This window comes from Marinomonas foliarum, assembly GCF_003337275.1.
Taxonomy (GTDB): Bacteria; Pseudomonadota; Gammaproteobacteria; order Pseudomonadales; family Marinomonadaceae; genus Marinomonas; species Marinomonas foliarum.
Window position 1 is genome coordinate 57,672 of record NZ_QPJQ01000007.1, and the last position, 100,261, is coordinate 157,932.

The following is a 100,261-nucleotide window of genomic DNA, read 5'->3' on the forward strand; positions in this document are numbered from 1 at the left end:
AAGGCTTCAGACCGAAAATGTCTACGCCCCATATAAGCCACATTGCTTGCAACACTTTTAAAAAAATCAATAAATGGGCGAGCTTCTAAAATATCGTAACTATAGGCCGCAGACAAAAGTGAGGCATTATCACGCAGTGTTTCCGCCTTATTTGCAGGGAAAGGAAAGCCCTTTTCTTTAAAAGAAAACGTCTCACCCTTTTTTTCTCGCTTAAATAGGTAACTGAACTGACTGCTTGTTTTTACATACAAACCTTCGAATTGAATACGTTCATTATTAAGTACAAGTCGATACCGATAAGTCTGATTGTCTAATAAGAAATCGACTTCAACCATGGTGTCTTCCTCAAGGTGAAGACGGTGAGGTTGAAAAGGAACATGACTATCAGGATCACCTTTTAAAAAGGACGAACTGGCAAACCAGCTTAAAAAGACCAGTGGTTTTATAAATTGCGTCTTACCGGATCCATTTGCCCCAACTACAGCAAGCACTTTGTTTAAACGAATGTCAGGCAAGTTGACATCAAACCCAGATGGGATTGGCTTTTTCCCCACAGCAAAGTTAATCGATGCTTCTTGGGCAAAGCTATAAAAATTGCTAAACCGCATTGAAATAATCATAAAAAACAATTTCCAACAAATTTACGTTGATTTTAAGACTATATAAAAAATACTGCGAAATAGATACCTATCATTAAGAGAATCATAAATACCTCAACCACACTTGACTGTCATTCTGATCAAAGGTAAAAATAGAGCTATGAAAAACGTATCCCTTACTCAGCAACGAATTATTATCATCATTCCTAGGAGTGGTGGGTTCGTTGTTGAGTAAATAAAGCAAACCCGCCCAAGAGGCGGGTTTCTTTTTTCTGCTTCTTGGGTTTTAACAGGAAGCCGATATGAGTACTCAAGACTCCCCTTCGCATTTAGCCCCTGAGGCTGACAATCCCTCTGCATCCGAGCGTTTTTCGTTCGTGGATGCTGAACATGCTGTGCTGACATTTTGGCAGGACAAACAGATTTTTAAGCGCTCTCTTGCCGCTTCGAAACATAAGCCTGACTATGTGTTTTACGATGGGCCACCGTTTGCAACGGGGTTGCCCCATCATGGTCATCTGGTGGCATCAACCATCAAAGACATCATCCCGCGTTACTTTACGATGAAAGGATTCCATGTAGAGCGGCGTTTTGGTTGGGATTGTCATGGTTTGCCCATCGAGCATGAAATCGATAAATCCCTTGGTATGTCCGCCAAAGAAGCGGTTGAATCGCTGGGTATCGCCCGTTACAACGCGGAATGCCGTGGCATTGTTCAGCGTTATGCCAGCGAGTGGGAAAAGACCATCACGCGCCTTGGCCGCTGGGTAGATTTTGACAACGATTATCGCACCATGGAGCCTTGGTACATGGAGTCCGTTTGGTGGGTCTTCAAACAATTGTGGGACAAAGGGCTCGTCTACCAAGGGGACAAAGTTATCGCCTATTCCACTGAGCTGGAAACCGTATTATCCAACTTTGAAGCCAGTTCTAACTACAAGGACGTTCAAGACCCTGCGGTCACAGTGTTGTTTAAACTCGTAGAGGAAGACGCCTATTTTGCCGCTTGGACAACCACACCTTGGACACTGCCTTCAAACCTTGCCCTGTGTGTTGGTCCAGACATTCCTTATGTCAAAGTCCATGATACCACTATCAACCAAACCCTTTGGCTCGCCGAGGCGCAACTAGAATCTGTGTGCAAGGGCCATGATGTAGAGGTGCTTGATAGAGTTGTGGGAGCCGACTTGAGTGGTAAACGCTATGAACCGCTTTTCCCCTATTTTAGCCACTTGAATGCGTCCGGCGCTTTCCATGTATTTGCCGATAATTTTGTCTCGACTGGCAGTGGTACAGGCATTGTTCACATGGCTCCCGCCTTTGGTGAAGACGATAACCGCGTCTGCAAGGCCAATGGTCTAAATGCCTCAGTTTGCCCTTTGGACAGCCGTGGCCGCTTCACCCATGAAGTGACTGACTTCGAGAACTTGTATGTGAAAGAGGCCGATAAAGCCATCATTCAAACATTAAAAGCGCGTGATCTTTTGTACCGTCAGGAAACCATCACCCATAGTTATCCTTTTTGCCCTCGCTCCGATACGCCCATCATCTACCGTTCTGTGCCCTCTTGGTACATCAAGGTAGAGCAAATGCGTGCCGAGCTACAAGCCAACAACGATCAGATCAATTGGGTACCAGAGCATATCCAACAAGGCCGAATGGGAAAATGGTTAGAAGGTGCAATCGATTGGTCGGTATCGCGTAACCGCTATTGGGGTACTCCGCTGCCAATCTGGGTAAACGATACAACAGGAAAGCATTTGTGTCTTGGCTCTATAGAAGAGTTAAAAAACTACACTGGCGTAACCGTCGACGATTTGCATCGTGATCATGTTGATGAACTGACTTTCTCCCTTCCAAAGGAACCAGGCACCTATCGACGCATTACGGAAGTATTCGACTGCTGGTTTGAGTCCGGTGCCATGCCTTATGGACAAGTGCACTACCCCTTTGAAAATAAAGAGCAATTTGAACGTAACTTCCCAGCTGCGTTTATCGCCGAAGGGGTGGATCAAACACGGGGCTGGTTTTATACCTTACAAGTTCTCAGCCAATGTTTGTTCGGGCGACCAGCGTTTAAAAACGTTATCGTCAATGGCATAGTGATGGCAGAAGATGGCAAAAAGATGTCCAAACGCCTCAAAAACTACACGCCCCCTGATACTCTGATGGAGCACTATGGGGCGGATGCTTTGCGTCTATATTTGATCAACTCAGGCTTGGTAAAGGCGGAAGAGCAACGTTTTTCTGATGCTGGCGTACAAGACATGGTGCGTCAGGTGTTGTTGCCTTGGCTCAATGGTTTTCGCTTCTTCTCGACCTACGCCGAGATCGATCAATGGCAAGACTCAGGATCGGACAAATCCTCTGATAACATCTTGGACCAGTGGATATTGTCTCGCCTGCAAACCTTAACAACCAAGGTCAATCAGGAGATGCAAGCCTACCATCTCTATAACGTGGTGCCAGCGCTCTTTGAGTTTATCGAAGATCTCACCAATGGCTATATCCGTTTGAATCGAGCCCGCTTTTGGCAAAAAGAAATGAATGAAGACAAACAGCAGGCTTATCACACTTTGTACTCTTGTTTGGATACATTCAGCAGGTTAATGGCGCCTTTTACACCGTTTCTTGCGGAGCATTTATACCAAGAGCTGTTGCCTTTTTCCGCTAACGAAAGGCCAGAGTCAGTGCATTTATGCGACTACCCCACGGCAAATGCGGCGTTAAAAGACGAAAAGTTAGAAGCCAGTGTCGCTCGTGTTCAGCACATCTTGGTAATGGGCCGCCAACTGCGTAACGATTTGAAAATTAAACTAAAAACACCTCTCAAATCTCTGACCGTATTGCATAAAGAGGCTAAGGTACTAAACGACATCGCTCGTTTGACGGATTACATTCAAACCGAGCTGAACATCAAAGACATACTCTTTAGCCAACAGGAAAATGACTACATCGACTTCTACGCTAAAGCGAATTTCCCAGTTTTAGGCAAACGCCTTGGCAAGCAAATGAAATACTATGCAGCACGTATTGCGCAACTCAATGAGCAAGAGCTGGAGCATCTAGAAACTCACGGGCAAATCGAGGTGGATGGGCAAGTATTTAACCAAGAAGAGATTCACGTCTATCGTCAAGCCAAAGCGGGTACGCACACCACGTCCAACCGTTTTGTGTCGATCAGCATCGACCCAGAACTGACAGAGGAATTGGTGGCGGAAGGCGCCATGCGAGAAATTGTTAGCCACATTCAGAAAATGCGTAAACAACAGGGCTACAAGGTATTGGATCGCATCGACATTAGTATCGAAGCGAGTGACGTACTGGCTCATTGGTGCCAGCATCACCTCGATTACATCAAGACAGAAACCTTGGCTAATACGTTGAGTTTTACCAAGGTATCTGAATCGGGCTCACGCTTGAGCACCGATTTAGGCGAGGTAAACGTCGTTGTTGAGCTAAGCAGTAAATAATAAAGCGAAAACATCGGTCTATTGGTTCCCTTTCTTACCAGTAGATCGATGAAGCCTGTTCCTTGGTAAGAAGTCAGTCTATCTAAGCAACCTCATTCGCAGATTCTTTCTAACCAAAACAAGAAGATAGAAAGTCATAAACTTTAGCGATAAGATACGCCCGTTTTTAACAATGAAACCTATAGGGAACACTGTGAACCATACTTTACGCTCGATAACACTTGCACTGACTTGTGTCGCTAGTTTATCTGCTAACGCGGATCCAAAAACACCTGGTACTCATAAAGGCTATTCCACCATTGATATGACTACGGCGGGCATGCCAGCAGATGTGAAGATGATTTCTGTTGCGGATATCAAGAAGGAACTGCAAGGCAAAGCACCTTTTGCCGTTGGTTTAGATATTGATGACACTAGCTTGTTCAGCACGCCGGTTTTTTATCGTGGCCAGCAAGAGTTCTCGCCAAATGGTTATTCTTACCTATCGAATCAAGATTTTTGGGATAAGGCGAATTGTGGCTGGGATGCGTTCAGCATGCCTAAGAACATTGCTAAAGAGTTGATTGCTATGCACCAAGAACGTGGTGATAGCATTTATTTCATCACTGGTCGTACCGGTTCTGATTGTAATTTCACTACAGAGTATTTGAAAAAGGCTTTTGATATCAAAGATATGCATGATGTCATATTTGCAGGATCAAGCCGTACTGAATACACAAAAACCAAGTACATCAAAGAGAATGACATCAAAATGTACTATGGCGATGCCGATGGTGACATTATTTCAGCTCGTAATGCTGGCGCAGAAGGCATTCGAGTAATGCGCGCGGCGAACTCTAGCTACAAACCCATTCCTAAGAATGGCATCTATGGTGAGCGAGTACTAAAAGACTCTCAGTACTAAGCTATTCTCTTTATTAGCGTCAAATGATAAAAAGCCGAAAATTGAGTTTTCGGCTTTTTACTGCTTTCTACTATTGGCAAATATCAGCACACGAATGCAAGGCAGCGGGATCTATCGCTGAAAATGCTGGCTCACCAACTTTTGCACTAGGCTCCAGATTCTCTTTGAACCCGCGCTAATCACTGAACCATAGCGTTGCTTAACTTGTTCGTGACTGACATTACCTTCGCCCCAAGTGCCACCCTCGGTGGCGACGTTATGAATCAGTGGCTGTAGACGATCTAGGGATTTGGCAAATACAGCGTCGTTGCTTTCTGCCGTTTCAAATTCGTACCAAAAGGCTTTGAGTTCTTCGCCTTGTGACGTTGGCAATAAACCAAAAATACGCTCTGCGGCTTTTTGTTCTGCCTCTTCTTGAGCAGTGTTGTCCGAGGTTTCGTGAATTGGGTGATCACCCGCGTCGATCTCAACAATGTCATGGATCAAGAGCATCTTAATCACACGGTCTATATTGATTTCTTTATCCGAACAGTCCTTTAGGATTAAGGCATACATGGCTAAATGCCAAGAATGCTCGGCGGAGTTTTCTCTGCGAGATTGATCAATCAATGGCGATTTACGGATGACAGACTTCAGTATGTCTATTTCACGCAAAAAATCGAGTTGCTGCTCGATGGCTGTATCGTTAAGTTGATCTGACATGCAATACCTTCACCTGAATTATTGATGTTTGGTCAAGAGTACCTAAGTAGCTATAAAAATCGACCCTAAGTTTCAAAACTAGCCTCCAAGTAGTAGCATCATGCTTCTGCCTGATTAGTCATCACTTCCTCTAATTGCAGACCCAACATCTCCATTGTTGTATTTTTAGTTTGTACTGGGAATCCGCCAACTGCCAGAGCTATCCATTCTGCAGCATTTGGGATAATTTCTACCAGCTGAGGAAGGTCATTAACGCATAGAAATTTGATGTCAGGGTCTGTTGCTCTGCTGAGTATCGCTAGAGTGTCCGTAAGCGGTTTCCCTTTCCCATATCCGCTAGAGATATGAAGGTGGTCATCTTCGGCGCTAAGCTTGGCTTCCTTATTCAATATACAGGCATGGTTATGCAGTCCCTGTGGGAAAAATTGAGCTAAGTTTCGAAATCTGTATTTAATATTATTGAGGAACTCATCGGGATAGCGAGCAAACAATTCGGCCATCTTTGAACGTAGAAAAGGATGGACGACATGGGCAGCAGAGAACAACTCAGAAGCCGGAATCCCAATAATTTTAGCCGCATTCGCCTGCATAAAGTAATGAAATTTCGCGGGATCAACGCGTGCTTCAGTGCCGCTAATCCGCTTACTAAAATCCGCCCATTTGCCTCGTAAAACAGGCGCTAGCCCATCAAACACATCAGTCGGTTTTAATGGCGCGGCCAAGAACACGTCGTCATTAAAGTAGATGAATCGCTCACTCAGCCCTTCTATTCGCCATAACATGCTCTCAATGGTCAAAGAATTAAAGGTGGGTAAAACATGCGTGAATCCAGCAAAGATTTCCGCGTGATAAGCAAGATGCACCTTGGCTCTAATGCTTTCAGAAAGGCTTGATAGATCTGGCCCCTCATCATCAACAACAATCCAGATTTTACCTATCCAAGGAGCATGGTTTTCGATTGATTGGATGCAGTACAAAATTTCATCGTTACACACCCATCTATGAGGATTCGACGCATTTTCATTTAATGGCAATAACTCCATTGCCATGTATTTTTGTCGTTTCTGACGGTGTTTCGCAGAGTTTCCATCGACCCAAGTGATGACAGCATCAATTGGTTCAAGCTGGAGTTCGTTTACATTGCTTAGCATTTCAGTCGATGTCTCTTAGGTGTGGGTAGCGGAGGTTCAGCATGAGGATGTCATTCAAGGCTTTTTTATCGGATCATCGTTCAATCACATGCGCTTTCAGCGCAATTTTATACTTATTAAGAAAAGCTTGCTCTCAAATATATAAAAAGAGACAAGCTATTGGATAGCTTGTCTCTTTTAAAACACTCAATTCCTGCGTTATGTTTTACTCAGCAAGACCGTCAAAATCCGCAGCGGAATGACGTTCTTGGAGCTGAGCGCCATCACCAAAAGACTTATTCACAATGCGTCCACGCTGAACCGCTGGACGTTGCTCGATTGCTTTCGCCCAACGCAGCACGTTTTTGTAGCTAGTAACATCAAGAAACTCTGCGGCATCGTACAAGTTACCCAACACTAAATTGCCATACCAAGGCCAAATCGCGATATCCGCGATTGAGTATTCTTCGCCTGCCATGAAAATGTTATTGGCTAATTGCTTATCCAACACATCCAACTGACGCTTGGTTTCCATGGTAAAGCGATCGATCGGGTATTGCATTTTAGTCGGCGCATACGCATAAAAGTGACCGAAACCACCGCCTAGATATGGTGCAGAACCCATTTGCCAGAACAACCAGTTACGACATTCTGTTTTTGCCGCTAGATCTTTTGGCACTAGCGCATCAAACTTTTCCGCTAAATATTGCAGGATAGAACCAGACTCAAAGACGCGAGTCGGTGGCGTCGTATCGTGATCCATCAAGGCAGGGATTTTTGAGTTAGGATTGATTTCAACAAAGCCTGAACCAAATTGATTACCTTCGCCGATGTTAATCAAATAAGCATCGTATTCAGCAGCACTGATTCCTAGCGCCAATAGCTCTTCCAGCATGATGGTGACTTTCTGGCCATTCGGCGTCGCTAGGGAATGCAGCTGAAGTGAATGTTTGCCTACTGGCAACACTTTTTCGTGGGTCGCTCCGGATATAGGACGATTTATGCTAGCAAACTTGCCACCGCTTTCTGCATCCCATTGCCATACTTTTGGTGGAACGTACTCTTCATTTTTAATAGAGTCTGAACTCATAACATCTCCTAAAATTCTTAGTCAGCGAAAAGTCACTCTCGCAATTAATGCTCAACAAAAGCTCGCTCGATTACATAATCCCCTGGCACACCAATCTTTGGTGATTCTGTAAAACCAAGTTCATCAAGCATGGTTGACGTGTCTTTAAGCATACTTGGGCTACCACAAATCATGACTCGATCAGTCATTGGGTTCAACTGAGGCAAGCCAATATCTTCTGCTAGCTTACCACTGCGAATCAAATCTGTCAGACGTCCTTGATTACGAAACGGTTCACGAGTCACGGTTGGGTAATAGATTAGCTTGTCTCTTACTTGCTCACCAAAGAATTCATTTTCAGGTAATTCTTTTTCAATAAAGTCAGCATATGCCAATTCACTTACATGGCGAACACCATGAATCAATACAATTTTTTCGTACTGCTCGTAGGCATCAAAATCTTGGATAACACTTAAAAAAGGCGCTAAACCTGTGCCAGTAGACAACAAATACAAGTTTTTACCCGGATGCAAGTCACGAGTTACCAAGGTACCAGTTGGTTTGCGGCTAACCAAAACATCATCACCAACCTTTAAATGCTGTAAGCGTGAAGTCAGTGGTCCATTGGGTACTTTGATACTAAAAAACTCTAAATGCTCTTCATAGTTAGGGCTAGCGATACTGTAAGCTCGCATCAAAGGACGCGCTTCTGTTTCTAAGCCGATCATAACAAACTGACCATTATCAAAACGCAGGCTGGGGTTGCGTGTGACTTTAAAGCTGAAGAGATTTTCATCCCAATGGTGAACGCTTAATACACGCTCAGTAACAAATGCACTCATGATCCCTCCAATTAAATAATCTGATTTCACTGCATAATACAGCACGTTCTTATATTCACTTAATCGATATTTTAAATGACTTTAATATGCTAAGCATATATAGATAACAATAGTATGGTTAGTATGTCATCCAAATGGACAGCAAATACGTTAAGAAGTAGGAAGGTAAAATTCATTGTAAGAAAAGTGTTCTGCTATACGTCAAAGATAAAGATACAGCAACACTTTCATTGCTAACCGCGCCATAGAACAGGCGCGCTCACATGATAATAAGGACACCCGACATGAAAACTCGACATTTATTCAGTAACACCTTTGGTTTACTGCTGCTTACTGGAGCTGCTACTTTTAGTAGTCTATCCCAAGCCGCACCACAAACCATGATAGTCGCTGGCGGCTGCTTCTGGTGTGTAGAATCTGATGTTGAATTAGTCCAAGGCGTCAGCGATGTTGTCTCCGGTTACATAGGAGGCCACACCGACAACCCAACCTATAAACAAGTATCCTCAGGAAAGACAGGCCATTTTGAAGCCGTCGTGATCAATTTTGATGATGACGTGGTTTCACTAAAAGCATTAGCAGATTATTACTGGAAAACCATCGACCCAACCGATGCCGCAGGCCAATTTTGTGACAAAGGCTCACCCTACAAGACAGCGATGTTTTACCAAGATGACAAACAAAAAGCGGTTTTTGAAGCCTCTTTGGCAAAAGTAGAAAAGTCAAAACCCTTTAAAGACGATATTGTGACCGAGATTCTACCTGCCAAAAAGTTTTACCCAGCAGAGGAATACCATCAGAGCTACTATACAAAGAACCCGATTCGCTACGCTTACTATCGCGCAAGCTGTGGTCGTGACAGTCGTATTGAAGATTTATGGGGCGAAGTCGCTAGTAAGAAATACCATTAAAAAAGTAAAAAGAACTCAGCCTATTTTAGGCTGAGTTCTTTCATCCCTCCTCATTTTTTTTGCCATCTATCTCATTCATCTATTCCAGCATGCTCACCAATCGATTACGACCTGTTCAAAATCCATTCTGCCTTTTCGTACTATCAACAAAGCGTTTTTAACCTACGTTAAGCGCATAGAAATTGAAGCAAATAGGTAAGTAGCGGCGAAATCCTAGCCTTTCTGTCTGTCATACACCACATTGGATACTCAACTCGCGGAGTTCTTTTAATTAACGAAAAGGAGTTTTACTATGAAAAAATTCATTCCAATCATCGCCAGCAGTATTGCCATCACATCATTCAGTGCCGCAGTAAAAGCGGAAGATATGTCAAACGACAGTGGTCTTTATGTAGGTGGTAACTATGGCTACCTGAAAGTAGACAGCGATGACGACTTCGACGATAACAACGATGTAGTACAAGGCATTGTCGGTTATCGATTTAATTCCTTCCTAGCACTAGAAGGTAGCTACATTGATTTTGGTAAATATGGCGGCAGTGCGGCTAGCGCATCAACAACAGGTTATACCGCCGCCCTAAAAGGCACCTTGCCGATTACTCAAACGACTGAGTTGTTTGTTAAAGCTGGTCAACTTTGGCACGAAACAGACTACGATGTCGCTTCTATCAAAGGCAGCTCAGACGATAGAAGCTTGTTCGCTGGTGCCGGTATTAACTTTAACGTAACAGAAAACTTGTTATTAAATGCGCAATACACTTGGTATGACGTCGATCTAAACGCGGATAACGTCAGCTCTGATTCTAAATTCGAAACAGACTTCAACCAAGCTAGTGTCGGTGCTGAATACCGCTTCTAAAAAAGTGCGTCCACCAGCATAAGAAAAGGCTTACTCAATTGAGTAAGCCTTTTCTTTATATCTCCTCTTTATCTCAGCAACATAGTCTTTACCCTAAAAGACTATGCCTCTAATATCTATGCATCGTTTTTTGACAAGATGCTAATTATGAACCCCATTCTACAAGCCCAAACCAACCACAAATCTATCCGCCAATACACAAACAAGGCTATCGATGAGGCATTACTAAAGCAACTCATTCAGTCTGCACAAGGTGCAGCCTCTTCAAGCTTTATTCAGGCATATTCACTTATCCAAGTAACTAACAAAGACAATCGCCAGAAAATTGCCACGCTTGCTGGCGGTCAAAAATGGGTGGGATCGGCGGCGGAGTTTTTGGTAATTTGTGCGGACCTGACTCGTGTAGAACATTGCAGCTTAGAACAAGGCTTAGGTGAACTAGAAGGAAATACGGAACATTTCATCGCAGCGACAACTGATGCAACGTTTTTTGCGCAGAACCTAATGCTAGGCGCCGAATCCGTTGGCCTTGGTGCTGTATTTATTGGTGGTATTCGCAACGACCCAGAACAAGTCGCTGAACTGCTAAACTTGCCAGACCAAGTCTATCCAATTTTCGGCCTTTGCCTTGGCTATCCTGACGCGCAACCGGATCTAAAACCACGCTTACCAGTGGATGTTATCCTTCATAGGGACAGCTATGACAACAACCGCTGCGCTCAAGATGTAAAAGCTTACGATGCTCAAATGCAAAAATACTACCAGAGCCGTGGCGATAATCAGAAAAGCAGTAATTGGTCAGAACAAACCGCCGCAGCTGTACAGAAAAAGAAACGCGAACATATGCTAAGCTTTTTACAGAAGCGTGGCTTTTTGAAACGCTAATATGTAATCAATCAACTGTTAACTCTCTAAAGGAAAGGAAAGAACATGATCTCTAATGTACCTAATGTTGTCTTTAAAACTCGTATTCGCAACGAAGAATTAGGCGGGCCAAACCCATTTGAATGGAAAGACGTTACTACTGCAGACTTATTCAACAACAAAAAAGTCGTTGTTTTCTCTTTACCAGGCGCATTTACACCAACTTGTTCAACGTCTCATCTACCTCGCTATGAAGAGCTTTACGAAGAATTCAAAGCGCAAGGCGTTGATGCGGTAATTTGTGTCTCTGTAAACGATGCATTCGTTATGTTCCAGTGGGGCAAAAGCCAAAACGCAAAAAACGTTTTCCTTTTACCTGACGGCAACGGTGACTTCACTCGTCAAATGGGCATGCTTGTCAAAAAAGACAACCTCGGTTTTGGCATGCGCAGCTGGCGTTATTCTATGCTTGTTGAAAATGGCGCCATCAAAAAAGTATTCTCTGAAGCTGGCTTCCAAGACGACGCACCAAGTGATCCGTTTGAAGTATCTGATGCCGACACCATGTTGAACTACTTGAAAAGCAACTAATTCGAAGAGTTAATGAATTAGCCAATAAAAAGCAGACGTTTGAAAAAACGTCTGCTTTTTTTGTACTCATGACAGACGATCAGCAGGTGAAAGAGCATCTAACAGTTCACTTTTCTCGCCTTCGATCGCTTGAACTAATAACTGTGATGTTGTCGGACCAAGCGTGAAACCTTGATGACCATGCCCAAAATGAAACCACAAGCCTTTATGGTTTGGTGCTTCACCCACAAGTGGCAGCATGTCTGGCATACAAGGACGCGTACCCATCCATTGAGGCTCTTCTACTTGCTCGCCTAAATCAATCATGTCATTAAGCGCCGCGGCCCCACGTTCAAGCTGTCTAGTGTCCATTGGAGCATTAAGTGGTACCAAAGCCGCGCCTGTTGTCACTCTTAATCCTTTTACCATGGGCGCTGCCAGCACACCATTTGCCACATCGAGAAATGGCCGCAGCAGTGTTTTAGGCGCATTAAAATGGCCGTGATAGCCACGCTTGTACACCATCGGGATTCGATAACCAAAACGCTTTAATAACTCTGGCGACCAAGGACCAAGTGCTACGACCACTTGCTCGGCCTTAACTTCCCCCTCACTGGTAAGTATTTGCCAACCCTTCGATGTATGCTGAAAGGTACTGGCATCACCCGTGACAAAACGACCGCCTCGTTTAACAAATAAATCACTGTAGGCTTCGGTTAACCCTCCTGGCGAAGAGCAACTCCAGCTTTGCGTATAATGCACTGCGCCTGCTGGCGTTTTTTTCAGCGCAGGCTCTTCTTTCATATAGCTTTTGCCGTCATAAACATTCGAGGTGACACCGTATTCACTAAGCAAAAAACTGGCTTTTTTAGAGGCTTTTTCAAACTCGGCATCGTCTCTGTGCAACATAACCAGACCGCAGCGAGAGATCAAATGCTCAGACTCAGAGTCACGAATTAAAGGGGCATGATCTGCCGTGGAACGAATCGTCAATTGGGAATGCACACGAGAAACCTTAGCGTGTTTTTCGGGTGACGAATGACGAAAATACGACCATAAAGCAGGCAGCATAGGTAACGCTCCGCTCATTTTCCAAGTTACGTCATTACTTATTTCCAGCGCATATTTAAACAGCGTCACCATATCTCTTGGTAACGCATAGGGCTCGGCCGCTTCTACTTGGATCATACCAGCGTTGCCATAACTGGTTTCTAACCCTGCACAAGTACGGTCAACGACAGTCACCTGATGACCTCTTGCCTGCAACGCCAAGGCACTGCTCACCCCAACCATTCCTGCGCCCAACACAAGAAACTCTGCCATATTCCTTCCTCGACATCATTCCAATAAAAAACAATCTTCTCTCATCACTATAGCAATTTTACCCAATGACGCAGTAAGAGATTCACTGATTTATCAATAGCCTTAATCAGCCAGAACGTTTTTGTGTAAAAAGCCTCGCTCGACTAATTGCATCAAAAGTGCTTTGGTGCGCTCACGAAACATATCTCGCAATAAACGCACCGTTGGCGTAATAGACTGGCGACTTGGACAAATCAACCAAAGTTCACCTTGTGGGATGTTATAATCTGTCAACAAGGGCACTACGCGACCAGCAAGCAAATCATTAGCTATTTCCAAAGAGGATTTAACCGCTACCCCTTTTCCTGCCACACACCAACGCCTCACTAAGTCGCCATCGTTCGCCGCACAATAGGCTTTAGGCTTAACCTTGTAAGTCTTATCTGCCCCAGACTCGTTACCAGAGAAGTGCCATGTATCGTTCAAAATATTTTGCAGCTGATAAAACAAACCTTGGTGATTGAGCAAATCTTTAGGGTGTTTCGGTGCATTCTGTAATTCCAAGTAACTTGGGCTGGCTACCAATAAACGCGGTACGTTACAAATTTTAAAGCCATAGACATTTGAGTCTGCTGGTGCACCATAACGCAGGGCAATATCCAACGCATCCCGATAAAAATCGACATTGCTGTCGCTAATATGTGCCCGCAGTGTCACTTTTGGATGTTGCACCATAAAGTCATCCACCCAAGGAATCGCGATATTGCGCCCCAAGTCAGACGAAACAGCTAAGCGAATTTCACCACTAATAATATCCAGATCATTATGAATAGTTTGTTTTGCTTGATCCAACATAGACATAGCAGAAATACACTGGGGCAAGTAACGCTCGCCCGCACTAGAAAGTCGTAGATGGCGCGTAGTACGCACAAACAACTCGACACCAAGCGCAGCCTCTATTCGCTTAACAGCGGCGCTCGCTGTCGCCATTTGCATGTCTAAATGCGTGGCTGCAGCCGTAATACTGCGAAACTCCGCGACCTTAAGAACGACTCGAAGATCTTCAAGTTGCATGAATTAGCCCCTATTGGATAAGAAAAACACCGCTTATTATCAATTAATATTTGATAATAATTCAATAAAAACCCTGTTTTTCATTCAGTAAAGTCTCGTTACTATAGCGCCATTGAATTTAGCGCCTCTAGCTTTCCAGGGTGCCAAGCGCTTTTACTTATTTTGGAGAAAGAAGATGTCACACCAGATTATTACCGATCTAAAAAACCGTCATACGGCAAAACATTACGATGCTACGAAGAAAATTTCTCAAGCTGACTTAGAGGTTATCTACGAAGCAATGCGCCTATCGCCTTCTTCTATTAACTCGCAACCGTGGAAATTTATCGTGATTGAAAGCGACGCAGCAAAACAACGCTTCCACGATACTTTTGCGAACAAATTCCAGTTCAACCAAAAACACGCTAAAGGCGCTTCGCACATTATTTTATTTGCACACAAAACTCACTACAGCCGTGAAGACTACGCAAATGTGGTGGATAAAGGCATTGAAGATGGCCGCACCAAACCCGAAAACAGAGAGCAAGCTTTTGGCGGTTTTGTGTTTGCAGAAATGAACATGGACGAAAACGGTAACAACGCAGCATGGACAAAGTCACAAACTTACATCGCACTTGGTAATGTTATGCATACAGCCGCTCGCCTTGGTATTGACTCCACGCCTATGGAAGGTGTTGACCCAGAATTGATCGGAGAAATCTTCAGTGCAGAACTGGAAGGCTACCAATGCGACGTCGCACTCGCGATCGGTTATCACCACAAAGACGAAGACTACAACGCCGCATTGCCTAAATCGCGTCTAGCAATGAAAGAAGTAGTAACCGTACTTTAAAGCTTATTTAAAAAGCAAAAAGAGCAAGCCATGAAAGTAACTTGCTCTTTTTTTATATGTCTTTTTTAAAGAAAAATTTTACTTTGAAGAAACCAGTTCTTGTGTCGTTAGTGATGATATCTTGACACCAAAGCTCGATATGTTCGGCAAAGTAGCATTGTGATGTGTTCGAACCTGCTCAGCACTGGCATGAGGTTTATCGTGAGTAGTATGCGCATCAGACACTAATTCAACCGAATAACCCAAGCCTGCCGCGCGTCTGACTGTAGTATCGACACAAAACTCGGAGGCATAACCACAGACAATCAGATGCTCAACACCATGTTGCTTTAAAAGGGTTTCTAAATCCGTTCGCAAAAAAGAATCCGGCGTAGTCTTACGTATAAACTCATCACCCTCTTCTACCTTCAAACCAGCCTGCAACTGCCAACCAATGGAACCGAACTCAATCTCAGAACCTGCTAGTTCATGCTGCACATAGATCACCGCAACATCGTTAGTACGTCCCCACGATGTGACACGATTTATTCGCTCAACAACACGATCCGCATCAAATGGCCGAGGGACTGGATCGAATAAGATACTTTGTACATCAATGATCAGAATGGCGGATTTCATAAGGCTCCTCCTTTGTACACAAGAATCATGACAGGATTAAATATCAATAAAAAACACTCTCATATAACAAAAAAACACCTATTTTTAATAGCCCAAACACACCTTAACAAAATCATATCCGTATTCAGTAAACTCAATTATATCTGAATAGTCTTGAGAAATATGAGCCTCCCAAGTACCCGAACAATCGCCTCCAGCAGATACATATCGCGCTTCTGTACTTTTAGTTTCAGCAAGAATACGAAGCCGAATGAGATTATCTAAATATGTATCTGACTGACTAATATTAGAAACCCCAACCGAATAACAAAGCAACTTAAATTGGCTCGAAATAGTTTTTGAGTTGCTATCTATTGACTCATTATCATTGTAATAAAAAATTGTAGTTGTTAGGTCAAAGTCTTTTAAGCCACCAAGAATTTTGGCTTCATCGGAACTTAGCTGCTGAATAATTTGTACATAAGAAGGATGAGCCTTCTCTGACTCAAATTTATCCATAGAAGTAGCAAGTAAATTCACATACATCTCTCTCAAACCAGCCTCGTCATATGCGAAAGCCAAATTCATTAAAGCTGGTCCAGCAACAATTAAAGGTGGCGTTTGCAAGGTAGAAGGATCTTTACTTGCTAATTTCTTTGTCAATTTGATGGATAGCCACTCCTTTATACGCTCATACCCCCAAACAGTTGCTTCAAGTGGAGCTAATGAAACAGAAATAGCTTTAGCAACAACCACAAGTCCTTGACCAAGTTCTTGCACAGAGGGCTGTAGTAAATCTTCATAGACCTTAGGAGCAATCTCTTTAATTCCTAGTTCTTTTGCAACTTTAATCGCTGTATCCATATCGTCCATTTTGCCATCTCCAGAAATAACTATTAAAACTAACCATGCAGCGCTTTTAGGGCATACTCTGGATCAGCATCGACGATTTTAAGTAAGGCGCGAGCTGGTCCAGTTGGATGACGACGACCTTGCTCCCAGTTTTCTAACGTACGCTTGCTTACACCAAGTAGGTTAGCAAAACGAATTTGACTCAAACCTGTTTTAGTGCGAATTGCCTTCACTTCTGGGTCTGCAAATTCCGTGATTCGAGCAGCTGTGCTTTGGCCTTTTATAATGCTATCTGCTTGTTGCACGCTTTCAAGTAGCTCATTAAACATGTCGTCATTCATAGTGACCACCTTTCTACAATTTGTCTTAACGCTTTGGTTTGCACATCGGTTAAGTTGTCTTGTGCATTTTTGGGAAAAATATACATCATGTAAAGTTGTTCATTCTCTGTCATCCAGTAATAGATGACTCGTACACCACCCCTTTTCCCACGACCATCCACAGACCAACGAACTTTCCTTAAACCGCCACTGCTTTTAATCAACACACCAAGATCGGGCTTAATAACCAAAGCTTCCTGCAACTCTTTATATTCATCGTCACTCATTATTTCATTGATGAGTTTGGTGAAAATGGGCGTTTCAACAATTACCATAACATCACCAAATTATACGCCATTGGCGTAATTTGTCGATTAATAATTGAGCAACAATAAATAGAAGCAGAAGACGCTAAAGCATAGCTTTTGAACATATAAGAATTCCTTTTCCTATAAAGTTTGATAAAACAACGATGACGCTCCATTGCACTATCGTCAAGAAAAAAGAGGCTAGATATCGTATCGCAAAAAAATCCCCATGCCGTTTTCACAACATGGGGATTCTTAAACCATTAACAGCTGAGATTAAAAACGAACGTGCTGACAAGCCTCAATCACGTCTTTCAGCTGCTGTGTAATCAATGGCTGTTTCTTTTCATCCAATTGATATTCTGACTGTTTTGCCAACTCATCATTTAAGTACGTTGCTTGAGAAAGTTCGAGTTGGATCGCGTGAATGTTGTTATCAGGCTGGCCGAAATGACGAGTAATGTAGCCGCCTTTAAAACGCCCATTAAGCACTTGCGTGTAGTTTGGGCGCAGTATTTGTGTGACGGCATTAGCAAGGACTTCGTTGCAGGCTTTGCCTTCGTTGGTGCCCCAGTTAAAGTCCGGCAGCGTGCCTTCAAATAGCATAGGCACTTCCGCTGCGATACTGTGGGCATCGAACAAGATAGCATAGCCAAATTTGGCTTTGAGTCGCGCGAGTTCTTGCTCAATCGTGCCGTGATAGGGTTTCCAAATATGCTCTTTGCAAAAGGTTTTATGCTCGTCACTTGGTGCTTTACCTTCAGCAAAAACAGGCGTGTCTTCGAATAAAATGTCGGGGAACAGACCCGTGGTTTTCGTCGCGTAAAGTGGCTTGTCATCATAGGGACGATTAAGGTCAATAACATAACGGGAGTAATTTGCCTTGATAAAGCCCACCCCCAATGACTCCAAAAAATCATAAAGCTCAGGAATGAACCAATCCGTATCCGGCAGTTTTTTAGCTTGATCTGTCAATCCAGCTTGTACCTCAGCCGTTAAGTTCAAACCAGAATGCGGCATGCTGACCAGCAAAGGCGAATCGCCCTGAATAAAATCAAATGCCGGTACGGTTAATACGTCATGCGTTGTCATTATGTTTCCTCTTAACTACTTTTGCCTTCATAGATTCTATTTTTTACTAGGTTGCCGCCAAGCCAATAGCTTAACTCGCCTGGGCTTTCTACATCCCAGCACACAAAGTCAGCAACTTTACCCACTTCTAAGCTACCATGAGACTCTTCCATTCCCAATGCTTTTGCTGCATGAATTGTCGCACCCGCCAAAGACTCTTCTGGCGTCAGTGCGAACAAGGTACACGCCATGTTCATCATCAGTCGAAGCGACAATGCAGGCGATGTTCCGGGGTTTGCATCCGTGGCAATTGCCATCGGCACGCCATATTGGCGCAGCAAGGCGATCGGCGGACGTTGAGTTTCTTTTAGTGTAAAAAACGCCCCCGGCAATAACACGGCAACCGTGCCGGAATCCGCCATGGCTTTTACGTCTGATTCTTCAATAAATTCAATATGATCCGCCGACAACGCCTTGAACGACGATGCCATAGAAGTGCCACCTAAAGAAGACAATTGCTCCGCATGGATTTTCACCGGCAAGCCCAATGACTCTGCGGTTTTAAAATAGCGCGCCACTTGCTCGGTGCTAAAGGCAATGCCTTCGCAAAAGGCATCTACAGCATCAGCTACGCCCAATTCCGCGACTTTTGGTAACACTGTTTCGCAAAGGTAATCAATGTACGCGTCTTTATCGTCATATTCTGGCGGCATGGCATGTGCTGCCAAACAAGTACGTTTTACCGTCACGGGAAATTGCTTTCCTAATTCCGTCGCTACGCTAAGCATTTTCAATTCTGAATCGAGGGACAAACCATAACCAGATTTGATCTCAACTGTGGTCACACCATCGGCTATTAAGCTTTTCAGACGACGAGAAGCGCTAGCGATTAACTCCACTTCGCTGGCGTCACGAGTGGCTTTCACAGAGGAAGCGATACCGCCGCCCTGCTTGGCGATTTCTTGATAACTTACGCCATTCAACCGTTGTTCGAATTCACCTGCGCGGTTGCCGCCGAACACAAGGTGCGTGTGACAATCGATCAAACCCGGTGTAACCCAACCACCGCCTAAATCATGTTCAGCCTGAGCCTCATAGGCTGGCAGGTCATGTGCTTCGCCAATCCAAGCAATACAGCCACCAACGACGCCTATCGCTGCGTTTTCAATCACGCTATAACGACCATTTACCATGGTCGCCACGTGCGCGTTGCGCCATAAACTGTCTAACTTCATTGGAGTATCGTTTGTCATAGCTTTTCCTTTTCTTAAACCACTAAACTTGGCTATTTAATACTAGGCAATAGCCCTTCTGGCATCGTCTCGTTATGCACCGCTTCTAATAGCAATTCATTGGCCTTTTCGATATCTGGCGCGAAGTAACGGTCTTTATCATAGAAAGGCACACGAGCACGCAATGTCGCACGAGCGTTTTCTAGACGTTTGCTGGATTTCAATGGTGCGCGGAAGTCCAAACCTTGTACCGCAGACAGAATTTCCACTGCTAAGATACCGCGGGTATTTTCCGCCATGTCTTTCAAGCGGCGCGCTGCGAAGGTCGCCATAGAAACGTGGTCTTCTTGGTTCGCCGAAGTCGGCAAACTATCAACAGACGCAGGGTGCGCGTAGGTTTTATTCTCGCTCGCCAATGCCGCTGCCGTTACTTGCGCAATCATGAACCCAGAGTTTACACCGCCATTGTCTACTAGAAACGGAGGCAGTTTGCTCAAGTTACTGTCGATCAACAACGCCATACGACGTTCTGACAAACTACCAATTTCAGCAATCGCCAAAGCAAGGTTATCTGCCGCCATAGCGACAGGCTCTGCATGGAAATTACCGCCAGAAATGATGTCGCCTTCCGCAGCAAATACTAATGGGTTGTCCGATACTGAGTTCGCTTCCACACACAAGACTTTTGCAGTGCTGCGAATTTGCTCTAGGCACGCCCCCATAACTTGCGGTTGGCAACGTAGTGAGTACGGATCTTGGACTTTCTCACAACCTTGGTGAGAATCGCCCAACTCTGATGTTTCCCCTAATAGGTGACGATACGCTGCCGCGGCATCCATTTGCGTTTGATGCCCGCGCACTTCATGAATACGCGCGTCAAATGGACTACGGCTACCTAACGCCGCTTCCACAGACAAAGAACCACAAACAATGGCAGAGGCGAATAAATCTTCCGCTTCGAACAAACCTTCTAAGGCAAATGCGGTAGAAGCTTGCGTGCCGTTTAGTAGCGCCAAACCTTCTTTTGGCGCAAGAGCGATTGGCTCTAACCCTGCGATAGACAAAGCCGCTTGACCAGAAATCACTTCACCACGGTAGCGAGCTTTACCTTCACCCAGCAAAACAGTACTCATATGTGCCAACGGCGCTAAATCACCCGACGCGCCTACCGAACCTTTTTTAGGAATGCATGGATACACTTCTTTATTAATCAAGGTCAGCAACGCTTGAATCACTTCAAGACGAATACCAGAGAAACCACGGGCAAGGCTGTTTACTTTCAGCGCCATAATCAATTTGACGGTTGTGTCTTCCATTAGCTGACCGATGCCCGCTGCATGAGACAGTACGATACTGCGTTGTAACTCGTCTAAATCTTCTGGCGCGATACGCGTGTTCGCCAACAAACCAAAACCTGTGTTAATACCGTATACCGTGCGATTTTGTGCAATCACATCATTAACAACTTGTGTGCTGGCATGAATCGCAGGGAAAGCGCTTTCGTCTAGGGCTAATTTAACGTGACGACGGCTGATTTGACGCAATTCGTTTAGCGTCAATTGGCCTGGTTTTATGGTCAATTCAAACATGGTGATCTCCAGTTTCTAAGCGATGTTCTGCAATATTATTTTAAATTTTTAATGACTATTTTATTAAAGCTACGATCTGCCTAATAAGCGTTAGTAGGCAAGTTTCGCAATAGCTTATTTAGCTTGAGCGCCAGTGATCATAGGTAAATTTAACCCCTGCTCTTTCGCGCAATCGATAGCAATATCATAACCCGCATCCGCATGACGCATCACACCAGTCGCTGGATCGTTATGAAGAACACGAGCAATACGCGCTGCCGCATCGTCACTACCGTCACACACAATTACCATGCCGGAATGCTGAGAGAAGCCCATCCCAACGCCGCCACCGTGGTGCAAAGATACCCAAGTTGCGCCAGATGCTGTGTTTAATAAAGCATTCAATAGTGGCCAATCCGAGACAGCGTCAGAGCCGTCTTTCATGCCTTCTGTTTCACGGTTCGGACTGGATACAGAACCTGAGTCCAAATGGTCACGACCAATCACGATTGGTGCAGACAATTCACCGCTACGCACCATTTCGTTAAAGGCTAGACCAAGTTTCGCACGCTGACCAAGACCAACCCAACAAATACGCGCAGGCAAACCTTGGAACTGAATACGTTCACGCGCCATGTCTAACCAATGATGTAAATGCTCATCGTCCGCGATCACCTCTTTTACTTTGGCATCGGTTTTATAGATATCTTCTGGGTCGCCAGACAAAGCTGCCCAACGGAAAGGCCCGATACCACGACAGAACAAAGGACGAATGTAAGCAGGTACAAACCCTGGGAAATCAAAAGCGTTTTCGATACCTTCTTCCATCGCCATTTGGCGAATGTTGTTACCGTAATCAAAGGTCGGCACGCCCATTTTTTGGAAATCCAACATGGCTTGAACGTGTTTAGCCATGGATTGTTTCGCAGCTTTAACAATAGCCTGAGGTTCTGTCTGAGATTTTTCTCGGTATTCTTCCCAGCTCATGCCCAATGGCAAGTAACCGTTTAACGGATCGTGGGCCGAGGTCTGATCTGTCACCATGTCTGGGCGAATGCCACGTTTTACCATTTCTGGTAGGATTTCGGCCGCGTTACCGCAAAGCGCGATGGACACGGCTTTGCCTTCTGCGGTGTATTTTTTAATACGCGCCATGGCATCGTCTAGGTCTGTCGCTTGTTCATCCACATAACGAGTACGAAGACGAAAATCAATACGGCTTTGCTGACACTCAATATTCAATGAACACGCGCCTGCCAAGGTAGCCGCTAGCGGCTGAGCGCCACCCATGCCACCAAGACCCGCCGTTAATACCCAGCGACCAGCCAATTTACCATCGTAATGCTGACGACCTGCTTCAACAAAGGTTTCGTAAGTGCCTTGCACAATGCCTTGGCTACCAATGTAAATCCAAGAGCCCGCTGTCATTTGGCCGTACATCGCCAAGCCTTTTGCGTCTAGCTCGTTAAAATGTTCCCAGTTGGCCCAATGTGGCACTAGGTTTGAGTTAGCGATTAATACACGAGGTGCGTTGCTGTGGGTTTTGAAAACGCCCACTGGCTTACCAGATTGCACCAGCAAAGTTTCATCTTCTTCTAGCTCTTTGAGGGATTCAACGATTTTGTCATAACTTTCCCAATCACGTGCTGCACGACCGATACCACCGTAAACCACTAATTCTTCTGGGTTTTCTGCTACATCAGGATCAAGGTTGTTCATCAACATACGCATTGGTGCTTCCGTGAACCAAGATTTGGCAGTCAGTGTTGTTCCTGTTGCGGCTTTTACGACACCTGCGCGGTAACGTTTTTGAGCGAGTGTTTGCTTAGTCATTTTTTCACCTATCAAAGAATGTCTTTTTTTATTCTGCTTAAAGAAATATTTAACCAACATGTATATACAATTAACTTAAAGATAGAATCTAACTTTTCTAGATGCAAGCCATTTTTTTAAATCAATCGAGTTGAAATCAACAATAGTGGATAATCAATCAAACTAAAAATGAAAAAAATCCTTATGAAACAACCATTAAAAACGGCATAAAATAGATAGGTAATAAACCCCACATAAACACACTTGTATATACATCGTATTTTCAATTACACTCAAAATACCAATATTTATTAGGGAATGACTTGTGACCAGCCAACACACCACTCATTGCGACAAGGTTCAATACTATTTTGCACAACGCGCTTTGCTCTCTTCTGGCTGGGCAAAAGATGTGCTTTTCTCTGTTAAAAATGGTCAATTTCACTCTTTTTCAGCAGACAGCGTGCCAACAACAGACTGCCACGTTTTATCTGGCCCCGTCTTACCGACGCTTGCCAACGTGCATTCTCATGCCTTTCAGCGAGTAATGGCGGGAGCCGCAGAAGTCAGCTTAAATCCGAATGATAGTTTTTGGAGTTGGCGCGATCTGATGTACAAAATCGTGCAAAAGCTCACACCAGACGACGCACATATCATCGCCAAACAGCTTTATATCGACATGCTAAAAGCCGGTTATACACAAGTCGGCGAATTTCATTACTTGCATCACGATATTGGCGGCAAGCATTATGGTCAGCTCGGAGAAATGTCGAATCAGATCATCGCTGCAGCAGACGAGTCTGGGCTGGGCTTAACTTTGTTACCTGTGCTGTATTCTCACTCCGGTTTTGGAGGACAAGCACCGAACGCCGGACAAGCGCGCTTTATCAACAGCACAGATTCGTACCTGGCGTTGCATCAAGCCTGTGATAAAGCACTAGTAAATCACCCTCGCCATAAATTGGGGATTTGCTTTCACTCACTGCGCGCAGTGACCAAGCCACAAATAGAAACCGTTCTCTCTGCGTTAAAAAAGGACACTCCAATACATATCCACATCGCCGAACAGCAAAAAGAAGTGCAAGACAGCATCGCCTTCAGTGGTCAACGCCCAGTGGAATGGCTGCACAATGAAATCGGCTTGAATGAGCGCTGGTGCTTGGTTCACGCCACTCATCTCACCGATTCTGAACGTCAGTCTATCGCCACCAGCCAAGCGGTAGCTGGACTTTGCCCAACCACAGAAGCGAATTTAGGTGATGGCATTTTTCCCGGTGTGGCCTTCGAGCAAGAAAACGGTCGTTGGGGGATTGGCTCGGACAGTCATGTGAGTTTATCGATTGTCGAAGAGTTACGCACTTATGAATACGGACAGCGCCTACGGGATCAACAGCGTAACCGCTTGTATCGCCCAAACCAAACCAGCGTTGGCGACAATATTTACCAGCAAGCTTTATTAGGCGGTAACCAAGCCTGCGATGTGTCATTAGGATTAAATCAAGGCAGCCGTGCTGACTTTATGGTACTCGACGAATCTCATCCTTTTATCGCAGCGAGCGAAGCCAAAGACCTGCTCAATCGCTGGCTCTTCGCCACTAATGAAAACCTTGTGAAAGACGTGTTTGTCGCTGGCAATCACACTATTAAAAACTTCCGCCACCAGCAAGAAGACAGCAGCCGCTTGGCCTTTACTCAAGTTATTAAAAAGGCCATGTATCATGCCTAGCGTCATTATTATAGAGCAAGCAGAATACCAGCGAATGCCATGGAAAAACGGCCTTGGGGAAACTCTAGAAATTCAACGTTATGAAGATAACGATGGCCTGCGTTTTCGTATCAGCCAAGCGTCTGTGGTTGAAAATGGCGTATTTTCAGACTTCAGCGAATTGCATCGTACCCTGGTCTTACTGTCTGGCGAAGGCATGGCTCTGGAACACACGAATAGCAGTGACAGTCACCTTAACATTCTCAGCAAGCCTTTAGACATAGCACGCTTTTCAGGCGGAGATGAAACTTACGCCACACTAAGAAACGGCAAGATTGAAGACCTGAACATCATGGTGAGAGACACAGACACGCAAGCCAAAGTTCAGGCATGCACAGCGCCCTGTTCCCTCTCATTTTCAAACAACACCTTGTTTAATGGTTTCTATGTTTGTGAAGACAGCGTGCTTGAAATAGAGAATGCCGACGCTATGTCACTCAAAGCACACAGCATGGTGATTGGATCAGAAAACATTAACGCCACATTAAGAAAAGGCAGTGGCGTTTTCATCAAAATTACTAAGTTGGATTAACGGCCAAAATGCCCGAATAATTGGAAGCGAGAGCCTGGGTGGAGTAAACGCGCAGCGGTGACTATGTCATCGCCCGCCCAAGTACGACGCTTTATTTGCAAACAAGGCTCTGAGCCTTGAATTTGCAGTCGTTCGCATTCAATAGCATTGGGCAAAATAGCTTCCACCAAATGCTCACCTTCTGTCATTGGCGCCACGCTCATTAGATATTCATAAGGCGTGTGTTTGGCAAAATCTTGTTTATCATAATCTGGCGCTAACGTCGTATTAACAATGCGTTCTTCTATTTGAATCGGCAAATCGTTTTCAAAGTGCAAAACAACGGAGCGGAAAATCCCATGATTGGTTCGAACACCAAGCGTCATAGCTTCTTCCATGGTGGCTTTGGCCGCTTCCAGTACTAATAACTCAGAATGATGTTTATGGCCGCGAGCAGCCACCTCTTCTGCGATGTTATGAACCTCAAACAAGGCTGAGTGAGCTTTTTTCTCTGCTACAAAAGTGCCCAGACCTTGATGACGAACAAGATACCCTTCTGCCGTCAACTCTCTTAGTGCACGATTTACCGTCATACGACTTACGCCTAATGCCTTAACCACTTCTGCTTCAGAGGGAACGCGTTGATTCGTTTGCCACTCACCAGAAGAAATCTTCATCGTAATCGCCTGCTTTAACTTGGCGTATATTGGCAAAGGGGCATCCGGTAGATCGTCAAATAAATTAAGTAAATTAGAAGTTGTTACGTCAGACACTAAGGTTTCCATATGATCATGTGTTTATAAAAAATTTCTATTACTGGCAATAATAGCAAATATCCAGCCTGTCTATACAATTAAATCAGCAGAGCTAAATAGGCATCATCCATAATGCTGCTAACCAAGAAAGCCCCATCAATAAAGAAAAGATCACACCCCAGCGAGGCGTCTTCACCTCAACCGATGTCATTGTCTGATGCTTTTTTCGACCGTGAACCATAGCATCAATAAGGCGCTCTTTAAGACATAGCTCATGGTAAAGTACAGCAAGTACATGCACAGCGACTAAACCAAGCAAGACGTTGGGTAAAAAGCGATGGATAGACGCTAACTGACTGGCAAACTCTTCTGGTACCAGAGCATTAAAAGGCCCGAACCAAAATACTTCATCGCTAGTAAACAGCCCAGTTCCCCACTGAACCGAAAGTGCGAGCAATAAAATAACCACCATCAATGCACCAACTGGATTATGACCTAAGTATTTCTTAGGTCGCCCTGATAACAACGACATAGCAAAGCGAAAAGCAACCTTTGGCCCCTTAACAAACTGACTAAAGCGCGCGTAGTAGGAACCGTAAAAGCCATAAAGTACACGAGCAATAATCACCGCCGACAAACCATAACCCATATAAAAATGGTACTGGACATAATCGCTTTCTGATTTTCCTGTGACAATTAAACCCGTAAACAAAAGCACTATCAGCCAATGGCTAATTCGCACAGGCCAATCCCATACCAGTGTCGACTTCATCTTAATTATCCTCATTGTGCTCGTAGACTGCTCAAAAATCGCGCGCTTGCAATATAGAGACATTAAACACTATGCTGTGAAAAGCAAGATTCTGATTGCCTAATAACGAAAATTAGCCGATAAGCGCTAAATCAAATGCTGCATATGCACATGAAAGGTGAGGCAAATATGGTTGTCATGTTACTACTGGTTACGTTTTTATGTGCTCTAATATTTGCGTATCTTATTCTCTTAAAAGGTCGGTTTTTTAGCCGACAAAATGCAGTCATTGATGCTCCTATCGATATAGTTTCAGAAGACCTAGGCGATTTAACAAATTGGCAAAGCTGGTTACCTTGGCTGCTTTATGAACCAAAAGCCCATGTCGATTATGAATACCTAAACTCAGGTATTCATTCAATTTTTCCCTCCTGCTTAGTATGGCAAGGTAAACTGATTAAAGAGGGATATATTACTTTAGAGCCATCACGCTCTGGGGCGCATTATTTTCATACATTGTTAGAAGCGCCAGCGTTTTACCCATGCGACGTGCATTTCAATATTGACCTGACCAAGCAAAAAGGTCGTACTTTAGTAACTATCCAAATCACAGGGAACTTGCCATTTTTTCAACGCTGGAAACAAGGCGCTTTTAATATCCGCGCCGAAAAAGACGCAGAATTGGCTCTTCTAAAAGTTTTAGCGTATCTCGGTAAATACAACACAACATCAGATCAAGAATACAATGCGCCAACATTTGAATGGTTGGCGCAAACCAAGTTAGATAATGTCGATGCAGTCACCCGCCCTTTCGTTGTAAATAATCAGCCAATGTCACAAAAAATGGATCAAGGTTTTCATGATTTAATTACCGAACTGGGCCCAGAAAATCCTCCTGCAGGCCCCAGCTTCGCTCTTTATAAAAAAGCGGATATTATCCATCATTATTTTTCGGGGAAACTTGGCATTCCCATACAAAATTTGTCGCCCTGTGAACTAACCCCCGAGCGAATAATTTTACGAGGCAACTATTTACACTTGCGCTATACGGGCTGTTACCAAAATTTATCCCTCGCTTGGCACGTGCTCTATACCTTTATGCGCCTAAATAACATACGCGTAAATCGTCGACACTATGGCGTCGAGATATTTGAAGTAGGCCCATTACAAACTCATATCACTAAAGATTATGTGACTTGCGTGTATTTACCGATCAAATAATTGGCTTAAGTGACGTTTTGTGGGAAAGTCTAAGTTCTCACAACAACAAGGAAACATGAAATGGTTGCTTCACCCAAAATTATGCAACTGGTCGAAAGCCTCTTGCGCATTATTTTAACCATTCTTTTCTTCTATGCGTTCAAAGGCTTATTTGAAGTAGATAACGATTTGTTGCTGGCCTTCTTCTCTATCCTTTGTGCGTTTGTTACCTTTAAGGGATTAGTTATCATATTCAATAAAGTAACAGCAAAAAAATAATGTCAGAACACGTTAATTTTAGCGAATTCTAAATAGTATTATTCCCCCTGATTACATAACGCAGTCTTAAAGGACGCAAGACTGCGTTCGAGCTAACACTACAGATATACACGAGCTTTCTATGACCACAGTCTACCAAGAACACCTCGACGTTCTTTCCCATCGATACGAAGACGCCATGGCATATTTTGGCCTAGACGCCATTGTTTTAGCCTCTGGGGAAAAAAGTTATTACTTTCAGGATGATCATACTCACCCGTTTCACGCTTATTCTGGCGCCCAACAATGGTTGCCCTTCAGCCTAGGTGCAGAAACCTTTATCGTACTTAAAACGGGTGAAAAACCAACTTTGGTTTGGCCAGTACGAGACGATTTTTGGCATGCGCCGAATCCTGTTCCGAGCGGTGATTGGCAGCAAAATTGGAATATTGTTACGGCGAAAAAAACGGATAAATGGTTTACCGATTTACCCAAACAAACCGCTTGGCTTGGCCCACAAGCCATGTCATTCGCTGTCGCTTGTGAGGGTTTAAAAGCCTACGTAGATTTTGACAAAGCAGTGAAGACCGACTTTGAGATTCAAGCCATGCGTCAAGCCAGCATTCGCGGCGCAGCTGGTCATATCGCGGCGAAAGAAGCTTTCTTAGCGGGCATGAGCGAGCTAGAGATCCATCTTGCCTTTTTAAAAGCCAGCCAACAAACTGCCACACAAGAGCCTTACCCAGGAATCGTCGGTTTAAATGAGCACGCTGCTGTGCTGCACTATGAGCATAAATCCATAGAGAGAATGCCAGACTCTCGCACATTGTTAATTGACGCTGGCGCCAACGAACATGGTTATGCCAGTGACATCACTCGTACTTTTACCCGTCACGATGATGACTTCAGCGCCTTGGTAGAAAGTCTTGATATGATGGAACAAAAGCTTTGTCGCAGCGCCATGTCTGGTGTTAGCTTCCGCGATTTGCATCAAGATACGTTAGCTGGCATTGCGTCTTTGCTGCACGAACATAAAATTTGTGCACTGAGTGTCGAAGAACAATTAGACAAACGCATCCCACACGTTTTCTTCCCTCATGGCTTGGGTCACCTACTTGGCTTACAAGTTCACGATGTTGGCGGACATCAATCAGATAAAATGGGCGGTCTCAGTATGCCTGATGAGCATGCTCCCTTTTTACGTCTTACAAGAACACTAGAGAAAAATATGGTAATCACCATAGAGCCAGGACTGTATTTTATTCCGATGCTACTGGATAAAATGCAAGCAGACATTCCAAATCATGGCTGCGATATGAAACGTATTCAGCAGTTCATGCCTTATGGCGGCATTCGAATTGAAGACAATGTGGTAGTTAAAAATGACCTACCCGAGAACCTCACTCGCAATGCTTTTTTTGTTTAAGCATTTGTAGACCTTTTAAGCCTCATACTTTAAAACCTCATTAATATCGGCCCATTAGATATTAATGAGGTTTTTTTATATTTCAAAAGTGGAATATGGAACTAGTATGAAACTCTTTTAGATCAACTAATTATTAACAGAAAAAGAAATCCGCCCCAAAAAAGCGCCTATTTTTTCACTTTTAACAGCAAAAAAGCACCAAAACAAAGCAAGAAAAAATCAAACCATCATTATGGGATTTATCCTACTCAATAAATCCACTGCATAATTAATCAGAGATAGAGAATTATAATGCTTATTTATAAGTTAATAGAACATCACACTGAACTTTAATAAATACTTAACTATGGCTAGATTATTGCTCAATATTAACTCCCCTCAAAGCGTTGCAACGAAGTAATGCTTACTGTAATGGAGCCCAATATATGAGTTTAAAAAGCAATCAGATGTTACTCTCACAGGCTGAACGTCGTTGGTTACCTTGGTTTGGCAGTAATGGCCGCCTCTCACTTTTTTGGTCATGTTACCTAAACAAAGGTACTTACGAAAATGTCGAAAAGACTTTCGAGAGTATCGCTAACACAAGAGTGAAACTATTAGATACTTGGGTTAACAATCAATGGTCCCAACTGGATGTGCTACTCGAAATCATTGCAGGAAATTTCCCAAAAATAGATCAAGGAGCCTTAGAAGAACGTCTAAATATCGTCCCTGATGTGTCTGAATACTTTATCATTGATACCCAAGGAAAAGTGCTCAACTCAACGTCAAAAGCTCATGTAAACAAAATAGATCTACAAGCAAAAGCCGTCGAAGCCGGTATCAAAGAACCCTTCCTTCATGGTCCTTATGTTGACCCAAACACACTAAGCATCGGTGCTTCCAGCTCAAAATTCCATGACGCTGTCACACTGATGTTCTATCTACCAATTAAACAAAACGGTATCAGTGTCGGAGCTGTTTGCGCCAGAGTCCCTAATGATGCTGTTAGTGATCTTATTCAGCGCGAAGCTGGTCATATTTATAAGGAATCCGGCGATAACTATTTATTCATGGTGAGACCTGAATTCGACAAATCCATACTTCCCGGTACAGCACTTTCCCGTTCACGTTTTGAAGATAACGCATTCAGTCATGGTGAAAATCTAAAAGGCGGTATCAATACAAAATTCGGCACAGTAAAAGTTCAACAACATACTGAATTTGAAATCCGCTTTACCGATCCAGCAACAAAAGAACTGCATCCAGGTGTGAGAGAAACCATTAAGAATGGCCAAAATCTTTTTGTGACTTACCCAGGTTATTCTGACTATCGACATATTCCGGTTATCGGCAAAGGCGTAACCTTTCAACTAAAAGGCAGCCCAGACACTTGGGGCATGATGTGCGAAGGCGATTTAGAAGAAGTTTACCGTCGCCGCTCTATCAACTTAAAACTAATGAAAAGCTATCTACTGGCTTCCAGTATTCCTCTTGTCGTTAGCACCTCATTACAAGCTTTCACAAACTTATCTATCATCTTGACCAGCATAGCGGCTTTCGCCAGTTTAGGCGTTGCAGGACTCCTATTTAATAAGCTCAGCACCAAAAGAATAAGCAATAGCATGAACGAAATGACCGAAGTGATACAAACCATCGCTGAAGGTGAAGGCAACCTAAAACAACGCCTTGACGATAATCTTTCCAACGATGAAACAGGCGATATGGGACGCTGGATGAACAGTTTTATCGACAACCTAGATACCACCATGGGCCAAGTTATTTCAGCCAGTACTAATGTCAAAAAGTCTAATGACTTTATGGTTCGTACTAATGAAGAAGCTAGCCAAGCCTCGCATTATCTCGAGTCCACAGTTGAAAGCATGCTTAACGTATTTCAACAACAAATAAACGAAGTACAAAGCGCTTCTAAAACTGCAGATGATTTGAAGCAAGCTATGAATCAAGTCGCAGCAGAAACACAGTCTCGCCTAGAAAGCGCCAAAACAGGCACACAAGAAATACGTGATGTAGTACGAGCCACAGCAGAGTCGGTTAAATCCCTTGACCAAAAAACCAACGAAGTGGCAGGTATAATTACCACTATTTCAGACATCACTAATCAGACCAACCTTCTGGCACTCAATGCAGCTATTGAAGCGGCAAGAGCTGGTGAACATGGTCGTGGGTTTTCTGTCGTTGCTGACGAAGTTCGTAGTTTGGCCTCAAAAACGGCTTCAGCAGCAGAAGAGATACAAGCCATGCTTGAAGGTATTCAGGAAGAAACACGCGGTGCTGTAAGTTTTATGGAAAAAGGCGCCGAAAACGTCGATAAGAATCTACTGGCGAATGAACAAAGTAACACGGGCGACAGCGCCTTGTACGAATTAGTCGACACCATGTTTGATGCCATTTTATTGCTGAATGAAAGCAATAAAGAAAACGCCAAAACAGCTCATGAAATGGGCGCAGCGACAGAGCAAATGCAACGTTCAATCGCCGCACTACAAAGACGCTCATCACGTGTTGGATTGTCGGCTTTGAAGCTCAATTCGTTGGTAGGTCAATTTCAAGTGACAGGTAACTCCCAAGCTTAATAATTAATAGATTAGAAAATCATAAGCGTAAAAAAACCGGAGGAAGCTTCCTTCCTCCGGCATAGTTTCCTCACAAAAGGATACGCCTAAAATACATCATTCCCCGCAATGACAATGATTTATTTTTTCTCTTGGCGCGCCTGTGAGGCAAGACGGACAAATGCATTGGCTTCGCCATAACGGCTGTAATCACCAACACGTTGAATAACTTCAAAAAAGACGCCATGCACCTCTTCTGTATAAAAATGGAAGAATTCGCCTTCGTCATTTTGGTCATACATGATGTTGTGTGACTGCAATTTTTTAATCATATCTGAAGACAAGCCAAAGCGTGCTTCAATATCACGATAGTAGTTCTGTGGAATGGGTAGCTGTTTTTCGCTATCAATGTTTTTTGCCGCGGCAAAAATATCATCACAAGCAAACGCAATTTGGTGCACGCCAGAACCTTTAGATTTTTGAATGAAGCGTTGTGCCGAGGCATCACGAGCATTGGTCATGTTCAATGGAATTCGCACACGTTTGTCTTTGCTTAATGCGGTACGGCTCACTACTAACCCGTGAATATCGGGCAAGTCTTGGCTGGCATCGATATCGAAACCAAACACGGATTTATAGAAGAAAGACGCCGACAAAAAGTCAGTGTTGGAAACGGTTTGGCCAATGTGATCAAAGCGAGTTAAGCCAACGCCCGTTTCACCTTGAATGCCTTGAATGGGTTTAAAGTCCACTTCAAAAAAACGTACCGCAGCGTCTGCAGAAACAAGATACACCAAGCTATCACCAATACCTCGAAGCGCTGGGATGTTTAATTCCCCAGGACCGGCTTGGTTTTCAAAACGCTCTACTCGATAACGCTCAGCCAGTGACAAGGTCGCTTTAACATCTTCAGAAGCAAACGCCATTGCACAAACTGACACACCATGTTTTTGATAATGCTCGTGGGCTTGGCTTTTCGGTTCACGGTTTAAGATCAGATTAATATTTCCTTGGCGCATCAAGCTAACGTTTTTAGAACGGTGTTTATGGGTTTCATGAAAACCTAACTGGGCCAAAGTATTGGTTAACGCTTCTCCGCTTTCGCCTTCAATGGCAAACTCAATAAACTCAACATCACTCACTTGTGGCGCTTCAATTGGAGCCGTTTTCTCTTCACGTTTGCTCACCGTTTGATCATCAAGCCAAATCAATGAACGCATGCCATCAATGGCTTTTTCTAAAGGAGAAGATGAACGAAATTCGTCGTTGAAGATTTCATGAGACAAATAGTCATCAAAGCCTTTGTCTTTCAAAACTTGTAAAAACTCAACGACAGGCATGTCACCCTGGCCTGGGAAGCAACGGAAATGTCGGCTGTATTGCAACACGTCCATTTGTAGACTTGGCGCATCAGCGACTTGCACAAGGGCAATCTTGTTTAGCGGAATGTCATCACGTAACACATCTAAGGTGTTGCCACGGGAAAACATATGGAAAGTGTCTAGAATAATCCCCAAGTTTGGATGGTCGACACGTTTAACTAAATCCCATGCTTCATGGTAATCGGCGATATGGTAACCCCAAGCAAGCGCCTCATAACCCAGCATGATGCCTTCTTTTTTGGCTATTTCAGCCAGAGCAAATAAGTCCGCGGCGCAAACGTCACGATCCGCAGATGAATAAGGCTGCACGTTACTGCAAAACAACAAACGATTCGTACCCAGCTCATGAGCAACATCGATTTTGTGCTGCAACATCTTTGCCTTTTGCGAGCGCATTGGCTCAGGCATACCTTCCATATCGCGGAATGGCTGTAAGGCGATAATATCCAAACCTAGATCTTGCGCCATACGGCGCACATCTTTTGGCGTACCATCAAACTGAGTTAAGTCATTTTCGAAGATTTCCACGCCTTGAAAGCCGGCTTTTGCCGCTGCTTCGAATTTTTCTCTCAGCGTGCCAGATATGGTTACGGTTGCGAGTGCTGTTTTCATTCTTACGCCCTGTCTGTCTATATTTCATAACGAAAACGATATATGAGAAACAAACCTGTTTTTTGCTTCAATATTTACTAATATTGATGCTAGCACAAGATTTTGAGATTGGACGTCATCTTAAGAATGAAATAAAGCGCCAAAAATATATCGAAAAAGGAATACATGACACCTTTTCAATGGCGCAACATAGGAGTGTAATATAGGAAAATCATTCCCTTATTGGCGCTTGTAACACGCCTGATTACTTAGTGACTGACGACCTAATAGCCAAGTTAGCTGCGACCGAAACCATGCGTGTACGATGGGAGACTTTTCATGTTAGAAAACCGTATTAAATATCGCCACCTTCAATGCTTTTTAGAAGTCACGCGCCAAGGGAGCGTGGTTCGCGCTGCCGATGTATTAGCGCTTACCCAACCTGCTGTATCCAAAAAACTCAAAGAGTTAGAAGATATCTTGGGGGTTAGACTACTAGAAAGAAGCAAGAAAGGTGTTGAGCTCACGCCTTTTGGAAAAGTGTTTTTAGAACATGCCAGCACTAGTGTTGCAGCATTGCGAGAAGGTACCGAGCGCGTCGCTCAAGCACAACAAAAAGGCATTAGTAGTATTAGTATTGGCGTGTTGCCTACCGTTGCCACGAGTATCCTACCAGAGTCGGTAAAACGCTTTCGCACTGGCGGTCTTGATGTTCGACTTCACCTCGTCTCTGGCCCCAACGCTTTGTTGATGAGTCAATTGAGAGTAGGTGAGTTAGATTTAGTTGTCGGACGTTTAGGCGTTCCTGAAACCATGTCTGGCTTATCCTTCCAACATCTATATTCTGAGCAAGTCACCTTTACCGTTCGCCCAAATCATCCTTTGCTGACAAAAGAAAACTTTAAAATCAGCGATATTGCCAATTACACCGTGCTCTACCCACCAAAAGGCTCCATTACAGCGCCTTATGTAGATCGTTTTTTATTATCCCAAGGGGTTAGCACTCTCACCGATAGAATCGACACAGTATCTGATTCATTTGGTAAAGAGTTTATTCGCAACAACGATGCGGTGTGGATTATTTCTCGTGGTGTTGTTGCTCGCGAGATTTCGGATGGCGAGCTAGATGAGCTACCAATTGACACAAAAGAGACCTTGGGTGCTGTTGGGTTAACCACACGCGCCGATTCACACCCCTCTCTAGCGTTAAAGCTATTTATGAATGCTATTCGCGACACAGCACAAACATTAGACAGCTACTATAAACCCATTGACCACCACCACAAAGACAGTCCCATAATTTGAAGGTAGACGCTTGAGACAAAACAGATATAGACCGCCAATATCTGCCTGTATCTGTTTTGGCTTAACGGACTTATGCCTTAAGCTTGTGTACCAAACCTTGAATACCTAAAACATAACCTTGCACACCCATACCGACCACAATTCCCGCTGCAGCAGGTGATATATAAGAGTGGTGACGAAACGCTTCGCGAGCGTGTACGTTAGAGATATGGACCTCAATCACTGGCACGTCGGCACCTTTGATTGCATCGTGAAGTGCAACGGATGTGTGAGTATAAGCACCTGGATTGAATACAACACCCAACACTTCACCCGCTTTAATTCGACGACCTGCCTCGTGGATAAGATCAATCAGTACACCTTCGTGATTAGATTGATGACATTCCACTTCATGGCCTAATGATAGCGCTGCTTCGCGGCACATAGCTTCTACATCAGCTAACGTCTCGTAGCCATAGGTGGCAGGCTCACGAGTCCCCAATAAATTTAAATTTGGACCGTTCAACACCATGATGGTAGACATAATAGTAGCTCCTATAAATCAGCGTAAATATTCAATCAAACTTTCTAATTTTTATACAAAGAATCGCAGCAAGACACTTAAAGTAAAAAATGACATTACTGTAGTAATCAGCAAGGTGCTGGCGCAAAAACTGCGAGCGCCGTATTCCCCACAAACAATAGGATAAGAGCTAAACATGGACACTGAAGCAAAAATAATCACCGCGATTTTTAACTCTTCAGCCATATTAGGCACTAATAGTAATAACAAGGTAACAATCACTGGAAATAGTACCAACTTACCTACTGCCACCAGTAAAATGGGGCTTAATTGGCCTTTAATCGATACACCAACCAAAGACCCACCAATCACAATCAGTGCTGCCGCAGAAGCAGATGCAGCCAGTAGGTCAAAACCTTTACCAACAAAGTTTGGCAAACTGAGTTCAAAAATAGAAAACACCAGACCTGCGGCTAAAGCAATTAACAGTGGATTGGTTGAAATACGTTTTAAAACAACGATAAAAAGACCTTTCCCATTACTCTCACCCTTACCCAATACTGTCTCTATAAAAATCAAGCAAATTGGCAAAAAGATAATATTTTCGATCATCAACGACATGACAAAGGCCTGCGTCAATGAATCATCAAAGAACTGCAATAAGATAGGAAAGCCAATAAAGGCACTGTTTGACATGGTCGCACCAACACCTCTCACACCGGCGTCTACCAAACTACTTTTCAATAATCGCCAGCTCAGAAATACAATGATAAAAAAGGTCACTAAACCACTCGCGGCATACACCGCAAGATAATCAAAATGCAGAACTTCTTTTAACTCCATGCTAGAGAGTTTCATGAAAATTAGAGCCGGCAAGGCAAGATACAAAACAAACCGACTCAATCCAGGAATTGCAGCTTGCGGCAGAAAGGAATATCGAACACAGATAAATCCCACAAATATCAAAAAAAAGATCGGTGCTGTGATGTTTATTACGGCTTCCATGTCACCATATCCTCGTGGTTTATTGCGTTATATGCTTTTAACTCGGCTAGAGTTTTCATCATAGAAATCATATCGAATGAGCGTTAAGCGATAGCTTTAGATTTTGTATTGAGTGATATTTTTTCAGGATCTGGTAGGACCAACCCTTTCTGAATATGCGAATCTAAGATAGTCAATACTGACTCAATTTCATCATCAAGAAGATGTTTAAGCAGTTTCTGATGCTCTTCTACAGAAGCTTGGCCGCGAAATGGCCGGCGGTGTAACGCCAACACCTGATAACGCATATAAAGCTCAATCACTGATGCGTGGTAACGAATCAACTGCTGCGAACCACAATGAGACACCATGGTAACGTGAAAGTCTCGGTCAGCTTTTTCCCATGCCTGAACATGGCTACCTTCATCTTCCATCATCAGCTTTTCAACACAGTTCAAACGAAAATGCGCGCTGATCAAAGCGGACTTCCATTCCATATGACCTATTTTATTTTCCATTGATTTGCGTACTGCCGACAACTCCAACATTTGTCTCAGCTCTAATAATTCACGCAAATCGGCGGTAGAAACGGGTTTTACCGTAAAACCTTTTTGATCTACAAATAGTACAAAACCATCTGATACTAAGCGCATCAAGGTTTCACGTAAGGTATTCACACTGGCACTGTAACGAATACGCAAGGCGTTTAATTTAAGCTTTTCACCTGGAGAAAGCTTACCCGTTACGATATCTGAACGTAGCTGCTCATAGACAGATTGCCCAACCAATTTACGGTCATCGGAGTTAATCATAGAAAATTTTAAAGGCCTTTTCTTTTTCTTGTAAGACCTCTGCACTATATCACGAGCAAAGTTATCTTAGTGGATAAACCAAACTAGAAGACGCCATTTGGCGTCTTCTCTTCATCACTCATTCTATGAATTTATTTAGTTACCAACAATCTCTCTAGATCAATGAGCTCACTACATCGTATTTTTCACGGAATTGATCCCAAACAGGTTTCACATCCGTTACTTCCTGACCAGTGAAGATTTCGAAAGCATCGATTCCTTGATAAAAGAACAAATCAAAGCCAGACACAATTTGCAGACCTTTTCTATTCGCTTCTACCAAATACTCAGTATCCATTGGGGTATAAACAGCATCGAATGCCCATTTCTGATTGCCAATAAACTCAGCGGATAATGGCATACCAGGGCTTTTAATATGTCCTACTGGCGTACAGTTAACCAAGCCATCAGCTTCTGCAGCCGCGGCTGCCATGTCTTCTTTCGCAACAACTCGCGCCTTGTAGCCTGCCTCGTTAATAGCATCGACCAATGATTGAGCACTGCGTTCACTCAAATCGGTAACAAGTACTTCAGTCGCACCCACTTCAAATAGAGCAAAACCAATAGCACGACCAACGCCACCCGCGCCGATCATTAATACCTTGCCTGCAGGTAAATCTCCTACTCGGCCTTTATAACCTCGGATAAAACCAGTGTAATCAGTATTAAACGCACGGATTTTACCGTCTTTCAGTAACAAGGTATTGCTAGCACCGACTTTTTTCACTGCGTCGTTTACTTCGTCTGCGCTGTCTATAGCGATCTGCTTATAAGGAAAAGTTACATTCGTACCAACAAAGCCCAAGGAACGAATTTCAGCAAGTTTGGCATTAAAGGAACCCGCAGTATCATCTTCAGGCACTTGTAACTGATAGTCCACTGGCAGCTGTTTAAGTTCGCCTAGCATCATATGCAAAGAAGGAGAACGAGAAGCGGCAATAGCCTGACCAATTAGACCTAGGTGTAACATTGTAGCTGTCTCCAACGTATTCCAAAAAAGAACGTCATATTCTTAATAATTAAATAGAAAAGGATAAAAAGCCTCCTTTATCTGGGGTAAAAGAAGCGTATACCAAAACTCACGGTTTGTTGTATGACAATTTGACATGTATTTTGATAGGAAAATTCATATCAGTATAAACTATTTCTAGAGACTTCCGCCGTCTTCAGTCATATCAAAACTACTTAAAAGCAAGATTATCCAACAGACACACAAACCCACCACGCTCAACAAAGCCACCTTATGATTACTCAATAACGTGATGAATTCATTGCCACGAATAGGAAACACATACCCAACTCCAACTTTGATATAGGCCCAGTTTTCTCCATTTAAAAAATAGAACACCTACATTCCATGTAAACTTATCAAATGATTTTTTTCTGTCCAGACTAAGAATAAATAAGCGATGAACCCATAATGTCTATTCATTAAATATTCATTTTTGATATAGTTGGAAGAAAATAAGGAGGTCATATGGAAATAGCGATACCAAACTTACGGCATCTGCGCGTATTTCTTGCCGTGGCTGAACTCAAAAGCATCACACGAGCTTCTGAGCATATATTTCTATCTCAACCAGCCATAACACAAGCCATTGCAAAACTCGAAGGCTTACTGGGTGCGTCTTTGTTTGAGAGGCATTCTGATGGCATGTATCCCACTACGGCTGGCGAAGTCTGGCAAAAGCGTGTTAGCCGCGCGATTGATCATATCCAACGCGCGACACAAGACATCGTCAAAGACAATACTCTAAAAGAGCGCGCACCAAAGAACTTAATCGCTTTGATCAGCACGACCCAATTAAGAGCGTTAATTGCCGTGAGCGAAGCACAAAACTTCAGCATTGCCAGCCGGAATTTGGCCGTATCACAGTCTTCAGTGCATCGCGCAGCAAGAGACCTAGAAAGACTGCTTGGGGTGGTTCTGTTTGAAAAAAACAGCCTTGGCACAAGTGCGACGAAAGCGGCTCAGACGTTATCCAAAGCTACAAAGTTGGCTTTCAGCGAATTACGCCAAGGTATTTATGAGATCAACGCATTACAAAGCAAAGATGTCAGCATGATAACCGTTGGTAGTATGCCTCTAGCGCGTATGACCATTCTGCCCAAGTCGATTTTACAATTTAACGAACGTCACCCTGATGTGAACATCAATGTCACAGAAGGTCCATACACCGATTTGCTTCACCACTTACGCCAAGGTGACATCGATATTATCTTAGGTGCATTACGTCATCCAACACCAGCTGACGACGTCGTTCAGGAGGAGTTATGGGCACCACCATTGTCAGTGGTGGCACGTAAAGGTCACCCTTTAATGGGCAAACAACATATCAGCGCAAAAGATCTCGCTGAGTTTGCTTGGGTTGTTCCCGCCAAAGGCACACCCACTCGACAAGCCTTCGAAGACATTTTCAACGACGCAGGTATCGCCCTACCTACACGCTTAGTTGAGTCCAGTTCACAGATACTGATTCGTGAACTATTAATTGAAAGCGACCGATTAACATTAATATCTGCACACCAAGTGGAGCGCGAAATTAATATTGAATTACTCAATGAGATTAACTTCCCACTGGATCATACTCGTCGACCAATTGGGCTTTGCGTCCGAAAAAGCTGGCTTCCGACTGTCACACAATCTCATTTTCTTAGCTTGTTACGCGATATCTCAGAACGCTTTCGATGATTTTTTTGAAAGACATCATTGCAAAAAATGAATAGCTTATGCGGTTTATGGATTATGCCCATTAGATGTCGAATGTTAGATTTGTTATTAATATAAACCTAAATTTCGTTCAATAATAACGACATGAAATCTTGAATAGGAGCAGACTAATGAGAATTTGTATCGCAGGCGCATCTGGCGCTTTCGGCATGAAACACATGGACGCCATTGCGGCGATCGAAGGTGCAGAAGTCGTTTCTGTCGTTGGCACTAAAATCGATGCGATTAAAGCCTTTGCTGAAGAGCGCGGCGTTCCTCACTACACGACAGACCTTGCAGAAAGCTTAGCTCGTGACGACGTTGACGCTGTCATCCTAGCAACACCAACTCAAATGCATGCGGCGCAGACTATTCAGTGCCTTGAAGCCGGCAAACATGTTATGTCTGAAATCCCAATGGCAGACAACATCGAAGACGCTCGCAAAGTGGTTGAAGTGCAGAAGAAAACTGGTCTAGTAGCGATGGCTGGTCACACTCGCCGTTTTAACCCTTCCCACCAGTGGATCCACAATAAAATCATGGCGGGTGAATTAAACGTTCAACAAATGGACGTGCAAACTTACTTTTTCCGTCGCTCGAACAAAAATGCTCTTGGCAAAGCCCGCTCTTGGACCGACCATCTACTTTGGCACCATGCTTGCCACACAGTGGATTTGTTCCAATACCAAACAGGTGAAACAGCCAGCAAAGTACAAGCACTACAAGGCCCAATCCATCCTGAACTTGGCATTGCCATGGACATGAGCATTGGTATGAAAGTACCTAACGGCGCAATCTGCACCTTGTCTTTGTCTTTCAATAACGACGGTCCATTCGGCACCTTCTTCCGTTACATTTGTGACAATGGTACTTATATCGCACGTTACGACGACCTATTTGATGGCAGCGAAAACAAGATAGACCTATCTGGCGTTGCGGTTTCAAACAACGGCATCGAGCTACAAGATCGTGAGTTCATTGCTGCGATCCAAGAAGGTCGTGCACCAAACTCTTGTGTCACACAGGCTATCGAAGCGATGGAAACCCTACATCGCCTTGAAGAATGTCTAGAAGCCTAAGGCGCAATAGTCTAAAGTGACAAGACGCTAAAGTGACTCAACAACACTCAAACGGGGAGCTTCGGCTCCCTGTTTTTATTTAAGGATATTGTTATGTCAAAACACTCTCACTTAGCCAATCCAAAGATAGGCTTAGGCTGCATGAATTTGTCCCATGCTTATGGCTCACCGGTTGAAGAAGAACAAGCTATTAAAGCCTTACATCAGGCTTTTGAGATGGGTTATCGCCATTTTGATACCGCGACTTTATATGGCGGCGGCAAAAATGAGCTTTTGGTTGGCAAAGCACTAAAAGATCGTCGTGATGAATTCTTCCTCGCCAGCAAATGCGGCATGGCAATGGTCGATGGTAAAAAAGAGATTAACGGCCGACCAGAAAACATCCGCAAGCAATGCGAAGACAGCCTAAAACGCCTGCAAACAGATCACATCGATTTGTATTATTTGCATCGTCGTGACTTCAATGTGCCAATCGAAGAAAGTGCTGGCGCACTGGGTGAGCTAGTAAAAGAAGGCAAAATTGGTGCAATAGGTTTATCCGAAGTGTCCGCCGAGACCTTAACCCGTGCCCATAGCGAATACCCTGTTAGCGCCCTTCAGTCCGAATACTCTTTATGGACACGCAATCCAGAAATCGCGGTTTTAGAAGCCTGTAAAAAATTAGATATTACTTTTGTCGCTTTCAGCCCAGTAGCACGCGGATTCTTAACCGGTACTCTGAAAGACATCGCGGATTTAGAAGCTAAAGACATTCGCAATAACATGCCACGCTTTAACGCCGAGCATTACCCGAATAACCTTACCTTGTTGAACGATTACTTTGCCCTTGCCAAAGATATCGGCTGTACTCCAGCGCAACTGGCCTTGGCTTGGCTCACCGCAAAAGATGAAAATATTGTCCCTATTCCGGGCACTCGTTCGGTTAACCATATGAGAGACAATTTTGAAGCGGCGCAATTAAAGCTGGATGCCAAACAAGTCAGCTTGCTAGACGAGATGATCAATCAAAATAACGTCCACGGCACGCGATATACTGCAGCCCAACAAGCCGAAATCGATACAGAAGAGTTTTAACCTTAGCAAACCTGCTCAACCAATAAAAAGCCCCTTTGTCGATACAAAGGGGCTTTGTTTTTAAAGCGTTTTCTAGGGTATTAACCGAACTTAGATTTACGCAATCTCAATTAGCATTTCACCCGGGGTAACTCGGTCGCCTTTCTTAACGAAAACGCCTTTTACCGTACCTGCCACATTGGCATGTACTTCGGTTTCCATCTTCATCGCTTCCGTGACGAGTACAGCTTGACCCGCTGTTACCGTGTCGCCTTCTTTGACCAAGACATCAATGATATTACCTGGCATTGCTGCGCTAACATGGCCTGGTTCTGTGGCACGAGAGCGACCCGCACCACCTTCAGCAACGTATTCGTTCAGAGATTCGAACACCACTTCTTCTGGCATACCGTCCAAAGACAAGTACAACTTGCGCTTGCCAACCCCAAAGTCACCCACGCCGGTGATTTCCACATTGTAGACTTCACCATGCACATCGATCTTGAACTCGGTAGCTAAGCCACCCGCTGCTGCACCTTGGCCAGCCTGCTCTGGCGGTAGCAAGACTTCTGGAACCAAGGTTCCGTCAGCACGTTGCTGTAAAAACTCACGGCCTAGTTCTGGGAACATAGCAAAGGTCAGTACGTCCTCTTCTGATTTCGCTAACTCGCCGATTTCTTTGCGCAACTTATAAAGCTCTGGCGACAAAGAATCCGCTGGACGCGCGTCATTAACGGTCTCATTGCCCACCGCTTTTTTCTGTACTTCTGAGTTCACTGCCGCTGGCGGCTGACCGTAACCACCCAATAAATAGCGTTTTACTTCATTCGTAATAGTTTTATAACGCTGACCTGCCAAGACGTTATAAACCGCCTGCGTACCAACAATTTGCGAGGTAGGCGTTACCAAAGGCGGATAGCCAAGATCGGCACGAACACGAGGAATCTCAGCGAACACCTCACGGATCTTATCTAACGCATTTTGCTCTTTTAACTGATTCGCCAAATTAGACATCATGCCGCCCGGTACTTGGTTAACCTGAACAGACACATCTTCGCGAGTAAATTCACTTTCAAACTGATGATACTTTTTACGAACATCACGAAAGTAGTCAGCAATCTCTGACAACAGAGCCAAATCCAATCCAGTGTCGTAGTCCGTATCTTTTAACGCCGCTACTTGAGTCTCCGTCGCTGGATGACTAGTACCACTGGCAAAGGATGAAATCGCGGTATCAATACGATCCGCTCCCGCTTCGATTGCTTTAAGCTGACACAAGGGCGCCAATCCTGACGTCGAATGACTGTGAACCACCAAAGGCAAATCAACCGCTTCTTTGATCGCTTTTACCAAATCATAAGTCGCATAAGGCGTTAACAATCCAGCCATGTCCTTGATCGCAATAGAGTCTGCCCCCATGGCTTGCATGGCTTTGGCTTGCTCGACAAACAAAGCCAGCGTGTGCACAGGACTGGTCGTATAACAAATCGTACCTTGCGCATGTTTACCGGCTTTTTTCACCGCTTTCATGACTGTTTCAATATTGCGCAGATCATTGAGAGCATCAAAAACACGGAACACGTCAATACCGTTGTCAGCCGCTTTTTGCACAAAGGCTTCCACCACATCATCAGCATAATGGCGATAACCCAGTAGGTTTTGGCCACGCAATAACATTTGTAAACGGGTATTTGGCAAAGCTGCTCTAAGCTGACGCAAACGCTCCCAAGGGTCTTCTTTCAAAAAGCGTACGCAGGCATCAAAAGTCGCGCCGCCCCACACCTCTAAAGACCAAAAGCCCACTTGATCGAGTTTCTCACAAATCGGTAACATATCCTCCGTACGCATACGAGTGGCAATCAGCGATTGGTGTGCATCACGCAAGGTAACATCTGTCACTTCTATTTTTTGTTTAACTTGACTCATTTTCTTCCTCCTGCGGATTATCGACCAACATGCGCTGCAATAGCGGCTGCCAACACCAAAGCGATGTCACTTGGATGGCGTCTAACGGAATAATTTAATAATTCAGGGTGCGCTGGAACGAATCCTGTGTTGAACTCGCCCTTAATAAAATCTGGATGTTTTAGAATTTGCTGATAATAATTGGCCGTGGTTTTAATACCATGCAAACGCATATCATCAATAGCTCGACGACCTCGCGCCACCATTTCATCCCAAGTCAATGCCCACACCACCAGCTTCAAACACATGGAATCAAAGTAAGGCGGAATCTCGTAACCCGTATAAATCGCCGTATCAACACGAACACCTGGACCACCTGGTGCGTAGTAGTGGGTAATACGTCCAAAGCTAGGTAAAAAGTCATTCTTTGGATCTTCCGCATTGATACGAAATTGCATCGCATAACCACGATAACTTATGTCTTCTTGGCGGAAGCTAAGCGGCGAACCAGACGCAATACGAAGCTGTTCACGCACAATATCAACACCGGTAATTTGCTCGGTAATCGTGTGCTCAACTTGAACTCGTGTATTCATTTCCATGAAATACACTTCATTGCCAGACAGTAAGAACTCCACCGTACCCGCGTTAACATAGCCTACCGCTTTGGCTGCTCGCACTGCGAGATCACAAATGTATTGGCGTTGTTCTGGAGTGAGTTGTGGGCTTGGTGCAATCTCTATAAGCTTTTGGTTACGACGCTGAATCGAGCAATCACGTTCATACAAATGAATCGCATCACCTTGGGAATCCGCTAATATTTGCACTTCAATATGACAAGGATCAACGATGCATTTTTCTAAAAATACTTCTGCGGAACCAAACGCTTTAGTCGCTTCGGAAATAACACGAGGGTATTGAGAGGTTAATTCTTCTGGGGTATCACAGCGTCGAATACCGCGACCGCCACCACCAGAAGTGGCCTTAATCATCACTGGATAACCCACTTTCCCTGCTAAAGCTAATGCCTCGTCGAGATTTGCCAGGTTTCCTTCTGAGCCTGGTGTCACCGGAATGCCTGCCGCACGCATACTGTCACGAGCTTGGGTTTTATCGCCCATTTTATGAATAACAGACGAATGAGGGCCAATAAAGGTAACGCCTTTTTGCTCACACAATTCAGCAAAATGCGCATTTTCAGATAAAAAGCCATAACCTGGGTGAATCGCATCACAACCCGTTTCTATGGCTAAGTTCACTAGACGCAAGGGGTCTAAATAACCGGCAAGTGGATCATCACCCAACGAGTAAGACTCGTCTGCACGCTTGGCATGCAACGCATATCGATCCGGTTCCGTAAATATCGCGACAGAGCGAATCCCAGCCTCTGAGCAAGCGCGAATGATACGAACCGCAATTTCACCTCGGTTGGCGATCAACACTTTTTTTAACATGAGTCACTCCTTTCTTGTTTGAAGAGATCACTGCACAACGTAGCGAGCACAACTTTTGTACAAATATCTCTGAATATTCAGACTACTCAAAGATCAACCAAAGTAAAAATTGATATTACGACATTTATGTATAAGCTATTCCTGATAGATAAAAGCCGATAGATAAGCGCTAATAGATAAACCAAGGGAAAACAAAAACAATGCCTCAAAGTGTACAAAGCTTAGTCAACCGGCTTACTTTTAGACAACTACAAGTCTTTAATAGCGTTTATGAATTGAGTAGCTACAGCCGAGCTGGTGATATGCTGGGGCTGAGCCAACCGGCCGTAAGTAATCAAATACGACAGCTTGAAAGTGCATTAGAACAACCGCTGTTTGAATACGTTGGTCGCCAACTTTACAGCACTGCGACTGCCAAGCGATTAGCCAAATGTATTCACGCCATGTTTGATGAAATACAGCGCTTTCAAGACGACTTATCTGAGGAAGCTGGGCTGATATCTGGTGAGTTGAACTTAGTAGCTGTGAGTACAGCGCAGTACGTGGTGCCTTATTTGCTTCGGGCCTATACTAGCCTACATCCAAACGTCACCATAAATGTGAAAGTCATGAACCGCGCTGCAGCTATCAAGCGTCTTGGTGAGAATCATGATGAATTAGCCATAATGGGCATGGTACCCAATGATAAACCTATGTTTAGCATACCATTTTTGAACAATGAGCTTATCGCTGTCGCACCACAAAACCATCCTCTTCTCGCCCTAGAAGACATATCATTGAGCGCATTTTTAGAACACAATTTATTGCTTCGAGAAGCGGGTTCAGGCAGTCGATTAGCTCTTGAACTACATTGCCAAAAACAACGCATTCGCTTACAAGCAGAAATGGAAATCGGTTCTAACGACGCCATAAAACATGCCGTTATTGCAGGGCTTGGCGTCGCTGTATTACCTAAACTTAGCATTCTTTCTGAATTAACACTCGGCACTTTAATCGAAGTACCGATCAAAGATTTCCCCCTTCGCCGATCTTGGTGCTTGATCCACCCACAAGGACGCCACCCCACTCCTGCGATGCGATCATTTATTGATTACATTCAACAAAATATCGGCCAATTTGAAACAATGTTTTCTCGAATGAAAGATAGATAGCCGCCTCATTTTCATGAAGCTCACACCTGCCTTAAATCGCTAGCCTCAGACGTAAATCTAACTTCTTCTAAATAAATAGTTGATAAATATATAAACTATTTATTTGAATCAAACGTATACAACACATAACAAGGAATTAACAAATCACCAACAACAAATAAAGACGATATAGTATATTGTTTGATCTGTTTTGTAGGAGATTGACTACAAGGAATACGATAAAATCCCGACAATCAGATTGAGGAATATCACCATATTTTTCAGCAACAAAGACAAAAAAATCGCTAGGAATACTGCGATTGAACAGGCCGTTTCTCAACGTGAAGACAATGCCTTTATTAAAGCCATGAAAAAATTTTGCGCAACAATTAGCTTTTCATCAGATGGCACGATACTCGCTGCGAACTCATTATTCCTTAATACAGTAGGCTATTCTCTAGAAGAAATTAAAGGACAAAAACATGCTCTATTTTGCCCTAGCCAAGTAACCTCCAGCTCCGAATACAAACACTTCTGGTCAGATCTTGCAGCAGGAAAAAGTAAAGAAGGGACCGTCTTACGCAGACATAAAGATGGTTCAGACATTTGGCTTGAAGCGACCTATTTTCCAATTGAAGTAGATGGTGTAGTGACAAAAGTCGTCAAAATTGCTTCCGATGTTACCCAAGCCAAACTTATTGCAGACAGCCAACTAGCCGTCTACAACGCTATTGATCGCTCTTCTGCCACTATTGAATTCACCCCTGACGGAACAGTTATTACAGCCAATGATAATTTTTTAAGTGCAATGGGTTATCAGTCTAGCAAAGAAATTATCGGTCAGGCGCATCGCAAATTTTGTACTAATGAATTCTATGAAAAGCATCCGAATTTTTGGGCAGAGTTAGCGAATGGAGATTTCAAAACAGGACAATTTGAGCGAGTCAGCAAACAAGGTCAAACTGTGTGGCTAGAAGCCAGCTATAACCCCATTTTCGATCAATTTGGTAAGGTTGTAAAAGTCCTTAAAGTTGCCTCTGACATTACAGAGCGTGTGAACACGCAACTCGCTATTCAACACGCTGCAAAAGTAGCTCACTCCACGTCAGTAGAAACCGCACAAGTTTCAGAGAATGGCGCTCAAATTTTACGCCGTACAGTCGAAACATCAGACAAAATCGTGGCCGATGTTGACGTTTCTACAGAGCTAATTGAGCAATTAAACCATCAGTCTGAAAGTATCGCCAAGATAGTGACAACCATTGGCTCCATTGCTGATCAAACCAATTTACTTGCATTAAACGCTGCTATTGAAGCCGCTCGCGCAGGTGAAAATGGTCGAGGCTTTGCGGTTGTGGCCGACGAGGTTCGAACACTTGCAGCAAGAACAAGCAAATCAACGATCGAAATTGATGACATGGTAAAACAGAACAGCAACTTAACTCGTCAAGCCAAAGAAAGTATGAGCAAGGTGAGTGAACGCTCTAAAGAGAATGCTCAATTTATAGACGAAGCATCCGGCATCATTGATGAGATACTCAAAGGCGCGATACACGTTTCCAATACCGTTAACAAATTATTGGATATTGAGAAAAACTAAAAAAATCCGCTATCTATTATCGTAGATAGCGGATTTTTTATATTCACCATGGAATGCTCTAACAAGAAGATTTGTTACTTCGGCATTTCATGCTCTAACAACATCAAACCAGAACCTGTATTCGAAATTGGCGCATGGTAATTTCGATGCAGCTCGGTCACTTTACCCAGTAAAGTACCACGCATCGCAATCAACATATTCAGCTCTACCGCTTGCGATCCGCCTTGCTCAACAAGATCCAAGTTGGTGTATTTCGTTAACGCTTCTGGGTCTGACACCAATTTATCAAGACAATCAATATCAAAAGTACGGTTAATAATACCCGCTCGCTCACCGTCTAACTGATGAGACATACCACCAGTACCAAAGACAACCACGTTAAGATCTTCTTCGTAAGATGCCACAGCACGACCGATCGCTTTGCCCAATTCAAACGTACGTTTAGGTTGTGGCATTGGGTATTGTTCACAGTTGATGCAGACAGGAATAACTTTTACATGACCGTATTTATGACCTGGCCACATAAGATTCAGCGGAACCGTTAATCCATGATCAACCTTCATTTCTTGGCAGATCGTCATGTCAAAACCTTCGTCGACAATACTGTTGGCAATGTGCCAAGACAAATCTGACTCACCAGTCACTGGTGGAATGGTAGGAATCCCCCAGCCTTCATCCGCGTTATAATATTCGTCTGCAACCCCCATCGCAAAGGTCGGCTTTTTATCAATAAAAAACTCCAAGCCATGATCGTTGTAAAACAAAATGATAACGTCTGGTTTCTTCTCGTTTAGCCAATCACGCACTGGTGGGTAACCATCAAAAAATGGTTTCCAATATGGCGTTTCTTCCAACCCATTCGCCATTGCGTTCGCAATCGCAGGAATATGGGAAGTCGTTACTGCACCAATAATGTTAGCCATTAGACTTCTCCTCGCCCATTTTTTTCTAGCATTGCTTTGAATTCATCCGTACTCATACCGGTTTGCAATCCACCAATATCTTGCATGTTTAGTTTTAGCAAACCCGTAAACTTTGCTAAATAATAAATACTGCCACCTTCACGCAAAAGCCCAATCACATCTCTATTACGAATGGCTTCTTTTTGCGCTTCTGTGAGTTTGAACTTTTCACAGTAAGCTTCTGGATCAGCATTAAATTCATCACGTGCTACTTGCTCATTAAACGAGTAACACATTTTATTTAAGCCATAGCCTTTCTTGGCCATTTGGCCATCAAAAAGGTACGTCCCTTGAAACTGTCGATCTGTATAGTTACTAGCCATCTTGCTAACCTCTATTTTTATACTTTACGGCGGAATGTGGATTATGCCCAATACAGACGCATTGGATTATCCACCAACAACGCTTGCTGTAATTCAGGCGTTGGCGCGATATGTGGGATCACATCCACAAGATGACCATCATTTGGTGCTTCCACTTTCATATTAGGATGCGGCCAATCGGTTCCCCATAAGACACGATCAGAGAACTTCTCAACTAACGTACGAGCAAAAGGATAGACATCAGAGTAATCAGGCGCATGTTGCGTTAAACGCTCTGGACAACTTACCTTACACCATACATTGTCGTTGTCCGCCATAAAGTTAACAAAGCGCTGAAAGTCAGGGTGATCAACACCGTTGGCAACATTTGGCGTCCCCATGTGGTCAACCACAATGGTGGTATTCAATTCTTTCAAAAAAGGAATCAACTCTTCTAAATCGGCCACTTCGAAATAGACAACAATGTGCCAACCGAAAGGGCGAATCTTCTCAGCTATCGAGAAAAAAACGTCTCTTGGCGTGCTATCAACAAGGCGTTTCACAAAGTTGAAACGTACACCGCGAACACCCACAGCGTGCATTTTTTCAATGTCTTCATGGGTTATTGAATCATCAACAAAGGCCACGCCACGCGCTAAATCGCCGGCTGTTTCTAAAGCATCGATCAACGCGGAATTATCGGTACTATGACAAGATGCTTGAACAATCACATTACGAGAAAAACCCAAATGATCACGCAGCGCAAACAACTGTTCTTTGGATGCATCGCAAGGCGTGTATTTACGTTTTGGATGGTAGGGAAATTTATCCGCTGGACCAAAAACGTGACAATGGGCATCTACCGCACCCGCTGGCGCTTTAAAAGTAGGCACGCTTGGGTTTGCGTGAAATGGAATATAATCTTTGTCCATCATGTTCAAATACCTGTTTTATTATTCGTTCTAATTAACCAGCCTTCTGTTTGACCAGTCGTTATATCGTCAATAGAAGAAAGGCAACTAAAGGCCGTTGCTATGAGCAAACACTTGCCCATCAAACAGTTTTCTCGCGGTGCGTAGAATGGCCGCAGAGCCAACATCACCATTTTCTTCTTGATCCAAGATCACTGTCATCGCGCCAATCGGATGCTCAACATCCAGCGTCATACGCGCACTCAGCTCAAACTTAGCCACTTCATTAGCCGGCGAGCCTTTCAGAACGGCAGCTGTCGCCACACTAACCGCACCCAATACACCAATCGATGCATGGCAACGATGAGGAATAAATGTACGCGTAGAAATAGCACCACCATTCGTCGCGGCACTCACCATGGTCATTTTGGGCACAGACTTCTCTTTCACATCGCCTAAATTCATCATAGGCCCGACTTGCAAACGGATGGATTCTAGCTTGGCGCGTAAAACATCATTGGCTTCAAGCTCTTCACGAGACTCAGTACCCGTAATCCCCATGTCCACAGCACGGATGATCACCACAGGCATACCGTTATCGATGCAAGTTACTTCAATGCCATCAATCACATCGACTACGTTACCTGTTGGCAATAAAGCACCGCAACTGGAACCCGCCGTATCTTGGAAAACAATGGGAACTGGCGCTGAAAAGCCCGGTACGCCGTCAATGCGAGCATCACCTTCGTACTGCACTTCACCGTCTTTTACCAACACACGAGCAACCGCGATTTGACCTGTGTTTTCCATGAAAATACGTACGGAGGTTTCGCCTTCTTCCGCAGCAACCAAACCCCGCTCAATCGCAAACGGTGCAATCCCCGCTAAAATATTGCCGCAGTTTTGCGCATCGGTCACGATCGCCTGATCAACAAATACCTGTAAAAACAAGTAATCTACATCAGCGTCGTCACGTGCAGATTTTTTCACTACGGCCACTTTGGATGCCAATGGATCAGCGCCACCGATGCCGTCGATCTGACGTTCATCTGGCGAGCCCATCACCCGCAACAAAAACTGCGCACGCGCATCAACATCAGCAGGTAAATCTTCCGCTAAGAAATACGCCCCTTTTGATGTGCCGCCACGCATCCACATACAAGGCGCACTTTTTAAAACGCCTGTCTGTTTAGACATATTTTAGGCCTTTCTCTTTTAGGCGAGGGCGCATTTCATAAATATCTAGACCCAATTCGCCATTAGCCATACGCACACGCTTTGCTTCTTCGTTTGCCATACGTTTACGAGATAATTCCAATACTTCAGCTGCATTCTCACGGCGCACCACAACCACACCGTCATCGTCGGCTACAATCACATCACCTGGGTTAACCAAGGCATCAGCGCAAACCATAGGTACGTTCACTGAACCAACGGTTTCTTTAATCGTACCTTCAGCAAACACGGCTTTTGACCAAACAGGGAAGTTCATTTCACGAAGGTCGCGAGTATCACGAACACCGCCTTCGATAATCAAACCCACTACACCACGAGATTGCGCAGAGGTTGCTAACAAATCCCCAAAGAAGCCGTGATTCGATGGCGACGTTGGCGCAAAAACCATCACATCCCCTGCTTTACATTGCTCAATGGCAACATGCATCATCCAGTTATCGCCCGCCGCTCCAGAAATGGTGACCGCAGAACCAGCAATGGTTTTGTCCATTTGGATTGGGCGCATGTAATGTGCCAATAAACCAACACGACCTTGAGATTCATGAATGGTCGCTACGCCACACTCAGCTAAACCGTCGATTACAGCTTGGTCAGCTCGTTCAATATTTTGTACTACTACATTGTTTCGCATGATGCTTTCCTATCCCTTTAATCGTTAGCCTTACGCTTTTAATCTAGAAAAAACGCTACGAGCATTGCCTTCAAAGATAGCTTGTTTCTGCTCCGCGGATAACACTGTGTTGTTATCTATGTAACGTTTGGTGTCATCAAAATAGTGACCCGTTTCTGGATCAACACCGCGTACCGCACCAATCATTTCAGAAGCAAACAAAATGTTCTTAGTAGGAATAATATCAAGAAGTAGATCAATACCACGCTGATGATAAACACAGGTATCAAAGTAGATGTTATTCAACACACGTTCAGCAAGATCAAAACCTTGATCTTGTGCCATGCCACGGAAACGTCCCCAGTGATAAGGCACAGCGCCGCCGCCATGAGGAATGATGATTTTTAGCTCTGGAAAATCTTTAAAAACGTCGGACATCATCAATTGCTGAAAACCAGTAGTATCTGCCCCCAAGTAATGCGACCCAGTAGTGTGGAAACAATCGTTACATGCCGCGCTTACATGAATCATCGCAGGGATGTCGTATTCGCACATTTTTTCATAGATAGGATAAAAAGAACGGTCTGCTAAAGACTTATCTTGCCAATAACCGCCACTTGGATCTGGGTTCAAGTTGATACCGATAAAGCCCATTTCTTCAACAGTACGAACGATCTCAGCAACTGACTTGCCTGGGTCAACACCTGGTGATTGTGGTAATTGTGCAACAGGAGCAAAGTTCTCAGGAAAAAGATCACAAACGCGGCGAATCAAATCGTTTTGATGCTCTGTCCAGTATTGGCTAGTGTATTCATTACCAATATGGTGCCCCATCCAACTAGCACGGGGAGAGAAAATAGTCAGATCAGTGCCACGCTCTTGCTGTAGACGAAGCTGATTATTAATAATACTGTCGCGAATTTCATCATCCGAAACAATGACTTTACCTTTTTCACCAACAAACGCAGGGTCTTTAGCAACTTGTGCTTTTTGATTATCGCGATATTCACCCACACCTGGTGGCGTAGTCGTATAATGCCCATGGCAATCTATAATCATGTTACTGCTCTCTATTCTTATTTAAGGTAACAATACGGTGATATAGAAGGCCTAACTTTACGTTATACGCCTTTCGCCTTCTGGATTAACACCGCCATCTCATTAAAATCTTCACTGAGTATTCGTTATCTAAAGACATTTTGGCTATTTCAATTTAACCGAAAGGGTATTAAATTTTGATATAGATGTTTTTTCGTCCAATTCTTTTTTGGCTTATTTACGTTATTCAATATGATAAACAGCATAGACCAAACACCTTCTCAATCAACATGAAGTGCAAAAAAGCATTGATATATATGATCTTTTTCAAAAAAAACTTGCATCTTAGTATTTTCATATTCCTTTTTTGATATACATGAAACATTAAAAATTCATTTCTAAAAATGCAAAAATTGCTACATTTTGATGTAACTCTCCACTTGAATGAGGTCGAGAGCAAAGCTTTAAAGCATCACAAGGAAACAAGTTTAAACCTATGTTTGACTTGCCTTTTGTGGATCCATTAAAAAATATAGGGTATTTTTCAAATGATCCTATATTATTTGCAAAACCAGAACGCTAAGAGCGAATAGTGAATCACCTACCTATATCTTTAGACTATAGAGTAGAAATACAAAAATAAGACTATCGGGACACCCCGAACTTGGAGACGTAAAAATGAACCTAACAAAAAAACTTACGCTTGGTTTACTTGCTGCCGGCGCAGTAAGCAGTGTTAGTGCTGCAGATCTAACTCTGACAATTGGCCATGTTGACCCCCAAGAGTGGACAACGTCTAAAAAAGGCGCTGCAACTGAGGTTTTTAAAAACCTTGTTGAAGCAGAATCCGCTGGTCGTATCGAAGTAAATATATATCCTTCTAGTCAGCTAGGTGGTGAAACAGACCTAGTGCAATCAGCACAGGAAGGTACACTAAGCATGGCGATGGTATCTGGCGCCTTTGCTAAAGTTTGTAAAGAAGCATCTGTTTTGGAAATTCCATACCTTTTTCCATCTGCACCTGTTGCTTGGGAAGTGCTTGATGGTGAATTCGGTAAAGCATTGTCTGAGCATTGCTTAAAAGAAAGTGGATTGCGTACCCTTGCCTACGGTGAAACAGGTTTTCGTAATTTCACCAACTCTAAGCGCCCAGTGGCTGAACCAAAAGACATGAGCGGCCTTAAAATTCGCGTTCAAACATTGCCTCTGTACGTTGAAATGGTAAAAGCAATGGGCGCCGAGCCAACCCCAATTGCATGGCCTGAAGTACCATCTGCATTAACAACAGGCGTTGTGGACGGACAAGAAAACCCTGTTAGCGTTATCGAAGCGAACAAGTTTTATGAGTTCCAAAAATACCTAACACTAGATGGCCACGTTTACGGCACAGATTTCTTGTTGATGAATGAAGATGTTTACCAGTCATTAAGTGATGAAGACCGTGCCATTATTGACCGTGCAGCAAAAGTAGCAGGTACTCTTGGCCGCGCAATTCAGCAGTTTAATTCTGCAAAAGGTCTAAAATCATTAGCAGAAAATGGCATGCAAATTACGACACCAACGCCAGAACAAATGGCTAAATTCCGTGATGCAGCGCAACCAGCTGTCATTAATTGGTTAAAAGGTGAAGTGGAGCCAGAATGGATTGAACGTGCTCAAATGTCTGTAAAAGTCGTTAGTAATTCACAATAAGCTATAATTCTGTAAACCGATAACCGAAAGCCTTTGGCGGGCTTTCGGTTGTTTTTCCTTTGCCTCTACCCGGAAAGCTCACCATGAAGCGCCTCTATAAAAATACTCTCGCACTTTTAACTGGCACCTCTCTATTCGTTATTTTTGGCGTTGTGCTCGTTAGCAGCTTGAGCCGTTACTTGCTCAACTCCCCCATTCAATGGAGTGAAGAAGTCGCAAAATACGCCATGATATACGGCACCATGTTCGGCATGGCATTGTGTTACCTAGAAGGTCTTCACATACGTTTTACTTTTTTAGAAGACATGGTGTCAGAAAAAATACGTCATTATCTTCACTTTGTTTCTGACGCTATCGCCCTTATCAGTGGCAGTGTTATTACGTATTCCGGTTACCTTTTCATGATAAAGCGAGGTGCAATTCAAGCACCAGGAACGGGGATTCAAATGTACTATTTCCAAGTGGCCATGGTCATAGGTGGTGTTTGCCTTACTATCGCTGCGCTCATAAGACTTGCTGAATATTTTCAGTCTACGTCATTAGAGAAGGGACAATAATCATGTTAGGTTTTGGAATTCTTATTGTTCTTTTGCTCATTGGCAGCCCAATTGCATTCGCAATTTTGTTAGGGGTTGTGGGGCACGTATATACTCTGCCTTTTAATGTGAGCCTTGTAGCACAACGCATTTTTAGTGGGCTCGACTCCTTTTCTATCCTAGCTATTCCTTTGTTCGTATTAGCTGGCGAACTGATGAACGAAAGTGGTATCACCAGCCGCATTATTAATTTTGCCAATGCGCTAGTCGGCCACATGCGAGCGGGCTTAGCTCATGTGAATATTTGGGCGTCGGTCATTTTTGCAGGTCTGTCTGGCTCAGCCGTGGCAGACACTTCAGCACTAGGTCGTGTCTTTATTCCGACAATGGAAAAAGAAGGCTACCCTCGCTCCTTTGCAGCGGCTCTGACCGCAGCCTCTTCTGTTATCGGCCCGATGATTCCACCTAGCATTCCTGTGATAATTTATGCACTAATCACAACAGGCGTGTCCGTTCCTGCACTCTTCTTAGCAGGCGTTGCTCCTGGATTATTTTTGGCTGTAGGCTTATCCATTTATGTCTATTTTTTTGCAGGCCATTACGCACCACTAAAAGCAAAGCTATCGATGAAAGAGCGTTTAAAAGCATTCGTTGATGCTTGGATTCCTCTTTTCATGCCGGTATTCATCGTTGGCTCAATACTTACTGGTATTGTTACACCAACTGAAGCCGCTGCATTCGCTGCTGCTTATGCTTTGTTAGCTGGTATTTTTATCCTTAAAAGTTTGAAGATTTCTAGCTTACCGGGCATTTTCATTCGGGCTATGCGTGACTCTTCTGTGATTCTGATTGTGATTGCAGTAGTCGCAGCAGCGAACTGGTTATTAACCTTCTCAAGAGTACCTCAAACGGTCAGCCAAATGGTGCTGGAACAAGTGTCTAGCCCTTGGGTGTTCTTGATCCTAGTGAACGTCATTTTGTTAGTTGTTGGTCTCTTCCTTGAAGGGATAGCAGCAATGCTAATATTGCTACCGATTCTGCATCCTATTGCAATGAGCCTTGGTATTGATCCTGTTCATTTCGGTATAGTGGTTATTTTCAATCTAATGATTGGCCTTGTCACACCACCCATGGGTATATGTTTGTTTGTTTCGAACTCGATAGCGAATGTCGGTATGGCTGCAATATCTAAGCAAATCATGCCATTATTCTTAGTCGAATTGGCTGTGTTAATACTGATCACTTTTGTACCAAGCACGGTTACATTTTTGCCGACACTATTCGGCTATTGACGATTGGTAAATATCCACACACAAAAAAACGACGCATATAGCGTCGTTTTTTTGTGTGGATAAAAGCAATTCATTTACAGCTGAGACAAAACATATTCCGCTGAGCTTACTTTGTACTCACCCGGCTCATCTAACCATAAATGTTGAATAATACCGTTAGTCACTAACATTGCATAACGGCGACTACGAATGCCCATTTTCGCTGCAGAGATATCCAACTCCAATCCCATTGAGCAGGTAAATTCAGCCAAGCCATCTGCTGCCATCACAAGGTTTTCAGCGTTATTGGCTTTATCCCATGCATTCATAACAAAAACATCATTAACAGAAAGACAGATTATTTCATCAACACCTTTTTCTTTTATGTCATCATAATGCACAACATAGCCTGGTAAGTGGCTCGCACTGCACGTTGGGGTAAACGCACCAGGAACGGCAAACATCAACACAGTTTTTCCCGAAAAAAATTCGGTGACATCAATCGTCTCAGGCCCTTCTTCCCCCATCACCTGAAACGCACCATGTGGCAACATATCACCAACAAGAATTGACATAAACCGTATCTCCTGAGAATTAAGTTGCTCTCATATTAACGCAACACGTCTTAGAAAAACCATCAAACAATCTTAAATTGACTCAGTAACTGTTTTTGATGAGAAGCCAGCTTTGATAGACCCTCACTGTCTTTCTCACTTTGATCAGCTCCTAAAGCCGCTTCTTCAGACATTTCTGAGATTTCTATCACATTCTGTTTTATTTCTTGTGCCACGGCCGATTGCTCTTCAGCCGCTGTCGCGATTTGCGTACTCAAATCACGAATCTCAGCCATACTACTTTGCAGTTCCACCAGTGATTGACCAACTACACGCGCTTCTTCAGCACTTGAACTGGCACTTTGTCTGCTTGTTTCCATACTGCCAACAGTTTTGGTAACACCCTGCTGTAATTGGGCAATCACATTCTGAATCTCTTCCGTTGAACTGTGAGTTCTTGTGGCTAATGTTCGTACTTCATCCGCCACCACAGCAAAACCACGCCCCTGCTCGCCTGCACGAGCAGCCTCAATCGCTGCATTGAGCGCCAATAAGTTCGTTTGCTCTGCAATTTCTTGGATAACATCTAAGATACGGTCTATGCTCTTAGAGTGCTCATCAAGCTCATTTACTACCGTCGTCGACTCTTCTATCTGTTCGAGCAGTCCCTCAATTTTCTGGATATTGGCATCCATTTTAGCTCGGCTTTGATTCGTTCCTTGGTCAACGGATTGGATCTGATGCAAAATAACTTCAGAGCTTTTTGCTACCTGATCAACCGTAGAAACCATTTCCGACATAGACGAAGCGACCTCTGTGGTTCTTTCATTTTGCGCCACCATTAGGCGCTTCGAATCGCCAGCTAAACGAACATTAGAGCCTGCCGAACTAGCAACTTCATTAGAGGCTTGATCAATCTCCGCCATCACACTCTGCAATTTAGCCACCAAGCCATTTACCCATCGGGATAATTCGCCAAACTCGTCTTTCGTTTTTACACTACTACGCTGAGTAAAATCGCCATCGGCAATCTTTCCTAATACCGACATCACCTCTTTTAGTGGCTGGCGAATACTGCGACTAACCCACAGCGCCACCGACACGGCAATAATAATCGAAATAACTAAAACCACTTCAATAATGAGCATTGATAGCGAGCCTGCCTCACTGGCTTCTTGTTTCGCATTCTCCCCCATGACAGAGGCTTCCGAGAGCAGTTTCTGTACCGAAGCACTGACAATCATCATGCTGTCAGATAATTCCTTGGCCAATACTTCTGACTCTTGTAGCAAGCGGATATTTTCATATTGTTTTGCAATCACGCCATCGTCAGAAACAACGCTAAACTCAATTTCATTAATCAACTCATTGATGTTGTCGTCATTCAAATAAGCCTGCTTATCCTTTAAGCTCGTGATAACGGACGCCATACTGTCTCGTAGATCCTGCATACTCTCCAAGCTACGTACATCAAAATAATCGTTAACCGACACTTGAAGGCTGCCTATCTGGCTTTGCATATACGAAGCTGCAAACTGAATTTCAGATGTATCTCCGTCTGTCACCAGTATCCCTAAATCTTCACCAGTGAACATAATGGCGTCTTTTAGGTCTAGCTTTTCATCTGGCACCGAAGCTTGAAGCTCAAGCATGGTTTTATGATTTGAAAAAGCCACATCGGTAATGCTAAAAAAACGCTCAACCTCTTGATTGATGCTCTCTAAAGCCTCGCTCATAATCGGCTGCTCTTGCAGCTGCTCAGATAGCTGATTAGAAACATCAGCGAACGCTTGCTTATGAGCTGAAAAGCGCTCTGAAAGTTCTTCTAATGCATCAGGGGATTTGCTTAATAGATATTGCAATACCGCAGCATTCGCCAAACTCAGCTCCTCTTTCAAAGCTGTACTCGTAGATGAAATGCTAGCAACCTCTCCAGTCACTACATTCAATCTGTCTTCAATTTTGCTGATACCCACAAATCCAGATGCAGCAATCATCAACAAAAGCAGCAATAAAACCCCAAAGCCAAACAAAATTCTTTGGATGACGGACAACGACATAATCGACCTCTACATTCATATCTGCTTTACATTAATTTGTGCACCCATGTTAAACAATTGCACACATTTCAAAAATTTGACCAAGGATACAGGAATATCATAACACTTTGCTTACAATCAATAAGAACAACAAGCACCTGATTACGCCAAAATAGGCTTCAGCGCGCTACTTACCAGTAAGTACATAGATTTCCTTCGACCTCCCAATCTGATAAATTACTCTATCTTCCCTCTGATACTGACTCATACCTATGGATTGCCCGTTATACGAAAAAATTGCCAACCAGATTGAGCTGCAAATCCAAGAAGGTATTTTTCTGCCCGGAGCAAAGATCCCTTCTGTAAGAAAATCCAGTAAACAGATGGAAGTCAGTGTCGCTACAGTATTACAAGCCTACAGTTTGTTAGAAGATAGAGGCGCTATAAAAGCACGCCCTCAAAAAGGTTACTTTGTTCAAGAGAACCGATTACAGCCAAAAGAACCTGCAAAAATCGCACCGACTCAGAACGATGCAACCATACACACACTATTGCGCCGCTTACTCCATGCCTCACAAGATGACGACATTATTCAATTTGGCGCCGCCATCCCTAAAAGCCAATTTTTACCGATCCGACAATTACAACGCTCTGTCGGTCGTTTAATGCGCTTAGAACCAGAAATATGTGCGGCTTATGAGTTCACTCCCGGCTCTCTTAGTTTACGCCGGCAAATCGCGATAAGAATGCTAGACAGTGGCTGCCAATTGCAGCCCGATGACATCACCATCACCCTTGGCTGTCAAAATGCCTTAATGCTGTCGCTACAGGCCGTTGCTAAAGCGGGCGACACTATCGCTATCGAAAGCCCAGCCTATCACGGCGTGTTACAAGCTATTGAGGTACTAAATTTAAAAGCGGTGGAAATTCCCTGCTCCGCAGATACAGGCATAGATTTGGATGTACTGGAAAATGCAGCCAAAGAATGGGGTGTCAAAGCCTGTATTGTCACCCCCAACAACCAAAACCCGATTGGCGCAACACTTAGCCATCAGGCTAGACAGCGCCTAATCCAGCAATCTATACAGTTTGGCTTTACACTTATTGAAGACGACGTGTATGGAGAGTTGAGCTACAAAGACAAGCGCGAACGTGCCTTGAAAGCAGACGACACGAATAACACTGTTATTTATTGCAGCTCCTTTTCAAAAAGTATCGCGCCAGGCTTTCGAATTGGCTGGATCGTTGGCGGCCAATTCCAAGCTAAGATAGAGCATTATGCCTATGTACAATCTCTTGCAATCCCAACATTGACTCAAACCGCCATTGCGAATTTTCTCGAAAATGGCGCGTACGATCGCCATTTACGTAAAACAAGACAAACCTACCAAGACAACCTTATTCGCTGCCAAGCGATTATTCATGAGCACTTTCCTACAGGGACAACAACCTCACAACCTAAAGGCGGGTTCCTACTATGGATCACCCTACCAAGCTCAGTGAATGCCATGACACTTCACATTCAGGCCTTAGAAAAAAAAATTGGCTTATTGCCCGGTCTAGCATTCAGTTTAACGGCTCAATTTGACCATCATTTCAGGCTAAATTACGCACTAACTTGGGACAACAAAACAGACGCTGCACTAAAAGAACTGGGCAAACTTTGCCAACAACAGTTAAGCTAAATTAAGAGAACAATAAAAACAGAGCAACCCCATGTGCTAGGGGCAATACAGAGCAATCACCTATATAAGTAAAAGTTATGATTATGCTTCTACACATCTTAAAATTCGTCTGTACAGGCAGAGCAAAAAGCGTACAATTCCCATTCTTTTTTAAACACTCTGCCACATTGGCCGATAACATAAATATCTGAAATAGTAGCTGGCTTGTTGCGATGGAATTTGTTGCACATCCGAGAGACCTTCCGTTAGACATTACGCTAATAGAAGATCAACCCTTTCCTCCCATTAGTGATGAAAGAGTTGGGTTTGTCGGTATCACATATGTTGCCCTTCGTCCTTTTGATAATGGACGTTCAGTAAGAATTACATTGGAAGAAATTGACCCAAATTTTTGTGTCTCTGGCCGTGTAGCTTGGTGCAACAAACAAGATGACGGTTACCACATCGCCATCGAATTCCCGACCAAAGAAGAATGTTACTGTGTTCGCATGATAGAACAGCTTTCTCAGATAGAACATTATCGACGCCAAGCTAAAGTCCAAGGCCGACGACTGAATTACAATGAAGCCGCCGCTGAATGGATACAAAAATTCGCCGCAAGTTTCCCTGCGTTTATTATTTAATTCTTCTACCTAGAAGACTCAACTCAATAAGACATTATGATAACTCTTTCTCAAGGTGATATTGATATCATCACGGCTCAACTTGGTCGAACACCAAGCGGCATCAGCGCAATTGCTCACTACTCACCTAATGGCATTCCACAAGTATTAGAAATGGAAACTTGGGTATTTGATCAACCTTTTCCGACTCTCTACTGGCTCTCTAGTAAAGCCATAGACAAAGCATTAGCCAAAATAGAAAGCCAAGGTGTGGTAAAAGAGCTAGAACAGCGTATCAAAGAAGACGAGACGCTAAGAGAAGCACACCACGCCTCCCACCGTGACTACATTGCGAGGCGCTGGGATGTAATGAGCGATGAACACAAAGCTATTATTGAAGAAAAAGGCTTCAAGCCGTTGTTTGATAAACTTGGCATTGGTGGTATCGCTAATTGGGACCAAGTGCGTTGCCTACATATGCAATACGCCCATCACTTGGCAGGCGACAATGTAATTGGTCGTATCTTAGATGCAGAGTACGGCATGAAGGCCATTGCTGACGCCGAGTAGCCTTTTCTAAAAATTTTGCGATAAAAAAGGGGAATAGACATTAAAGTCTATCCCCCTTTTTAAGGGTTTCAGCTCGAGAGAAAGTGCTATTTTAAGCTTTTCAATAACGCCCTTAACTCTTCAGGAGTAGTCGCTTTGGGTAACACTTCTCGAATGCGATTAAACGCAGCCTGAGCAACCGCTGCACGCTGGGCATAAGTTGTTAACGCTCCACCAGTCCAACCTGCTAACTTCACCATTTCATTTTTGAAATTGTTACCGTTAACACCATGCCCACCTAGCTTCATCAAAGCATCTTCAATTTCTAAATAGCTTGGGCGTTCACCACCAAATTTCATAAAATCATCTTGCTGCACTTCGGCAAACTGCTTTGACATTATCTCAACCCTTCATAAAAAGACGTCCTTGCCTATTAAAGTAGCCATAATCACCTAATCGTACAAGTCAAAGCGTGTATCAAATCGTAAAAACTAATCTCGAGTTCTTACACGGTCTACTGCTTTTTGCCAACCTTGATACAACTTATCGCCAGTTCCTTTCTCCATTGTTGGCTCAAAGCGTTTGTCTGCAACCCACAAATCTCCAACCTCATCCAAAGATTTATAAAGCCCAACATGCAAACCAGCTAAAAATGCAGCTCCCAATGCGGTGGTTTCCGTCACACAAGGACGTTCGACTGTTATCTCTAACAAATCACTCAAAAACTGAACCATCACGTCGTTGATAACCATACCGCCATCAACACGTAAAGAACTAAAAGTAGCACCGTCCTGCGCCATCGCGCCAACAAGATCTCGGGTTTGATAACACACCGAACGCAAGCCTGCGCTCACAATGTCTGAGACGCTCGTATCGCGTGTTAAACCTATCATGGCCCCACGAGCATCAGGATCCCAATAAGGCGCCCCCAAACCAGTGAATGCCGGCACCAAATACACAGAGTCATCATTCAAAGCCTGTTTAGCCAAACTCTGGGTTTCTTTGGCATCCGAAAACAACTTCAAACCATCTCTCAACCACTGAATAGCAGCGCCCGCCACAAAAATACTGCCTTCTAAGGCATAGGTCACTTTACCATTTAAACGATAACCCACCGTTGTCAGCAACTTATGCTCAGAACGAATGGCGTTATCACCCGTATTCAGTATCATGAAACAGCCGGTGCCATAAGTACTTTTCACCATGCCTGGCGTAAAACATGCCTGACCAACCAAAGCGGCTTGCTGATCACCAGCAATACCATTTACGGGTATTTCAGCACCTAACCACGAAGCATCGATCACACCAAAATCTGCACTGCAATCCATCACTTCAGGAAACAACACATCACCAATACCAAGCAACCCAATCAACTCATCATCCCATTCTTGAGTATGAATATTGAACGCCATGGTTCGAGCCGCATTTGTGGCATCGGTTTTATGTGATTTGCCATTCGTTAACCGCCACAATAAAAAGCTATCAACGGTTCCAAACGCGAGCTTACCCGCCTGAGCTTTTGCACGGGCCCCTTCAACGTTGTCTAATATCCAACGAATTTTTGTTGCAGAAAAATAAGGATCAATTAATAGACCGGTTTTTTCTTGTACTTTTTCGCTCAAACCTTGATCACTCAATGATTGGCAAAAAGCACTAGTACGGCGGTCTTGCCAAACAATCGCATTGTAAACAGGCTTACCTGTTTCGGTGTCCCATAAAATGGTCGTTTCACGCTGATTGGTAATACCTATCGTTGCTATCGCTTGCGCATCTACCCCTGTATCCTTGAGAACAGACTGGCACACAGCTAAAGTAGATGACCAAATATTTTCAGGGTCATGTTCAACCCAACCGTCGTCAGGGAAAATTTGTGGGAACTCTTGTTGGGATTGACCAACCCGAGTACCTTTCTCATCAAATAAAATAGCCCTAGAACTTGTAGTACCTTGGTCGATAGCAAGAATATAATGAGTCATGATGAATGCTCTTAGAAGTCACAGTCGCTTGATAGTAAGCAACTTACATTGTTATTTTGTTTTTTGAACATAAATATTCAAATACGAATATCTCTATTAAAAACCAATGAGCACTCGTTTAGCAAGCCTCGTTTAACAAGTAATGTCTTTTACCAGGAGAAGAAAACAACATGGGCCAGTTATCTCGCCAAGACAAAATTGTCGCCATAGTAAAAGAAAAGGGTTATGTAACCATTGACGAATTGGCCAGCCAATTTGCCGTCACACCACAAACGATTCGACGTGATATTAATGAGCTAGCAAAAGCAGACAAAATACGTCGTCATCATGGTGGCGCAAGCTACGACTCCAGCACAACAAACGTTGCTTATGCCACTCGACAAATTTTACAACTCCCGGCAAAAGAGCAAATTGCCAAACGCATCGCAGCCGAAATTCCAAATCACGCTTCTTTGTTTATCAACATCGGTACCACAACCGAAACCGTTGCGCGGGCGCTTCTAAACCACCAAGGTCTACAAGTAATCACCAACAACCTTAACGTAGCAGCGATTTTAAGTGGAAAAGAAGACTTTACTGTTATCATCGCTGGCGGCACAGTACGCTCAAGGGATGGAGGTGTTATGGGGGAAGCAACCATCGACTTCATAAACCAATTTCGAGTCGATTTTGGCATCATAGGAATCAGTGGCATTGATCCTAACGACGGCTCATTATTGGATTATGATTACCAAGAAGTTCGAGTTGCACAGAGCATCATATCTAATTCGCGCACAGTCTTTCTTGCAGCTGACAGCGGAAAGTTTGGTAGAAATGCCGTTGTGAGGTTAGGCAATATTACCCAAGTCGATAGACTCTTTACTGATGAGCAACCACCAAAAGCCATTTTAAAGCTAATCAAAGAACATAAAATTCGCCTAGAAATGTGCTCGCCCAAATAACCCTTGGGCAGCACAAAACCACCCTCTCCAGCACTTAACTCTCCCCTTTAACTGCAAATTAAGAAAGAATATTCACCAAAACTTCACAAAGCGTTATTGTCATAAGACGCTTAGAGGTTTAATATCGAAAACAAATGTTCACTTTCGAACATATAAATTCGAATATAACCGTGAGGCTTTGCATGAATCACTCCCATTTCGACCTATTTGTTGTTGGCGGCGGCATTAACGGCACAGGAATCGCTGCAGATGCAGCAGGCCGCGGCTTAGATGTTGGCCTTTGTGAAATGGGAGACCTAGCCCATGCAACATCATCTTCAAGCAGTAAACTAATTCATGGCGGCTTACGCTATCTAGAGCATTACGAGTTTCGCCTTGTCAAAGAAGCCCTGACAGAGCGCGAAGTATTGCTCAAAGTAGCCCCTCATCTTGTTACGCCTATGCGCTTTCAAATGCCCCACAGACCGCATTTACGTCCGGCGTGGTTAATTCGCATTGGCTTATTCCTTTATGACAATTTAGGCAAACGAGAAACACTTTTAGGATCGAAAGGCGTTAAATACGCTTCAGACAGCCCACTTAAAGACGATATAAAACAGGGTTTTGAATACTCTGACTGCTGGGTTGATGACGCTCGCCTAGTGGTAACCAACGCACTAAGTGCCCAACAAAATGGTGCCTCTATCTTTGCTCGCACTCGCTGTACCTCAGCAAAGCGTGTCGATAACAAGTGGCATATCACCTTAGAAAATCAAACTACTAAGGAAACTCAAGAAATAACCGCCAAAGCCTTGGTTAACGCAGCAGGCCCATGGGTATCTTCTTTTATCGAAACCAAACTCGAAGAAAAAGCGCCATACGGAATACGTATGATTAAAGGCAGCCATATTGTCGTACCAAAGATGTACCAACACTCAAACGCCTTCATTATGCAAAACACCGACAAACGTATTGTTTTCGCTATTCCTTATCGTGAAAACTACACCTTATTAGGCACTACGGATGTTGAATACAAAGGCAATCCAAATGATGTATCGATTTCCGAAGAGGAAACACAATACATACTAAAAGTGGCTAACGATCATTTCAAAAAGACGTTAACTCCTACTGATGTTGTATGGAGCTATTCAGGTGTTCGTCCTTTATTGGAAGATGAGTCTTCAGATCCTTCAGCGGTAACCCGCGATTACACGCTTCATCTTGATGATCAAAACCATCAAGCGCCATTACTTAGCATTTTTGGCGGCAAAATCACTACATACCGAAAACTCGCTTTATCAGCGATGAAAAAACTGGCGCCTTATTTTGACAACCTAGGTGATGAGTGGACACACACAAAACCTTTGCCTGGCGGAAACTTAGATATGTCTCTTGATGCTTTCGCGATGAAACTGCAACAAGACTATCCTTTTATCGGAGCGCATCTTGCTCGTCGTTTTGCCAATAGCTATGGTTCACTGACACACACACTATTGAATAAAGCGAACTCAGAAAACGATCTAGGCCAAGACTTTGGCAACCAGCTTTATCAAGTAGAAGTAGATTATTTGATCCATCACGAGTGGGCACATTCGGCTGAAGACATATTATGGCGCCGTACTAAGCTAGGTCTTGAATTTACAACAGATCAAGAAATCGCACTTGAGAACTATATCAAAACTAAAATCTAATTCAGATTAAGAGTTCAAATTACTACTCATTAGCCCAACTAAACGATTGTCTAGATGGGCTTTTTTTGTTCTACTAAATAGCATCGCTTATCTCTTCTACTGGAAAAAATGTACAATGGACTTTGCCTTTTTCGATATCTCCATTTGGATCTACCTTGCCCTCTTTGGTGCAGCGTTTTTTGCCGGTGCTATTGACGCTATCGCGGGCGGAGGTGGACTCATTACTGTTCCTGTTCTATTAGCCGCTGGACTGTCACCAGCAGAGGCACTAGCAACAAATAAACTGCAAGGTTGCGCAGGCACGGTTTCGGCGTCTTATCACTTTATTAAAAAGGGACAAGTTACACTGTCTGATATGTGGTTCCCCATTCTAATGACAGCCACCGGTGCTATTTGCGGTACATTATTAGTCTCGTATTTAGACAGTAGCTTACTACTCAAAGCCGTTCCGATTATATTAATCGCAGTAGCCATTTTCTTTTTCTTTTTACCTAAAGTTCAACCTTATATTGCCAGCAAATTCTCACTCACTCATATACAATTTGCGGTTATTATCGGTACCAGCATTGGTTTTTACGATGGTTTGATTGGCCCAGGAACTGGCGCCTTCTTCTCTACCGCCTATTTGTGCTTGATGGGGCTGACCGTGGTTTCAGCAACCGCACACACCAAAGTACTGAATGCAACAAGCAACCTGGCCTCTTTGGCGATGTTCGCCTTTAGCGGCCACCTGATTTGGGCTTTAGGCATTGTGATGGGAATAGGGCAATGGTTTGGAGCACAACTGGGCTCACGCCTTGTAATCACCAAAGGTGCGAAACTCATTCGCCCAATGGTGATTATTATGTGCTTGGCTATTTCAATCAAATTATTATTAGATAACTAATTCATAAACCAAAGCTAACCAAGCTCACTCAACATCGTCAAAGCATCATCGGGAGAATATTCATAACATTCTGTCACCAACCAGCGCAACAACTGCTGAACGGGCTCCCGCTGACGCTGCATTTCTGGACAAACAAATAAATAGGCGTGACCTTCATCTAGCGTCTCGGTAAACGGCCGCATTAGTCGCCCTTGTTGAATATCATCCATAACCAAGGGCGTTCTTCCCAAAGCGACGCCCTGACCTGCCACAGCGGCTTGCACAGCAAGATCACCACGGTTGAAGCTGATACCACGGGACGGCTTCACGCCCTTCGCATTTGCCAATAAAAGCCATTTTTCCCATTCAGCATACGGACTAGAAAAACGCCATTCGGAATCATCATTTAATAAAGACATTTGCGCTAACTGATTGGCCTCACTTAATGAACGAGCATGGGCGAAAGCTGGACTACAAACAGGAAAAACTTTGTCTTTCATTAATGGCACAATATAGCCTTTTGAGTTGTGAACATGGCTATGCACAATAGCAACATCAATACGATCTCGCTGAAAGTTCACCTCTCTATCGTTAGCCTGAATACGCAGCTGCAAATCTGGATACGCTTCTTGCAGACTTCCCAGTCGAGGAATCAGCCACTTTGTTGCAAAAGAAGGCATTACAGACACTGTCAGAATATTGGATGTTTCCTCTTCCTGAAGCTCTAAAATTAGATCATTAATCTCAGTAAAACTAAGATTAAGCTGCACTGCCAATCGCGCACCTGCCACCGTCAGCTCAAGCCGGCGATGGTAACGAACAAATAAAGTTAAACCTAAACGCTCTTCTAATTGTCGAATTTGTTGGCTAACCGCCCCTTGCGTTAAATGCATTTCTTGAGCGGCTTTGGTAAAACTCAAATGACGTGCTGCAATGGCAAACGTACCCAAGCCAGCCAAAGGGACAGACTTCATAAAAAAACCACCATAAGACAACCTCAGCTACTGCAAAACAACAAATGACCGAACCGACCTTCCATCGCAACATAAACCACTCAAAAAACACCCTATAAAAGGCTAGGAAAGAGCGCTATATGATAGTAATTTCAGGAAAACCACCCAGAATTTAATAAAGTGCCCAAAGAAGATCACTTTCATAGAAACGGATACAAGTATTTTGCATTAATTTTACTAATCCAACAAATCAATTTATATCGTTTGTAAGAACAATCAATAAAGCTAGAATATGTATATCTCTTAGGTTGAACAGCGGCCTAATATGTATCGATACAGCCCTAACTGTATCCCTCTAAATCATGTCCCCACAGTCATGGTTTAGATGAATACCATCATCTCCCACAGGATGACGTTATTCATAACTGCTAGTTACTTTTTTAAAGCCGGACATTTGTCCGGTTTTTTTTTGCCCAAAAATCACATAATGAACAAATAAAAAAACGGCGACCCAAAGGCCGCCGTTCAACAACACATATAAATGTGTTAGATCATCTCTTCACTCGCTTAAGCCGCTTCATCCTTAAGCAACTCAGTACTAATAAAATTTGCTTGTGCCAGCTTCTCCATCAAGCGAACAACTTGACAACTGTAGCCATACTCATTGTCGTACCAAACGTATAAGATCGCTTGATTACCACGAACCTTGGTCGATAGAGAATCAACAACGCCCGCTTGTTGAGAGCCAATGAAATCAGAGCTCACAGCATCAGCCTCATCGCTGTAGCCAATCTGCCCTGTCAATTCAGCGCTAACAGATGCAGCTTTTAACAACTGGTTGATTTCATCAACAGAGGTGGCTGATTTCAAGTTCAAACTCAATACAGCGATAGATACGTTAATCACAGGAACACGAATCGCACTGCCACTTAATTTACCTTCTAAAGAAGGAATCGCTTTAGATACAGCTTTTGCTGCACCAGTTTCTGTCATCACCATGTTCATGCCTGCAGCACGACCACGACGATCACCTTTGTGGATATTATCAATTAGGTTTTGGTCATTCGTGTAAGCGTGAACGGTTTCAACATGACCCGATACGATGCCAAATTTATCTTCAAGTACAGACAAGATCGGGGTAATCGCGTTCGTGGTACAAGACGCTGCAGAAACAATACGATCTTGATCGGTTACATCATTATCGTTAACACCAAAGACAATGTTTTTCATTTCTTTGCCAGGCGCAGTTAGAACAACACGCTCAATACCAGGGCGATTCAAGTGAACACTCAAACCGTCGTGATCTCGCCAGCGCCCTGTGTTATCAACCAATAAGGCATTGTTGATACCGTGAGCTTGGTAATCAACTTCAGCAGGGTCTGATGCGTAAATGACTTTTACGGGTGAGCCATTAATAATCAAGGATTGATTTGCTTCATCAACTTTCACCAAACCTTCATAAGTACCATGGACAGAGTCGTACTTAAGCAAGCTAGCACGCTTCGCAAGATCGTTGTCGCACGCTTTACGTACAACAATGGCAGCAAGTGACATACCAGGTGTCGTGTGACCAAGCGTACACATACGACGAGCAAGCAATCGACCAATACGACCAAAACCGTACAATACAACAGGAGTTTCAGACCCATCGCTCGATTGATTCGCCAACACAGTTGCCACATCCGCCTCAGCAACCAAAGACTCTAGCTCAACCACAGTATTAGAAACATCGCTTACCAATACTTGCTCTAACACTTGATAGACTTGAACAAGATCTAATTCAGGATGTTGATCAAATGCAGCCATAAGACCAGTAACAGAATCCGCCATTAAGGTGTTGCCTGCTAGTTGAACTTTTACCGCTTTCTCACGACCAAGTTTACCTAAAAGAGGAATCATGGATTCTGCTTGCGAAAGTGCTTGTAACCAAGTGCTTGTCATTTTCTGCCCCCGAAAAAAGACTTTGTTATATCAATATGGGCGCAGTCTAACGGCAGAGAAGGACAAAAACAAATTGTAAGAAGACTACAAAAAACCTTTAAAATCGGGACTTTAGGGCATTTTTTTATAGAAATAACGAAATAACGAGAAGGGTCTAGGAACTTTACTACATAATTCCAATTTTTAAAGGGATATCACCAAGAACAAGAGTGTTATGTGGTAATTTGGCAACAAAAACTGACAGGAACTTTCATGATTTTTTTTACAAATGACGCTTTCTTTCAGCCAAAATCCCCAAAACACAAAAACAGAAGAAGATAAAAGCTGGTCGATAAACAAAATCGATACGCGTAATTCCCCAATAAACAAGAGGCTGACTCCACAACGTCAATAAGCCATAACCAAATGTACACATAAGAATAAACGCTGACACCCTAGCGATAAACACCCAAGAAGATACCCATCGCTTTAAAATGCCGTTTACCTTGTCGCCATATACGACCAAACAGGTTGCGACCAGCGCCAAAGAAATATCTTGTAAATGAGGCTGGATGAAATGCGCTAAACGAAGGTTGAGATCTAAAATAAACATATACAACTAACTACACCAAAAGCACGGCAGAATAAATTCCATTATTTTTTATTAGACAAAGCCTCTACATCGATTTTGCCAGATCGAGAAATGACCTTAGGCTGCTCATCAACATACAAAACAGATACATCATAGGTCGTGTTACGAAAATCTATTGTTGTACCATCTCTGAAGCTCCATTTTGAACGCCCCAAACCACCATTCAAAAAGCCTTCACTGGGGGGGCCATACTTACGCCCCAATAATTCGCCTAAATTTTTACGTTTCTCATTACTTTCTACCACGCCCGATAAAAGAACTTGGCGAACATATTTAGAGCTATTGAAATGAATCGTCGCATTGGTTACGCCCAAAATACCTTCAGACCCCAAGCTATAACTCACAACACCTGGCTTATAGGAAGGGTAACTTTGCAACCCCATACTCTCCAACCGAGACTCTAACTGAGATAGCGCCAACCCCTTAACAGGCAAGCCAAACAGCTCTGCCGCATCAGATAAAGCAATACTTTCGTTTGTTTCAGCCATAACAGAAGCAGGCCTACTCACCAAAAGAACCAGAGCAAACACGAGCAACACTGGAGCAACTTTTCTAGACATCAATCATCTCAATTTAAGGTCTTAATTCAGTTTATCAGTCAAAAACAGTCAAAGCTGATATATAATATCACACTATAAGCACCTTCAATTCAAGAAGCGCTCGCACTTTATTTTCAGAGGTAACCAATGGCACTTGTAATCGGCATTACCGGCGTTTCCGGAAGTGGGAAAAGTCGACTATGTTCTCTATTAGCAGAAGACCAAGGTGATAAAATCACCGTATTATGCCAAGACAGCTTTTATAATGGATGCGGCAGTATCGACCCTGACGTATACAATTTCGACGACCTTAGCTCGCTCGACCTAGAAAGCATCACCCTTGCTATTCACAATTGCAAAAATCGTCAACAACCTAACGAAATCCCAGTTTACGATCATTCTCAACACAAACGTGTTGGTTATCGTAATCTTGACCCAACCCATATTGTTCTTGTAGAAGGCCATATGATGTTTCAAGACGCAGGAATTCGAGACGCCGTTGATTACTTGCTTTACGTTGACACTGACATGGACATCGCTATCGTACGCCGACTAAAACGCGATATCGCTGAACGCGGACGCGATGTTAATGAAGTGACCAGCCGATATATGAGACATGTTCGCCAAGCATCTCTCAAGACCATCGACATTCGCAGCAAAGCGGACTTTATTATTCCAAATAATAAAAGCTTCACCAATGCCGCTAGCTTGCTACGTAACTACATCGACTATCTATTAAAAGAAAAAGGCGCCAAATAGGCGCCTTTTTTACAATACATCAGCTGTAAAACAGTTATTTTTTGATGTCATCAAAAAAACGTTTTACGCCATCAAACCAACTTTTTTGCTTAGGTGAATGATCTGTGCCTTCACCCATGCTATCAGCCAATTCAGTAAACAGTTCTTTTTGACGAGCTGTAAGGTTAACCGGCGTTTCAACAACCGCCTTACAAATCAAATCACCCACTGGTCCACCACGAACAGGCTTTACCCCCTTATTACGTAGACGGAACAATTTACCTGACTGACACTCTGCTGTGACTTTTAGTCGCACACGGCCATCCAGCGTAGGAACATCAATTTCGCCACCTAATGCTGCAGTCGTGAAGCTAATAGGTACTTCACAATACAGATTCGCACCATCGCGTTCAAAAATGTTATGTGGTTTAACAGAAACCTGTACAAACAAGTCACCAGCAGGGCCACCATGTGTCCCAGCTTCACCTTCACCTGACAAACGAATACGGTCACCTGTATCAACGCCCGCAGGAATCTTAACATTCAGTGTTTTATATTCTTGAACTCGGCCTTGACCATGACAGTCATTACAAGGATCACTGATTACCTGACCTGCACCATGACATTCTGGACACGCTTGCTGTACAGAGAAAAAGCCCTGTGACATACGAACTTGACCAGCACCACCACAGGTACCACATGTTTTCGGAGTGGAACCCTTTTTCGCACCTGAGCCATCACACGTGTTACAGCCAACCAGCGTTGGGATGCGAATTTTTTCCTCACAACCCCAAACAGCTTGCTCAAGATCTAGCTCTAGTGTGTAGCGCAGATCCGAACCACGACGAGTACGGCTTTGACCGCCACCACCACCGCCAAAAATATCACCAAACACATCACCAAAAATGTCGCTAAAACCACCAGCACCGGCACCACCGCCGTAGCCTCCGCCAGCCTGACCATTTACACCTTCATGACCAAATCGATCATATGCGGCGCGCTTGTCATCAGAAGATAAAATTTCGTAGGCTTCTGCTAACTCTTTAAACTTATCAAGCGCTTCTGGGTTATCTGGGTTTTTGTCTGGATGGTACTTATTCGCTAAAGAACGATAAGCTTTTTTAATGTCTTTCTTATCCGCACTCTTGGCAACACCAAGAACGTCGTAATAGTCTCTTTTGCTCATCGCAGGCATTCCTGAATTTTGAAAAGTCTGAATTTAAAAGTATTCTTTATCTAAGATGTTCTGAGTCGAAAATCGCCAGAATAGATCGACATTACTTAGCGCTCATTAATCGAAGATAGTGTAAACAGCAAAGCACGGTTCAAAACCGTGCTTGCTATTTACCGCCCCATCAATAGAGGCAAAATAAGTGTTTAACGCTTATTTTTTATCGTCTTTTACTTCTTCGAACTCTGCATCAACAGCATCATCCTGAGACTTAGCCTGCTCACCTTCGCCTGCTGGTTGTTCAGCTGCTTCAGCGTCTGCATACATCTTCTGAGCCAAAGAGCCAGACGCTTGAGTCAACGCATTGGTTTTCTCTTCGATTTTCTCTTTGTCATTAGATGTTAGCGCTTCTTCAAGCTCAGTAATGGCTGTTTCAATCGCTTCTTTTTCTTCTGCTGTTGCTTTATCGCCAGCGTCAGTCAAAGTTTTACGAGTTGCGTGAATCATGCCGTCCGCTGTGTTACGAACTTGTACAAGCTCTTCGAACTTACGGTCTTCATCTGCGTTAGCTTCAGCATCTTGAACCATTTTTTCTACTTCTTCATCACTTAGGCCTGAAGAAGACTTGATAACAATAGACTGTTCTTTGCCTGTCGCTTTGTCTTTCGCAGAAATACTCAAAATACCGTTAGCATCGATATCGAAGCTTACTTCGATTTGTGGCACACCACGTGGAGCAGGTGGAATGTCCGCCAAGTCGAAACGGCCTAGAGATTTGTTCTGAGACGCTTGCTTACGCTCACCTTGTAATGCGTGGATAGTTACCGCATTTTGGTTATCTTCTGCTGTAGAGAACGTCTGAGATTTCTTAGTAGGAATCGTCGTGTTTTTCTCGATCAACGCCGTCATGACACCGCCCATTGTCTCGATACCTAGAGACAGTGGTGTAACGTCTAGAAGAAGAACATCTTTCACATCACCAGAAAGTACCGCGCCTTGGATAGATGCACCAATAGCAACCGCTTCATCTGGGTTCACATCTTTACGTGGCTCTTTACCGAAGAATTCAGTTACTTTCGCTTGAACAAGAGGCATACGAGTCTGACCACCAACCAAGATAACCTCGTCGATATCAGAAGCTGAAAGATCAGCATCTTTCAATGCTTGACGGCAAGGTTCAAGAGATTTCAACACTAGCTCTTCAACCAATGACTCCAACTTAGAACGAGTCAATTTCACGTTCAAGTGCTTAGGACCAGTCGCGTCAGCAGTGATGTAAGGCAAGTTAACTTCTGTCTGAGAAGAAGATGACAACTCAACTTTCGCTTTCTCACCCGCTTCTTTCAAACGTTGTAGCGCTAGTGGATCGTTGTGTAGATCGATACCAGATGTTTTCTTGAATTCTGCTGCTAGGTATTCGATTACGCGCATGTCGAAATCTTCACCACCTAGGAAAGTATCACCATTGGTAGACAATACTTCGAATTGCTTCTCACCATCTACGTCAGCGATTTCGATGATAGAAATATCGAACGTACCACCACCAAGGTCATAAACCGCGATAGTAGAATCGCCAGAGCTCTTATCTAGGCCGTAAGCCAATGCCGCTGCTGTTGGCTCGTTAATAATACGCTTAACATCAAGACCTGCTATTTTACCCGCATCTTTTGTTGCTTGACGCTGAGAGTCGTTAAAGTAAGCAGGAACAGTGATTACTGCCTCAGTTACTTTCTCACCTAGGTAGTCTTCCGCTGTTTTCTTCATTTTCTTAAGAACTTCAGCAGAGATTTGTGGTGGCGCTTTCTTGTCGCCTTTCACTTCTACCCAAGCATCGCCATTGTCTGCGCTAATGATTTTGTAAGGCACCATAGAGATGTCTTTTTGAACCACGTCGTCTTTAAATTTACGACCGATCAAACGCTTAACAGCAAATAGAGTATTTGTTGGGTTTGTTACCGCTTGACGCTTAGCAGATTGACCAACTAGTACTTCGCCGTCTTCAGAGAAGGCAACGATAGAAGGCGTGGTGCGATCGCCTTCCGCGTTTTCAATAACGCGCGCTTTTTCGCCATCTAACACAGCAACACAAGAGTTCGTTGTACCTAAGTCAATACCAATGATTCTACCCATGGTTTGTATCTCCAATAAATTCGTTTATTACAATGATAATTCTGTATTTGGGTACGCTTAAAAGTATTTCAAGCGTCCAGTGTCAAAAAAATGACAGTATTTTTAAGCCGCGCTTGAAACCACTACCATAGCTGGGCGCAATAGGCGGCCATTAATGGTGTAACCCTTCTGTACAACATCCATTACGGTGTTTGGTTCTAACTCAGGGTTCGGCACCATAGTAATTGCTTGATGCAGTTCAGGGTTGAAAGGTTCGCCATGTGGATCAACCACTTTCACCTCAAAACGCGCCAAGGTTTCTAGCAGATCTTTTAACGTCAGCTCAACACCCTCTCGTACAGGGTCTGATTCACCTGTATCAGGTGCTGATGTTAAAGCGCGCTCAAGATTGTCCGCTACGTTCACAATAGATTTAGCAAACTTTTCTAAACCAAATTTATGCGCTTTCTCAACATCTTGTTCTGCACGACGTCGCACGTTTTGTGCATCCGCATGAGCACGAAGTGCCGCTTCTTTATACTGAGCGACTTCTTCTAGAGCTTTAGCAAGCTCATCATTCTCAGTAACTTCTTCTAATGTCTCTACTTCAGGCTCTAAAAGCTCTTCTACTGTTTCGTTTTGTGTCTCGCTATTCAAAACTTGCTCCGCTTCTAGATTAGGATTTTTTTGCTGCTCACTCATTCTTCAACTCCAAATAACAGAAACAATTCTTTGTCTGTGCTGGTTATATGGGGACAGCTTTTTTCCTTTCAACACTAATGACGCATAATTTTCATGGGAATTAAATTTACTAACAAGACTTGTCAAAAAACAACCAAGTACTGTATAAATAACCATATAAATATATTCTCTCTTTGGAGCCCACTATGCTGACTAGCATTGCTATTTCCAACTTCGCTATTGTTGAATCCCTTGAACTTGAGTTCAAACAAGGCATGACCGTGATTTCTGGTGAAACAGGCGCAGGTAAATCTATCATGGTGGATGCTTTGTCACTTTGTTTAGGCGATCGCACTGATGCCGCTGTAGTAAGGCATGGACAAAAAAAAGCCGATATCAGTGCTAGTTTTGATATTCAGCAATACCCGCATGTTTTTAAGTGGCTTGAAGAGAGAGACCTAGAGCACGAGCAACATTGCATTTTACGTCGAGTCATTAGTAAGGAAGGTCGCTCGAAAGCCTATATCAACGGCCGCCCTTGTACGCTCAGTGATCTAAAAGAAGTGGGCAGTTACCTTGTCGACATTCATGGTCAGCACGAACACCAGTCCCTACTAAAGAAAAACGCCCAAAGACAACAACTTGATGAATACGGTCAACTCACTGAACTGAGCAAAAAAGTCAGTCAGCAATACTCAACATGGCGACAACTTAAAGAAGAGTTATCCGCTCAGCAGAACCGCTCATCCGAGCAAGATGCCAAAATCCAGCTTTTATCTTATCAAGCACAAGAGTTGCAACAGCTCGACTTGAAAGACGGTGAAATCGAAGAACTGGAAAATGAGCAAGCATTCTTATCGAACATTGCCGATTCCCAGTTTAAAGCGTATCAAGCCAGCGGAATCTTGATCGACAGTGACGAAGGCAACGTTTGTTCTTTACTACACCAAGCCATTAACAGCGCCAGCCAAATCCGCCCCGCGACCAAAGAACTAGAAAACGCGCTAGAAATGATGAATGTCGCCTTAATACAAGCACAAGAAGCCGCCGACAGCTTGCATCACTATCAAGACACGCTAGAACAAAACCCAGAACGTCTAAGCGATATAGAACAACGTTTATCTGATATTTACGAGACTGCTCGCAAACACAGAACCTTACCAGAAGGCCTTATCTCTCTTCGTGAAAGCGTCGAAGTAGAGTTAGGCAGCCTACAAGGCAGCGAAGAAAGCATCGAATCGCTCAAAGAAAAAGAAGAACAAGCCTACGAAAAGCTGACTGCTTTAGCGACCACTCTGACTGAAAAACGCATTGTGGCAAAAGACATACTCGCCAAAAAAGTAGAGGAACAAATACACGGCTTGGGCATGCCCCACGCTAGCTTCTATATCCAGTGCCAGCCACTTACCCAAGTGTCTGCCAATGGCTTTGAAGACGTCGAATACATGATCGCCTCTAACCCAGGTCAACCAGCACAACCATTACGCAAAGTGGCCTCAGGCGGTGAATTATCTCGTATCAGCTTAGGCATTCAAGTCGTTACGGCGCACACCTCTATTATTCCAACGCTAGTCTTTGACGAAGTAGACGTGGGTATCAGTGGTGGCATCGCTGAAGTGGTGGGCCGTATGCTGCGCTCAGTAGGCAAACGCGGACAAGTATTCTGCGTGACCCACTTGGCGCAAGTCGCCGCGCAGGGCAACCAGCATTTACGCGTTAGCAAATTGGTTGAAAACCAAGCCACCTCTTCCCAAGTTGAACTACTCAAAGACCAAGACCGAGCACAAGAAATCGCTCGCTTACTAGGCGGATTGGAACTGACAGAACAGACCTTGGCGCATGCCCGTGAAATGCTTGGCAACGTCCAACTGCAATAAAAGCTAGCACATACTCTAGCAAGAATAAGCGTTAAATAGCTTAAAAAAACAAAAAGGCCCAAACTAAACAGTTTGGGCCTTTTTTTCTGCAACCATAAAGTAAGAGCGCTATTACTTCTTTTTAGGGCGCACGTACAAAATCAAACTATGGTCTTCAATTTCAAAACCATGCTCTTCTGCAATTTCATGCTGACGCTTTTCAATAATCGGATCAACAAACTCAATAACTTTACCTGAGTCTAAGCAAATCATATGATCGTGATGGTCGCCTTTTGCCAATTCAAAAACAGCCGTACCCGCTTCAAAATGATGGCGCTGCACTAAACTAGCCGTTTCGAACTGAGTTAATACACGGTAAACCGTTGCTAAGCCTACATCTTCGCCTTGATCCAACAGAGTGCGATAAACATCATCAGCACTCATATGACGGTCGCCCGCACTTTCAAGAATCTGTAAAATTTTCACTCGAGGAAGGGTTACCTTGAGTCCCGCTTTCTTTAGCTCTTGATTTTCGCTAGTCATGAGTCATTCTCTATTCGATCTTGTTGATAATTACTTTATCATTAGCATACCAGAGTAAGGATAATACAAATGAAAAAAACAGTTTTAATATTATGTGCAGCGCTATCACTTGGCGCTTGCAGTTTATTCCCGCCCCCTTACAAGGTTCCAGTATCGCAAGGGAACCTAGTAACAAAGGAACAGTTGTCACAGTTACAAATTGGTATGTCAGAGTCGCAGGTCACTTATCTATTGGGTAACCCCATGCTAAGAGACACCTTTAAGCCAAATGAATGGCACTATATGTTCACATCAATACATGGAACACCAGACACTCAAAGAAGTGAAGTCGACGACTTAGTGCTCATTTTCGACAATGGCATTTTGAAAGAAATCAAAAACAACTAGCCATTTTTTGCTGCACGGTTGGCCCTAGCTTGTTTAGGGTCAACTTTCAGCTCGCGATACAACTCAACTCGCTCACCTTCTTTTAACACTTGTTCTTCCGCATTTCTAACCGCTTTTCCAAAAATTCCGACTTTCACGGTTTCCAGATCCACGTCAGGGAAAAAGGCATTAATATTAGAACGTCGTACAGCATCACGTACACTACAACCTTCCTCAACCTCTAAAGCAATAATCTTTTGCTTTTCAGGCAAAGCATAAGCTACTTCGACTCTCATACTATTCACCGTACACCACTTTTGCTCGCTTACTGAAGGAATCTACCATTGTATTCGCAATTTGGCTAAAGACACTCCCAAAAGCAAACTTCAGCATACCGCTCAATTCAAACTGAATGCTAAGCATAATTTTACAGCTGGTTGGAGACAGTTCTGTAAAGGTCCACACACCATGCAAACGTTTAAACGGCCCCTTAACCAAGGTCATCTCTATTTTATGACAAGGCTGCAAAAAGTTCTTAGTTGTAAACGACTGGCGAGCCGGCCCTTTACCTACTTCCAAAGACGCCACTATCTCTGTTGGCGTTTGAGAAATCAACGTAGAGTCCAAACAGCCCGGTAAGAATTCAGGGTAACCATCAATATCATTAACCAGTGCGAACATTTGCTCGCAGCTATAATTTACATGAGCAAAACGCTCTATATGACTCAAACTAAACTCCTATCCAACCTGCAAATGTAATCACGATCATTGCCGGAATACTGATGTATTTTAACGTCTTATACCACCACTGAAAATGACTAACCTTGTTAGTAATCATCTCATTTTGCAACATAGAGTGAGGAATAAACCATGCCACCAAAATAGACAACGCAATCGCGCCAACGGGCAGCAAGATCAACGACGTAAACTTATCCAACAACTCGAAAAAGTTTAACCCAAACAAAAATTTGCTGTCCCAATGATTAAAAGACAACAACACAGCAATACCGACAAACCAAACGGCAAGTCCCATTAAAAAGGCCGCCTTTAAGCGTGCCATATAGAACTTCTCATGCAGCCAAGCAACAAACAGTTCCAGCATAGAAATAGCAGAAGTTAACGCTGCTACCACCAGTAATAAAAAGAACACACCCGCAAAGAACTGACCACCCGGCAAACCACCAAAAATAATAGGAAGCGATACAAACGTCAGACTTGGCCCAGCTTCAACGTCTATTTGGAATGCAAAAGCCAACGGAAAAATAACCAGCCCAGCTAATATGGCAACCAACAAATCAACACCAACGACAATACTGCAAGCTCGAGCTATCGACATTCGCTTACTCATGTATGCGCCATAGGCGAACATCGCCCCCATACCAACACTTAAACTAAACAGCGCCAATCCAACCGCCGACAACACCACATCAAAAGTAATGTCTTCCCAAGACCAACGAAACATAAAGCTCAACGCTTCATTAATATTGCCTATCATCATCGAATAGGCCGCCAACAGCAGTAAAGTCATTACCAAAATAGGCAACAAAATCCGTACCACAGCAGACAAACCGCGCGTTACAGCTTGACCCACAGTCAGCACTACCAGCGCCATAAACACAGTATGCCATAACAGCATTTCCGCTGGCGTCGAAAGCAATGTATCAAACATGCCCAAGGCACCATCATGCGTAATCGACACAAAATCGCCCGTTACAGCACGATCCAAGTAAGCCAAAGACCAACCCGCAATCACACTATAAAACGTCAAAATCAAAAAGCCTGTAAAACCTGCTAACCAAGGCACAAATACCCAAGCGGGATGAACAATGCGACGCTCGCTTAAATCGTTTACCGTATCAATTGGGTTAGAACGAACGGTACGACCCAAAGCCACTTCGGCCATCAACACTGGCAGGCCTACCAACAGCAAACACGCACAATACACAAACAAAAATGCACCGCCGCCATTTTGCCCGAGCACATAAGGAAACTTCCAAATGTTCCCTAATCCCACAGCCGATCCGCTGGCCGCGAAAATAAATATCCACGGACTTGACCAGATACCTTGTAAACATCGACTTTCCGGCATAAATTTAGGCTCTAATTGCACAACATTGGTTAAGGATAGGAATAAAACGCAAACGTGGCCAACACATCCGCGTTACCTACCCAGATAAAATAATCAACAAGTACGAATTTTCTAACATTCAGGCGCATACCTCAAGAAAAGCATAGGTTTTTGCCTCTATCGACCGTATAATTTCTAACTATGAGTAAAGCAAAGAAAAAATCCAGCAGCACGGGCACCATCGCGCTTAACAAACGTGCAAAATACGACTACTTTGTCGACCAGAAGTTCGAAGCCGGTTTGGTTTTATCTGGTTGGGAAGTAAAAAGCCTGCGCGAAGGCAAAGCCCAATTAGTAGACTCCTTCGTCATCATTCACCAAAACGAAGCGTGGCTCGTCGGTGCGCGTATTACGCCATTGCTTAGCGCCTCAACGCATGTTGTTTGTGAACCGATGCGACAACGCAAATTGCTATTAAACCGCAAAGAGCTTGACCGGATCATCCAAGTTACCGAGCAAAAAGGCAAAACCTGTGCGGCCATGGCGCTGTATTGGAAAGGCAACAAGATCAAATGCGAAGTAGCCTTGGTAACCGGTAAAAAAGAACACGATAAACGTGATACCGAGCGTGATCGTGATTGGTCAAGAGATAAAGAACGACTAATGAAACACAGTGCTTAGTATTTAATATACATAGGCTATACTTAATACTGTATGAATATGAACACACTAAGCATTTCAGCGTTATCTCTAGCGTAAGCACATTGTTTGCGATAGACTAGCGTTACCTTTTTGGGGGCGACATGGTTTCGACGTCGGTTACAAACCCAAAGGTGCATGTCGAGAGTGATGCGTGATCTCGTAAATCCCCCGCATCAATTTTATAGTCGCAAACGACGAAAACTACGCTTTAGCAGCCTAAACCGCTGCTAGTGTGCTGCCCTCAGGTTGCTTGTAGCCAGAGATTCTGCAGTATCATAAATTACAAGATGCTAACTGATGCCCCGCCTAGGGATAAGGTTCTAAGATTAAGTAGGCTCGCCATTAACACCCTGTCCTTCGGGCGGTTCGTGGTCAAATAATAGAAGTGACTATGCATGTAGAGCCGATGGCAGAGGACTGACGGACGGGGGTTCGACCCCCCCCGCCTCCACCAATTAAACACTTGATGTATAAGGGTTTTTTATTCTCAAAAGGGTAAAGCGTCCAAAAGGTGTCCATCAAGAAAAATAAGCCGCTTAATCAGCGGCTTTTTTTATGCCTGTAATTCCATGTTTATCTAGTGGGTTAAGTGTTAGCGCGTCTAGTAGGTGATCGGGGGAGAGGTGCGAATACCTCATGGTCATTCTAATATCAGAATGGCCTAGAATTCTTTGAAGGGTAAGAATGTTTCCGCCGTTGATCATGAAATGACTGGCGAACGTATGTCGTAAAACGTGCGCCGCTTGGCCCGCTGGTAACTCAATTTTGCTTCTTTTTAATGCTCGCCTAAATGCACCAATTGAACTTGTAAAAACATTATTGGACGCGCTTTTTCTGGCGTGGGTTAGTAGTTCATCAAATAGCCATTGAGATATTGGGACGGTTCTATTTTTTCCGTTTTTGGTATCGGTAAAGGTTAGACGGTTATGGTGTATTGTTTGTGTGGTTATCCCTTCCGCTTCCCCCCAACGTGCGCCAGTTGATAAGCAAATGAGCGTTATAAGTTTCGCGTGGGGGTTTTGGCATTTGTCCAAGGCAGAAAGCAGGGTTTCTATTTGGTCGGTTGTTAGGTATGAGAGTTCATTTTCGGGAACTTTAATATTGTCAATTTCGGCCAGTGGGTTTGCATAATCAATCTCGCCAGACTTGCGGAGTGAGTTAAAAAGCGAATTTATGTACCCGAGTTCATTGTTTAGCGTTTTGGGCTTAATGCCTTCTTTAGTTCGGGTGGCTCGATAGCGTGAAAACGTAAGCGGTTGCAGATCGGCGGCTATCGGGTTGCTTAGCTTTTCGGTTATTAGCCTAAGTTTAGACAAGCGGCGCTCGCCGTCTTTTAGGTGCTGACCATGAAGTAAAAACCAAGGTTCTAAAAGTTCAAGAAGGCGGCGGGAGTCTTTGGGCTTTGGATTCCAAGCTTTACCTGTTGTGGTTTCTTGAGCTTCTACAAATTTTTGGTATCGCTCGGCCTCCGCTTTGGTTTTGCATGTTTTGCGGTATCGCTTACCATTTGAACCGCCAGCGCGGAAATCGACCTTCCAGCCGCTAGGTGTTTGTTTAATGCTCATAGTTTGCGACCAAACCAAACAACACGACCAATGATTTTTAGGCGCTCCAGGTCATGCTTTGAAATTTCTATGCTTAAGTGGTTTTTGTTGTCACTGGTTACCGCTACACGGCCATCAAGTAACTTTTGTACACGTTTTACAAATAGCTCGCCTTCAAAATTAATAACGTAAATACCGCCCTCGCTTCCTACTATGTTTTTTTCACGATCAATTAGTAAAGAATCCCCGCTATTAATGGTCGGCTCCATGCTGTCACCTTTGGCGTAAATACCTATAAGGTCTTTGCTTGATATGCCTTCACGTTTTAACCATTCACGGCTTAAGCTTAAATGCTGTTCTATCGGCTCAGCTTCTACCAGTGCCCCACCGCCCGCGCTGGCCTGTATTGCGTAATGTGGAATTGTTAATTGTTGCGCCGTGCTTCCTGTTTCCATTTTGTCGCCCTTCCCTGTTAGCAACCATTCTAAAGAAATCCCTTTTTCTAATGCGGTCATACATACCTCTTTGTAAGGTATTACGTCCCTGTTTTTCCAATGGAAAACGCCCGTTTTGCTCAATCCGAAAATTTCAGAAAGCTGTTTGTCTGTTGTCGCATTATGAATACTTTTCAATCTGCCTATAACTTCAATCGAATTATTCATTTAAAAAACCCTCAAATTCTAATTATGTAATTTACACGCTCTAATTTTTTATCTAGCATTACCATAATCCACCAAATTAGAGACAAACGACTCTAAAAAGGTAATAAAAAACACTATTTTGGAGCATACCGCGATGGACGAAGAAACAAAAGACCAACAAACACCCGCATTTGTACAAGTTGTGCAGGCTTTGCCCCCTTACATGGCCCCTAAGGAATGGGCGCGTTTAGTGGGTAAAACTGAGGCGGCTATAAAACAGGATTTGAGAATGGGAACAGTAGCCCGCTATCAGCCGGTAGCAAATGGCCGTGTTTATGTGAACGTCATCAAAGAAATTGAGCGCGCCGAAAATGCGCCGGATTATTAATTATGAATATTTATGATTTGGGAGCGTTCACACTTTTGATTGGCTGTTTGGTTTTTCTTGGTTTTGGGGGTTCGTCGTGGGTTTAGGTGAAGACATTACTCATGCCTGCATTAATTGCGGTTGGAGCGGTGAAGCTGACGAAACCTTGTTTTTAGACGGCTGGGAAGCTTGCCCAGAGTGCAAGGAATACGACTATTTATTTTCGGGAAGTGAATTAGACGAGCAAGGGCTTAGGGGGTGATGTTTTGAAAACTGCAAATATTATTAATGTGTCAGGCGGTAAAGATTCAACTGCAACATTACTTCTGGCTATTGAGCGTAACACAAAAAACATTACTCCAGTGTTTGCTGATACAGGAAATGAGCACGAGCAAACCTATCAATACCTTGATTATTTAGAACAACGGCTTGGCCTAGAGATAGAGCGTGTTAAGGCAGATTTTTCTAAGCAGATCGCCAGAAAGCGCGATTTGACAATGGCTAAATGGAGAGAGGAAAAGATTGATGAAAGCATTATTGAGCGTGCGATTTCTGTTTTAGAGCCAACTGGAAACCCATTTTTAGATTTGTGTCTGTGGAAGGGGCGGTTTCCATCAATGAAGGCGAGGTTCTGCACAGAGGAATTGAAGGTTTTACCTATCAATCAATTTATTGAGCCAATGTTAAAGGAGTATAGAGCTATTTATTCTTGGCAGGGGGTTAGGGCTGACGAGTCGCCAAGCCGAGCGAAGTTACCAGAAATAGAAGTGGAATTTGGTGATATTGAAGAAGGGAAAGGTCTTTTTAATTATCGGCCTATTTTGTCTTGGTCTGCTACTGAGGTTTTTGAGTTCCATAGAAAGCATGGGGTTGAGTGGAACCCATTGTACGAGCAAGGCATGGGGCGTGTTGGTTGTATGCCTTGTGTTAACTGCAATAAAACCGAGCTTAGAAAAATAGCACGTCAATTTCCTGATGTTATTGAGCGTTTAAGAGAGTGGGAGGAGATTATATCTATCGCTTCAAAGCGTCAATCATCAACGTTCTTTCCTGCTGTGACTGATGCAATGGTGAAGGGTGATGACCGTATTTTCTATAAGACTCACGGAATAGACAGAATCGCTGAATGGGCGTTGACCGCACGTGGAGGCCGTCAATTTGACTTGTTGGGAGATGATGAGGGCTCTGTTTGCCATTCTGTTTATGGGTTGTGCGAATGACCGCCATAGAAGAACAGCGCAAACAATTAACCGCGTTTTTAACTACATGCCCGCCCCGACAAATTACGGCGGCTTTGTGGCGTTCTTATCTCGAAATGAAAAAACAGGAAATGGATAGATGACTAACCAAGAAAACGAAAAACGCTTTTTTAACATGCTAAGCGCGGCGCCAGAATTAAAACAGTATTGGGACGAAGCCGAGGGCGTAGCAAAAATTAAGTCTATCCAGATCGCCATAGATCGAAACAGCAAAGGAAGCGCCGCGCTTTTAAACTTTTTTGGTTCGGTATGGTTCGGCAATTCGGAAATGTTCAAATTTGACTTTATTAAAGCGGTTAAATCTATGGAAGGTCGAGACCGTAAGATTTTGCGCCGCTGGTTGGCTGATCCGTTCTTTTGTGACGAGTGGGCAAAGTAATGAATCAACCAACAAAAGAATGCATAAAATGGCGCAGTGAACTGTTAGACGGTTTAAGCCCTCAAGACGTGGGGTATTTAACCGCGCGTCTTGACGAGTTGGACCGCGCAAAGGGTTATGTTGAATCTAATTCATGGCTTAGAGGTGCGATTAAGAATGTTGAGTTGATCAGCCGCTTAAGTGTTACTGGGATGCGTGAAACAGTTTTAAAAGAGGCTGAGAGAAGACAGAAACGTGAAGGCCAAGCGGTGGCCTATGCTTGGGTGCGTTCGGTGGTTGATCGGTTGTTTTTTTGTGACGAATGGATAACAGACTTAACGGGCGACAAGTTGGCAAACTGGGCCAATGAAAAAAGCCGCCGTTTTGAAATGTCATCAAAAGGGCTTCAAGCACGTAAAGGGTTAACGGTTTTCGATTATGTGAAGAAAGAAGCTGAAGCAGTAAATGCTAACTTCAATCAATGGGACGATGCCGAGAAAGTGGAAGCCTTAATGTTGCGCATGTGTACGCCCGAATGGTGGGCTCGCCAAGCTAAGCGACATTATAGAGCTGTTGAAAATATACGCCGCGAATGTGGGCAAGTGTGCAATCAACAATCCCCCTATGTTTCCCGCTGGGGAATCAATCGCTATCGGAAACAACGCCAAGCAAACCGCGCTTTTTTAGAAAGCTGGGAAGCCATAAACCAGCATGAACAAAGCTTTCTATTGTCGGAATTGGCAGATAAAAGCATTTCAAACCCTATACATAATAAAGCTGAGTTAAGTGTAAGAATCAGGGGCTTGCAATATTTGGCGGTACAAAGCGGCCACGAAGCGAGATTCATAACGATTACATGCCCTTCTAAATATCACCCTGTCCATAAAGATACTGGGTTTCGCAATAGAAAATTCTATGCGTTCGGTTGCCCTTCTCCCCGCGAGGCTCAGCAATACTTAAATAAACAATGGGCAAAGATACGCGCCGCCTATGATCGAGAAGGCATCAAGTTCTATGGGATTAGAACAGTGGAACCACATCATGACGGCACGCCTCACTGGCATTTGATCCTATTTGTAGCCAAGAACCAAAGCGCGAGACTTTTAGAAATAGCGGAAGAATACGCTTTAGAAGTAGACGGCCATGAGCAAGGCGCAGACAAAAGCCGCTTTGATGAAATATTACTTGACCCAGAAAAAGGCGGCGCGGTGGCGTATGTGGCGAAATACATAGCGAAAAACATTGATGGCAAAGACGCAAATGGAAAACCGCTAGAAATACTGGACGAAGAAACAGGCCGCACGTTTGTAGACAGTGCTGAGCGGGTACAAGCGTGGAAGGCTCGCCACGGCATAAGACAATTTCAATTTTTGGGCGCTTCATCGGTCACGGTGTGGCGTGAAATCCGCCGCCTAAAAGATTCAATCCCGAAAGCTTTTTCTGAGATTTACACGGCGGCGGTTGCCAATGATTGGAAGCGTTTTAGTGAGTTGATGGGATCGGGTAAAGGTCAGGCTTTAAGGCCGTTTTACGAGCAAGGGGAAAATAATCAATTTGGAGAGCCTACGATGAAAATTAAAGGGCTTTGGAATGTTTTTGCGGAATATGTGCCCACACGCTTGTTTGAGTGGACTATTCAGCGCGTAGGGGCTGGGGCTTTGTCTTTAGGAGCGGCGGAGCCGTTCCCTAGAAATCGTGTCAATAACTGTACGGGGGGCGTAGCTCCCCCATACCAAGTGCCAATTTATCAATAAAAGGAGCGGTCAAAATGGAAAACCAAGAATTAAAAGCGTTACTTGCAAAACGGAAAACGGCGCAAGCCAAGCTAAAAGGAGAATTTGCGGGCTTAAAGAACATTAGCCCAATGGCGATTATGACGGGCGGTTTTAAATCGCTTGAAGGCGTGGCGGCGCAATTCGAAAGCGTGGCGTTTTTGAATGATGCCGTAATCAATGAACTAGCAGAGAGGGCTTTAAAGAATGGCTGAGTCAGTGGGGTTTATTCAATGCGATTTTAAGCACTGTGAAGAAATCGTCGAAGTTAAAAAAGCGGGTGGCCGACGTGGGACGCTATACACGATCTGCCCGAGCTGTGGAACGAATCAAGGCACCGGTACGAACCGCCAAACATGGTTAAACGCTAACCTAAAGGCCAGCCGTGAAGAAGTGGAAAATTCACGGCCAGAAGTGACCGAAGAAAAAGCCGCTGAGCCTAATAAAACCGAGGTTTCAAGCGAACAAGAACAGGCCGAAGAAGTGGCCGAGGTGAAACCAGAAATTAAACCTAAAAGGCTTGAAGCCGCCCCACCCGCTTTGCTGGGTATCATGGCGCTTTTGGTAACCGTAGTTAGTGCATTTTTAGCAACCAAAAAATCAAAGGAAAAAACAGTATGAGCGATATTAGCCAAGAACTAGAAGCGCCAGAAGTGGCCAACATAACCGAAGATCAAGCCGACTTCCTAAAAGAATTAGAAGCGGAAGAAGCCCAAGCGGATTTTGACCCAGAAGAAGCCAAGGCCGAAAAACAGGCCGAAGCCGAGCAAGTGCAAATGGACGAACAGGCGGCGCTTTTAACAGCCATGAGTGGGTTAGGCATGATTGAATTCAGCTTAAAGCGCGTTATCCATAAAGATTTCGAATTCACGGCAGAAACTAAAGCCTATGCAATCGAAAATCTGGGCCCTGTTTTAGTGAAATATGGCGCTTTACTGCCAGGTTGGTTGGCGGCTTATGATGCGGAAATCAAAGCGGCTATGGCCGTTGGTAAATTGGTGTCTGAGGGTGTGAGCACGGCGCAAACGCTCAAAGAAAAAGACCAAGCCGAAGCAAAAGCCAGCGCGGAAGAAAAAGCGCGCGTTCGGGTGGCGGCATGAGTTTAAAACCGATCAACAAAAATAATGAACTAACTGAGAACCATTGGTTGATCGTTGGATCGTCTGGTTCGGGAAAAACAACAGCGGTTAAGCAATTGGGAATCGTGGGGGCTACTGATCAAGTGGCCCTGTTTGACCCATACCAAGATTATGACGATTTGTGTGGGCGGGAGGTTCGCCGTTATGAATCCCTAGCAAAATTTGCGCGGGCATTATTTGCTGGGAGAGCGGCCAAGAAAGCCCAAGGGTTTAAAATCGCGTTTAGTCCAGTGGACGGCGCAACGCCTAAAAATTTGGAAGCTTTTTCAAAGATTGTTTGGGGTGCTGGGAATGGTCACCATAAAAAGCCGCTTAAGGTGGTAATGGAAGAACTCGCCAAGTGTGTGACAACCAGCGGCAAAGCGACTGGAGCATTTGGGGAAATATTAACAGGTGGCCGGAAGTTTGGATTAGAGGCGATTTGTATTTTTCAGCGCGGGCAAGAAGTACCCAAAACGATTGTGGGCAATTGCGCTAATAAATGGGTGGGCCGCCAGCAAAGATTAAATGATGCCGTTTATTTGTCGAAAGAATTGGATTTTCCAGAGCAAGCGATTAAAACCTTGCCACGGTATCACTATTTAATAAAAACCAATGATCATGATATAGGTGAATTTGACCAAGGAAAACTACGCAAACTTAAGTCATGAACCGTAAAGGAAGTGTAAATAAAAGGCCGTTTTAACCTAAAGGTTAAGCGGCTTTTTTGTGTGTTGACCTAAACCGAAGCCGTTTAATAGTTTTGCCGTTGTTAGGTTTAGTTTTTAGTTAATAACAAGGGTAAAAAATATGAACGTTAAAAAATATGCACCAATGGCAGTGGTAGCGGTACTGATCGCGGTGGCTGTTGTTTGGTCTTCTAACAATGTTGACGTTGTTGAAGACGCAATAGGCTAAGGGGAAAAAAACAATGCTTTTAGTACCTAAAAAATTAAATGGTTTTAATGGTGTGGGCTGGGGTAGCAAGGCTTCAATGTCTTTACCAGTTGGCCCGACTTATAACGAGATTCAGTTAATCACTTCGCTGACGGCGGCGCAAATTCGCCAAGTTACTGTGAGTGTGAACGGTGAAACTATCGTACAGGTAAGCGGTGCACAGCTTGTAATGATGGAAAAGTACAAAAAACATTTTGTACAGGAAGCTGAATTTGAAACCACGGGCGAAGGTGAAAGCGAAGTAACCACACTAACTCAAAGCGGTGTGTTTGTTATTCCGTTTACCAATCCAACCGCGAAAAACCAAAACGGCGCATATTTTGGCGGCTTGGTGACATTGCAGGGTGAAAACGTAACGTTAGAAGTTGAGATAGATAACGGCTCGGGTTCACTGTCATTAGAAGGCATGGCCTTTCTCGCACCAAGTCAAACACGCCGAATCTTTATGCCGCGAATTCGTGAGCATATTTTTCAAGCAAACGCGATTGGGTGGAATGATTTTACAACCTTCCCAGCGGGCGCGGCTGTGAATATTCGACGCGCTTACTTCAAAGGTGAAGTCAATCGTTTGATTGTTGATCGTGATACAACAACGCTTTTCGATGTAACCAAGGAAGTGCAAGCAGTACAGCAAAAGCGTGTAGATCGAGTACCACAAGATGGCTACTTTGTTTTTGATCCTACTATGTATGGATACGAACAGGCCGACGTGCTGAATACTGGCTATAACTCGGAATTTGTATTCCGTCTTGATCTAGGCGCGGCGAGTTCTGTGCCGATTCTTGTCGAGTCTGTTTTACAAGTTGGCCCGCTTAACGTCTAAGGGGGTTGTATGAGTTTATGGGACGATATTAGTAACGGTGCAAGCTCTATCTACAATTCTGCGGCGGATTCTGTAAGTGATGCCGCGGAGGGGGTATACGGTTTGTTTGATGTAGAGGATAGCGAAAACGCGCCGCAAACATACCAACAAACAGCATCGCTTGAACAGTCGGCCACTGGTGAAACAGTCTCACAAATTCCAGATGCTCAAAACAACACAGGGGCGCAAGTAACAACAACCGCCCAAACAAACTACACGCCGTACTTCATTGGGGGCGGCGTGTTAATTGTTGTTTTGCTGTTTTTGGCTTTAATGATGCGGAGGAAATAATGCCTATAGTTTTATTGGCTCCCCTTCTATCTGGAGTCGTGGGGTTCGGTGCTGGTTGGTGGGCGGGCGATTCGTTCGGCTGGGTAAAGTGGCTTTTGATTTTTGCGCTGGCGGTGTTTGGTGCTCACAAGATGGGGGTAATTTAATAATGACTTTGATTAGCTATTTAATGCGTTCCCTAATTGTGGCGGTGGCTTCCTTCTTTATCTCTAAAAAATTGGGGGTGGTTTAAATGTCCGATTTAGGCAGCTTAAGTACTGGCGGCGGTGACGTTAGCGCCGATTTAGGGGCTACCGCCACAAATACAGGTGGTACCAATGCACTAGGCGGCTTTAGCTTTGGTAGTTACAACGAGTCAACAAATTACACACCATATATTATTGGGGCTGTGGTGTTGGCTGGTGTTTGGTATCTATTTAAAGGCCGCAAAAAATGAATGTTTCACGCGAGCTATGGAAACCTGAAACGCCCGCGCTTTTGCGTGGCGCATGTGGCCCCGATGTTGAAACCATTAAAGCGCAAGTTGAAAGCGGGATTGCCCACCTTTACCACTTCACAGGAAACGAAACCGACATTTGGCTGGTTACCCGAGGTGAAGAATACCCAGAAGGAAATGAACTGGTTATTTTGTGCGCGGCGGGTTACGGCATGAAAGATGCGGGTGAAGTACTAAAAGACAGCGCCCGCTTAATGGGGTTTTCATGTATTCGATACCACACACCAAACTTAGCAGTTTATAAACTGTATGAAAAATATGGTTTTGGTGGTGCTGAAGTTGAGCGCGTATATAAAGTGGATTTAAAAGGGGGCGTAAATGTCGAGTAAATCGAACAGCTCAAATTCAACAACAAACAACGTCTCAAATTATAACCTCCAAGGGCTAGAAACTAATGGCGCGGTGGTGGCGGGTACAGGTAACACGGTTACAACAACCGACCACGGGGCAATTGATGGCGCTTTTGGGTTTGGAGAACAGGCTTTAGAGTTTGCAGGCGGCGTGGTTGGTAGCAATGAAAAAGTAACAACCTACGCAATTGATAAAAATAGCGATTTAGCGGGGCAAACAATCGGCTTTGCAGAAAATGCGATAGAAAGCAGTTTAGATTTTTCTAAAGATTTGGTTACTCAAAATGCTACAAATTCTGCAAATTCCGTGGCGGCCATTCGTGACTTAACGAGCACATTAACAGGGGCCGACAACAACGAAAGCAACCTAAAGGCGCTTTATGTGGCCGGGGCCGTGGTTAGTGTTGTGGGTATTGGAATGTTTGCAATGTTGGGAGCGCGTAGATAATGAAAATTACATTGCAACCAGATCAGCAAGCACAAATCCCGCAACGCGGCCAAACCGTTGTGTATCTGAGTGGTGAAACAGACCTACTTTTTGAAGCGGGTTTATCTCGCTTTAGAATCCCAGCGGGCGGGCAGGTGACACTGCCAGAAGTGTTTGAATCTATCAGCGTTAAAAACATGGGGAGCGTTGAGAATAACGCTGAGTTTTTATTGATCGAAGGCGAATATTCAAGGCTTTCTGATGTTTCTATTGTGCAGATACAAGGCATTACTAACGCCATTACTGCAAATGTTGCCAGCTTGCCAGCGGTGCAAATCTCCCAATTGCCAGCGGTGGAAGTTGAAAGTTTGCCGTCTGTGCAGGTTTCACAATTGCCAGCGGTAGAAGTATCTGAATTGCCCGAAGTGGTTAAAAAAGATGTTTCCAATGTCCTAACGACCACTTACACGGTAGCAACTGAAAGTGTTGTAACGATTCCGGCAAAAGTTGGGCGCAAGCGTTTAGTTATACAGGCTTACACGCCGTCATTGAATACAACCATTTGCCGAGTGAGTGACACAGCAAAAACAAGCATTGAAGGGCAAATATTGGCGGCTGGCGGTGGCTTGCTGGGTGAATTAGAACACAAACACGCCGCCGCTTTAAAAGTCTGGAATCCGTCCGAGGATGATGTAATAGAAATAATTCTGCAGGAGGAATTTTAACAATGTCTGCATCATATATAGGCTCGTTTTTGATGGGCCAGCAAATAACGGAATTACAAGTTGCGCTTGATGCTGAAAAAGCAAAAACCGCAACATTAGAAACATGGGCAAGTGATCGCGTTAAATATGCATATCCTAACGGCGGTAGTGAAGGAGATGAAAAACAACTTTCTTTAGACAGTGTCTACTATATGTCTTCACCTTTTCCCGCTGGGGTTGGTTTTTCCACTTACACTGAATATTTTTCAGAAACTAATAATGAATGGGTAAGGCATCAGACATCATTTTATTTTCACAGTGGTGGCGGCGCTGGGGGTCATGGTTGCTTGTCTTACCCTAGAGTGAAGGAAGGCGGAGTTGTTGTGACAACCGGTGCCATTAATATTATTAATAATCCTGAGAACGGCGGGGGATGGAATTTACAAGACGGCAATACAGGTACGCAGCTCAAATGGCGTGTTTGCTGTGTTCGAGAGGATTAGAAACCATGAAAATTTATGCGAAAAATGGCGAAAGCCAGCAAAGAATTCTAGATACTGGAATTACTAAAAAATCCGCTGGTCTTGGTTCTGAATACATGCTGATGCAAGTTGAGCGCCCTACACCAGAGCACACGGCGGCGGGTGGCGTTTGGGTATTGCCAGAAGTGGAAGAACCAGAACAGGCGGAAGAATAATGAAAAACCTAGTTCTAGCCGTTGGCGGGCTGGGGCTGGCCTACGCAATTTACAGGAGTAGCAAATTGCTAAAAGTTGATAACGTGCGCGGCATGCGCAACAAAAACCCAATGAATGTGGTTAAAACAAACATTGCATGGGATGGAAAAGTACAAGGCGATGATCCAACGTTTGAGACGTTTAAAAGCTACTCATACGGAATTAGAGCGGGTGCAAAATTGCTTGTGAACTATCAAGCGTTGCATGGAATTAACACCGTTCGCGGCCTTATCTCGCGTTATGCACCAGCGCACGAAAACCCAACGAACGCATACATTCAAAGCGTAGCAAGTGCGGCGGGTGTTGATGCAGACGAACCAATAACGGTAAAAGAAAAGTTGCCCGAGTTGGTTAAAGCGATTATTAACTTTGAAATTGGTGCTGTGCCCTTCTCAAGCTGGTATATCAATAATTCAATAAAGGAATTTGTTTGATGAAGTCATTTATTCAAAAGCACAAAAAAAGCCTTGCATCGTTATTAGTGGTCGTGGGTGTGGCAGTAACGCCAATCCCCTCTGCTATCTGGTCAATTGCCGCCCCGCTGATCGTTGACGGTGTGGCGGAGGTGTCGCCGGAATGATCGACAACGCCACGGCAAATTCCTATATAACGTCTGGAGGCGTGTTAGTCATGGGAGGATTAACAGCAAACGAAGTGGCCATGTATGGCGGCTTATTCTTTGCGGGTGCGACTTACCTCACCAACTTAATTTTTAAGATCAAAGCGGAAAGGCGAGGCCAGAGATTAGAGCGCCGAAGCAATCAGCCAGACTTAAGAGAAGTAAAAACAGAAAGAAGAGAAGCCGCCGAGTAGCGGCTTTTTTGTGTTACTTACAATCAAATTTCAAGGATACTGTTCTAGTTTGATTGAATGCGCTTTTGCCGAGTAGTAATGAAGATGCGGTATTAGCGAGGGTAGTGGTATTATCGTCTAAATCATAGTCGTTTGATTCTTCTTGGGATTCTTCAATAACATAAAACTCTTTACCGTATTTTTTACACTGATTGGCTGCTGTTTCTAGGGCTATTTGCTTGGCTTCTTTTGTATCGCCATTTTCAACGGTAGCTTCGGCAATATAACCATCTTGCAATGGTGTTACAGTGCCAAGTGATTGACAACCAGCAAGGCCAAGAGTAGCAGTAGCAATAAGAGAGAAAGCAAGCTTTTTCATTTGGTAACGTCCTTAATTTATTGTTGAGCTTTCATTAAATAATCTTTAGGTGTTCCATTCAATAAGAAAAATCAGAAAGCTATAAAGCGGCTTTTTCTCGTGTCCAAAAAGTGTCCACGCAAACACCTTAAAACACCTAAAAGCTGTGTTTATAACCAGTGTTTTATGGGATAATGAGCGCACGAAAAAACCTTAAATGATTGATTTTGTTTGATAATTTATTTCCTGCGCGGTGGGTTCGACCCCCCCCGCCTCCACCAATTGCAAAAGGCGGTCAGATTTCCATATTTTTCAACAACTTATGGACTGGCCGCCTTTTTATTTCCCCCACGTTTTTCCCCCACGCAATCCCCCCTCTTATCTTTCTAGATTGATATCCAACACCAAATTCAAAGTAACCCTTAAAAGTTTTGAAGTATTTACTAAAAAAAGGACTCCTTTTAAAGAGCCCTCTTAATCATATACTTAAACGTCAGGCTTATTTATATCAGCCAGTAAACTCACCAGACGCCTCCCCTTAGCAGTCAGATGAACAAGCTTCCTTCGCCTCTCTCTAGGGTCTTCAGTTGCTCTAATCAAATCCAATCCAGCCCTCCCATAACGATGGTGAGCAGAAAGTAGAGCTGTATTCCGAGAACTCGAGGACTGGGAAAAGTTAGCTCTATGAGCCATATCCGCCATAGTTACACCTTCCTCTAGAGCAGATATAAGGAAAGCATGTAAGGCATTAAGAGTCATCTCTGGGTACATCACTCGTATAACCTTAATGCTCTCACAAAATCGCTTTAAGTTAGACTTATCAAATGTCTTTGCGCACATCACTCAACCTCCTTAAAGCCTTTCTTAGGGTCTCTCCAATGATCTAAATAAAAGCCAGCTGAGCTGTATGCAAGCTCGCCTACATTAGGAATTCTCACGTAAACATCACCAACAAATAAGTTGATAATCAGTGAGCCAATCTCAAGACCAACACCCCACCTATCTATCGTCAACTTCATGATTCACACCTCATTTCCCATAAGAAATTTCACTTTTAGCACAAAGAAAAAATCAACAAAAGAACTAAAAATCAATGACTTATATTACACTCTACAAATGATGCAACTATGAATACATACGAACTCAGGCCACTATTGACCTATAGAGGAGACCCATGCAAGGGTACATAGATAAAGAAGCTGAAAAGTTTTTTTAAGGGCAAGAGTTGTTTCACGATACTTTCATGAGTAAAACACATCCTCAGTCTGTATTGTGTCATTCACACATATAGCCTTGATGTTGAACTGAGTGCTAACCAATATTTAAGAAGATCCGATCTCTAAACAAACCGCCTTCATAATCAGAATTAACCTATTAATAGTCCAAGCTAGGCATCTACTAAGCTTTATCTCTGGCCTAGGTCATTTAATGACCAGTATGCTATTATGTTCTATGTCAGCATTCAGTGAGCGTGCTGACTGATTAAGTGTTAGCCACTTCTCGATTCATGGAGACCTATGAATTTACGAGAATGGTTAACGGATGTTTACCGTAAAGCGAAAACTGAATTTATCTTATTGTACTTTTTCTATCTTGAAGTGACCTATAACCCCAAGACAATTCAAAGGGTAAAGGTTCTTAGAGAAATTATGCGATTAACCAGAATTATACTCAACTTACCAAGTAATGGAGGTGACAATGGATGATAGATTATTTGCTTTAGGCCAAGATTTGAGGCTAAGCCTCACCAGTTCGTCTGAAACACAAACACTTAACAGTAAATAAACTTATCAACATCGAGAGTTGTTAATACTCTCATGCAATTAAAAGTAAGGTAGGTAGCAATACCTGAAATTGATAGCTCGCTGCTGAGGATCAAGAATTATGATTTCAACAACATTTAGCCGAAAATTATTCGATTCATTAAAGAATCCGTGTATCTTTGGTGAAAATGTGGTCATATCTCAAGATTCTGATTCTTGTTGTGCTTTTCTCATTACCTTTTTGGTTGCCTGTGGTTTTTTCCATCGAACATATAAAAGGCCAGAGAGAAGCTTACCTTTAGAAAAGCTGCTACCGACAGAAAGGCTTCGAATCAGAGCACCACCAGCCTTCCTCTTCATCATCTTAAATATAGGCACATCCTCATGACGATATACCCATATTTCAAGAAATATTAAAGACATATCTTTATATTACTAAAGAAAGTTCTTCTAGATAAACCTACAATTTCATAAAAAATACATTTAATTCAGCCTTCTTCAGTTGTATTTATTAAGAAGAGTTCCTTGAGCTGCTTTTCTAGCTAATTGATCAACTAGATCATTTATCGGATGATCTGAATGCGCCTTAACTTTCTGAAAACTAACATTAATATTGCCCAATAGAGCATCTAATTGAATCCATAAATCTTTGTTCTTTACTGGCCTCTTAGAACTAGTTAACCAATTATTACATTTCCACTTTAACAACCACTGCTCACATCCATCTTTGACATACTGACTATCTAAATAAATAGTTAAATCAGCCTTACTATTAGATAGGAACTCAATCGCTCTAATAACGGCCATTAACTCCATCCTATTATTTGTAGTACCTTCTTCACGGCCACTTACTTTAATCGTTTCACTACCGTTTAAGATAATAAAAGCCCATCCTCCAGAAGCTCCCTCTTTACCATTGTTTAGACAAGAGCCATCTGCATACACATTAATATTTAAACTCATTTAACATCACCCGTTTGAATTAACTTAACAACCCTAAGAGCAAGCCAACGAGACTCCCTAATAAGCAATGACTTACTGTTAATGAGGTTGCTAATGAGCTGAATAAAAGAAAATGAAGAAGCGAAGTCACAGAACTAACACATCAATTCTTAGATGTTTGAAATGAAGGTAAAAGACTCATACAACAAGAGCTTATGACTTAACCGCTCAAGCTTTAAGGTCTATCTATAGGTCTATCTATAGGTCTATCTATAGATCTATCTATAGGTCTATCTATAGGTCTATCTATAGATCTATCTATAGGTCTATCTATAGGTCTATCTATAGATCTATCTTTAAGGTCCCCCCCCCTACCCCCCATCAATATTCATATTTGAATGATCAATGATTAGTTATCTCTCTTAAGACACTCACAAAGACAATCTATAGACCTTCACCAAGGTAAACTTATCAATCTATTCTGAATCTATGATGATTAATCTATCCTAAGATCTTCTAAAGACCATCTAAGGGTAAATCAATTCTTATAGCCTGAATTTCAGCTTTCTTCTCCCATAAGTGTCCCCTAATTAAAATGTCTTTATTATCAATGGATTAAAAACTCTCAGCTTTAGCATTTCTACACGCTCTTTTTACTGATGATGTGGAGATCCCAAAGTGCTCCGCAGTGACTTTAATAGACGTTTGGTTTGAAGCTCTCCAAGAGGCTACGGCTTCATCATCAATCACTTTTTCCTTACCTAAGTTTTTTCCTTCAGACCTAGCTTTTTCAATGCCAGCCATCTGTCGAGCTTTAATGTTTGATCTTTCTAACTCTGCTACTGCTGATAGCATTGTTAGCATGGCTTTGCCTATCGGTGTTGATAGGTCAAAACCCTCTCTCAAAGATACCACTGAGACGCTCTGAGACTGCATTAGAGAGACAGTTTCTAGAACATCTATCGTATCCCTACCTAAACGATCAATTGCGCTTACAATCACTGTATCGCCTTCTCGTACATAAGCTAAGAGTGCCTTCATTCCCTCCCTTTGAGATGACTTCACCACTCCTGAGACAGCCTCATCAATGAACCATTTATCAATAGAATAAAGCTCACTGATTTTATATTGCTGACTCTCTGTAGACTGTCCATCAGAACTAACACGAACATAAGCGACTACGGCCATAAATACTCCATAAGTAGGTCAAAAGGTATGGATCATTATATTAATGTGGATCATAGCCTTGTCAACAGCTTTGAGCCATCTATTAGGTAGGATCTTTAGGGTGGATCAAAAGGTATACCCTGTGAGCCATCGCACTAGCTAATCACCATAGATTGCTGATAGTCTTGTTTTGTAGGGTAATTGAAAGGAAGTAGGCATATGAATTGTGTCAAGAGTGTCATCAGTGTTATCCCACTAATTTTGATAGGATGCAGTAACCCTGACAGGGTTAATGATAAAACTTTGGAGGACAAGATTGCTCGTGAACTACTCTGTATAGCTTCTTCTGAAAGATTCATGCTATACGATGAGGCTCAGAAGCATCTAAAGCACTTGCAGGATGCTCGTTCACATTACTGGGATGTTAATGGTAAAGAGCTAGATCTTAAAGTGAGAGTACTCTTGGCTAGGGAACATATATCAATAATCCCCAAAGAATATGCCGCCCAACTTCTCATGGAAGAATGCAAAACTAAAGTACCTAAGCTAAGTTATGAGTCAATTCGCTAATATTGATATAGGGTCGTTCTTTGTATGATTAAGCCCTCTATTAGAATTCTAAATTTGACAAAGCGTACATGCCCCATACACGTAAATATCCCAAAACTCTAGGGGGTTATGGGGGAAAACTACGGTTGCGTATCTCGTATATGGGGTCAAAAATTTGTTGTAAAAATATCGCCTTTGATCGATAAACAATCTAAATCAAGACGCACTATAAATTCCCCATTTAGACTCAAATTTCATTGTATGTTCAAGGAGGGGCAAGATGAACAGACTAGAGAACCTACTCTTACTGCATAGTATCCCCCTGTGTCAGGATAGTTGTCGCCTCATTTGTTATTATAAATAGACAGGGGACGGTAAGTGAAAACCAGTGGATTACCAAAGACATTCAAGTG

The 100,261-nt window shown here is 43.6% G+C and carries 103 protein-coding genes and 1 other RNA gene (1 of these 104 running past the window's edge); 53 read left to right on the forward strand and 51 right to left on the reverse strand.

The genetic code is table 11. The features are described from left to right. Positions 1 to 620: the 5' portion of an AAA family ATPase gene (locus tag DFP77_RS05395; protein ID WP_114411257.1), read on the reverse strand. 565 nt of this gene lie to the left of the window's left edge; 620 of the gene's 1,185 nt are visible here — the first part of the coding sequence; its start codon is at positions 618 to 620; its stop codon lies off the left edge, out of view. Between the two features lie 281 nt (positions 621 to 901). On the opposite strand from DFP77_RS05395, the gene ileS reads away from it, so the two are divergent. Continuing rightward, entirely contained in the window at positions 902 to 4,072 is a 3,171-nt protein-coding gene (ileS, locus tag DFP77_RS05400) for an isoleucine--tRNA ligase (protein WP_114411258.1), read from the forward strand. A 193-nt stretch (positions 4,073 to 4,265) separates the two neighbouring features. Beyond that, positions 4,266 to 4,976 carry an acid phosphatase AphA gene (gene aphA / locus DFP77_RS05405; RefSeq protein WP_114411259.1) on the forward strand — a complete coding sequence of 237 codons (711 nt, stop codon included), beginning with the start codon at positions 4,266 to 4,268 and terminating at the stop codon, positions 4,974 to 4,976. Positions 4,977 to 5,087: 111 nt separating this feature from the next. Here aphA and DFP77_RS05410 read toward each other — a convergent pair whose 3' ends face one another. From DFP77_RS05410 to DFP77_RS05425, 4 genes are all read right to left on the reverse strand, one after another. After that, positions 5,088 to 5,678 (reverse strand): HD domain-containing protein, encoded by a 591-nt coding sequence (locus DFP77_RS05410; protein WP_114411260.1) that lies wholly within the window; start codon positions 5,676 to 5,678, stop codon positions 5,088 to 5,090. A gap of 98 nt (positions 5,679 to 5,776) precedes the next feature. Continuing rightward, complete coding sequence (locus DFP77_RS05415; protein WP_114411261.1) at positions 5,777 to 6,829, reverse strand: stealth family protein; 1,053 nt, start codon at positions 6,827 to 6,829, stop codon at positions 5,777 to 5,779. Positions 6,830 to 7,034: 205 nt separating this feature from the next. Continuing rightward, complete coding sequence (gene yghU, locus DFP77_RS05420; protein WP_114411262.1) at positions 7,035 to 7,898, reverse strand: glutathione-dependent disulfide-bond oxidoreductase; 864 nt, start codon at positions 7,896 to 7,898, stop codon at positions 7,035 to 7,037. Between the two features lie 44 nt (positions 7,899 to 7,942). Further along, complete coding sequence (locus tag DFP77_RS05425; protein ID WP_114411263.1) at positions 7,943 to 8,719, reverse strand: ferredoxin--NADP reductase; 777 nt, start codon at positions 8,717 to 8,719, stop codon at positions 7,943 to 7,945. A gap of 284 nt (positions 8,720 to 9,003) precedes the next feature. On the opposite strand from DFP77_RS05425, the gene msrA reads away from it, so the two are divergent. From msrA to DFP77_RS05445, 4 genes are all read left to right on the forward strand, one after another. Then, a complete protein-coding gene (msrA, locus tag DFP77_RS05430; protein WP_114411264.1) occupies positions 9,004 to 9,630 on the forward strand; it encodes a peptide-methionine (S)-S-oxide reductase MsrA in 627 nt (208 codons plus the stop codon). 292 nt (positions 9,631 to 9,922) lie between these two features. Beyond that, positions 9,923 to 10,489 carry a porin family protein gene (locus DFP77_RS05435; protein ID WP_114411265.1) on the forward strand — a complete coding sequence of 189 codons (567 nt, stop codon included), beginning with the start codon at positions 9,923 to 9,925 and terminating at the stop codon, positions 10,487 to 10,489. 147 nt (positions 10,490 to 10,636) lie between these two features. Then, positions 10,637 to 11,374 carry an oxygen-insensitive NADPH nitroreductase gene (gene nfsA, locus DFP77_RS05440; RefSeq protein ID WP_181858497.1) on the forward strand — a complete coding sequence of 246 codons (738 nt, stop codon included), beginning with the start codon at positions 10,637 to 10,639 and terminating at the stop codon, positions 11,372 to 11,374. Between the two features lie 45 nt (positions 11,375 to 11,419). Then, positions 11,420 to 11,944 carry a peroxiredoxin gene (locus tag DFP77_RS05445; protein WP_114411267.1) on the forward strand — a complete coding sequence of 175 codons (525 nt, stop codon included), beginning with the start codon at positions 11,420 to 11,422 and terminating at the stop codon, positions 11,942 to 11,944. Between the two features lie 66 nt (positions 11,945 to 12,010). On the opposite strand, the gene DFP77_RS05450 is transcribed toward DFP77_RS05445, so the two are convergent. Both DFP77_RS05450 and DFP77_RS05455 read right to left on the reverse strand, forming a co-directional pair. Then, a complete protein-coding gene (locus DFP77_RS05450) occupies positions 12,011 to 13,246 on the reverse strand; it encodes an NAD(P)/FAD-dependent oxidoreductase (protein WP_114411268.1) in 1,236 nt (411 codons plus the stop codon). Between the two features lie 102 nt (positions 13,247 to 13,348). Continuing rightward, the gene (locus DFP77_RS05455; protein ID WP_114411269.1) at positions 13,349 to 14,299 is read right to left on the reverse strand and encodes a LysR family transcriptional regulator; all 951 of its coding nucleotides are present in this window, start codon (positions 14,297 to 14,299) and stop codon (positions 13,349 to 13,351) included. A 175-nt stretch (positions 14,300 to 14,474) separates the two neighbouring features. On the opposite strand from DFP77_RS05455, the gene DFP77_RS05460 reads away from it, so the two are divergent. After that, positions 14,475 to 15,131, forward strand: a complete 657-nt coding sequence (locus DFP77_RS05460; RefSeq protein ID WP_114411270.1) for an NAD(P)H-dependent oxidoreductase — start codon at positions 14,475 to 14,477, stop codon at positions 15,129 to 15,131. A 78-nt stretch (positions 15,132 to 15,209) separates the two neighbouring features. Here DFP77_RS05460 and DFP77_RS05465 read toward each other — a convergent pair whose 3' ends face one another. The 8 genes from DFP77_RS05465 to hutU all read right to left on the reverse strand — a co-directional run bounded on the left by DFP77_RS05465 (position 15,210) and on the right by hutU (position 22,912). Beyond that, positions 15,210 to 15,749, reverse strand: a complete 540-nt coding sequence (locus tag DFP77_RS05465) for a cysteine hydrolase family protein (protein WP_114411271.1) — start codon at positions 15,747 to 15,749, stop codon at positions 15,210 to 15,212. A gap of 84 nt (positions 15,750 to 15,833) precedes the next feature. Further along, positions 15,834 to 16,601: a DUF4393 domain-containing protein gene (locus tag DFP77_RS05470; RefSeq protein WP_114411272.1), complete on the reverse strand. Its 768-nt coding sequence runs from the start codon at positions 16,599 to 16,601 to the stop codon at positions 15,834 to 15,836. Positions 16,602 to 16,630: 29 nt separating this feature from the next. Continuing rightward, entirely contained in the window at positions 16,631 to 16,921 is a 291-nt protein-coding gene (gene nadS, locus DFP77_RS05475; RefSeq protein WP_114411273.1) for a NadS family protein, read from the reverse strand. Next, the gene (locus DFP77_RS05480) at positions 16,918 to 17,235 is read right to left on the reverse strand and encodes a type II toxin-antitoxin system RelE/ParE family toxin (RefSeq protein WP_114411274.1); all 318 of its coding nucleotides are present in this window, start codon (positions 17,233 to 17,235) and stop codon (positions 16,918 to 16,920) included. Before DFP77_RS05480 ends, nadS begins: the two co-directional genes overlap by 4 nt. A 249-nt stretch (positions 17,236 to 17,484) precedes the next feature. Further along, positions 17,485 to 18,300, reverse strand: a complete 816-nt coding sequence (gene hutG / locus DFP77_RS05485) for an N-formylglutamate deformylase (protein ID WP_114411275.1) — start codon at positions 18,298 to 18,300, stop codon at positions 17,485 to 17,487. 11 nt (positions 18,301 to 18,311) lie between these two features. Beyond that, positions 18,312 to 19,532: an imidazolonepropionase gene (gene hutI / locus DFP77_RS05490; RefSeq protein ID WP_114411276.1), complete on the reverse strand. Its 1,221-nt coding sequence runs from the start codon at positions 19,530 to 19,532 to the stop codon at positions 18,312 to 18,314. A 32-nt stretch (positions 19,533 to 19,564) separates the two neighbouring features. Then, a complete protein-coding gene (hutH, locus tag DFP77_RS05495) occupies positions 19,565 to 21,100 on the reverse strand; it encodes a histidine ammonia-lyase (RefSeq protein ID WP_114411277.1) in 1,536 nt (511 codons plus the stop codon). Between the two features lie 114 nt (positions 21,101 to 21,214). Then, the gene (gene hutU / locus DFP77_RS05500; protein ID WP_114411278.1) at positions 21,215 to 22,912 is read right to left on the reverse strand and encodes a urocanate hydratase; all 1,698 of its coding nucleotides are present in this window, start codon (positions 22,910 to 22,912) and stop codon (positions 21,215 to 21,217) included. Between the two features lie 304 nt (positions 22,913 to 23,216). Between hutU and DFP77_RS05505 the strand changes: the two genes are divergently transcribed. Beyond that, positions 23,217 to 24,617, forward strand: a complete 1,401-nt coding sequence (locus DFP77_RS05505) for a formimidoylglutamate deiminase (protein ID WP_114411279.1) — start codon at positions 23,217 to 23,219, stop codon at positions 24,615 to 24,617. Further along, positions 24,610 to 25,188 (forward strand): HutD/Ves family protein, encoded by a 579-nt coding sequence (locus DFP77_RS05510; RefSeq protein WP_114411280.1) that lies wholly within the window; start codon positions 24,610 to 24,612, stop codon positions 25,186 to 25,188. The genes DFP77_RS05505 and DFP77_RS05510 overlap by 8 nt, the downstream gene beginning before the upstream one ends. Here DFP77_RS05510 and hutC read toward each other — a convergent pair. Further along, on the reverse strand, positions 25,185 to 25,940 hold the full coding sequence (gene hutC, locus DFP77_RS05515; RefSeq protein WP_258861074.1) for a histidine utilization transcriptional repressor HutC: 756 nt from the start codon (positions 25,938 to 25,940) through the stop codon (positions 25,185 to 25,187). The two genes, DFP77_RS05510 and hutC, sit on opposite strands and share 4 nt — an antisense overlap. Before the next feature lie 94 nt (positions 25,941 to 26,034). After that, positions 26,035 to 26,694 carry a cytochrome b/b6 domain-containing protein gene (locus DFP77_RS05520; protein WP_114411282.1) on the reverse strand — a complete coding sequence of 220 codons (660 nt, stop codon included), beginning with the start codon at positions 26,692 to 26,694 and terminating at the stop codon, positions 26,035 to 26,037. Positions 26,695 to 26,862: 168 nt separating this feature from the next. Between DFP77_RS05520 and DFP77_RS05525 the strand changes: the two genes are divergently transcribed. From DFP77_RS05525 to DFP77_RS05540, 4 genes are all read left to right on the forward strand, one after another. Beyond that, on the forward strand, positions 26,863 to 27,894 hold the full coding sequence (locus DFP77_RS05525; RefSeq protein ID WP_114411362.1) for an SRPBCC family protein: 1,032 nt from the start codon (positions 26,863 to 26,865) through the stop codon (positions 27,892 to 27,894). 60 nt (positions 27,895 to 27,954) lie between these two features. Further along, the gene (locus tag DFP77_RS05530) at positions 27,955 to 28,152 is read left to right on the forward strand and encodes a hypothetical protein (RefSeq protein WP_114411283.1); all 198 of its coding nucleotides are present in this window, start codon (positions 27,955 to 27,957) and stop codon (positions 28,150 to 28,152) included. Positions 28,153 to 28,273: 121 nt separating this feature from the next. Then, on the forward strand, positions 28,274 to 29,557 hold the full coding sequence (pepQ, locus tag DFP77_RS05535; protein ID WP_114411284.1) for a Xaa-Pro dipeptidase: 1,284 nt from the start codon (positions 28,274 to 28,276) through the stop codon (positions 29,555 to 29,557). A 425-nt stretch (positions 29,558 to 29,982) separates the two neighbouring features. Continuing rightward, positions 29,983 to 32,133 (forward strand): methyl-accepting chemotaxis protein, encoded by a 2,151-nt coding sequence (locus DFP77_RS05540; protein WP_114411285.1) that lies wholly within the window; start codon positions 29,983 to 29,985, stop codon positions 32,131 to 32,133. Between the two features lie 119 nt (positions 32,134 to 32,252). On the opposite strand, the gene DFP77_RS05545 is transcribed toward DFP77_RS05540, so the two are convergent. Next, a complete protein-coding gene (locus DFP77_RS05545; RefSeq protein ID WP_114411286.1) occupies positions 32,253 to 34,106 on the reverse strand; it encodes a bifunctional sugar phosphate isomerase/epimerase/4-hydroxyphenylpyruvate dioxygenase family protein in 1,854 nt (617 codons plus the stop codon). Between the two features lie 318 nt (positions 34,107 to 34,424). Here DFP77_RS05545 and pcaQ point away from each other — a divergent pair, with 318 nt between their 5' ends. Continuing rightward, positions 34,425 to 35,390, forward strand: coding sequence for a pca operon transcription factor PcaQ (gene pcaQ / locus DFP77_RS05550; RefSeq protein ID WP_114411287.1), 966 nt, complete (start codon positions 34,425 to 34,427; stop codon positions 35,388 to 35,390). A 70-nt stretch (positions 35,391 to 35,460) separates the two neighbouring features. Here pcaQ and aroQ read toward each other — a convergent pair whose 3' ends face one another. The 4 genes from aroQ to DFP77_RS05570 all read right to left on the reverse strand — a co-directional run bounded on the left by aroQ (position 35,461) and on the right by DFP77_RS05570 (position 38,697). Then, entirely contained in the window at positions 35,461 to 35,913 is a 453-nt protein-coding gene (gene aroQ / locus DFP77_RS05555; RefSeq protein WP_114411288.1) for a type II 3-dehydroquinate dehydratase, read from the reverse strand. Between the two features lie 51 nt (positions 35,914 to 35,964). Then, positions 35,965 to 36,897: an AEC family transporter gene (locus DFP77_RS05560; RefSeq protein WP_114411289.1), complete on the reverse strand. Its 933-nt coding sequence runs from the start codon at positions 36,895 to 36,897 to the stop codon at positions 35,965 to 35,967. Positions 36,898 to 36,980: 83 nt separating this feature from the next. Continuing rightward, entirely contained in the window at positions 36,981 to 37,688 is a 708-nt protein-coding gene (locus DFP77_RS05565) for a GntR family transcriptional regulator (protein WP_114411290.1), read from the reverse strand. A 154-nt stretch (positions 37,689 to 37,842) separates the two neighbouring features. Continuing rightward, positions 37,843 to 38,697, reverse strand: coding sequence for a shikimate dehydrogenase family protein (locus tag DFP77_RS05570; RefSeq protein ID WP_114411291.1), 855 nt, complete (start codon positions 38,695 to 38,697; stop codon positions 37,843 to 37,845). A 507-nt stretch (positions 38,698 to 39,204) separates the two neighbouring features. Between DFP77_RS05570 and DFP77_RS05580 the strand changes: the two genes are divergently transcribed. From DFP77_RS05580 to DFP77_RS05590, 3 genes are all read left to right on the forward strand, one after another. Further along, on the forward strand, positions 39,205 to 40,419 hold the full coding sequence (locus tag DFP77_RS05580) for a LysR family transcriptional regulator (protein ID WP_114411293.1): 1,215 nt from the start codon (positions 39,205 to 39,207) through the stop codon (positions 40,417 to 40,419). A 149-nt stretch (positions 40,420 to 40,568) separates the two neighbouring features. After that, the gene (locus DFP77_RS05585) at positions 40,569 to 41,516 is read left to right on the forward strand and encodes a Gfo/Idh/MocA family oxidoreductase (protein WP_114411294.1); all 948 of its coding nucleotides are present in this window, start codon (positions 40,569 to 40,571) and stop codon (positions 41,514 to 41,516) included. A 93-nt stretch (positions 41,517 to 41,609) separates the two neighbouring features. Next, on the forward strand, positions 41,610 to 42,590 hold the full coding sequence (locus DFP77_RS05590) for an aldo/keto reductase (RefSeq protein ID WP_114411295.1): 981 nt from the start codon (positions 41,610 to 41,612) through the stop codon (positions 42,588 to 42,590). Positions 42,591 to 42,686: 96 nt separating this feature from the next. Here the strand turns inward: DFP77_RS05590 and oadA are convergent, their stop codons facing one another. After that, on the reverse strand, positions 42,687 to 44,495 hold the full coding sequence (oadA, locus tag DFP77_RS05595) for a sodium-extruding oxaloacetate decarboxylase subunit alpha (RefSeq protein ID WP_114411296.1): 1,809 nt from the start codon (positions 44,493 to 44,495) through the stop codon (positions 42,687 to 42,689). A gap of 17 nt (positions 44,496 to 44,512) precedes the next feature. Next, positions 44,513 to 45,928, reverse strand: a complete 1,416-nt coding sequence (locus tag DFP77_RS05600) for an acetyl-CoA carboxylase biotin carboxylase subunit (RefSeq protein ID WP_114411297.1) — start codon at positions 45,926 to 45,928, stop codon at positions 44,513 to 44,515. A 200-nt stretch (positions 45,929 to 46,128) separates the two neighbouring features. Between DFP77_RS05600 and DFP77_RS05605 the strand changes: the two genes are divergently transcribed. Beyond that, positions 46,129 to 47,079 carry a LysR family transcriptional regulator gene (locus DFP77_RS05605; protein ID WP_114411298.1) on the forward strand — a complete coding sequence of 317 codons (951 nt, stop codon included), beginning with the start codon at positions 46,129 to 46,131 and terminating at the stop codon, positions 47,077 to 47,079. A gap of 238 nt (positions 47,080 to 47,317) precedes the next feature. Then, entirely contained in the window at positions 47,318 to 48,658 is a 1,341-nt protein-coding gene (locus DFP77_RS19960) for a methyl-accepting chemotaxis protein (protein WP_309477158.1), read from the forward strand. 74 nt (positions 48,659 to 48,732) lie between these two features. Here DFP77_RS19960 and DFP77_RS05615 read toward each other — a convergent pair whose 3' ends face one another. The 6 genes from DFP77_RS05615 to DFP77_RS05640 all read right to left on the reverse strand — a co-directional run bounded on the left by DFP77_RS05615 (position 48,733) and on the right by DFP77_RS05640 (position 53,738). Further along, on the reverse strand, positions 48,733 to 49,581 hold the full coding sequence (locus DFP77_RS05615) for a class III extradiol dioxygenase family protein (protein WP_114411299.1): 849 nt from the start codon (positions 49,579 to 49,581) through the stop codon (positions 48,733 to 48,735). Beyond that, positions 49,581 to 49,943 (reverse strand): protocatechuate 4,5-dioxygenase subunit alpha, encoded by a 363-nt coding sequence (locus DFP77_RS05620; protein WP_114411300.1) that lies wholly within the window; start codon positions 49,941 to 49,943, stop codon positions 49,581 to 49,583. The genes DFP77_RS05615 and DFP77_RS05620 overlap by 1 nt, the downstream gene beginning before the upstream one ends. A 41-nt stretch (positions 49,944 to 49,984) precedes the next feature. Then, on the reverse strand, positions 49,985 to 50,857 hold the full coding sequence (locus tag DFP77_RS05625) for an amidohydrolase family protein (protein ID WP_114411301.1): 873 nt from the start codon (positions 50,855 to 50,857) through the stop codon (positions 49,985 to 49,987). 84 nt (positions 50,858 to 50,941) lie between these two features. Beyond that, the gene (locus DFP77_RS05630) at positions 50,942 to 52,030 is read right to left on the reverse strand and encodes a 4-oxalomesaconate tautomerase (protein WP_114411302.1); all 1,089 of its coding nucleotides are present in this window, start codon (positions 52,028 to 52,030) and stop codon (positions 50,942 to 50,944) included. Then, on the reverse strand, positions 52,023 to 52,700 hold the full coding sequence (locus DFP77_RS05635; RefSeq protein WP_114411303.1) for a 4-carboxy-4-hydroxy-2-oxoadipate aldolase/oxaloacetate decarboxylase: 678 nt from the start codon (positions 52,698 to 52,700) through the stop codon (positions 52,023 to 52,025). Before DFP77_RS05635 ends, DFP77_RS05630 begins: the two co-directional genes overlap by 8 nt. Positions 52,701 to 52,730: 30 nt before the next feature. Further along, the gene (locus DFP77_RS05640; protein ID WP_114411304.1) at positions 52,731 to 53,738 is read right to left on the reverse strand and encodes an amidohydrolase family protein; all 1,008 of its coding nucleotides are present in this window, start codon (positions 53,736 to 53,738) and stop codon (positions 52,731 to 52,733) included. Between the two features lie 657 nt (positions 53,739 to 54,395). Here DFP77_RS05640 and DFP77_RS05645 point away from each other — a divergent pair. The 3 genes from DFP77_RS05645 to DFP77_RS05655 all read left to right on the forward strand — a co-directional run bounded on the left by DFP77_RS05645 (position 54,396) and on the right by DFP77_RS05655 (position 57,237). Then, the gene (locus DFP77_RS05645; protein WP_114411305.1) at positions 54,396 to 55,409 is read left to right on the forward strand and encodes a DctP family TRAP transporter solute-binding subunit; all 1,014 of its coding nucleotides are present in this window, start codon (positions 54,396 to 54,398) and stop codon (positions 55,407 to 55,409) included. 83 nt (positions 55,410 to 55,492) lie between these two features. Beyond that, on the forward strand, positions 55,493 to 55,966 hold the full coding sequence (locus tag DFP77_RS05650; RefSeq protein WP_114411306.1) for a TRAP transporter small permease: 474 nt from the start codon (positions 55,493 to 55,495) through the stop codon (positions 55,964 to 55,966). Positions 55,967 to 55,968: 2 nt separating this feature from the next. Beyond that, complete coding sequence (locus DFP77_RS05655; RefSeq protein WP_114411307.1) at positions 55,969 to 57,237, forward strand: TRAP transporter large permease; 1,269 nt, start codon at positions 55,969 to 55,971, stop codon at positions 57,235 to 57,237. A 74-nt stretch (positions 57,238 to 57,311) separates the two neighbouring features. On the opposite strand, the gene DFP77_RS05660 is transcribed toward DFP77_RS05655, so the two are convergent. After that, the gene (locus DFP77_RS05660; protein ID WP_114411308.1) at positions 57,312 to 57,791 is read right to left on the reverse strand and encodes a peroxiredoxin; all 480 of its coding nucleotides are present in this window, start codon (positions 57,789 to 57,791) and stop codon (positions 57,312 to 57,314) included. Between the two features lie 62 nt (positions 57,792 to 57,853). After that, positions 57,854 to 59,830: a methyl-accepting chemotaxis protein gene (locus DFP77_RS05665; RefSeq protein ID WP_114411309.1), complete on the reverse strand. Its 1,977-nt coding sequence runs from the start codon at positions 59,828 to 59,830 to the stop codon at positions 57,854 to 57,856. Between the two features lie 251 nt (positions 59,831 to 60,081). Here DFP77_RS05665 and DFP77_RS05670 point away from each other — a divergent pair, with 251 nt between their 5' ends. The 3 genes from DFP77_RS05670 to DFP77_RS05680 all read left to right on the forward strand — a co-directional run bounded on the left by DFP77_RS05670 (position 60,082) and on the right by DFP77_RS05680 (position 62,666). Next, positions 60,082 to 61,494, forward strand: coding sequence for an aminotransferase-like domain-containing protein (locus tag DFP77_RS05670; RefSeq protein WP_114411310.1), 1,413 nt, complete (start codon positions 60,082 to 60,084; stop codon positions 61,492 to 61,494). Positions 61,495 to 61,706: 212 nt separating this feature from the next. Continuing rightward, the gene (locus DFP77_RS05675) at positions 61,707 to 62,117 is read left to right on the forward strand and encodes an energy transducer TonB (protein ID WP_114411311.1); all 411 of its coding nucleotides are present in this window, start codon (positions 61,707 to 61,709) and stop codon (positions 62,115 to 62,117) included. A gap of 36 nt (positions 62,118 to 62,153) precedes the next feature. Then, a complete protein-coding gene (locus DFP77_RS05680; RefSeq protein WP_114411312.1) occupies positions 62,154 to 62,666 on the forward strand; it encodes a DUF501 domain-containing protein in 513 nt (170 codons plus the stop codon). An 86-nt stretch (positions 62,667 to 62,752) separates the two neighbouring features. Here DFP77_RS05680 and DFP77_RS05685 read toward each other — a convergent pair whose 3' ends face one another. Next, positions 62,753 to 63,043, reverse strand: a complete 291-nt coding sequence (locus DFP77_RS05685) for a hypothetical protein (protein WP_114411313.1) — start codon at positions 63,041 to 63,043, stop codon at positions 62,753 to 62,755. 93 nt (positions 63,044 to 63,136) lie between these two features. Further along, entirely contained in the window at positions 63,137 to 64,621 is a 1,485-nt protein-coding gene (gene glpK, locus DFP77_RS05690; protein WP_114411314.1) for a glycerol kinase GlpK, read from the reverse strand. Between the two features lie 170 nt (positions 64,622 to 64,791). Between glpK and DFP77_RS05695 the strand changes: the two genes are divergently transcribed. The 3 genes from DFP77_RS05695 to DFP77_RS05705 all read left to right on the forward strand — a co-directional run bounded on the left by DFP77_RS05695 (position 64,792) and on the right by DFP77_RS05705 (position 68,118). Beyond that, positions 64,792 to 65,562 carry a DeoR/GlpR family transcriptional regulator gene (locus DFP77_RS05695; protein ID WP_114411315.1) on the forward strand — a complete coding sequence of 257 codons (771 nt, stop codon included), beginning with the start codon at positions 64,792 to 64,794 and terminating at the stop codon, positions 65,560 to 65,562. A 182-nt stretch (positions 65,563 to 65,744) separates the two neighbouring features. After that, positions 65,745 to 67,232, forward strand: a complete 1,488-nt coding sequence (gene glpD, locus DFP77_RS05700; protein WP_114411316.1) for a glycerol-3-phosphate dehydrogenase — start codon at positions 65,745 to 65,747, stop codon at positions 67,230 to 67,232. A 115-nt stretch (positions 67,233 to 67,347) separates the two neighbouring features. After that, on the forward strand, positions 67,348 to 68,118 hold the full coding sequence (locus tag DFP77_RS05705) for a TSUP family transporter (protein ID WP_114411317.1): 771 nt from the start codon (positions 67,348 to 67,350) through the stop codon (positions 68,116 to 68,118). 14 nt (positions 68,119 to 68,132) lie between these two features. On the opposite strand, the gene gcvA is transcribed toward DFP77_RS05705, so the two are convergent. From gcvA to DFP77_RS05725, 4 genes are all read right to left on the reverse strand, one after another. Beyond that, the gene (gcvA, locus tag DFP77_RS05710) at positions 68,133 to 69,071 is read right to left on the reverse strand and encodes a transcriptional regulator GcvA (protein ID WP_114411318.1); all 939 of its coding nucleotides are present in this window, start codon (positions 69,069 to 69,071) and stop codon (positions 68,133 to 68,135) included. A gap of 546 nt (positions 69,072 to 69,617) precedes the next feature. Beyond that, entirely contained in the window at positions 69,618 to 70,991 is a 1,374-nt protein-coding gene (locus DFP77_RS05715) for a glyceraldehyde-3-phosphate dehydrogenase (RefSeq protein ID WP_114411319.1), read from the reverse strand. 262 nt (positions 70,992 to 71,253) lie between these two features. Then, complete coding sequence (locus DFP77_RS05720; RefSeq protein WP_114411320.1) at positions 71,254 to 71,583, reverse strand: DUF3392 family protein; 330 nt, start codon at positions 71,581 to 71,583, stop codon at positions 71,254 to 71,256. A 41-nt stretch (positions 71,584 to 71,624) separates the two neighbouring features. Further along, positions 71,625 to 72,182 carry a uridine kinase gene (locus DFP77_RS05725; protein ID WP_114411321.1) on the reverse strand — a complete coding sequence of 186 codons (558 nt, stop codon included), beginning with the start codon at positions 72,180 to 72,182 and terminating at the stop codon, positions 71,625 to 71,627. 126 nt (positions 72,183 to 72,308) lie between these two features. Here DFP77_RS05725 and DFP77_RS05730 point away from each other — a divergent pair, with 126 nt between their 5' ends. Beyond that, positions 72,309 to 72,920, forward strand: a complete 612-nt coding sequence (locus tag DFP77_RS05730) for a uridine kinase family protein (RefSeq protein ID WP_114411322.1) — start codon at positions 72,309 to 72,311, stop codon at positions 72,918 to 72,920. Between the two features lie 34 nt (positions 72,921 to 72,954). Here DFP77_RS05730 and dnaJ read toward each other — a convergent pair whose 3' ends face one another. From dnaJ to grpE, 3 genes are all read right to left on the reverse strand, one after another. Continuing rightward, a complete protein-coding gene (gene dnaJ / locus DFP77_RS05735) occupies positions 72,955 to 74,085 on the reverse strand; it encodes a molecular chaperone DnaJ (protein WP_114411323.1) in 1,131 nt (376 codons plus the stop codon). 198 nt (positions 74,086 to 74,283) lie between these two features. Next, on the reverse strand, positions 74,284 to 76,200 hold the full coding sequence (gene dnaK / locus DFP77_RS05740) for a molecular chaperone DnaK (protein ID WP_114411324.1): 1,917 nt from the start codon (positions 76,198 to 76,200) through the stop codon (positions 74,284 to 74,286). Between the two features lie 102 nt (positions 76,201 to 76,302). Continuing rightward, positions 76,303 to 76,881 (reverse strand): nucleotide exchange factor GrpE, encoded by a 579-nt coding sequence (grpE, locus tag DFP77_RS05745; protein ID WP_114411325.1) that lies wholly within the window; start codon positions 76,879 to 76,881, stop codon positions 76,303 to 76,305. 185 nt (positions 76,882 to 77,066) lie between these two features. On the opposite strand from grpE, the gene recN reads away from it, so the two are divergent. Beyond that, positions 77,067 to 78,737: a DNA repair protein RecN gene (gene recN / locus DFP77_RS05750; protein WP_114411326.1), complete on the forward strand. Its 1,671-nt coding sequence runs from the start codon at positions 77,067 to 77,069 to the stop codon at positions 78,735 to 78,737. 111 nt (positions 78,738 to 78,848) lie between these two features. Here the strand turns inward: recN and fur are convergent, their stop codons facing one another. After that, positions 78,849 to 79,259 carry a ferric iron uptake transcriptional regulator gene (gene fur / locus DFP77_RS05755; RefSeq protein ID WP_110576067.1) on the reverse strand — a complete coding sequence of 137 codons (411 nt, stop codon included), beginning with the start codon at positions 79,257 to 79,259 and terminating at the stop codon, positions 78,849 to 78,851. 69 nt (positions 79,260 to 79,328) lie between these two features. Between fur and DFP77_RS05760 the strand changes: the two genes are divergently transcribed. Beyond that, complete coding sequence (locus DFP77_RS05760; RefSeq protein WP_114411327.1) at positions 79,329 to 79,646, forward strand: outer membrane protein assembly factor BamE; 318 nt, start codon at positions 79,329 to 79,331, stop codon at positions 79,644 to 79,646. Here DFP77_RS05760 and DFP77_RS05765 read toward each other — a convergent pair. Genes DFP77_RS05765 through DFP77_RS05775 form a run of 3 tightly spaced genes read right to left on the reverse strand, consistent with a single transcriptional unit; the run spans position 79,643 to position 81,714 of the window. Continuing rightward, complete coding sequence (locus DFP77_RS05765) at positions 79,643 to 79,921, reverse strand: RnfH family protein (RefSeq protein ID WP_110576071.1); 279 nt, start codon at positions 79,919 to 79,921, stop codon at positions 79,643 to 79,645. The two genes, DFP77_RS05760 and DFP77_RS05765, sit on opposite strands and share 4 nt — an antisense overlap. Position 79,922: 1 nt before the next feature. Next, on the reverse strand, positions 79,923 to 80,354 hold the full coding sequence (locus DFP77_RS05770) for a type II toxin-antitoxin system RatA family toxin (RefSeq protein WP_114411328.1): 432 nt from the start codon (positions 80,352 to 80,354) through the stop codon (positions 79,923 to 79,925). 1 nt (position 80,355) lies between these two features. Beyond that, positions 80,356 to 81,714, reverse strand: a complete 1,359-nt coding sequence (locus DFP77_RS05775; RefSeq protein WP_114411329.1) for a sodium-dependent transporter — start codon at positions 81,712 to 81,714, stop codon at positions 80,356 to 80,358. A gap of 180 nt (positions 81,715 to 81,894) precedes the next feature. Between DFP77_RS05775 and smpB the strand changes: the two genes are divergently transcribed. Next, positions 81,895 to 82,374 (forward strand): SsrA-binding protein SmpB, encoded by a 480-nt coding sequence (smpB, locus tag DFP77_RS05780; protein WP_114411330.1) that lies wholly within the window; start codon positions 81,895 to 81,897, stop codon positions 82,372 to 82,374. A 113-nt stretch (positions 82,375 to 82,487) separates the two neighbouring features. After that, positions 82,488 to 82,849: a transfer-messenger RNA gene (gene ssrA, locus DFP77_RS05785) on the forward strand. Positions 82,850 to 82,931: 82 nt separating this feature from the next. Here ssrA and DFP77_RS05790 read toward each other — a convergent pair. Together DFP77_RS05790 and DFP77_RS05795 are read right to left on the reverse strand one after the other, a co-directional pair. Beyond that, the gene (locus DFP77_RS05790; RefSeq protein WP_114411331.1) at positions 82,932 to 83,960 is read right to left on the reverse strand and encodes a phage integrase; all 1,029 of its coding nucleotides are present in this window, start codon (positions 83,958 to 83,960) and stop codon (positions 82,932 to 82,934) included. After that, positions 83,957 to 84,601: a LexA family transcriptional regulator gene (locus DFP77_RS05795; protein ID WP_114411332.1), complete on the reverse strand. Its 645-nt coding sequence runs from the start codon at positions 84,599 to 84,601 to the stop codon at positions 83,957 to 83,959. The genes DFP77_RS05790 and DFP77_RS05795 overlap by 4 nt, the downstream gene beginning before the upstream one ends. A gap of 133 nt (positions 84,602 to 84,734) precedes the next feature. Between DFP77_RS05795 and DFP77_RS05800 the strand changes: the two genes are divergently transcribed. The 20 genes from DFP77_RS05800 to DFP77_RS05885 all read left to right on the forward strand — a co-directional run bounded on the left by DFP77_RS05800 (position 84,735) and on the right by DFP77_RS05885 (position 95,090). After that, positions 84,735 to 84,968 carry a hypothetical protein gene (locus DFP77_RS05800; protein ID WP_114411333.1) on the forward strand — a complete coding sequence of 78 codons (234 nt, stop codon included), beginning with the start codon at positions 84,735 to 84,737 and terminating at the stop codon, positions 84,966 to 84,968. 76 nt (positions 84,969 to 85,044) lie between these two features. Continuing rightward, positions 85,045 to 85,209 (forward strand): hypothetical protein, encoded by a 165-nt coding sequence (locus DFP77_RS19530; RefSeq protein ID WP_181858498.1) that lies wholly within the window; start codon positions 85,045 to 85,047, stop codon positions 85,207 to 85,209. Positions 85,210 to 85,213: 4 nt separating this feature from the next. Then, a complete protein-coding gene (locus DFP77_RS05805; RefSeq protein WP_114411334.1) occupies positions 85,214 to 86,167 on the forward strand; it encodes a phosphoadenosine phosphosulfate reductase domain-containing protein in 954 nt (317 codons plus the stop codon). A 118-nt stretch (positions 86,168 to 86,285) separates the two neighbouring features. Next, entirely contained in the window at positions 86,286 to 86,585 is a 300-nt protein-coding gene (locus DFP77_RS05810) for a hypothetical protein (protein ID WP_114411335.1), read from the forward strand. Further along, the gene (locus DFP77_RS05815) at positions 86,585 to 88,318 is read left to right on the forward strand and encodes a replication endonuclease (RefSeq protein WP_114411336.1); all 1,734 of its coding nucleotides are present in this window, start codon (positions 86,585 to 86,587) and stop codon (positions 88,316 to 88,318) included. The genes DFP77_RS05810 and DFP77_RS05815 overlap by 1 nt, the downstream gene beginning before the upstream one ends. A 14-nt stretch (positions 88,319 to 88,332) precedes the next feature. Next, a complete protein-coding gene (locus DFP77_RS05820; protein WP_114411337.1) occupies positions 88,333 to 88,551 on the forward strand; it encodes a hypothetical protein in 219 nt (72 codons plus the stop codon). After that, a complete protein-coding gene (locus tag DFP77_RS05825) occupies positions 88,544 to 88,957 on the forward strand; it encodes a hypothetical protein (RefSeq protein WP_114411338.1) in 414 nt (137 codons plus the stop codon). Before DFP77_RS05820 ends, DFP77_RS05825 begins: the two co-directional genes overlap by 8 nt. After that, positions 88,954 to 89,436 (forward strand): hypothetical protein, encoded by a 483-nt coding sequence (locus DFP77_RS05830; protein WP_114411339.1) that lies wholly within the window; start codon positions 88,954 to 88,956, stop codon positions 89,434 to 89,436. The genes DFP77_RS05825 and DFP77_RS05830 overlap by 4 nt, the downstream gene beginning before the upstream one ends. Then, on the forward strand, positions 89,433 to 90,125 hold the full coding sequence (locus DFP77_RS05835) for a type IV secretory system conjugative DNA transfer family protein (protein ID WP_114411340.1): 693 nt from the start codon (positions 89,433 to 89,435) through the stop codon (positions 90,123 to 90,125). The genes DFP77_RS05830 and DFP77_RS05835 overlap by 4 nt, the downstream gene beginning before the upstream one ends. Before the next feature lie 260 nt (positions 90,126 to 90,385). After that, complete coding sequence (locus tag DFP77_RS05840) at positions 90,386 to 91,234, forward strand: major capsid protein P2 (RefSeq protein ID WP_114411341.1); 849 nt, start codon at positions 90,386 to 90,388, stop codon at positions 91,232 to 91,234. Between the two features lie 9 nt (positions 91,235 to 91,243). Further along, on the forward strand, positions 91,244 to 91,564 hold the full coding sequence (locus DFP77_RS05845) for a hypothetical protein (protein WP_114411342.1): 321 nt from the start codon (positions 91,244 to 91,246) through the stop codon (positions 91,562 to 91,564). A gap of 232 nt (positions 91,565 to 91,796) precedes the next feature. Beyond that, a complete protein-coding gene (locus DFP77_RS05850; RefSeq protein WP_114411343.1) occupies positions 91,797 to 92,000 on the forward strand; it encodes an LPXTG cell wall anchor domain-containing protein in 204 nt (67 codons plus the stop codon). Further along, positions 91,997 to 92,389: a hypothetical protein gene (locus DFP77_RS05855; RefSeq protein ID WP_114411344.1), complete on the forward strand. Its 393-nt coding sequence runs from the start codon at positions 91,997 to 91,999 to the stop codon at positions 92,387 to 92,389. The genes DFP77_RS05850 and DFP77_RS05855 overlap by 4 nt, the downstream gene beginning before the upstream one ends. After that, positions 92,379 to 92,858 (forward strand): hypothetical protein, encoded by a 480-nt coding sequence (locus tag DFP77_RS05860; protein WP_114411345.1) that lies wholly within the window; start codon positions 92,379 to 92,381, stop codon positions 92,856 to 92,858. The genes DFP77_RS05855 and DFP77_RS05860 overlap by 11 nt, the downstream gene beginning before the upstream one ends. Further along, entirely contained in the window at positions 92,858 to 93,562 is a 705-nt protein-coding gene (locus DFP77_RS05865; protein WP_114411346.1) for a hypothetical protein, read from the forward strand. The genes DFP77_RS05860 and DFP77_RS05865 overlap by 1 nt, the downstream gene beginning before the upstream one ends. Positions 93,563 to 93,564: 2 nt before the next feature. Then, positions 93,565 to 94,044: a hypothetical protein gene (locus DFP77_RS05870; protein ID WP_114411347.1), complete on the forward strand. Its 480-nt coding sequence runs from the start codon at positions 93,565 to 93,567 to the stop codon at positions 94,042 to 94,044. Positions 94,045 to 94,049: 5 nt separating this feature from the next. Beyond that, positions 94,050 to 94,238: a hypothetical protein gene (locus DFP77_RS05875; protein ID WP_114411348.1), complete on the forward strand. Its 189-nt coding sequence runs from the start codon at positions 94,050 to 94,052 to the stop codon at positions 94,236 to 94,238. Next, positions 94,238 to 94,711, forward strand: coding sequence for a structural protein (locus tag DFP77_RS05880; RefSeq protein ID WP_114411349.1), 474 nt, complete (start codon positions 94,238 to 94,240; stop codon positions 94,709 to 94,711). The genes DFP77_RS05875 and DFP77_RS05880 overlap by 1 nt, the downstream gene beginning before the upstream one ends. Next, a complete protein-coding gene (locus DFP77_RS19535; RefSeq protein ID WP_181858499.1) occupies positions 94,711 to 94,857 on the forward strand; it encodes a hypothetical protein in 147 nt (48 codons plus the stop codon). Before DFP77_RS05880 ends, DFP77_RS19535 begins: the two co-directional genes overlap by 1 nt. After that, entirely contained in the window at positions 94,854 to 95,090 is a 237-nt protein-coding gene (locus DFP77_RS05885) for a phage holin family protein (RefSeq protein ID WP_114411350.1), read from the forward strand. Before DFP77_RS19535 ends, DFP77_RS05885 begins: the two co-directional genes overlap by 4 nt. Positions 95,091 to 95,103: 13 nt before the next feature. Here DFP77_RS05885 and DFP77_RS05890 read toward each other — a convergent pair whose 3' ends face one another. The 4 genes from DFP77_RS05890 to DFP77_RS05920 all read right to left on the reverse strand — a co-directional run bounded on the left by DFP77_RS05890 (position 95,104) and on the right by DFP77_RS05920 (position 99,320). Further along, the gene (locus tag DFP77_RS05890) at positions 95,104 to 95,448 is read right to left on the reverse strand and encodes a hypothetical protein (protein ID WP_114411351.1); all 345 of its coding nucleotides are present in this window, start codon (positions 95,446 to 95,448) and stop codon (positions 95,104 to 95,106) included. Between the two features lie 818 nt (positions 95,449 to 96,266). Further along, positions 96,267 to 96,446: a hypothetical protein gene (locus DFP77_RS05900; protein WP_114411353.1), complete on the reverse strand. Its 180-nt coding sequence runs from the start codon at positions 96,444 to 96,446 to the stop codon at positions 96,267 to 96,269. Positions 96,447 to 97,688: 1,242 nt separating this feature from the next. Then, complete coding sequence (locus DFP77_RS05915) at positions 97,689 to 98,153, reverse strand: ribonuclease H family protein (protein ID WP_114411356.1); 465 nt, start codon at positions 98,151 to 98,153, stop codon at positions 97,689 to 97,691. A gap of 594 nt (positions 98,154 to 98,747) precedes the next feature. Continuing rightward, the gene (locus tag DFP77_RS05920) at positions 98,748 to 99,320 is read right to left on the reverse strand and encodes a recombinase family protein (protein WP_114411357.1); all 573 of its coding nucleotides are present in this window, start codon (positions 99,318 to 99,320) and stop codon (positions 98,748 to 98,750) included. Positions 99,321 to 100,261: the final 941 nt, after the last annotated feature.

Excerpts from the sequence above, each read along its gene's own strand:
- ileS (WP_114411258.1), top strand. The coding sequence starts at position 902 with ATGAGTACTCAAGACTCCCCTTCGCATTTAGCCCCTGAGGCTGACAAT.
- DFP77_RS05410 (WP_114411260.1), bottom strand. The coding sequence starts at position 5,678 with ATGTCAGATCAACTTAACGATACAGCCATCGAGCAGCAACTCGATTTT.
- DFP77_RS05415 (WP_114411261.1), bottom strand. The coding sequence starts at position 6,829 with ATGCTAAGCAATGTAAACGAACTCCAGCTTGAACCAATTGATGCTGTC.
- yghU (WP_114411262.1), bottom strand. The coding sequence starts at position 7,898 with ATGAGTTCAGACTCTATTAAAAATGAAGAGTACGTTCCACCAAAAGTA.
- DFP77_RS05425 (WP_114411263.1), bottom strand. The coding sequence starts at position 8,719 with ATGAGTGCATTTGTTACTGAGCGTGTATTAAGCGTTCACCATTGGGAT.
- msrA (WP_114411264.1), top strand. The coding sequence starts at position 9,004 with ATGAAAACTCGACATTTATTCAGTAACACCTTTGGTTTACTGCTGCTT.
- DFP77_RS05435 (WP_114411265.1), top strand. The coding sequence starts at position 9,923 with ATGAAAAAATTCATTCCAATCATCGCCAGCAGTATTGCCATCACATCA.
- nfsA (WP_181858497.1), top strand. The coding sequence starts at position 10,637 with ATGAACCCCATTCTACAAGCCCAAACCAACCACAAATCTATCCGCCAA.
- DFP77_RS05445 (WP_114411267.1), top strand. The coding sequence starts at position 11,420 with ATGATCTCTAATGTACCTAATGTTGTCTTTAAAACTCGTATTCGCAAC.
- DFP77_RS05450 (WP_114411268.1), bottom strand. The coding sequence starts at position 13,246 with ATGGCAGAGTTTCTTGTGTTGGGCGCAGGAATGGTTGGGGTGAGCAGT.
- DFP77_RS05455 (WP_114411269.1), bottom strand. The coding sequence starts at position 14,299 with ATGCAACTTGAAGATCTTCGAGTCGTTCTTAAGGTCGCGGAGTTTCGC.
- DFP77_RS05460 (WP_114411270.1), top strand. The coding sequence starts at position 14,475 with ATGTCACACCAGATTATTACCGATCTAAAAAACCGTCATACGGCAAAA.
- DFP77_RS05465 (WP_114411271.1), bottom strand. The coding sequence starts at position 15,749 with ATGAAATCCGCCATTCTGATCATTGATGTACAAAGTATCTTATTCGAT.
- DFP77_RS05470 (WP_114411272.1), bottom strand. The coding sequence starts at position 16,601 with ATGGACGATATGGATACAGCGATTAAAGTTGCAAAAGAACTAGGAATT.
- nadS (WP_114411273.1), bottom strand. The coding sequence starts at position 16,921 with ATGAATGACGACATGTTTAATGAGCTACTTGAAAGCGTGCAACAAGCA.
- DFP77_RS05480 (WP_114411274.1), bottom strand. The coding sequence starts at position 17,235 with ATGGTAATTGTTGAAACGCCCATTTTCACCAAACTCATCAATGAAATA.
- hutG (WP_114411275.1), bottom strand. The coding sequence starts at position 18,300 with ATGACAACGCATGACGTATTAACCGTACCGGCATTTGATTTTATTCAG.
- hutI (WP_114411276.1), bottom strand. The coding sequence starts at position 19,532 with ATGACAAACGATACTCCAATGAAGTTAGACAGTTTATGGCGCAACGCG.
- hutH (WP_114411277.1), bottom strand. The coding sequence starts at position 21,100 with ATGTTTGAATTGACCATAAAACCAGGCCAATTGACGCTAAACGAATTG.
- hutU (WP_114411278.1), bottom strand. The coding sequence starts at position 22,912 with ATGACTAAGCAAACACTCGCTCAAAAACGTTACCGCGCAGGTGTCGTA.
- DFP77_RS05510 (WP_114411280.1), top strand. The coding sequence starts at position 24,610 with ATGCCTAGCGTCATTATTATAGAGCAAGCAGAATACCAGCGAATGCCA.
- DFP77_RS05520 (WP_114411282.1), bottom strand. The coding sequence starts at position 26,694 with ATGAAGTCGACACTGGTATGGGATTGGCCTGTGCGAATTAGCCATTGG.
- DFP77_RS05525 (WP_114411362.1), top strand. The coding sequence starts at position 26,863 with ATGGTTGTCATGTTACTACTGGTTACGTTTTTATGTGCTCTAATATTT.
- DFP77_RS05530 (WP_114411283.1), top strand. The coding sequence starts at position 27,955 with ATGGTTGCTTCACCCAAAATTATGCAACTGGTCGAAAGCCTCTTGCGC.
- pepQ (WP_114411284.1), top strand. The coding sequence starts at position 28,274 with ATGACCACAGTCTACCAAGAACACCTCGACGTTCTTTCCCATCGATAC.
- DFP77_RS05540 (WP_114411285.1), top strand. The coding sequence starts at position 29,983 with ATGAGTTTAAAAAGCAATCAGATGTTACTCTCACAGGCTGAACGTCGT.
- DFP77_RS05545 (WP_114411286.1), bottom strand. The coding sequence starts at position 34,106 with ATGAAAACAGCACTCGCAACCGTAACCATATCTGGCACGCTGAGAGAA.
- pcaQ (WP_114411287.1), top strand. The coding sequence starts at position 34,425 with ATGTTAGAAAACCGTATTAAATATCGCCACCTTCAATGCTTTTTAGAA.
- aroQ (WP_114411288.1), bottom strand. The coding sequence starts at position 35,913 with ATGTCTACCATCATGGTGTTGAACGGTCCAAATTTAAATTTATTGGGG.
- DFP77_RS05560 (WP_114411289.1), bottom strand. The coding sequence starts at position 36,897 with ATGGAAGCCGTAATAAACATCACAGCACCGATCTTTTTTTTGATATTT.
- DFP77_RS05565 (WP_114411290.1), bottom strand. The coding sequence starts at position 37,688 with ATGATTAACTCCGATGACCGTAAATTGGTTGGGCAATCTGTCTATGAG.
- DFP77_RS05570 (WP_114411291.1), bottom strand. The coding sequence starts at position 38,697 with ATGTTACACCTAGGTCTAATTGGTCAGGCTATTGCCGCTTCTCGTTCT.
- DFP77_RS05580 (WP_114411293.1), top strand. The coding sequence starts at position 39,205 with ATGGAAATAGCGATACCAAACTTACGGCATCTGCGCGTATTTCTTGCC.
- DFP77_RS05585 (WP_114411294.1), top strand. The coding sequence starts at position 40,569 with ATGAGAATTTGTATCGCAGGCGCATCTGGCGCTTTCGGCATGAAACAC.
- DFP77_RS05590 (WP_114411295.1), top strand. The coding sequence starts at position 41,610 with ATGTCAAAACACTCTCACTTAGCCAATCCAAAGATAGGCTTAGGCTGC.
- oadA (WP_114411296.1), bottom strand. The coding sequence starts at position 44,495 with ATGAGTCAAGTTAAACAAAAAATAGAAGTGACAGATGTTACCTTGCGT.
- DFP77_RS05600 (WP_114411297.1), bottom strand. The coding sequence starts at position 45,928 with ATGTTAAAAAAAGTGTTGATCGCCAACCGAGGTGAAATTGCGGTTCGT.
- DFP77_RS05605 (WP_114411298.1), top strand. The coding sequence starts at position 46,129 with ATGCCTCAAAGTGTACAAAGCTTAGTCAACCGGCTTACTTTTAGACAA.
- DFP77_RS05615 (WP_114411299.1), bottom strand. The coding sequence starts at position 49,581 with ATGGCTAACATTATTGGTGCAGTAACGACTTCCCATATTCCTGCGATT.
- DFP77_RS05620 (WP_114411300.1), bottom strand. The coding sequence starts at position 49,943 with ATGGCTAGTAACTATACAGATCGACAGTTTCAAGGGACGTACCTTTTT.
- DFP77_RS05625 (WP_114411301.1), bottom strand. The coding sequence starts at position 50,857 with ATGATGGACAAAGATTATATTCCATTTCACGCAAACCCAAGCGTGCCT.
- DFP77_RS05630 (WP_114411302.1), bottom strand. The coding sequence starts at position 52,030 with ATGTCTAAACAGACAGGCGTTTTAAAAAGTGCGCCTTGTATGTGGATG.
- DFP77_RS05635 (WP_114411303.1), bottom strand. The coding sequence starts at position 52,700 with ATGCGAAACAATGTAGTAGTACAAAATATTGAACGAGCTGACCAAGCT.
- DFP77_RS05640 (WP_114411304.1), bottom strand. The coding sequence starts at position 53,738 with ATGATTATAGATTGCCATGGGCATTATACGACTACGCCACCAGGTGTG.
- DFP77_RS05645 (WP_114411305.1), top strand. The coding sequence starts at position 54,396 with ATGAACCTAACAAAAAAACTTACGCTTGGTTTACTTGCTGCCGGCGCA.
- DFP77_RS05650 (WP_114411306.1), top strand. The coding sequence starts at position 55,493 with ATGAAGCGCCTCTATAAAAATACTCTCGCACTTTTAACTGGCACCTCT.
- DFP77_RS05655 (WP_114411307.1), top strand. The coding sequence starts at position 55,969 with ATGTTAGGTTTTGGAATTCTTATTGTTCTTTTGCTCATTGGCAGCCCA.
- DFP77_RS05660 (WP_114411308.1), bottom strand. The coding sequence starts at position 57,791 with ATGTCAATTCTTGTTGGTGATATGTTGCCACATGGTGCGTTTCAGGTG.
- DFP77_RS05665 (WP_114411309.1), bottom strand. The coding sequence starts at position 59,830 with ATGTCGTTGTCCGTCATCCAAAGAATTTTGTTTGGCTTTGGGGTTTTA.
- DFP77_RS05670 (WP_114411310.1), top strand. The coding sequence starts at position 60,082 with ATGGATTGCCCGTTATACGAAAAAATTGCCAACCAGATTGAGCTGCAA.
- DFP77_RS05675 (WP_114411311.1), top strand. The coding sequence starts at position 61,707 with ATGGAATTTGTTGCACATCCGAGAGACCTTCCGTTAGACATTACGCTA.
- DFP77_RS05680 (WP_114411312.1), top strand. The coding sequence starts at position 62,154 with ATGATAACTCTTTCTCAAGGTGATATTGATATCATCACGGCTCAACTT.
- DFP77_RS05685 (WP_114411313.1), bottom strand. The coding sequence starts at position 63,043 with ATGTCAAAGCAGTTTGCCGAAGTGCAGCAAGATGATTTTATGAAATTT.
- glpK (WP_114411314.1), bottom strand. The coding sequence starts at position 64,621 with ATGACTCATTATATTCTTGCTATCGACCAAGGTACTACAAGTTCTAGG.
- DFP77_RS05695 (WP_114411315.1), top strand. The coding sequence starts at position 64,792 with ATGGGCCAGTTATCTCGCCAAGACAAAATTGTCGCCATAGTAAAAGAA.
- glpD (WP_114411316.1), top strand. The coding sequence starts at position 65,745 with ATGAATCACTCCCATTTCGACCTATTTGTTGTTGGCGGCGGCATTAAC.
- DFP77_RS05705 (WP_114411317.1), top strand. The coding sequence starts at position 67,348 with ATGGACTTTGCCTTTTTCGATATCTCCATTTGGATCTACCTTGCCCTC.
- gcvA (WP_114411318.1), bottom strand. The coding sequence starts at position 69,071 with ATGAAGTCTGTCCCTTTGGCTGGCTTGGGTACGTTTGCCATTGCAGCA.
- DFP77_RS05715 (WP_114411319.1), bottom strand. The coding sequence starts at position 70,991 with ATGACAAGCACTTGGTTACAAGCACTTTCGCAAGCAGAATCCATGATT.
- DFP77_RS05720 (WP_114411320.1), bottom strand. The coding sequence starts at position 71,583 with ATGTTTATTTTAGATCTCAACCTTCGTTTAGCGCATTTCATCCAGCCT.
- DFP77_RS05725 (WP_114411321.1), bottom strand. The coding sequence starts at position 72,182 with ATGTCTAGAAAAGTTGCTCCAGTGTTGCTCGTGTTTGCTCTGGTTCTT.
- DFP77_RS05730 (WP_114411322.1), top strand. The coding sequence starts at position 72,309 with ATGGCACTTGTAATCGGCATTACCGGCGTTTCCGGAAGTGGGAAAAGT.
- dnaJ (WP_114411323.1), bottom strand. The coding sequence starts at position 74,085 with ATGAGCAAAAGAGACTATTACGACGTTCTTGGTGTTGCCAAGAGTGCG.
- dnaK (WP_114411324.1), bottom strand. The coding sequence starts at position 76,200 with ATGGGTAGAATCATTGGTATTGACTTAGGTACAACGAACTCTTGTGTT.
- grpE (WP_114411325.1), bottom strand. The coding sequence starts at position 76,881 with ATGAGTGAGCAGCAAAAAAATCCTAATCTAGAAGCGGAGCAAGTTTTG.
- recN (WP_114411326.1), top strand. The coding sequence starts at position 77,067 with ATGCTGACTAGCATTGCTATTTCCAACTTCGCTATTGTTGAATCCCTT.
- fur (WP_110576067.1), bottom strand. The coding sequence starts at position 79,259 with ATGACTAGCGAAAATCAAGAGCTAAAGAAAGCGGGACTCAAGGTAACC.
- DFP77_RS05760 (WP_114411327.1), top strand. The coding sequence starts at position 79,329 with ATGAAAAAAACAGTTTTAATATTATGTGCAGCGCTATCACTTGGCGCT.
- DFP77_RS05765 (WP_110576071.1), bottom strand. The coding sequence starts at position 79,921 with ATGAGAGTCGAAGTAGCTTATGCTTTGCCTGAAAAGCAAAAGATTATT.
- DFP77_RS05775 (WP_114411329.1), bottom strand. The coding sequence starts at position 81,714 with ATGCCGGAAAGTCGATGTTTACAAGGTATCTGGTCAAGTCCGTGGATA.
- smpB (WP_114411330.1), top strand. The coding sequence starts at position 81,895 with ATGAGTAAAGCAAAGAAAAAATCCAGCAGCACGGGCACCATCGCGCTT.
- DFP77_RS05790 (WP_114411331.1), bottom strand. The coding sequence starts at position 83,960 with ATGAGCATTAAACAAACACCTAGCGGCTGGAAGGTCGATTTCCGCGCT.
- DFP77_RS05795 (WP_114411332.1), bottom strand. The coding sequence starts at position 84,601 with ATGAATAATTCGATTGAAGTTATAGGCAGATTGAAAAGTATTCATAAT.
- DFP77_RS05800 (WP_114411333.1), top strand. The coding sequence starts at position 84,735 with ATGGACGAAGAAACAAAAGACCAACAAACACCCGCATTTGTACAAGTT.
- DFP77_RS05810 (WP_114411335.1), top strand. The coding sequence starts at position 86,286 with ATGACTAACCAAGAAAACGAAAAACGCTTTTTTAACATGCTAAGCGCG.
- DFP77_RS05815 (WP_114411336.1), top strand. The coding sequence starts at position 86,585 with ATGAATCAACCAACAAAAGAATGCATAAAATGGCGCAGTGAACTGTTA.
- DFP77_RS05820 (WP_114411337.1), top strand. The coding sequence starts at position 88,333 with ATGGAAAACCAAGAATTAAAAGCGTTACTTGCAAAACGGAAAACGGCG.
- DFP77_RS05825 (WP_114411338.1), top strand. The coding sequence starts at position 88,544 with ATGGCTGAGTCAGTGGGGTTTATTCAATGCGATTTTAAGCACTGTGAA.
- DFP77_RS05830 (WP_114411339.1), top strand. The coding sequence starts at position 88,954 with ATGAGCGATATTAGCCAAGAACTAGAAGCGCCAGAAGTGGCCAACATA.
- DFP77_RS05835 (WP_114411340.1), top strand. The coding sequence starts at position 89,433 with ATGAGTTTAAAACCGATCAACAAAAATAATGAACTAACTGAGAACCAT.
- DFP77_RS05840 (WP_114411341.1), top strand. The coding sequence starts at position 90,386 with ATGCTTTTAGTACCTAAAAAATTAAATGGTTTTAATGGTGTGGGCTGG.
- DFP77_RS05845 (WP_114411342.1), top strand. The coding sequence starts at position 91,244 with ATGAGTTTATGGGACGATATTAGTAACGGTGCAAGCTCTATCTACAAT.
- DFP77_RS05850 (WP_114411343.1), top strand. The coding sequence starts at position 91,797 with ATGTCCGATTTAGGCAGCTTAAGTACTGGCGGCGGTGACGTTAGCGCC.
- DFP77_RS05855 (WP_114411344.1), top strand. The coding sequence starts at position 91,997 with ATGAATGTTTCACGCGAGCTATGGAAACCTGAAACGCCCGCGCTTTTG.
- DFP77_RS05860 (WP_114411345.1), top strand. The coding sequence starts at position 92,379 with ATGTCGAGTAAATCGAACAGCTCAAATTCAACAACAAACAACGTCTCA.
- DFP77_RS05865 (WP_114411346.1), top strand. The coding sequence starts at position 92,858 with ATGAAAATTACATTGCAACCAGATCAGCAAGCACAAATCCCGCAACGC.
- DFP77_RS05870 (WP_114411347.1), top strand. The coding sequence starts at position 93,565 with ATGTCTGCATCATATATAGGCTCGTTTTTGATGGGCCAGCAAATAACG.
- DFP77_RS05875 (WP_114411348.1), top strand. The coding sequence starts at position 94,050 with ATGAAAATTTATGCGAAAAATGGCGAAAGCCAGCAAAGAATTCTAGAT.
- DFP77_RS05880 (WP_114411349.1), top strand. The coding sequence starts at position 94,238 with ATGAAAAACCTAGTTCTAGCCGTTGGCGGGCTGGGGCTGGCCTACGCA.
- DFP77_RS19535 (WP_181858499.1), top strand. The coding sequence starts at position 94,711 with ATGAAGTCATTTATTCAAAAGCACAAAAAAAGCCTTGCATCGTTATTA.
- DFP77_RS05885 (WP_114411350.1), top strand. The coding sequence starts at position 94,854 with ATGATCGACAACGCCACGGCAAATTCCTATATAACGTCTGGAGGCGTG.
- DFP77_RS05890 (WP_114411351.1), bottom strand. The coding sequence starts at position 95,448 with ATGAAAAAGCTTGCTTTCTCTCTTATTGCTACTGCTACTCTTGGCCTT.
- DFP77_RS05900 (WP_114411353.1), bottom strand. The coding sequence starts at position 96,446 with ATGAAGTTGACGATAGATAGGTGGGGTGTTGGTCTTGAGATTGGCTCA.
- DFP77_RS05915 (WP_114411356.1), bottom strand. The coding sequence starts at position 98,153 with ATGAGTTTAAATATTAATGTGTATGCAGATGGCTCTTGTCTAAACAAT.
- DFP77_RS05920 (WP_114411357.1), bottom strand. The coding sequence starts at position 99,320 with ATGGCCGTAGTCGCTTATGTTCGTGTTAGTTCTGATGGACAGTCTACA.